103 protein-coding genes, 3 tRNA genes and 1 pseudogene (1 of these 107 running past the window's edge) are annotated in these 115343 nt (G+C 55.1%); 36 read left to right on the top strand and 71 right to left on the bottom strand.

Annotated features, from left to right (window positions below):
- Both ACOTX3_RS13690 and ACOTX3_RS13685 read left to right on the top strand, forming a co-directional pair.
- Positions 1-194, top strand: partial view of an MFS transporter gene (locus tag ACOTX3_RS13690; RefSeq protein WP_058679581.1) — the 3' portion only. Its footprint begins 1015 nt before the window's first position; only the last 194 of its 1209 coding nucleotides appear in the window; the start codon falls outside the window, past its left edge; the stop codon is at positions 192-194.
- Positions 191-568, top strand: a complete 378-nt coding sequence (locus tag ACOTX3_RS13685; RefSeq protein WP_057071158.1) for a DUF4440 domain-containing protein — start codon at positions 191-193, stop codon at positions 566-568. The genes ACOTX3_RS13690 and ACOTX3_RS13685 overlap by 4 nt, the downstream gene beginning before the upstream one ends.
- A gap of 51 nt (positions 569-619) precedes the next feature.
- Here the strand turns inward: ACOTX3_RS13685 and rpoS are convergent, their stop codons facing one another.
- The 13 genes from rpoS to cysG form a co-directional block, all read right to left on the bottom strand.
- On the bottom strand, positions 620-1612 hold the full coding sequence (rpoS, locus tag ACOTX3_RS13680; protein WP_013098493.1) for an RNA polymerase sigma factor RpoS: 993 nt from the start codon (positions 1610-1612) through the stop codon (positions 620-622).
- A 59-nt stretch (positions 1613-1671) separates the two neighbouring features.
- The gene (nlpD, locus tag ACOTX3_RS13675) at positions 1672-2796 is read right to left on the bottom strand and encodes a murein hydrolase activator NlpD (RefSeq protein ID WP_058679582.1); all 1125 of its coding nucleotides are present in this window, start codon (positions 2794-2796) and stop codon (positions 1672-1674) included.
- 116 nt (positions 2797-2912) lie between these two features.
- Positions 2913-3539 carry a protein-L-isoaspartate(D-aspartate) O-methyltransferase gene (locus ACOTX3_RS13670; protein WP_013098496.1) on the bottom strand — a complete coding sequence of 209 codons (627 nt, stop codon included), beginning with the start codon at positions 3537-3539 and terminating at the stop codon, positions 2913-2915.
- Positions 3533-4294: a 5'/3'-nucleotidase SurE gene (surE, locus tag ACOTX3_RS13665; protein WP_058679583.1), complete on the bottom strand. Its 762-nt coding sequence runs from the start codon at positions 4292-4294 to the stop codon at positions 3533-3535. Before surE ends, ACOTX3_RS13670 begins: the two co-directional genes overlap by 7 nt.
- Complete coding sequence (gene truD, locus ACOTX3_RS13660; RefSeq protein ID WP_013098498.1) at positions 4275-5324, bottom strand: tRNA pseudouridine(13) synthase TruD; 1050 nt, start codon at positions 5322-5324, stop codon at positions 4275-4277. Before truD ends, surE begins: the two co-directional genes overlap by 20 nt.
- On the bottom strand, positions 5321-5800 hold the full coding sequence (ispF, locus tag ACOTX3_RS13655; protein ID WP_013098499.1) for a 2-C-methyl-D-erythritol 2,4-cyclodiphosphate synthase: 480 nt from the start codon (positions 5798-5800) through the stop codon (positions 5321-5323). The genes truD and ispF overlap by 4 nt, the downstream gene beginning before the upstream one ends.
- Positions 5800-6510 carry a 2-C-methyl-D-erythritol 4-phosphate cytidylyltransferase gene (gene ispD, locus ACOTX3_RS13650; protein ID WP_013098500.1) on the bottom strand — a complete coding sequence of 237 codons (711 nt, stop codon included), beginning with the start codon at positions 6508-6510 and terminating at the stop codon, positions 5800-5802. The genes ispF and ispD overlap by 1 nt, the downstream gene beginning before the upstream one ends.
- Before the next feature lie 19 nt (positions 6511-6529).
- Positions 6530-6841, bottom strand: coding sequence for a cell division protein FtsB (ftsB, locus tag ACOTX3_RS13645; RefSeq protein WP_003862095.1), 312 nt, complete (start codon positions 6839-6841; stop codon positions 6530-6532).
- A 166-nt stretch (positions 6842-7007) separates the two neighbouring features.
- The gene (locus tag ACOTX3_RS13640) at positions 7008-7334 is read right to left on the bottom strand and encodes a DUF3561 family protein (RefSeq protein WP_013098502.1); all 327 of its coding nucleotides are present in this window, start codon (positions 7332-7334) and stop codon (positions 7008-7010) included.
- 58 nt (positions 7335-7392) lie between these two features.
- Positions 7393-7998, bottom strand: a complete 606-nt coding sequence (gene cysC / locus ACOTX3_RS13635) for an adenylyl-sulfate kinase (RefSeq protein WP_013098503.1) — start codon at positions 7996-7998, stop codon at positions 7393-7395.
- Positions 7998-9422 carry a sulfate adenylyltransferase subunit CysN gene (gene cysN / locus ACOTX3_RS13630; protein ID WP_020689300.1) on the bottom strand — a complete coding sequence of 475 codons (1425 nt, stop codon included), beginning with the start codon at positions 9420-9422 and terminating at the stop codon, positions 7998-8000. The genes cysC and cysN overlap by 1 nt, the downstream gene beginning before the upstream one ends.
- Positions 9423-9431: 9 nt before the next feature.
- A complete protein-coding gene (gene cysD / locus ACOTX3_RS13625) occupies positions 9432-10340 on the bottom strand; it encodes a sulfate adenylyltransferase subunit CysD (RefSeq protein WP_008499613.1) in 909 nt (302 codons plus the stop codon).
- A gap of 9 nt (positions 10341-10349) precedes the next feature.
- Entirely contained in the window at positions 10350-11699 is a 1350-nt protein-coding gene (gene cysG / locus ACOTX3_RS13620; protein WP_161496891.1) for a siroheme synthase CysG, read from the bottom strand.
- 246 nt (positions 11700-11945) lie between these two features.
- Here cysG and ACOTX3_RS13615 point away from each other — a divergent pair, with 246 nt between their 5' ends.
- Positions 11946-12989: an aminopeptidase gene (locus ACOTX3_RS13615; RefSeq protein WP_013098506.1), complete on the top strand. Its 1044-nt coding sequence runs from the start codon at positions 11946-11948 to the stop codon at positions 12987-12989.
- A 71-nt stretch (positions 12990-13060) separates the two neighbouring features.
- Here the strand turns inward: ACOTX3_RS13615 and cysH are convergent, their stop codons facing one another.
- The 3 genes from cysH to cysJ are packed head-to-tail and all read right to left on the bottom strand — an operon-like array spanning position 13061 to position 17328.
- Positions 13061-13795, bottom strand: coding sequence for a phosphoadenosine phosphosulfate reductase (cysH, locus tag ACOTX3_RS13610; protein ID WP_048971744.1), 735 nt, complete (start codon positions 13793-13795; stop codon positions 13061-13063).
- Between the two features lie 15 nt (positions 13796-13810).
- Positions 13811-15523 (bottom strand): assimilatory sulfite reductase (NADPH) hemoprotein subunit, encoded by a 1713-nt coding sequence (gene cysI / locus ACOTX3_RS13605; protein ID WP_020689304.1) that lies wholly within the window; start codon positions 15521-15523, stop codon positions 13811-13813.
- Positions 15523-17328, bottom strand: a complete 1806-nt coding sequence (gene cysJ, locus ACOTX3_RS13600) for an NADPH-dependent assimilatory sulfite reductase flavoprotein subunit (protein WP_127869046.1) — start codon at positions 17326-17328, stop codon at positions 15523-15525. The genes cysI and cysJ overlap by 1 nt, the downstream gene beginning before the upstream one ends.
- Positions 17329-17634: 306 nt before the next feature.
- On the opposite strand from cysJ, the gene queD reads away from it, so the two are divergent.
- Entirely contained in the window at positions 17635-17997 is a 363-nt protein-coding gene (gene queD / locus ACOTX3_RS13595; RefSeq protein WP_010434567.1) for a 6-carboxytetrahydropterin synthase QueD, read from the top strand.
- An 88-nt stretch (positions 17998-18085) separates the two neighbouring features.
- Here queD and queE read toward each other — a convergent pair whose 3' ends face one another.
- From queE to ACOTX3_RS13580, 3 genes are read right to left on the bottom strand one after another with little or no spacing between them, the layout of a single operon-like run.
- Positions 18086-18757 carry a 7-carboxy-7-deazaguanine synthase QueE gene (queE, locus tag ACOTX3_RS13590; protein ID WP_013098510.1) on the bottom strand — a complete coding sequence of 224 codons (672 nt, stop codon included), beginning with the start codon at positions 18755-18757 and terminating at the stop codon, positions 18086-18088.
- 54 nt (positions 18758-18811) lie between these two features.
- On the bottom strand, positions 18812-19519 hold the full coding sequence (locus tag ACOTX3_RS13585) for an N-acetylmannosamine-6-phosphate 2-epimerase (protein ID WP_058679585.1): 708 nt from the start codon (positions 19517-19519) through the stop codon (positions 18812-18814).
- Positions 19519-21078: a maltose/glucose-specific PTS transporter subunit IIC gene (locus ACOTX3_RS13580; RefSeq protein ID WP_058679586.1), complete on the bottom strand. Its 1560-nt coding sequence runs from the start codon at positions 21076-21078 to the stop codon at positions 19519-19521. The genes ACOTX3_RS13585 and ACOTX3_RS13580 overlap by 1 nt, the downstream gene beginning before the upstream one ends.
- Positions 21079-21244: 166 nt before the next feature.
- Here ACOTX3_RS13580 and ACOTX3_RS13575 point away from each other — a divergent pair, with 166 nt between their 5' ends.
- Together ACOTX3_RS13575 and ACOTX3_RS13570 are read left to right on the top strand one after the other, a co-directional pair.
- The gene (locus ACOTX3_RS13575) at positions 21245-22069 is read left to right on the top strand and encodes a MurR/RpiR family transcriptional regulator (protein ID WP_029883910.1); all 825 of its coding nucleotides are present in this window, start codon (positions 21245-21247) and stop codon (positions 22067-22069) included.
- Between the two features lie 356 nt (positions 22070-22425).
- Positions 22426-23535 carry an SDR family oxidoreductase gene (locus ACOTX3_RS13570; protein WP_032618765.1) on the top strand — a complete coding sequence of 370 codons (1110 nt, stop codon included), beginning with the start codon at positions 22426-22428 and terminating at the stop codon, positions 23533-23535.
- A gap of 53 nt (positions 23536-23588) precedes the next feature.
- On the opposite strand, the gene eno is transcribed toward ACOTX3_RS13570, so the two are convergent.
- The 5 genes from eno to rlmD form a co-directional block, all read right to left on the bottom strand.
- Positions 23589-24887 (bottom strand): phosphopyruvate hydratase, encoded by a 1299-nt coding sequence (gene eno, locus ACOTX3_RS13565; RefSeq protein WP_013098515.1) that lies wholly within the window; start codon positions 24885-24887, stop codon positions 23589-23591.
- An 81-nt stretch (positions 24888-24968) separates the two neighbouring features.
- Complete coding sequence (pyrG, locus tag ACOTX3_RS13560; RefSeq protein WP_013098516.1) at positions 24969-26606, bottom strand: glutamine hydrolyzing CTP synthase; 1638 nt, start codon at positions 26604-26606, stop codon at positions 24969-24971.
- Positions 26607-26829: 223 nt separating this feature from the next.
- A complete protein-coding gene (gene mazG, locus ACOTX3_RS13555) occupies positions 26830-27621 on the bottom strand; it encodes a nucleoside triphosphate pyrophosphohydrolase (protein WP_058679587.1) in 792 nt (263 codons plus the stop codon).
- A 66-nt stretch (positions 27622-27687) separates the two neighbouring features.
- Entirely contained in the window at positions 27688-29919 is a 2232-nt protein-coding gene (gene relA, locus ACOTX3_RS13550) for a GTP diphosphokinase (protein WP_013098518.1), read from the bottom strand.
- A gap of 51 nt (positions 29920-29970) precedes the next feature.
- Positions 29971-31269, bottom strand: coding sequence for a 23S rRNA (uracil(1939)-C(5))-methyltransferase RlmD (gene rlmD / locus ACOTX3_RS13545; protein ID WP_058679588.1), 1299 nt, complete (start codon positions 31267-31269; stop codon positions 29971-29973).
- Between the two features lie 57 nt (positions 31270-31326).
- Here rlmD and barA point away from each other — a divergent pair, with 57 nt between their 5' ends.
- On the top strand, positions 31327-34086 hold the full coding sequence (barA, locus tag ACOTX3_RS13540; RefSeq protein WP_023620554.1) for a two-component sensor histidine kinase BarA: 2760 nt from the start codon (positions 31327-31329) through the stop codon (positions 34084-34086).
- 70 nt (positions 34087-34156) lie between these two features.
- On the opposite strand, the gene ACOTX3_RS13535 is transcribed toward barA, so the two are convergent.
- The 8 genes from ACOTX3_RS13535 to syd all read right to left on the bottom strand — a co-directional run bounded on the left by ACOTX3_RS13535 (position 34157) and on the right by syd (position 42506).
- Positions 34157-35296: a glycerate kinase gene (locus ACOTX3_RS13535; RefSeq protein ID WP_040021628.1), complete on the bottom strand. Its 1140-nt coding sequence runs from the start codon at positions 35294-35296 to the stop codon at positions 34157-34159.
- A 77-nt stretch (positions 35297-35373) separates the two neighbouring features.
- The gene (gene gudD, locus ACOTX3_RS13530; protein WP_029882847.1) at positions 35374-36711 is read right to left on the bottom strand and encodes a glucarate dehydratase; all 1338 of its coding nucleotides are present in this window, start codon (positions 36709-36711) and stop codon (positions 35374-35376) included.
- A 15-nt stretch (positions 36712-36726) separates the two neighbouring features.
- Positions 36727-38067 (bottom strand): enolase C-terminal domain-like protein, encoded by a 1341-nt coding sequence (locus ACOTX3_RS13525; protein WP_058679589.1) that lies wholly within the window; start codon positions 38065-38067, stop codon positions 36727-36729.
- Positions 38067-39422, bottom strand: a complete 1356-nt coding sequence (gudP, locus tag ACOTX3_RS13520; protein WP_058679590.1) for a galactarate/glucarate/glycerate transporter GudP — start codon at positions 39420-39422, stop codon at positions 38067-38069. Before gudP ends, ACOTX3_RS13525 begins: the two co-directional genes overlap by 1 nt.
- A gap of 334 nt (positions 39423-39756) precedes the next feature.
- Complete coding sequence (locus tag ACOTX3_RS13515) at positions 39757-40203, bottom strand: flavodoxin (RefSeq protein ID WP_058679591.1); 447 nt, start codon at positions 40201-40203, stop codon at positions 39757-39759.
- A gap of 15 nt (positions 40204-40218) precedes the next feature.
- On the bottom strand, positions 40219-41004 hold the full coding sequence (gene truC / locus ACOTX3_RS13510) for a tRNA pseudouridine(65) synthase TruC (RefSeq protein ID WP_013098526.1): 786 nt from the start codon (positions 41002-41004) through the stop codon (positions 40219-40221).
- Positions 41001-41330, bottom strand: coding sequence for a YqcC family protein (locus ACOTX3_RS13505; RefSeq protein ID WP_013098527.1), 330 nt, complete (start codon positions 41328-41330; stop codon positions 41001-41003). The genes truC and ACOTX3_RS13505 overlap by 4 nt, the downstream gene beginning before the upstream one ends.
- A 630-nt stretch (positions 41331-41960) precedes the next feature.
- A complete protein-coding gene (gene syd / locus ACOTX3_RS13500) occupies positions 41961-42506 on the bottom strand; it encodes a SecY-interacting protein (RefSeq protein ID WP_045902062.1) in 546 nt (181 codons plus the stop codon).
- Positions 42507-42574: 68 nt separating this feature from the next.
- Here syd and queF point away from each other — a divergent pair, with 68 nt between their 5' ends.
- From queF to xni, 5 genes are all read left to right on the top strand, one after another.
- Positions 42575-43417 carry an NADPH-dependent 7-cyano-7-deazaguanine reductase QueF gene (queF, locus tag ACOTX3_RS13495; protein ID WP_058679592.1) on the top strand — a complete coding sequence of 281 codons (843 nt, stop codon included), beginning with the start codon at positions 42575-42577 and terminating at the stop codon, positions 43415-43417.
- Positions 43418-43533: 116 nt separating this feature from the next.
- Entirely contained in the window at positions 43534-44898 is a 1365-nt protein-coding gene (gene ppnN, locus ACOTX3_RS13490) for a nucleotide 5'-monophosphate nucleosidase PpnN (protein ID WP_013098530.1), read from the top strand.
- A 511-nt stretch (positions 44899-45409) separates the two neighbouring features.
- Positions 45410-46705, top strand: coding sequence for an HAAAP family serine/threonine permease (locus tag ACOTX3_RS13485; protein ID WP_013098531.1), 1296 nt, complete (start codon positions 45410-45412; stop codon positions 46703-46705).
- A 65-nt stretch (positions 46706-46770) separates the two neighbouring features.
- Positions 46771-48138, top strand: a complete 1368-nt coding sequence (locus ACOTX3_RS13480; RefSeq protein WP_020689323.1) for an L-serine ammonia-lyase — start codon at positions 46771-46773, stop codon at positions 48136-48138.
- Between the two features lie 112 nt (positions 48139-48250).
- Positions 48251-49006 (top strand): flap endonuclease Xni, encoded by a 756-nt coding sequence (xni, locus tag ACOTX3_RS13475; protein WP_045902065.1) that lies wholly within the window; start codon positions 48251-48253, stop codon positions 49004-49006.
- Positions 49007-49048: 42 nt separating this feature from the next.
- Here the strand turns inward: xni and rlmM are convergent, their stop codons facing one another.
- From rlmM to ACOTX3_RS13455, 4 genes are all read right to left on the bottom strand, one after another.
- On the bottom strand, positions 49049-50149 hold the full coding sequence (gene rlmM, locus ACOTX3_RS13470) for a 23S rRNA (cytidine(2498)-2'-O)-methyltransferase RlmM (protein WP_013098534.1): 1101 nt from the start codon (positions 50147-50149) through the stop codon (positions 49049-49051).
- A complete protein-coding gene (locus tag ACOTX3_RS13465) occupies positions 50142-50537 on the bottom strand; it encodes a DUF423 domain-containing protein (protein ID WP_003862756.1) in 396 nt (131 codons plus the stop codon). The genes rlmM and ACOTX3_RS13465 overlap by 8 nt, the downstream gene beginning before the upstream one ends.
- A 39-nt stretch (positions 50538-50576) precedes the next feature.
- Positions 50577-51494 carry a glycine cleavage system transcriptional regulator GcvA gene (gcvA, locus tag ACOTX3_RS13460; RefSeq protein WP_023622031.1) on the bottom strand — a complete coding sequence of 306 codons (918 nt, stop codon included), beginning with the start codon at positions 51492-51494 and terminating at the stop codon, positions 50577-50579.
- Between the two features lie 349 nt (positions 51495-51843).
- The gene (locus ACOTX3_RS13455) at positions 51844-52071 is read right to left on the bottom strand and encodes a YgdI/YgdR family lipoprotein (protein ID WP_008499648.1); all 228 of its coding nucleotides are present in this window, start codon (positions 52069-52071) and stop codon (positions 51844-51846) included.
- Between the two features lie 192 nt (positions 52072-52263).
- Between ACOTX3_RS13455 and csdA the strand changes: the two genes are divergently transcribed.
- Both csdA and csdE read left to right on the top strand, forming a co-directional pair.
- A complete protein-coding gene (gene csdA / locus ACOTX3_RS13450; RefSeq protein WP_058679593.1) occupies positions 52264-53469 on the top strand; it encodes a cysteine desulfurase CsdA in 1206 nt (401 codons plus the stop codon).
- Complete coding sequence (gene csdE / locus ACOTX3_RS13445) at positions 53469-53915, top strand: cysteine desulfurase sulfur acceptor subunit CsdE (protein WP_023622033.1); 447 nt, start codon at positions 53469-53471, stop codon at positions 53913-53915. Before csdA ends, csdE begins: the two co-directional genes overlap by 1 nt.
- On the opposite strand, the gene tcdA is transcribed toward csdE, so the two are convergent.
- A complete protein-coding gene (gene tcdA, locus ACOTX3_RS13440; RefSeq protein WP_014833111.1) occupies positions 53906-54712 on the bottom strand; it encodes a tRNA cyclic N6-threonylcarbamoyladenosine(37) synthase TcdA in 807 nt (268 codons plus the stop codon). The two genes, csdE and tcdA, sit on opposite strands and share 10 nt — an antisense overlap.
- A gap of 76 nt (positions 54713-54788) precedes the next feature.
- Positions 54789-55886, bottom strand: coding sequence for a murein transglycosylase A (mltA, locus tag ACOTX3_RS13435; RefSeq protein ID WP_013098540.1), 1098 nt, complete (start codon positions 55884-55886; stop codon positions 54789-54791).
- A gap of 209 nt (positions 55887-56095) precedes the next feature.
- Between mltA and ACOTX3_RS13430 the strand changes: the two genes are divergently transcribed.
- The 3 genes from ACOTX3_RS13430 to ACOTX3_RS13420 all read left to right on the top strand — a co-directional run bounded on the left by ACOTX3_RS13430 (position 56096) and on the right by ACOTX3_RS13420 (position 56393).
- Positions 56096-56172, top strand: a tRNA-Met gene (locus ACOTX3_RS13430).
- Positions 56173-56206: 34 nt separating this feature from the next.
- Positions 56207-56283: transfer RNA gene (locus ACOTX3_RS13425), tRNA-Met, on the top strand.
- 33 nt (positions 56284-56316) lie between these two features.
- A tRNA-Met gene (locus tag ACOTX3_RS13420) sits at positions 56317-56393 on the top strand.
- Between the two features lie 88 nt (positions 56394-56481).
- On the opposite strand, the gene amiC is transcribed toward ACOTX3_RS13420, so the two are convergent.
- Positions 56482-57735, bottom strand: a complete 1254-nt coding sequence (gene amiC / locus ACOTX3_RS13415; RefSeq protein WP_013098541.1) for an N-acetylmuramoyl-L-alanine amidase AmiC — start codon at positions 57733-57735, stop codon at positions 56482-56484.
- A 227-nt stretch (positions 57736-57962) separates the two neighbouring features.
- Here amiC and argA point away from each other — a divergent pair, with 227 nt between their 5' ends.
- A complete protein-coding gene (gene argA, locus ACOTX3_RS13410; protein ID WP_421631615.1) occupies positions 57963-59294 on the top strand; it encodes an amino-acid N-acetyltransferase in 1332 nt (443 codons plus the stop codon).
- Between the two features lie 54 nt (positions 59295-59348).
- Here the strand turns inward: argA and recD are convergent, their stop codons facing one another.
- The 12 genes from recD to rppH all read right to left on the bottom strand — a co-directional run bounded on the left by recD (position 59349) and on the right by rppH (position 77837).
- On the bottom strand, positions 59349-61169 hold the full coding sequence (gene recD, locus ACOTX3_RS13405; protein ID WP_058679594.1) for an exodeoxyribonuclease V subunit alpha: 1821 nt from the start codon (positions 61167-61169) through the stop codon (positions 59349-59351).
- Positions 61166-64708 (bottom strand): exodeoxyribonuclease V subunit beta, encoded by a 3543-nt coding sequence (gene recB / locus ACOTX3_RS13400; protein ID WP_058679595.1) that lies wholly within the window; start codon positions 64706-64708, stop codon positions 61166-61168. The genes recD and recB overlap by 4 nt, the downstream gene beginning before the upstream one ends.
- Entirely contained in the window at positions 64705-67587 is a 2883-nt protein-coding gene (gene ptrA / locus ACOTX3_RS13395; protein ID WP_058679596.1) for a pitrilysin, read from the bottom strand. The genes recB and ptrA overlap by 4 nt, the downstream gene beginning before the upstream one ends.
- A 140-nt stretch (positions 67588-67727) precedes the next feature.
- Positions 67728-71102, bottom strand: coding sequence for an exodeoxyribonuclease V subunit gamma (recC, locus tag ACOTX3_RS13390; RefSeq protein WP_038983848.1), 3375 nt, complete (start codon positions 71100-71102; stop codon positions 67728-67730).
- Between the two features lie 12 nt (positions 71103-71114).
- Positions 71115-71438, bottom strand: coding sequence for a prepilin-type N-terminal cleavage/methylation domain-containing protein (locus ACOTX3_RS13385; RefSeq protein WP_013098547.1), 324 nt, complete (start codon positions 71436-71438; stop codon positions 71115-71117).
- On the bottom strand, positions 71423-71824 hold the full coding sequence (locus ACOTX3_RS13380; RefSeq protein ID WP_013098548.1) for a DUF2509 family protein: 402 nt from the start codon (positions 71822-71824) through the stop codon (positions 71423-71425). Before ACOTX3_RS13380 ends, ACOTX3_RS13385 begins: the two co-directional genes overlap by 16 nt.
- Positions 71821-72384: a prepilin peptidase-dependent protein gene (locus tag ACOTX3_RS13375; protein WP_047024529.1), complete on the bottom strand. Its 564-nt coding sequence runs from the start codon at positions 72382-72384 to the stop codon at positions 71821-71823. The genes ACOTX3_RS13380 and ACOTX3_RS13375 overlap by 4 nt, the downstream gene beginning before the upstream one ends.
- On the bottom strand, positions 72375-72839 hold the full coding sequence (locus tag ACOTX3_RS13370) for a prepilin peptidase-dependent protein (protein WP_023620429.1): 465 nt from the start codon (positions 72837-72839) through the stop codon (positions 72375-72377). The genes ACOTX3_RS13375 and ACOTX3_RS13370 overlap by 10 nt, the downstream gene beginning before the upstream one ends.
- Positions 72840-73023: 184 nt before the next feature.
- Complete coding sequence (gene thyA / locus ACOTX3_RS13365; protein ID WP_013098550.1) at positions 73024-73818, bottom strand: thymidylate synthase; 795 nt, start codon at positions 73816-73818, stop codon at positions 73024-73026.
- Positions 73819-73824: 6 nt separating this feature from the next.
- Positions 73825-74700 carry a prolipoprotein diacylglyceryl transferase gene (lgt, locus tag ACOTX3_RS13360; protein ID WP_013098551.1) on the bottom strand — a complete coding sequence of 292 codons (876 nt, stop codon included), beginning with the start codon at positions 74698-74700 and terminating at the stop codon, positions 73825-73827.
- A gap of 347 nt (positions 74701-75047) precedes the next feature.
- Positions 75048-77294: a phosphoenolpyruvate--protein phosphotransferase gene (gene ptsP / locus ACOTX3_RS13355; protein ID WP_020689338.1), complete on the bottom strand. Its 2247-nt coding sequence runs from the start codon at positions 77292-77294 to the stop codon at positions 75048-75050.
- A 12-nt stretch (positions 77295-77306) separates the two neighbouring features.
- Positions 77307-77837: an RNA pyrophosphohydrolase gene (rppH, locus tag ACOTX3_RS13350; RefSeq protein WP_013098553.1), complete on the bottom strand. Its 531-nt coding sequence runs from the start codon at positions 77835-77837 to the stop codon at positions 77307-77309.
- A 442-nt stretch (positions 77838-78279) separates the two neighbouring features.
- Between rppH and ACOTX3_RS13345 the strand changes: the two are divergent.
- The 4 genes and pseudogenes from ACOTX3_RS13345 to ACOTX3_RS13330 all read left to right on the top strand — a co-directional run.
- Positions 78280-78366, top strand: a pseudogene (locus tag ACOTX3_RS13345) (hypothetical protein); the annotation flags it as partial.
- 154 nt (positions 78367-78520) lie between these two features.
- Positions 78521-79213, top strand: coding sequence for a DNA mismatch repair endonuclease MutH (gene mutH, locus ACOTX3_RS13340; protein ID WP_127869224.1), 693 nt, complete (start codon positions 78521-78523; stop codon positions 79211-79213).
- A gap of 128 nt (positions 79214-79341) precedes the next feature.
- Positions 79342-79560, top strand: a complete 219-nt coding sequence (locus tag ACOTX3_RS13335; RefSeq protein ID WP_013098555.1) for a YgdI/YgdR family lipoprotein — start codon at positions 79342-79344, stop codon at positions 79558-79560.
- A gap of 132 nt (positions 79561-79692) precedes the next feature.
- Complete coding sequence (locus ACOTX3_RS13330) at positions 79693-80733, top strand: NADP(H)-dependent aldo-keto reductase (protein ID WP_013098556.1); 1041 nt, start codon at positions 79693-79695, stop codon at positions 80731-80733.
- A gap of 90 nt (positions 80734-80823) precedes the next feature.
- Here ACOTX3_RS13330 and lplT read toward each other — a convergent pair whose 3' ends face one another.
- Both lplT and aas read right to left on the bottom strand, forming a co-directional pair.
- Positions 80824-82017, bottom strand: a complete 1194-nt coding sequence (gene lplT / locus ACOTX3_RS13325; protein WP_023620430.1) for a lysophospholipid transporter LplT — start codon at positions 82015-82017, stop codon at positions 80824-80826.
- Positions 82010-84169: a bifunctional acyl-ACP--phospholipid O-acyltransferase/long-chain-fatty-acid--ACP ligase gene (aas, locus tag ACOTX3_RS13320; RefSeq protein ID WP_038420521.1), complete on the bottom strand. Its 2160-nt coding sequence runs from the start codon at positions 84167-84169 to the stop codon at positions 82010-82012. The genes lplT and aas overlap by 8 nt, the downstream gene beginning before the upstream one ends.
- 422 nt (positions 84170-84591) lie before the next feature.
- On the opposite strand from aas, the gene galR reads away from it, so the two are divergent.
- Positions 84592-85608, top strand: coding sequence for an HTH-type transcriptional regulator GalR (gene galR / locus ACOTX3_RS13315; protein WP_127869223.1), 1017 nt, complete (start codon positions 84592-84594; stop codon positions 85606-85608).
- Here the strand turns inward: galR and ACOTX3_RS13310 are convergent.
- The 4 genes from ACOTX3_RS13310 to ACOTX3_RS13295 all read right to left on the bottom strand — a co-directional run bounded on the left by ACOTX3_RS13310 (position 85569) and on the right by ACOTX3_RS13295 (position 89666).
- The gene (locus ACOTX3_RS13310) at positions 85569-86045 is read right to left on the bottom strand and encodes a GNAT family N-acetyltransferase (RefSeq protein WP_040021659.1); all 477 of its coding nucleotides are present in this window, start codon (positions 86043-86045) and stop codon (positions 85569-85571) included. The two genes, galR and ACOTX3_RS13310, sit on opposite strands and share 40 nt — an antisense overlap.
- Positions 86042-86815, bottom strand: coding sequence for a GntR family transcriptional regulator (locus tag ACOTX3_RS13305; protein ID WP_013098561.1), 774 nt, complete (start codon positions 86813-86815; stop codon positions 86042-86044). Before ACOTX3_RS13305 ends, ACOTX3_RS13310 begins: the two co-directional genes overlap by 4 nt.
- A gap of 90 nt (positions 86816-86905) precedes the next feature.
- Positions 86906-88333: a glycoside hydrolase family 1 protein gene (locus ACOTX3_RS13300; protein WP_048970632.1), complete on the bottom strand. Its 1428-nt coding sequence runs from the start codon at positions 88331-88333 to the stop codon at positions 86906-86908.
- 7 nt (positions 88334-88340) lie between these two features.
- Positions 88341-89666 carry a PTS sugar transporter subunit IIC gene (locus ACOTX3_RS13295; RefSeq protein ID WP_013098563.1) on the bottom strand — a complete coding sequence of 442 codons (1326 nt, stop codon included), beginning with the start codon at positions 89664-89666 and terminating at the stop codon, positions 88341-88343.
- A gap of 300 nt (positions 89667-89966) precedes the next feature.
- On the opposite strand from ACOTX3_RS13295, the gene ACOTX3_RS13290 reads away from it, so the two are divergent.
- Complete coding sequence (locus tag ACOTX3_RS13290) at positions 89967-91004, top strand: LacI family DNA-binding transcriptional regulator (RefSeq protein WP_023620433.1); 1038 nt, start codon at positions 89967-89969, stop codon at positions 91002-91004.
- On the opposite strand, the gene lysA is transcribed toward ACOTX3_RS13290, so the two are convergent.
- On the bottom strand, positions 90974-92236 hold the full coding sequence (lysA, locus tag ACOTX3_RS13285; protein WP_040021662.1) for a diaminopimelate decarboxylase: 1263 nt from the start codon (positions 92234-92236) through the stop codon (positions 90974-90976). The genes ACOTX3_RS13290 and lysA overlap by 31 nt on opposite strands.
- 122 nt (positions 92237-92358) lie before the next feature.
- Here lysA and ACOTX3_RS13280 point away from each other — a divergent pair, with 122 nt between their 5' ends.
- Positions 92359-93285, top strand: coding sequence for a LysR family transcriptional regulator (locus tag ACOTX3_RS13280; protein WP_020689348.1), 927 nt, complete (start codon positions 92359-92361; stop codon positions 93283-93285).
- On the opposite strand, the gene ACOTX3_RS13275 is transcribed toward ACOTX3_RS13280, so the two are convergent.
- Positions 93280-93972, bottom strand: a complete 693-nt coding sequence (locus ACOTX3_RS13275) for an aspartate/glutamate racemase (protein ID WP_013098567.1) — start codon at positions 93970-93972, stop codon at positions 93280-93282. The genes ACOTX3_RS13280 and ACOTX3_RS13275 overlap by 6 nt on opposite strands.
- A gap of 135 nt (positions 93973-94107) precedes the next feature.
- Between ACOTX3_RS13275 and ACOTX3_RS13270 the strand changes: the two genes are divergently transcribed.
- The gene (locus ACOTX3_RS13270; RefSeq protein WP_048970635.1) at positions 94108-94431 is read left to right on the top strand and encodes a cupin domain-containing protein; all 324 of its coding nucleotides are present in this window, start codon (positions 94108-94110) and stop codon (positions 94429-94431) included.
- A gap of 40 nt (positions 94432-94471) precedes the next feature.
- Here ACOTX3_RS13270 and wzz(fepE) read toward each other — a convergent pair whose 3' ends face one another.
- The gene (gene wzz(fepE) / locus ACOTX3_RS13265; protein ID WP_013098569.1) at positions 94472-95596 is read right to left on the bottom strand and encodes an LPS O-antigen length regulator Wzz(fepE); all 1125 of its coding nucleotides are present in this window, start codon (positions 95594-95596) and stop codon (positions 94472-94474) included.
- Positions 95597-96004: 408 nt separating this feature from the next.
- On the opposite strand from wzz(fepE), the gene ACOTX3_RS13260 reads away from it, so the two are divergent.
- Genes ACOTX3_RS13260 through ACOTX3_RS13245 form a run of 4 tightly spaced genes read left to right on the top strand, consistent with a single transcriptional unit; the run spans position 96005 to position 100227 of the window.
- The gene (locus ACOTX3_RS13260) at positions 96005-96895 is read left to right on the top strand and encodes a carbohydrate ABC transporter permease (RefSeq protein WP_013098570.1); all 891 of its coding nucleotides are present in this window, start codon (positions 96005-96007) and stop codon (positions 96893-96895) included.
- A complete protein-coding gene (locus ACOTX3_RS13255; RefSeq protein WP_013098571.1) occupies positions 96888-97790 on the top strand; it encodes a carbohydrate ABC transporter permease in 903 nt (300 codons plus the stop codon). Before ACOTX3_RS13260 ends, ACOTX3_RS13255 begins: the two co-directional genes overlap by 8 nt.
- A gap of 12 nt (positions 97791-97802) precedes the next feature.
- Positions 97803-98927 (top strand): ABC transporter ATP-binding protein, encoded by a 1125-nt coding sequence (locus ACOTX3_RS13250; RefSeq protein ID WP_058679598.1) that lies wholly within the window; start codon positions 97803-97805, stop codon positions 98925-98927.
- Positions 98928-98940: 13 nt separating this feature from the next.
- Positions 98941-100227, top strand: coding sequence for an ABC transporter substrate-binding protein (locus tag ACOTX3_RS13245; RefSeq protein ID WP_048970639.1), 1287 nt, complete (start codon positions 98941-98943; stop codon positions 100225-100227).
- 69 nt (positions 100228-100296) lie between these two features.
- Here the strand turns inward: ACOTX3_RS13245 and ACOTX3_RS13240 are convergent, their stop codons facing one another.
- From ACOTX3_RS13240 to kduI, 3 genes are all read right to left on the bottom strand, one after another.
- Positions 100297-101730, bottom strand: a complete 1434-nt coding sequence (locus ACOTX3_RS13240) for a sugar porter family MFS transporter (protein ID WP_286012102.1) — start codon at positions 101728-101730, stop codon at positions 100297-100299.
- 294 nt (positions 101731-102024) lie between these two features.
- Positions 102025-102786, bottom strand: a complete 762-nt coding sequence (gene kduD / locus ACOTX3_RS13235; protein WP_013098575.1) for a 2-dehydro-3-deoxy-D-gluconate 5-dehydrogenase KduD — start codon at positions 102784-102786, stop codon at positions 102025-102027.
- A gap of 63 nt (positions 102787-102849) precedes the next feature.
- On the bottom strand, positions 102850-103686 hold the full coding sequence (gene kduI, locus ACOTX3_RS13230; RefSeq protein ID WP_013098576.1) for a 5-dehydro-4-deoxy-D-glucuronate isomerase: 837 nt from the start codon (positions 103684-103686) through the stop codon (positions 102850-102852).
- Positions 103687-103985: 299 nt separating this feature from the next.
- Here kduI and ACOTX3_RS13225 point away from each other — a divergent pair, with 299 nt between their 5' ends.
- Positions 103986-105161: an oligogalacturonate lyase family protein gene (locus ACOTX3_RS13225; RefSeq protein ID WP_058679599.1), complete on the top strand. Its 1176-nt coding sequence runs from the start codon at positions 103986-103988 to the stop codon at positions 105159-105161.
- A 107-nt stretch (positions 105162-105268) separates the two neighbouring features.
- On the opposite strand, the gene ACOTX3_RS13220 is transcribed toward ACOTX3_RS13225, so the two are convergent.
- The 3 genes from ACOTX3_RS13220 to ACOTX3_RS13210 all read right to left on the bottom strand — a co-directional run bounded on the left by ACOTX3_RS13220 (position 105269) and on the right by ACOTX3_RS13210 (position 108334).
- Positions 105269-105952 carry a porin gene (locus tag ACOTX3_RS13220; RefSeq protein ID WP_013098578.1) on the bottom strand — a complete coding sequence of 228 codons (684 nt, stop codon included), beginning with the start codon at positions 105950-105952 and terminating at the stop codon, positions 105269-105271.
- Between the two features lie 243 nt (positions 105953-106195).
- Positions 106196-107374 (bottom strand): acetyl-CoA C-acetyltransferase, encoded by a 1179-nt coding sequence (locus tag ACOTX3_RS13215; protein ID WP_023620438.1) that lies wholly within the window; start codon positions 107372-107374, stop codon positions 106196-106198.
- 93 nt (positions 107375-107467) lie between these two features.
- Complete coding sequence (locus tag ACOTX3_RS13210) at positions 107468-108334, bottom strand: LysR family transcriptional regulator (protein WP_013098580.1); 867 nt, start codon at positions 108332-108334, stop codon at positions 107468-107470.
- A gap of 105 nt (positions 108335-108439) precedes the next feature.
- Between ACOTX3_RS13210 and ACOTX3_RS13205 the strand changes: the two genes are divergently transcribed.
- Entirely contained in the window at positions 108440-108901 is a 462-nt protein-coding gene (locus tag ACOTX3_RS13205; protein ID WP_020687112.1) for a multidrug/biocide efflux PACE transporter, read from the top strand.
- 120 nt (positions 108902-109021) lie between these two features.
- Positions 109022-110251 (top strand): amino acid permease, encoded by a 1230-nt coding sequence (locus ACOTX3_RS13200; protein ID WP_127869222.1) that lies wholly within the window; start codon positions 109022-109024, stop codon positions 110249-110251.
- Positions 110252-110290: 39 nt separating this feature from the next.
- Here the strand turns inward: ACOTX3_RS13200 and ACOTX3_RS13195 are convergent, their stop codons facing one another.
- Positions 110291-110743: an Lrp/AsnC family transcriptional regulator gene (locus tag ACOTX3_RS13195; protein ID WP_013098583.1), complete on the bottom strand. Its 453-nt coding sequence runs from the start codon at positions 110741-110743 to the stop codon at positions 110291-110293.
- 114 nt (positions 110744-110857) lie between these two features.
- On the opposite strand from ACOTX3_RS13195, the gene ACOTX3_RS13190 reads away from it, so the two are divergent.
- Complete coding sequence (locus ACOTX3_RS13190) at positions 110858-111469, top strand: LysE family translocator (protein WP_020687110.1); 612 nt, start codon at positions 110858-110860, stop codon at positions 111467-111469.
- A gap of 27 nt (positions 111470-111496) precedes the next feature.
- Here the strand turns inward: ACOTX3_RS13190 and ACOTX3_RS13185 are convergent, their stop codons facing one another.
- Together ACOTX3_RS13185 and yjdI are read right to left on the bottom strand one after the other, a co-directional pair.
- Positions 111497-111769 (bottom strand): GNAT family N-acetyltransferase, encoded by a 273-nt coding sequence (locus ACOTX3_RS13185; protein ID WP_013098585.1) that lies wholly within the window; start codon positions 111767-111769, stop codon positions 111497-111499.
- A 10-nt stretch (positions 111770-111779) separates the two neighbouring features.
- Positions 111780-112010 (bottom strand): 4Fe-4S mono-cluster protein YjdI, encoded by a 231-nt coding sequence (yjdI, locus tag ACOTX3_RS13180; RefSeq protein ID WP_058679600.1) that lies wholly within the window; start codon positions 112008-112010, stop codon positions 111780-111782.
- 245 nt (positions 112011-112255) lie between these two features.
- Here yjdI and ACOTX3_RS13175 point away from each other — a divergent pair, with 245 nt between their 5' ends.
- On the top strand, positions 112256-112654 hold the full coding sequence (locus tag ACOTX3_RS13175) for a hypothetical protein (RefSeq protein ID WP_013098587.1): 399 nt from the start codon (positions 112256-112258) through the stop codon (positions 112652-112654).
- Positions 112655-112712: 58 nt separating this feature from the next.
- Here the strand turns inward: ACOTX3_RS13175 and ACOTX3_RS13170 are convergent, their stop codons facing one another.
- Positions 112713-113327 (bottom strand): outer membrane beta-barrel protein, encoded by a 615-nt coding sequence (locus ACOTX3_RS13170; protein ID WP_058679602.1) that lies wholly within the window; start codon positions 113325-113327, stop codon positions 112713-112715.
- Positions 113328-113420: 93 nt separating this feature from the next.
- Positions 113421-114050 (bottom strand): helix-turn-helix domain-containing protein, encoded by a 630-nt coding sequence (locus tag ACOTX3_RS13165; protein ID WP_013098589.1) that lies wholly within the window; start codon positions 114048-114050, stop codon positions 113421-113423.
- 533 nt (positions 114051-114583) lie between these two features.
- On the opposite strand from ACOTX3_RS13165, the gene ACOTX3_RS13160 reads away from it, so the two are divergent.
- Positions 114584-115240: a LecA/PA-IL family lectin gene (locus ACOTX3_RS13160; protein ID WP_250116816.1), complete on the top strand. Its 657-nt coding sequence runs from the start codon at positions 114584-114586 to the stop codon at positions 115238-115240.
- Positions 115241-115343 lie beyond the last annotated feature (103 nt).

Genomic DNA, 115343 nt, shown 5'->3' with positions numbered 1-115343 from the left:
GTCAGCTGAGTTTTTTTGCGGGTGCCTTTCTGCTGGCACAGGTGCTGGATCTGGCCCAGAGGTATTTGCCCCCCGTCGCCGCGTGGCACGGGATGTTTCTGGTTGCTTCGGCCATCACCCTGGTGCCCGTCATCTCTGTATTTCGTCTTAACAACCCGCAGGTGCTTGCACAACTGCAACAGGAGAAACCATGACGCCTTTCGAACACGACATCATTGATATTCATATCGCACTGGAAAACTGGCTGGGTGCCGGTGAAGGTAATATTGATGCCCTGCTCGCCCGTTTCCAGCCAAACTTTCTGATGGTTCCCCCGAGTGGGGCGCATTTAAACCATGACGCCCTTGTCCGTTTTCTGCACGCCCAGCGCGGAAGCCGACCCGGCCTTAAAATCATCATTGATGAGCTAGCCACGATTCAGTCATGGGATAACGGTGCGGTGCTTCATTACCGGGAGACGCAGACCCGCCCGGACCAGCCCGTCAACGTACGCTGGTCAACCGCGGTGCTCAATCGGGAAGGCGAGAAGATCAGCTGGCGTCTGCTGCACGAAACGGCGCAGCCGTAAGAGATAAAAAAGGCGCGTCTCACGACGGGCCTTTTTTTGACGAAAGGTTGCTTATTCGCGGAACAGCGCTTCGATATTCAGACCTTGCCCCTGCAGAATTTCACGCAGGCGGCGCAGACCTTCAACCTGAATCTGACGAACACGTTCACGGGTCAGGCCAATTTCACGGCCGACGTCTTCCAGTGTCGCAGCTTCATACCCCAGCAAACCGAAACGACGTGCCAGCACTTCACGCTGTTTGGCGTTCAGTTCGAACAGCCATTTGACGATGCTCTGTTTCATGTCATCGTCCTGCGTGGTGTCTTCCGGGCCGTTGTCTTTTTCATCGGCCAGGATATCCAGCAGCGCTTTTTCGGAGTCGCCACCCAGCGGGGTGTCAACCGAGGTAATGCGCTCGTTGAGACGCAGCATGCGGCTTACGTCATCAACCGGTTTGTCGAGTTGCTCAGCAATCTCTTCTGCGCTTGGCTCGTGGTCCAGTTTATGGGACAACTCGCGCGCGGTACGCAGATAGACGTTCAACTCTTTGACGATGTGAATCGGCAGGCGAATCGTACGGGTTTGGTTCATAATGGCCCGTTCGATGGTCTGACGAATCCACCAGGTCGCGTAGGTGGAGAAGCGGAACCCACGTTCTGGGTCAAACTTCTCTACTGCGCGGATGAGACCTAAGTTGCCCTCTTCAATCAGATCCAGCAGAGCCAGACCACGATTGCCGTAACGACGGGCAATTTTCACGACCAGACGCAAGTTACTTTCAATCATGCGACGGCGCGAGGCAACATCACCACGCAAAGCACGACGTGCGAAATAGACTTCTTCTTCGGCCGTTAACAGTGGGGAGTAACCAATCTCCCCAAGGTAAAGCTGAGTCGCGTCCAGTACACGCTGTGTGGCACCCTGCGATAACAGCTCTTCTTCAGCCAAATCGTTATCACTGGGTTCCTCTTCTACTAAGGCTTTTTCGTCAAAAGCCTCTGCTCCGTTCTCATCAAATTCCGCATCTTCATTTAAATCATGAACTTTCAGCGTATTCTGACTCATAAGGTGGCTCCTACCCGTGATCCCTGAACGAGACACCCTGGCTGGCATGCCCCGTCAATTTATCGCTGCGGCAAGTACTGCAGCGGGTTTACGGATTTCCCCTTGTAACGAATTTCAAAATGCAAGCGTGTAGAACTGGTTCCGGTGCTACCCATGGTAGCGATTTTTTGCCCCGCCTTAACTTCTTGTTGTTCCCGGACCAGCATTGTGTCGTTATGGGCGTAGGCACTCAGGTAATCATCGTTGTGTTTGATGATAATAAGATTACCGTAACCGCGCAGAGCGTTACCTGCATACACAACGCGTCCGTCTGCGGTCGCGATGATAGCCTGTCCCTTACTTCCTGCGATATCGATCCCCTTGTTCCCTCCTTCGGAGGAAGAGAAGTTCTCGATAACCTTACCGTCAGTTGGCCAGCGCCAGGTTGAAATTGGCGAACTGGAACTCATACTGCTGGCAGTCGGTTCAGTAGAGCTAACCACAGGTGCCGTAGCCGGTGCTGTGACAACAGTCGCAGTCCCTTTATTATTCGGCAACATTTTGTTAGCAGTCTGATCACCTGAATCTTCAGAATACGTAATTACAGGTTGTGAAGCAACCACCGTGGTGGATTTTTGTGCAGGCTTAACGCTGTTATTTTGCGCAGTCACGTCGGCTGCAGAAACGGTATTGCCTGGCGTAAGCGGCGTACCCGTTGCGTTGCCCACCTGGAGCGTCTGCCCGACTTCCAGCGCATACGGTGCCTGGACGTTGTTGCGCTGCGCGAGGTCACGGAAATCGTTCCCGGTGATCCACGCGATATAGAACAGCGTATCGCCACGTTTCACGGTATAGGTGCTGCCGCCGGTATAGCTGCCTTTCGGAATGTTCCCATACTGACGGTTATACACTATGCGGCCATTTTGGGTCTGAACAGGTTGTTCGACTGGCTGAATCTGTGTTGGCTGTGTAACAGGATGTTGCACAGGCTGAATTTGTGGTGTTTGCTGCGACGCAGCAGTGCCCATTTTAGGTGGCGGCGTGATCAACATTCCGCTGGACGTGTTACCGGAGCCGCTGTTTCCGCCAACAGAACTGACAGGCGCAGGTGCATTGTTAGAACTCGAACAGCCTGCCAGCCAGAGCGAAACCAGTGATAATGCCGCAACACGGCTGATGGTGAATTTAGGGCTTCCCGCGCTCATTTATCCCCCAGGAATGTGTTAACTACCAGTGACTTAAAATTAACCGTGATGGCACGACTCTTTCGCGCCACACCATACGCTGAATTTGCCTTAATAACCCTGGATAATTCCGAGTCTTAGGCCAGTTCCCCCTTTACCAGAGGCACAAAGCGCACGGCTTCTACGGTATCGATAATAAACTCGTCGCCACGTCGACGAACGCGCTTTAACAGCTGCTGCTCATCGCCAACAGGCAATACAAGAATGCCCCCCTCATCCAGCTGCGACAACAGGGCCGCAGGGATCTCCGGTGGAGCCGCCGTCACGATGATAGCGTCAAACGGGGCGCGAGCCTGCCAACCCTGCCATCCATCACCGTGTCGTGTCGAAACATTGTGTAAATCAAGTTGTTTCAGGCGACGACGCGCCTGCCACTGTAAACCTTTGATCCGCTCAACCGAGCACACATGATGCACCAGATGCGCCAGAATCGCAGTCTGATACCCGGACCCGGTGCCAATCTCCAGCACGCGGGAGTCGGGGGTGAGCTCCAGCAGCTCCGTCATGCGCGCCACCATGTAGGGCTGCGAAATCGTCTGGCCCTGCCCGATGGGCAAGGCCACGTTTTCCCACGCTTTGTGTTCAAACGCCTCATCTACAAATTTCTCACGCGGAACCTGGGCGAGCGCGTCAAGCACATGCTCGTCGCGGATCCCCTGTGCGCGAAGTTGTTCCAGAAGAGTTTGTACACGTTTGCTTACCATTGCGCGTTCACTCCTGCGCGATCAAGCCAGCCCGACACCACATCATGCGCGCTATACGCGGTTAAATCTACGTGCAGCGGCGTTACCGAGACATAGTCTTCATCCACAGCGGCAAAGTCAGTATCCGGCCCCGCATCGCACTTATCGCCAGGAGGGCCAATCCAGTAGAGCGTGTTGCCGCGCGGATCCTGCTGCGGGATGACCTGATCGGCCGGATGACGGCTTCCGCAACGCGTGACGCGAATGCCCTTGATTTCATTCAGCGGGAGATCCGGCACGTTGATGTTGAGGATGCGTCCGGTACGCAGCGGTTCACGGCTAAGTGCCCGCAGGATAGAACAGGTTACCGCTGCCGCCGTGTCGTAATGAGTGTGACCATTTAACGATACCGCCAGCGCCGGAAAGCCAAGATGACGGCCTTCCATTGCGGCCGCCACGGTACCAGAGTAGATAACGTCATCACCCAGATTCGGCCCGGCGTTAATCCCGGAAACGACGATATCCGGGCGCGGGCGCATCAGCGCATTCACCCCCAGAAAAACGCAGTCCGTTGGCGTGCCCATCTGCACGGCAATATCGCCATTTTCAAAAGCAAAGGTGCGAAGCGACGACTCCAGCGTCAATGAGTTAGACGCTCCACTGCGGTTACGATCGGGAGCCACGACCTGCACATCCGCAAATTCGCGAAGGTGTTTCGCCAGCGTCTGAATGCCTGGCGCATGGATCCCGTCATCGTTACTCAGCAATATTCGCATAATCACCCGACGTGTTGATAAGTTCCCTGACAACACTGGTGGCAAAGCTACCTGCCGGCAGCCAGAAACGTAACTCAACGGTTACGTCATCCCACCAGTTCCAGCTTAGCTGCTGCGGGTAGAGCAACATCGCCCGGCGTGCTGCTTCGACTTTTTCCCGCACCAGCAATGATTGTAATTCTTGCGCTTCGGCCACGGCTGCCTGCTCCGCGGCCAGCGCGTCACCCTGCGTTCCCCAGTCGCCCGTGCCGGGCAAGGCTGCGGTGATCATCAGCGTTTTAGCGTCCACGCGCGACTGTACATCGGCCATTTCTTCGGCCGTTGCCACAAACCAGCTACCGCGTCCCGCTAATTGTAGCGCATCGCCGACAACAACTTGATTCGCGTCCGGTTTTTTCAGCCGTTCGCTTACGATCTGATTAAACAACGCACTGCGGGCCGCCGACAACCAAAAACTGCGTTTATTCCTGTCACGCACCGGCGCATCGCTCTGCGCCCAGCGCAGTGCGCCCTGCAGGTTACTGCCGCCGATGCCAAAACGCTGTGCGCCAAAATAGTTAGGCACACCGCGTTCATTGATGGCCTGCAAGCGCTTTTCCACGTCGTCACGGTCGGTCACTTCACGCAGTACGAGGGTAAAGTGGTTACCTTTCAACGCCCCCAGACGCAGTTTGCGCTTGTGACGGGCGTACTCCAGCACCTTACAACCCTCAAGCTCAAATTTGCTTAAATCAGGCATCGCATTGCCTGGAACCCGCGCGCAAAGCCACTGTTCGGTGACCGCGTGTTTGTCTTTCTGCCCGGCGAAGCTCACTTCGCGGGCATGGATTTTCAGGAATTTAGCCAGCGCATCGGCCACAAAGCGGGTATTGCAGCCATTTTTGAGGATGCGCACCAGAATATGCTCGCCTTCGCCGTCCGGCTCAAAGCCCAAATCTTCCACGACCACGAAATCTTCGGGGCTGGCTTTCAGCAGACCACTCCCCAGCGGTTTACCGTGCAGGTAGGTCAGGTTGTCAAAATCGGTCATTTGCTCGCCTTCACCAGCAGCGCCACGGCTTCGCAGGCGATGCCTTCGCCGCGACCGGTAAAGCCCAGTTTCTCCGTGGTGGTCGCTTTGACGTTGACGTCATCCATATGGCAGCCCAGATCTTCAGCGATAAATACGCGCATCTGAGGAATATGCGGCAGCATTTTGGGGGCCTGAGCGATGATCGTCACATCGACGTTACCCAGGGTGTAGCCCTTCGCCTGAATACGGCGCCAGGCTTCGCGCAACAGTGCACGGCTGTCTGCGCCTTTAAACGCCGGATCGGTGTCCGGGAACAGCTTGCCGATATCGCCCAGCGCCGCCGCGCCCAGTAAGGCGTCGGTTAAGGCGTGTAATGCCACGTCGCCATCAGAATGCGCCAGCAGCCCTTTTTCATAAGGAATGCGCACGCCGCCAATGATAATTGGGCCAACGCCTCCAAAGGCGTGTACATCAAAACCGTGTCCAATTCGCATTATGCCTTCTCCTGATGGGTCGAACGGGTAAGATAAAATTCCGCGAGCTGTAAATCTTCCGGACGCGTCACTTTTATATTATCAGCGCGCCCTTCAACAAGCGTTGGGTGGAAACCGCAATACTCCAGCGCAGAGGCTTCGTCGGTGATGGTCGCACCTTCTTTAAGCGCGCGCGTTAAGCAGTCGTGGAGTAATTCGCGGGGGAAAAATTGTGGCGTCAGCGCGTGCCAGAGATCGACGCGCTCAACGGTATGCGCGATAGCCTGTTTGCCAGGCTCGGCACGCTTCATGGTATCGCGTACCGGCGCGGCCAGAATGCCACCGACTTTACTGGTTTCACTTAGCGCCAGCAGGCGCGCAAGATCGTCCTGATGCAGACACGGGCGCGCAGCGTCGTGGACCAGCACCCACTGGGCATCGCCAGCGGCCTGGATGCCCGCCAGCACGGAATCGGCGCGCTCGGCACCGCCATCAACGACGGTGATCTGCGGATGAGCGGCCAGCGGTAACTGTGCGAACCGGGCATCGCCCGGACTGATGGCGATGATGACACGCGTCACTCGGGGGTGCGCCAGCAGCGCCGCCACGGCATGTTCGAGGATCGTTTTATCGCCAATAGAGAGGTATTGCTTGGGACATTCTGTCTGCATGCGCCGGCCAAAACCCGCGGCCGGCACCACGGCGCATACGTCCGAAAAAGTCACTGCCATGTCGTAATCCTGGGCCTGATTATCGATTGTTTTGTGCTGAGCCCTGATTGCGTTTAGACGCATCCGGAACCAGACGATAAAAGGTTTCGCCCGGTTTAGTCATACTGAGTTCATTGCGTGCGCGTTCCTCAATCGCCTCCTGCCCGCCATTGAGGTCATCAATTTCAGCAAAGAGTTGATCGTTTCGCGCCTTAAGTTTGGCGTTAGTTGCCTGCTGAGCCGCGACGTCATCACTTACCCGGCTATAGTCGTGCAGTCCGTTTTTACCGAACCACAGCGAATATTGCAGCCAGACCAGCAGAGCCAGCAACAGCAGCGTTAGTTTACCCATCCTGCCCCCTGAAAAACGGCATCTTCATCCCACAACGCCCCCGGCGCTCTATGCCGGAGTAACAGAGATGCCGCAACATCGCGGGCAAATGTACCACATTTTTTCCGCAGAATCGCCCTGCTCAATATCGTCACACAGTTGGTTACGGTTTGAATTATGGCTGAAGTTAGCCCATGAGCCACAAAAATAACAGACCAAACATCAGGACCACCGTCACAATCGTGACAACGGTGCTGTACAGCAGTTTGCCGTTAAGCAGTGAATGCAGGGCGATGCCGACGACAACCGCCACGGGCATCAGCGCCAGGAAGAAGGGCCAGGTGTAGAGAAAGAAGAACAGCGTGTTACCGCCGTAGATGAGAAACGGGATGCCCAGCGCCAGCAACCACGAGACGAAGCCGACGAAGGCCCCGGGAAAGGACCAGGTCGTCTCGTCGTCGGTCGCTATCGGATCCGACCCGGTGGTAATCATGTAGTTTTCACTGTTGCGCATAGCTAATCCTGTGACCGTGACTCATCGTTCGGGAAGACAGCTCCCGAACGATACCGTCTCAGGATCTGATAATATCGTCCCGTCTGAGCAGGTCTAATAATTGGCTTACTAAATTTGTTACCAATTGTTGACCTTCCAGGTGGATCTCAGGGGATTCAGGCGCTTCGTAGACCGAGTCGATGCCGGTGAAGTTTCGCAGCTCACCCGCGCGGGCTTTTTTATACAGCCCTTTCGGATCGCGCGCTTCGCAGATTTCCAGCGGCGTATCGACAAACACCTCGATAAATCGATCCTGACCGACGCGCTCGCGTACCATCTGCCGCTCGGCGCGGTGAGGCGAGATAAACGCGGTCAGCACCACCAGCCCGGCATCCGCCATCAGGCTGGCCACTTCCCCAACCCGACGGATATTCTCCTTGCGGTCTTCATCGCTAAACCCTAAATCACTGCACAGGCCGTGACGCACGTTGTCGCCATCCAGCAGGTAGGTGCTCACCCCCTGCTGATGCAGCGCCTCTTCCAGCGCGCCCGCGACCGTCGATTTACCGGAGCCGGACAGCCCGGTAAACCACAGCACAACCCCACGGTGGCCGTGGAGTTGCTCCCGCTGAGCGACGGTAACCGGATGAGGATGCCAGACGACGTTCTCATCATGGGCGGCCATTACTTGCCTCCCAGCAGATCGCGTGCACCCCAGTGCGGGAAGTGCTTACGCACCAGCGCATTCAGTTCAAGCTCAAAGGCGCTGAATTCAGACACCGCTGCCGCCTGTTGATTAGGCTCGCGCACCATGCCTGCACCAACGGTAACGTTGGTCAGGCGATCGATAAAGATAAGTCCACCCGTTACCGGATTTTGCTGATATTTATCCAGCACCAGCGGCTCGTCAAAGGTGAGATCCACCAGGCCAATACCGTTCAGCGGCAGTTCGCTCACTTCACGCTGGGTCAGATTGTTGATGTCCACCTGGAACTGGATACCGTCCACGCGGGCGCGGGTTTTCTTACCGGCAATTTTGATGTCGTAGCTTTGGCCTGCGGTCAGCGGCTGTTCAGCCATCCACACCACATCCACGGCAGCACCCTGCACCGCCGCCAGCGTTTCCTGCGCATCCACCAGTAGATCGCCGCGGCTGATATCAATCTCATCTTTCAGCACCAGCGTCACCGCTTCACCGGCACCCGCTTCCTGCAGATCGCCATCAAATGTGACTATACGGGCAATGGACGACTCCACACCCGACGGCAGCACTTTGACGCGCTGCCCCACCGTGACGGTGCCCGAGGCGAGGGTGCCGGAGAAGCCGCGAAAATCGAGGTTCGGGCGGTTCACATACTGCACCGGGAAGCGCATTGGCTGGGTATCCACCACGCGCTGAATTTCAACCGTCTCCAGCACTTCCAGCAACGTCGGGCCGCTGTACCACGGCATGTTGGCGCTCTGGGAGGCAACGTTATCCCCTTCCAGCGCCGAGAGCGGCACAAAGCGAATATCAAGGTTACCCGGCAACTGTTCAGCAAAGGTCAGGTAGCTCTGGCGGATCTCCTCGAAGGTCTCTTCGCTGAAGTTCACCAGATCCATTTTATTCACCGCCACCACCAGGTGTTTGATCCCCAGCAGCGTGGAGATGAAGCTGTGACGACGGGTTTGATCCAGCACGCCTTTACGGGCGTCGATCAGCAGGATTGCCAGCTCACAGGTTGATGCACCGGTGGCCATGTTGCGGGTGTACTGCTCATGCCCCGGCGTGTCGGCAATAATAAATTTGCGTTTCTCGGTGGAGAAATAGCGGTACGCAACATCAATGGTGATGCCCTGCTCGCGCTCCGCCTGCAGGCCGTCCACCAAAAGCGCCAGGTCGAGCTTTTCGCCCTGAGTACCATGACGTTTGCTGTCGTTATGCAGGGAAGAGAGCTGGTCTTCATAGATCTGACGCGTGTCGTGCAGCAGGCGACCAATCAGCGTGCTTTTACCGTCATCAACGCTACCGCAGGTCAGAAAGCGCAGCAGGCTCTTGTGTTGTTGCGCGTGCAGGTATGCTTCTACGCCGCCTTCGTTGGCAATTTGTTGGGCAATCGTGGTGTTCATGGCGGCTCCTTAGAAATAACCCTGACGTTTCTTCAGCTCCATCGAGCCTGCCTGGTCGCGGTCAATGACGCGCCCCTGTCGCTCGCTGGTGGTCGATACCAGCATCTCTTCGATGATTTCTGGCAGCGTTTGCGCGTTGGACTCCACCGCGCCGGTCAGCGGCCAGCAACCAAGAGTACGGAAACGCACCATCTGTTTTTTGATCACTTCGCCCGGCTGTAAATCAATGCGATCGTCGTCGATCATCATCAGCATGCCGTCGCGCTCCAGCACCGGGCGCTCAGCCGCCAGGTAAAGCGGAACGATCTCGATATTTTCCAGATAGATGTACTGCCAGATATCCAGCTCGGTCCAGTTGGAGAGCGGGAAGACGCGAATGCTTTCGCCTTTGTTGATCTGGCCGTTGTAGTTGTGCCATAGCTCAGGACGCTGGTTTTTCGGATCCCAGCGGTGGAAGCGGTCACGGAAGGAGTAAATACGCTCTTTGGCGCGGGATTTCTCCTCGTCACGGCGCGCACCACCGAAAGCGGCGTCAAAACCGTACTTGTTCAGCGCCTGCTTCAGCCCTTCGGTTTTCATGATGTCGGTGTGTTTGGCGCTGCCGTGAACAAACGGGTTAATGCCCATCGCCACCCCTTCCGGGTTTTTATGCACCAGCAGCTCACAGCCATAGGCTTTGGCGGTACGGTCGCGGAACTCATACATCTCACGGAATTTCCAGCCGGTATCCACGTGCAGCAGCGGGAACGGCAGCGTACCCGGATAAAACGCTTTACGCGCCAGATGCAGCATCACGCTGGAATCTTTACCGATGGAGTACATCATCACCGGGTTAGAGAACTCGGCGGCCACTTCGCGGATAATATGGATACTTTCCGCTTCAAGCTGTCGCAGGTGAGTAAGTCGTTTTTGGTCCATAACCGTTCCTTAAGCCAGATTCACCACAGAGGAGCCAAACCCCTCTGAGTCTGTTGTATGTTGAAACCAGGCGAGCGTGCTGTGCAGCTGTACCACTTCGCCCACCACGATAAGCGCGGGCATCGGGGCGTCTTTCGCCAGGACTGCAAGGTCTTGTAGCGTACCGGTCACCACACGCTGATCGACGCGGGTACCGCGAGAAATCACGGCCACCGGCGTTGTCGCCTCGCGACCGTGCTGAATAAGTTGTTCACTGATGTCCGCCGCCTTCATGGTGCCCATATAGATGGCCAGCGTCTGTCGGCTCTGGGCGAGATGCGACCAGTCAAACGGCGTACTGTCGGCCTTATAATGACCAGTCACAAAGGTCACGCTCTGGGCGTAATCGCGGTGCGTAAGCGGAATACCTGCGTAGGCCGTTACCGCGGAGGCCGCCGTAATCCCCGGCACCACCTGGAACGGCACGCCCGCTTCGGCTGCCGCCTGCAGTTCTTCGCCACCGCGACCAAAGATGAACGGATCGCCCCCTTTAAGGCGCACCACGGTTTTGCCTGCTTTCGCTGCGGCAACCAGCATCTGATTGGTGTCGTGCTGCGGTACCGAGTGCTCGCCTGCGCGTTTACCCACGCAGATTTGCTCGGCATCGCGACGAATTAGCTCGCGCACACCGTCGGTGACCAGATGGTCATAGAACACCACGTCCGCGTCCTGCAGCACCTGCAGTCCGCGTAAGGTCAGTAACCCGGCATCACCCGGACCAGCACCTACCAGAATGATCTCGCCGCCCGTGCTGCCGGGGTTATCCAGCTCGTCTTCGAGGATTTTTTGCGCTGCCGTCTCATTACCGGCGTGCATCAGGCTGGCAAAGCGGCCACGGAATACCCGCTCCCAGAAGCGACGGCGTTCCGTTACGCTGGTCAGGCGGGTTTTCAGATGGTTGCGCCAGTAGCTCGCTTTCTCTGCCATACGTCCGAGACTGGTTGGTAACAGCGCTTCAATCTTTTCCCGCAGCACGCGCGCCAGCACCGGTGCGGTACCGCCGGAGGAGATCGCCACCAGCAGCGGCGAGCGGTCGACAATCGACGGGAAGATAAACGAGCACAAAGGCTGGTCGTCGACCACGTTCACCAGGCGGTAACGCGCCTGAGCGGCCTCGGAGACGCGTCGGTTGAGTTCGCGATCCTCCGTCGCTGCAATCACCAGCACCACGCTGTCGATTTGTGACTCGTCGAACTCCGCTTCTGCGACAACCCGCACCTGCGCGCCCGCGCGCTGCAGAAACGCGATTTTGCGATCGGCAATTTCACCCGTACCCACAACCAGTACCGGTTTTTCTTTAATCGCAGCAAAAAGGGGCAGATAGTCCACAAGCAACAACTCACTAACAACGAGGAATAGAGGGACTATAGGGGGCGGCTTAGACCGAATGAAATTACGAATTGGAATGAGTAGTTACTCAATGGAATAACGCGATGAAAAAGCAAATATCAAAAAGTGCTTAACACGCGAAATTTCGGGCATTTAAGAGCAATTCAAATTGTGTGTGGCCGATCACAGTTTCATACTAAGCGGGTTATAATTTTGCTCTGTTTTTAAGGACTCACTATGTTTTCCGCAATGCGCCACCGATACGTTGCCCTGGCGCTCGGCGTTTGCTTTATCCTTCCGGCTCAGGCAAAAAATCAACCGTATGGTGAAATCGCCAATATGCAGGCGCGGCATATTGCCACCGTTTTTCCCGGACGCATGACCGGTTCCCCTGCGGAAATGCTTTCCGCTGACTATCTTCGCCAGCAGTTTGCCGATATGGGCTACCAGAGCGATATCCGCTCGTTTCACAGCCGCTATATCTACACCTCACGAAATAAAACAAAAAACTGGCATAACGTGACCGGCAGTACCGTTATTGCGGCACATGAAGGTAGCGCGGCTGAGCAGATCATTATTATGGCGCACCTGGACACTTACGCGCCCATGAGCGACGCCGATACCGATAACAATCTGGGCGGGCTGACGCTGCAGGGGCTGGACGATAACGCGGCGGGTCTGGGCGTGATGCTTGAACTGGCCGAGCGAATGAAAAACATTCCGACAAAATACGGTATTCGCTTTGTGGCAACCAGCGGCGAAGAGGAAGGCAAACTCGGCGCGGAGAATTTCCTTAAGCGCATGAGCGCTGAGGAGAAGAAAAATACACTGCTGGTGATTAACCTCGATAATTTAATCGTTGGCGATAAGCTCTATTTTAATAGCGGACAGAGTACGCCGGGTACCGTGCGTAAACTGACCCGTGACCGGGCGCTGGCAATTGCGCGCAGCCATGGCGTGTATGCCACGACCAATCCTGGCGGCAATCCGGCTTATCCGCGCGGAACGGGCTGCTGTAACGATGGTGAAGTGTTCGATAAAGCGGGCATCCCGGTGCTGTACGTCGAAGCCACCAACTGGGCGTTAGGCAAGAAAGATGGCTATCAGCAGCGGGCTAAAACGAAAGCCTTTCCGGACGGGACGAGCTGGCATAACGTGATGCTGGATAATCAGCAGCATATTGATAGCGCACTGCCGCAGCGCATTGAGCACCGCAGCCGCGATGTGGTGAAAGTGATGCTGCCGCTGGTGAAGGAGCTGGCGAAAGCGGGGAAAGCCTGAGGTTTTTGAACGCTGTGCGGCCTGATGCCCTCACTCCAACCCTCTCCCACCGGGAGAGGGAGGAAAGATCATTACCCTTCGTGTAACCCGCACTCGCGCTTCAGCCCAAAGAATCGCGTCTCTTCTTCCGCCATTCCCGGTTCCCATTTGCGCGTGGTGTGGGTATCCCCCACGGACAGGTAGCCCTGATCCCACAGCGGATGGTATTTCAGCCCGTGCTTTTGCAGATACTGGTACACCGTACGGTTATCCCAGTCGATGATCGGCAGCACTTTAAACACGCCGCGCTGCACCGCCAGCACCGGCAGCGTGGCCCGGCTGCCGGACTGCTCGCGGCGAAGACCGGCAAACCAGGTTTGAGCGTTCAGCTCTTTCAGCGCACGGTTCATCGGCTCGACCTTGTTGATCTCATTGTATTTCTCAATGCCCTCAACGCCCTGCTCCCAGAGTTTGCCGTAGCGCGCCTCCTGCCAGGCCGCGCTCTGCTCCGCGCGGTACACTTTCAGGTTCAGCTTAAGCTTGTCCGTCAGCTCATCGATAAACTGGTAGGTTTCCGGGAACAGATAGCCGGTATCGGTGAGGATCACCGGAATATCCGGGCGGATCTGATTCACCAGATGCAAACTGACCGCCGCCTGAATGCCAAAGCTCGACGACAGCACGTAGTCACCCGGCAGGTTTTCCAGCGCCCACGCCACGCGCCCTTCGGCGTCCAGCTTTTCCAGTTGGGCGTTGGTTTCTGCAAGTGCCAGAATGCGTTCGACTTTTGGCAATGCGTTAAGCGCCTTTAGATCGAGTACGGACATAATTACCTCTCGTGGTTACTCCCAGAAATCCCTTGCGGGATCGAGCACCGGGCGAATAATGCCCGCACGCACCGTAAAGTCGCCGAAGCCTTCACCCGCTTCGCGCTCTTTCGCCCAGCGCCCGACAAGCTCGTCGATAGAATCGAGAATTTCTGGCTCAGTGATATTCTCGCGGAACATACGCGGAATACGCGTGCCGATACGGTTACCGCCCAGGTGCAGGTTATAGCGACCCGGCGCTTTCCCCACCAGCCCAAGCTCGGCCAGCATCGCGCGGCCACAACCGTTCGGACAGCCGGTAACGCGCATAACAATATGCTCGTCCGGAATACCGTGTTTTTCCAGAATCGCTTCCACTTTGTCCGTAAATGACGGCAGGAAACGTTCCGCTTCCGCCATCGCCAGCGGACAGGTCGGGAACGACACGCAGGCCATCGAGTTTTCGCGCTGCGGTTTGACCGCATTCATCAACCCATGGTCACGCGCCAGCGCCTCAATTTTCGCCTTTTCACTTTCCGGCACACCAGCAATAATCAGGTTCTGGTTGGCGGTAATGCGGAACTCACCTTTGTGGATCTTCGCGATTTCCAGCAGGCCGGTTTTCAGCGGACGGCCCGGGTAATCCAGAATACGGCCGTTTTCGATAAACAGCGTCAGGTGCCATTTATTGTCGATGCCTTTTACCCAGCCGATGCGATCGCCGCGACCGGTGAATTCGTAAGGGCGGATCGGCTCAAATTTGATCCCCGCGCGACGCTCCACTTCCTCTTTGAACGTCTCAACGCCCACGCGCTCCAGGGTGTATTTGGTTTTCGCGTTTTTACGGTCGGTACGGTTACCCCAGTCGCGCTGGGTGGTGACCACCGCTTCCGCCACGGCCAGCGTGTGCTCCAGCGGCAGGAAGCCGAACTCGCTCGCGGTGCGGGCATAGGTTTTCTTGTTACCGTGTTCAATGGACAGACCGCCGCCCACCAGCAGGTTAAAGCCCACCAGCTTGCCGTTTTCGGCAATTGCCACAAAGTTCATGTCGTTGGCGTGCAGATCGATGTCGTTCTGCGGCGGGATCACCACCGTGGTTTTGAACTTACGCGGCAGATAGGTCTGACCGAGGATCGGTTCTTCATCGGTGGTCGCGACTTTTTCCTGATCGAGCCAGATCTCCGCATAAGCGCGGGTACGCGGCAGCAGGTGCTCGGAGATCTTCTTCGCCCACTCATAGGCTTCAGCGTGCAGCTCGGACTCATACGGGTTCGAGGTGCAGAGCACGTTACGGTTCATGTCGTTGGCCGTCGCCAGCGCGTCCAGTCCGACGGAGTGCAGCATCTGGTGTACCGGCTTCACGTTCTTCTTCAGAATGCCGTGGAACTGGAAGGTCTGACGGTTGGTCAGACGAATGCTGCCGTAAATGGTGTTTTCACCGGCAAATTTATCTATCGCCTGCCACTGTGTCGTGGTGATTACTCCGCCCGGCAGACGGCAGCGCAACAGCATCGCGTGACGCGGCTCCAGCTTCTGTTCAGCACGCTCGGCGCGAATGTCGCGGTCGTCCTGTTGATACATGCCGTGGAAACGGATCAGCAGGAAGTTGTCGCCTTTGAAACCGCCGGTGAGACCGTCATTCAGATCTTCAGCAATGGTGCCGCGCAGATAGTTGCTTTCCAGCTTCATGCGCTCGGCGTCTGACAGTTTACCTTCGACCACCAGGGGTCCTGGATGTTTTTCGCTCATTAGTAGACATCTCGCTGATAACGGCGCTCAACGCGCAGCTCACTTAAAAATTCATCCGCCGCTTCGGCATCCATACCACCGAATTCGGCAATCACTTCCAGCAGTGCCTGCTCAACGTCTTTCGCCATGCGATTGGCGTCACCGCAGACATAAATGTGGGCACCGTCATTGATCCAGCGCCACAGCTCTGCGCCCTGTTCGCGCAGTTTATCTTGTACGTATACTTTTTCTTTCTGATCGCGCGACCAGGCCAGATCGATACGGGTCAGCACCCCTTCTTTCACGTAGCGCTGCCACTCAACCTGATAGAGGAAATCTTCGGTAAAGTGCGGGTTGCCGAAGAACAGCCAGTTTTTACCCGGTGCCTCGTCCGCCGCACGCTGCTGCATAAAGGCACGGAACGGCGCAATGCCGGTACCCGGGCCAATCATGATTACCGGCGTTTCCGGGTTCGCCGGCAGACGGAAGTTGTCGTTGTGCTCGATAAAGACGCGCACTTCGCCCTCTTCCTCCACGCGATCGGCCAGGAAGCTGGAGGCACCGCCCGCGCGGGCACGGCCTTCGATGTCGTACCGCACCACGCCCACGGTGATGTGCACTTCGCTCTCGACTTCAGCCTGCGATGAGGCAATGGAGTACAGACGCGGCGTAAGCGGACGCAGCAGGCCGATCAGCGCGTCGGCATCCAGCTGTGCCGGAGAGAAACGCACCATATCGACAATCGGTGTGGTCGCCGCGTAATGCTGCAGCTTCGCCTTATCGCCGACTAACGGCAGCAGCGATTCGCTGCGCGTTAAGGTGGCATAGTTTTCAACGATATTGGCGGTATTTACCGTCAGCTCGAAGTGCCACTGCAGCGCTTCAGAGAGCGGCTGCGTTTTGCCTTCGACGGTGACAGGCTCGTCGCCTTTCAGCCACAGCAGTTCGACCAGCTCCTTGACCAGCGCTGGATCGTTTTGATACCAGACCCCCAACGCATCGCCAGGCTGATAACGCAGACCCGAGTCGCCCAGATCGATCTCGATATGGCGCACCTCTTTTTCAGAGTCGCGGCCGGTAATTTTTTGATTAACCGACAGGCTTGCCGACAGCGGCGCCTCTTTGGTGTACGGGCTGGTGTGAATGTCGTTGACCACGCCGGTCGCGGTGATCGCAGCCTGGGCTGGTGTCTCTTTCGGTACGCGTGCTTTCAGCACGTCAACAATGCGCGCACGCCACTCTGCAGCGGCAGCCTGGTATTCCACATCTGCATCAACGCGGTCCAGCAGGCGCTCTGCGCCCAGCTCCGCCAGCTTGCTGTCAAAATCTTTGCCGGACTGGCAGAAGAATTCATAAGAGGTATCGCCCAGGCCGAACACGGCAAACGCAGTGCCATCGAGTCTGGGCGCTTTTTTCGAGAACAGGAATTTATGCAGCGCGACCGCCTCTTCAGCGGGTTCACCCTCTCCCTGCGTTGAGGCCACAACCACCAGCAGTTTTTCTGACGCGATCTGTTTGAATTTATAATCCCCTGCGTTTACCAGGTTCACGTTCAGTTTGGCGGCCAGCAGGTCGTCACGCAGCGCTTCTGCCACGCGGCGGGCATTGCCCGTCTGCGAAGCGGAGATAAGCGTAATGGCAGGAATTTCTACCGCCGTTGCCGGAGCCGCAGCCACAGCGCTAGGCTGCTGGTTGAGCATTCCCCAGAAATAGCCAGAGACCCAGGCAAGCTGGGTGGGAGAAAAATCAGAGGTGGCAGCCTGAAGGCGCGCCAGTTGCTCCGGGTTCAGGGGAAGCAAATTTGAAGGTGGGGCCTGTGTTGTCATGCGTCGTTATGTTCCAGTAGCCAAGCGGACTTTAAGCGAATAAATCCAAACTGAAGATAAGGTTAACGGCGAGGATAATAACAATTAAAGAAGGGATGGAAATAATAAATAACCAAATGGACTAACCTGTTTTAGTTATCGTTCTTAACGGTAAAAGCGATAAACTAACCGACTGTAAAATAAGGATATAAATCACAAAGCGACGGCTTTTTTGCTGCAATAAAGGTAAAGGCCGTTTTAGTTAATGCTAAAAATTGTGCTTTCCGGTACTATGCGGCGGTTTTTTCCGCATTACTGAGAGCGATCATGTCCACCACACTGTTTAAAGATTTCACCTTCGAAGCCGCCCACCACCTTCCGCATGTTCCTGAAGGACATAAATGCGGCCGTCTGCACGGGCATTCGTTTATGGTGCGTCTTGAGATCACCGGTGAAGTTGATCCGCATACCGGTTGGATCATGGACTTTGCTGAGCTGAAGGCGGCATTTAAGCCGACTTACGATCGTCTGGATCACTATTACCTGAACGATATCCCGGGCCTTGAAAACCCGACCAGCGAAGTGCTGGCAAAATGGATTTGGGATCAGATGAAACCGCTGGTACCGCTGCTGAGCGCAGTGATGATCAAAGAGACCTGTACGGCAGGCTGCGTGTATCGCGGCGAGTGATGCTTGCCGGGGGTCGGCTTCGCCTTACCCGGCCAACAAAAGCCTGGAACCGTAGGCCCGGTAAGCGCTAGCGCCACCGGGCTTTTTTTTAGGCAATATTCAGGTATTTGTGCGTCTGCATCGAAAGGCGCCAGTTACGCGCGATACAGGTTTCAATGCACAGGCGCGTGGCGTCTTCTTTCTGACTGATAGGCTGCAGCGCAATCACGCGCTGTTTTTCGTCCGTCAGCGTCGCCAGCAGTTCATCCAGCGCTTCGATATCACGTACTCGCCCTACCGGGTGTTTAATCTCATCAGCACGTTCCAGCGCCTGAGACAGTACGTCGTAGCCGCCGCGCATGTTTACTTTAGGCGATACCGTTACCCAGGTGGTGTGGGAGCAGCGCACTTCATGCGTACCGCTGGTTTCAATCTGGCAGCTATAGCCGTTCTTTTCGAGCAGTTCGGTCAGCGGCGTCAGATCGTGGATGCAGGGTTCGCCCCCGGTAATGACCACATGGCGCGCCGTCCAGCCCTGGCGGCCTATAATGGCCAGCAGATCTTCCGCGCTGCCAGCACCCCACTTATCGCTCTCTTTGGTTTTCGCCAGAACGCTAAACAGCGACACTTCCCGATCTGCGAGTTTATCCCACGTATGTTTGGTATCACACCAGGCACAGCCAACCGGGCATCCCTGTAAACGAATAAAAATTGCGGGAACGCCGGTAAAGTAACCCTCGCCTTGCAGGGTCTGGAACATCTCGTTAATCGGGTACTGCATAGTCATCTCAGTTAAGGGGATAAACGATAAGTATCGCAGATCCCCGTGAGATGGTCATGCTCGATCGGTGCTTTGCGCGTCAATTGCCGCCATAAAGCGTTCCGTAATCTGCTGCGGGCGGGTGATTGCCCCGCCCACCACCACCATATGCGCCCCCAGCGCCAGACATCTGGCGGCGCGTTCCGGGGTGTCCACGTTACCTTCGGCCACCACCGGTACCGTGACGGCTGCCAGTACCGTTTTCAGAAACTGACAGTCATCATCGGGTAAGGCGTGTCCGGCGGTCTGCGCGGTATAGCCGTAAAGCGTGGTCCCGACACAATCAAACCCCAGCGCCTGCGCCATCACGGCCTCATCAACAGTGGCTATATCAGCCATAAGCAGCACCGAGGGATAACGGGTACGAATGCGCGTAACCAGCGTTGCCAGAGATTCCCCGCCAGGCCGCGCCCTGTCGGTCGCATCAAGCGCAATGATCGCCGGGGAGACGGTCATCAGTTCATCCACCTCTTTCATCGTCGCGGTGATAAACACCTCGCTGTCGGGGTACTCCCGCTTGATGATACCAATAACCGGCAGCGTAACCTGCTCTTTGATCGCCTCAATATCCGCCACGCTGTTGGCACGGATGGCCGCAGCCCCTCCCTGACGCGCCGCCAGCGCCATCCGCGACATAATAAACGGGCTATGCAACGGTTCGTTCTCAAGCGCCTGACAGGAGACGAGCAGTTTTCCCTTCAGGGTATCCAGTACAGTTTTCATTACGATAAGATCTCTTCCACTTCGTTTTTGATAATCGTGACATGCGGACCATAAATGACCTGAACGCCATTCCCGCGCACAATCACGCCGCGCGCACCGGTGGCTTTCAGCGCCGCGTCATTCACTTTGCTGCCGTCTTTAACCGTGACGCGAAGACGCGTGGCGCAGCAGTCCACCTCTTCCAGATTGTCTTTTCCGCCCAGTCCGGCGATCACCGCACTTGCGCGTTCGTTCTGGGCGAACGTCACGTCATTGGCCACCGCCTCCTTTTCCCGACCCGGCGTGGCAAAATCAAAGCGATTAATCAGATAGTGGAACGTGAAGTAATAGAGGAAGAACCACGGTACGCCCACCAGCGGCACTAACATCCAGTGGGTTTTGGCCTCCCCCTGCAAAATGCCGAACAGCACAAAGTCGATAAAACCGCCGGAGAAGGTCTGCCCAATGGTGATGTGTAAAATATGCGCGAGCATAAACGCCAGCCCGTCAAAAAATGCGTGAATGACGTACAGCACCGGCGCGATAAACAGGAAGGAGAACTCGATGGGCTCGGTGATCCCCGTAAGGAAGGAGGTTAATGCCGCTGAAAGCAACAACCCCGCGACGCGTTTTTTGTTCTCCGGTTTAGCCGTGTGGTACATCGCAAGGCAGGCCCCGAGCAAACCAAACATCATCGTGATAAAGCGCCCGGACATGAAGCGCGACGTTCCTTCATAAAACTGGCGCGTCGTGGGATCGGCCAGCTGAGCGAAGAAGATCCGCTGCGTACCTTCAACCAGTTGCCCGTTGACAATCTCGCTGCCGCCAAGCGCGGTGGTCCAGAACGGAAGGTAGAAGATGTGGTGTAAACCGAACGGGCCCAGCATGCGCAAAATGAAGCCGTACAGCAGTGTTCCCAGATAACCGGTCGCATCCACCAGCCCGCCCAGACCAAAGATCAGCTTCTGGAAATGTGGCCAGACTACGGTCATTAAGGCTCCGACCAGGATCGCAGCCAGTGAACTGATAATCGGCACAAAGCGTGACCCGCCAAAGAATCCCAGAAATTGTGGCAGCGCGATCTTATTAAACCGATGATGCAGCGCGCAGGTCACAAGACCAATGACCACCCCACCAAATACGCCGGTCTCCAGCGTCTGGATCCCCAGCGTCATGCCTTGCCCGACCGCCCCGGGATTCTCGTGCGCCAGTTTTCCGGTGAGGATCAGCAGTGCGTTAATGGTGGCATTCATGACCAGAAACGCGAGTAACGCCGCCAGCCCTGCCGTACCTTTATCATTTTTTGCCAGCCCGACGGCAACCCCAACGGCAAACAGCACCGACAGATTCGCGAACACAATCGAACCGGCGCTGCTCATGATGGTGAAAATAACCTGTAACCAGTCCACATCTAAAAACGGATATGCCGTAAGCGTATTGGGATTCGATAACGCGCCGCCTATCCCCAGCAGCAGACCAGCCGCAGGCAGTACGGCGATGGGCAACATAAAGGATTTGCCAAAGCGCTGCGCTTTTTCAAACCATCCGCCGGACGAAGCACCACTGAACATTTGCATCATTTTTTCATCCCCTTAGTTAACGATGAAAATTTTTACCATAATTATATTTAATAGTGAAAATTACCATCAAAAACCAGGAGGACGATCATACTTTTTCGAAATGACTGGCATCCCTGCCCCGCTTTCCGCCACACTAGGACGCAGAGAAACGCATTAAGGATCTAGCATGTCAGACCATGAAAACCTGCTGCTGAAGCTGCGCCAGGAGGCTTCCGGGTACAGCCCCACGCAAAAAAAACTGGGAGAGTTTGTTCTCAACGATCCGGCCCGGGTGCTCTACCTGACGATCACCGAACTGGCACGGGAGAGCCACACCAGTGAAGCCAGCGTGACGCGTCTTTGCAGGACGCTCGGCTGCAAAGGCTATAACGAATTCAAGATGGCACTGGCGCTGGATATTCAGCAGGGTCAGCCCGCACGCGTGGCCGGGGACGAAATTGATAACGTCGTCGATGAGTCTGTTCAGGCGCTGCAGGATACCGCCAGACTGCTCGACAGAGCACTGCTGGAAAAGGCCGCTCAGGCGCTGCATCAGGCGCAAGCCGTACAAATATATGGGGTGGCCGCCAGCGCGATCCTCGGTGAGTATTTACATTACAAACTGTTGCGACTCGGCAAACCTGCACAGCTTTTTAGCGATATGCATCGTGCGGCCATGAATGCAGCAACGCTTTCAGAAGGGACGCTGGTGGTGGCCATTTCCAGTTCCGGTTCAACGCGGGATTTGCTCCACGTCGTAAAACTTGCACGCAAACGCGGCGTTAAGGTGTTATCCCTTAGCAATACGCCCCGCAGCCCGCTGGCTTCGCTTAGCGATATGCAGCTGGTCGCCGCAAAACCGGAAGGGCCACTCAGCGCAGGCGCGCTCAATGCTAAAGTGGGCGTAATGTTACTGGTTGAGTTACTTACAACTTCCCTGATTGCGATTGATGGCCATTACGGTGAAGTTAGCCAGCAAACCGCGAGCGCAACGCTGCCTTTATTACTCTAAAACCCTTTGCAGGCTAGATAAAATAGCCTGCATGGCGTGATGTCGATTCCATTTCAGTGCTGATACGGTTATTTCGTGCGCGGCATAATGGTGTAACAAATTATTTTATTTATTACATATTCAATGCGTATTAAAAGCAATAAAATCGCACAAATAATAGAACAAAATCAGTATGTTAAAATTATTTTATTTATAAATTGAATTTTTCTTACTCCGCTAGTGTCCAATATTTCCACCTGAATTCCTTACCTTAAAATAAGCTTAAGACGCCGTCAGCTTTGCCATTTTTCTATTTAAATGCCGTTTACTTTTGCCTGCCTACAATCCGCCTCATCAATCATTATGAGACGGTATAGATTAATATGTTATTTATTACAGGCGTGACTGGTTTTCTGGGCGGTGCAGTACTTGAAAAAATACTGACCAGCAATAGTTCAGTAAAATTACTGCTGCTTGCGCGCGCCAGTGACCCGCAACAAGGGCTGGAACGCGTGCGGGACAACATGCGTAAATTCAAGGTTTCAGAGGAGACGCTGGCCGCGTTGAGTGAGGAGAATATCCTTATCGGCGATCTCAGCCAGCCGGAGGGATTCCTGAACGACCCGCGTCTGGAGCAGGTGACGCATGTTCTTAACTGCGCGGCCGTCGCGTCATTTGGTAACAATCCGCTGATCTGGAAAGTGAATGTGGAAGGGACGCTGGCGCTCGCCAGACGCATGAATCAGGTTGTCGGTTTACAGCGCTTTCTGCATGTGGGAACAGCCATGTCGTGCACGCCGGAGCAGGATTCGCTGGTCGCCGAAAGCGCGGAGTTCAGAGAAAACGCCGAGCATCTGGTGGAATATACGTATTCGAAATCCACCATTGAACAACTGATGCGCCAGCACTGCCCCAACCTGCCGCTGCTCATCGCCCGTCCGTCCATCGTGGTCGGCCATACCCGTCATGGCTGTACGCCGTCGAGCAGTATTTTCTGGGTCTTCAGCATGGGGCTAATGCTGCAAAAATTCATGTGCTCAATGGAAGACAAAATAGATGTCGTCCCGGTGGATTACTGCGCCGATGCACTGCTGATGCTGCTTAACAGCACTGCGCAGCCGGGAGAAGTGGTACATATTTCTGCCGGAGAAGAGAACAGCGTGCGCTTTGCGGATATTGATAATGCGATGGCACAGGCGCTGGAGAAAGCCCCGGTCGGTGATAAGTATGCCCAGGTAAGTTACGAAACGCTGGTCAGAATGCGCCGTGAGCTGAAGGATATTTTTGGCCCCTGCAACGAACGGCTGATGCTGAGAGCAATGCGCTTATACGGGGCCTTTGCCACGCTGAACGTACGTTTTAGCAACGACAAGCTGCTCAGTATGGGCATGCCTAAACCGCCGCGTTTTACGGACTATATTGCCCGCTGCGTACAAACTACCCGGGGGTTGAGCATCCCGGAGCAAATGGCGGTTGATTTCAAATAACCAAAAAAAATGCCAGTCTTTCGACTGGCATTTTCATTTTAAGGCTTAAGCAATTATGCCTGGCCTTTGATCTCTTTACGACCGTTGTATGGTGCTTTTTCGCCCAGCGCTTCTTCGATACGAATCAGCTGGTTGTATTTAGCAACACGGTCAGAACGGCTCATAGAACCGGTTTTGATCTGGCCAGCAGCGGTACCAACAGCCAGGTCAGCGATGGTAGCGTCTTCAGTTTCGCCAGAACGGTGAGAGATAACAGCGGTGTAGCCAGCGTCTTTCGCCATTTTGATCGCAGCCAGAGTTTCGGTCAGAGAACCGATCTGGTTGAATTTGATCAGGATGGAGTTAACGATGCCTTTCTCGATGCCTTCTTTCAGGATCTTGGTGTTGGTTACGAACAGATCGTCACCAACCAGCTGGATTTTGTCGCCCAGTACTTTAGTCTGGTATGCGAAACCATCCCAGTCAGACTCGTCCAGACCGTCTTCGATAGAAACGATTGGGTACTGTTTGGTCAGGTCTTCCAGGAAGTGAGTGAACTCTTCAGAGGTGAACGCTTTGTTGCCTTCGCCAGCCAGAACGTATTTACCGTCTTTGTAGAATTCAGACGCTGCGCAGTCCATCGCCAGAGTGATGTCTTTGCCCAGCTCATAGCCAGCGGCTTTTACTGCTTCAGCGATAACAGCCAGTGCTTCTGCGTTAGAACCCAGGTTTGGCGCGTAGCCACCTTCGTCACCCACAGCCGTGTTCATACCTTTTGCTTTCAGAACTTTAGCCAGGTTGTGGAACACTTCAGAACCCATACGTACTGCTTCTTTCAGGGTTTTCGCGCCAACTGGCTGAATCATGAATTCCTGAATATCAACGTTGTTGTCTGCGTGCTCACCACCGTTGATGATGTTCATCATTGGTACAGGCATGGAGTATTTGCCTGGGGTGCCGTTCAGTTCAGCGATGTGCTCGAACAGTGGCATACCTTTCGCTGCCGCAGCGGCTTTGGCGTTCGCCAGGGAAACCGCCAGGATTGCGTTCGCACCGAAGTTAGATTTGTTTTCAGTACCGTCCAGATCGATCATGATCTTGTCGATGCCAGCCTGGTCTTTAGCGTCTTTGCCAATGATTGCCTGAGCAATAGGACCGTTTACAGCGCCAACAGCTTTCAGTACGCCTTTGCCCATGAAACGGGATTTGTCGCCATCGCGCAGTTCCAGCGCTTCGCGGGAACCAGTAGAAGCACCTGATGGAGCAGCTGCCATACCGACGAAACCACCTTCCAGATGAACTTCGGCTTCAACGGTCGGGTTACCACGGGAGTCGATGATTTCACGACCGATGACTTTAACGATTTTGGACATTAGATTTTCCTCAGTACAAGTTAAACTAAAACTCCAGACAAACAACGCGTACCGGGGGTACGCGTTGCCGTTCTAACTTTTTTACTTCGCCTGACGCTTCTGATACTCGCTGGCGGCTTTCACGAAACCTGCAAACAGCGGATGCCCGTCACGTGGCGTTGAAGTAAATTCCGGGTGGAATTGGCAGGCGACAAACCACGGGTGGTTTGGCACTTCGATGATCTCGACTAACTGATCATCCCCGGAGCGGCCCGCAACACGCAGACCCGCAGCTTCAATTTGTTTCAACAACATGTTGTTGACTTCATAGCGGTGACGATGACGCTCGGTGATGACCGGTTCGCCATACAGCTTACGAACCACGCTATCGTCAGACAGCTGGCAGGCCTGTGCGCCAAGACGCATAGTGCCACCCAGATCGCTCTTCTCGGTACGGACTTCGACGTTACCGTCTTCGTCGCGCCATTCAGTGATAAGCGCCACTACAGGGTACTTACAGTCTGGCACAAATTCCGTAGAGTTCGCGTTTTCCATTCCCGCTACGTTGCGCGCAAATTCGATTAGCGCAACCTGCATACCCAGGCAGATGCCGAGGTATGGAATATTGTTTTCACGCGCATAGCGTGCAGTGGCGATCTTGCCTTCTACACCACGGTAGCCGAAGCCGCCAGGGATGAGAATCGCATCCAGATCTTTCAGAATTTCGACGCCACGTGTTTCAACATCCTGCGAATCAATCAGCTTGATGTTCACGGAGACGCGGTTCTTCAGACCACCGTGTTTCAGCGCTTCGATAACGGACTTATAGGCATCCGGCAGCTCGATGTACTTGCCGACCATACCGATAGTCACTTCACCAGCCGGATTGGCTTCTTCATAAATAACCTGTTCCCATTCAGACAGGTTAGCTTCCGGACAGTTCAAGCTGAATCGTTTACAAATATAATCGTCCAGGCCCTGTGATTTCAACAGGCCCGGGATTTTATAAATGGAATCGACATCTTTCATTGAAATAACGGCTTTTTCAGGCACGTTACAGAACAATGCAATTTTCGCACGTTCGTTCGCCGGAACCGCGCGATCGGAGCGGCAAACCAGAATGTCAGGCTGAATACCGATGGAGAGCAGCTCTTTCACGGAGTGCTGAGTCGGTTTGGTTTTCACTTCACCTGCGGCTGCCATGTAAGGCACCAGCGTCAGGTGCATGAACAGCGCGTGTTCACGACCGATATCAACCGCCAGCTGGCGAATCGCTTCCAGGAACGGCAGGGATTCGATATCACCTACGGTACCGCCGATTTCAACCAGCACCACGTCGTGGCCTTCGCCACCCGCAATGATGCGTTCTTTGATAGCGTTAGTGATGTGCGGGATAACCTGTACGGTTGCACCCAGATAATCACCACGGCGCTCTTTACGCAGAACGTCGGAGTAGATACGGCCAGTCGTGAAGTTGTTACGACGGGTCATTTTGGTGCGAATGAAACGCTCGTAGTGGCCAAGATCCAGATCGGTTTCAGCGCCGTCTTCAGTAACGAACACTTCCCCGTGTTGGATTGGGCTCATGGTGCCAGGATCGACGTTGATGTACGGATCCAGTTTCATCATGGTCACATTGAGGCCACGGGCTTCAAGAATGGCTGCGAGGGAGGCTGCGGCAATGCCTTTACCCAGAGAGGATACGACCCCGCCGGTCACAAAAATATAGTTCGTTGTCATGCTGAACCTGAGAAGTTAGGGTGAAACGATGGAATAACCAGGACGGGAAAGTAGTATACCCGAACACGGCGAGCGCCACAAACTTTCATTCTCCGTCTCCATTCCAGGCCATGACAAACATAAGGAGTGAGAAAATAGCCCCTTTTGGGTAAATGTTTTTGACGCAAATCAAGCGCTTGTCATTTAAAAAATCACACAAATTGCACTTGATCGCAAAATTCCGTTAGAGATCAGATTCCTGGCGTTTTACTTCCTGCCAGACTTCTTCCATCACATCGAGGTCAATTCCGGTCATTTCCAGGCCGCGCGAGGCCACAATGCGCTCGACTTCGCGAAAGCGTCGTTCGAACTTAAGGTTGGCTTTTTGCAGGGCCGTTTCCGCTTTTACACCCAGGTGGCGCGAAAGGTTGACGGTGGCAAACAGCAGATCGCCCATCTCTTCTTCAAGCTTTGCTTCATCCACCACGGCCTGCTGCGCTTCGTGCATCACTTCGTCGATTTCTTCATGGACTTTGTCCAGTACCGGGCCAAGCGAGTGCCAGTCAAACCCTACTGCCGAGCAGCGTTTCTGGATCTTATGGGCACGCATCAGGGCGGGCAGACTCAGCGGGATGTCATCCAGCGCGGAGTGTTGGGATTTTTCAGCCCGCTCGGCGCTTTTAATCTGCTCCCAGCGCGCCAGCACTTCCGCGCTGTTGCCCGCCGTGGCATCGCCAAAGATATGCGGATGGCGGCGCTCAAGCTTGTCGCTAATGGCGGCGCAGATATCGTTAAAATTAAAACGTCCCTCTTCCTGCGCCATCTGCGCATAGAACACCACCTGGAACAGCAGGTCACCGAGTTCGCCGCGCAGGTCGTCAAAGTCCTCACGTGAAATGGCGTCCAGTACTTCATAGGTCTCTTCGAGGGTGTACGGGGCGATAGTCGCGAAAGTCTGCTCTTTATCCCACGGGCAGCCGTTTTCCGGGTCGCGCAGGCGTTTCATGATGCCGAGCAGGCGGTCGATTTGAGTCATAGTACTGTCCTGATGAAAAAATGCCGGGTGGCGGCGTTGCCTTACCCGGCTTACAGAAGAGGATGTTTAACCGCCGTGGAGACGACGCGCGTCAATCACATCCGGGACCTGGTTCAGTTTGCCAAGCACGCGGCCCAGCACCTGCAGGTTGTAGATTTCGATGGTCATATCGATGGTGGCAAGCTGCTCGCGGGTATCGCTGCGGCTGGCAACGCCCAGCACGTTGACCTTCTCATTGGCAAGAATGGTCGTAATGTCGCGCAGCAGTCCACTGCGATCGTTGGCGGTGACGCGCACCACCAGCGAGTAGCCGGCAGAGTAGCTTTCACCCCAGACGGCTTCAACGATGCGTTCCGGCGCATGCGACTGCAGCTCAGCAAGCTGGTCACAGTCTGAGCGGTGAATCGAAATCCCGCGCCCCTGGGTGATAAAGCCGACGATGTCGTCCCCCGGGATAGGCTGGCAGCAGCGGGCGATATGGTGCATCAGATTGCCGACGCCTTCCACCACCACGCGGCCATTGTCTTTGCTGCGCTGCTGCGGGGCGTAGGTTTTCTGCTGCAGCTGTTTCAGCGCCGCCGCATCCTGCTCTGCCGCACTTGGCTTGTTGAACTGCGCCTGCAGGAAATTCACCATCTGGTTGAGACGAATATCGCCGCCGCCAATGGCCGCTAACAGCTCATCGAGCTCATTAAAGTTGTAACGCGGCAGCAGGAACTTCTCCGCCTCTTTCAGGCTGATGCCTATATGCTCCAGCTCGTCATCCAGGATCTGGCGACCGGCAAGGATGTTCTTGTCACGATCCTGTTTACGGAACCAGGCGTGAATTTTGGAGCGTCCGCGGCTGGTGGTGACATACCCCAGGTTCGGGTTCAGCCAGTCACGGCTCGGGTTTGGCTGCTTCTGGGTGATGATTTCAATCTGATCGCCCATCTGCAGCTGGTAGGTGAACGGCACAATGCGCCCGCCGATTTTCGCGCCAATGCAGCGGTGCCCGACATCGCTGTGGATGTGATAGGCAAAGTCGAGCGGCGTTGACCCGGCAGGCAGGTCGACAACGTCCCCTTTCGGCGTAAAGACGTACACCCGGTCGTCGAAGACCTGGCTGCGCACTTCGTCGAGCATCTCGCCGGAGTCGGCCATCTCTTCCTGCCACGCAATCAGCTTACGCAGCCAGGCAATGCGGTCTTCGTGACCGGTGCGCGCTCCGCCCGAGGTGCCCTCTTTGTATTTCCAGTGCGCGGCGACACCCAGCTCGGCGTCTTCGTGCATCTGTTTGGTACGGATCTGAATTTCAACCGTTTTACCGCCGGGGCCCAGCACCACGGTATGAATAGACTGGTAGCCGTTAGGTTTCGGGTTGGCGACATAGTCATCGAACTCATCCGGCAGATGGCGGAAGTGCGTGTGCACGATCCCCAGTGCGGCGTAGCAGTCCTGCAGACGCTCCGCCACAATACGCACGGCACGCACGTCGAACAGCTCGTCAAAGGCGAGGTGTTTCTTCTGCATTTTGCGCCAGATGCTGTAGATATGCTTTGGCCGACCGTACACTTCGGCACGGACGTTCTCTTCCTTCATCGACTGGCGCAACCCGCTGACAAATTCTTCAATATAGTGTTCGCGGTCGATACGGCGTTCATGCAGCAGTTTCGCTATGCGCTTATATTCCGCCGGGTGCAGGTAACGGAAGCAGTAGTCTTCCAGCTCCCATTTGAGCTGACCAATGCCTAAGCGGTTCGCCAGCGGCGCATAGATGTTTGTACACTCTTTGGCGGCGAGTACGCGCTCATCTTCCGGCGCGTCCTTCACTTCACGCAGGTGGGCGATACGCTCGGCAAGCTTGATCACCACGCAGCGGAAATCATCCACCATGGCCAGCAGCATCCGGCGAACGTTATCGACCTGTTCAGAGGAGACGGAATCGGTGTGCGCGGCTTTAAGCTGACGAATGGCCGCCATATCGCGGACACCGTGGATCAGCGCCACGACCGATTTTCCGACGCTTTCACGCAGCACGTCTTCCGTGACGACGTCCGCATCGGCAAGCGGGAACAGAAGCGCGGCCTGCAGCGTTTCGATATCCATATTGAGCATGGATAAGATTTCGACCATCTCCACGCCGCGCCACAGCAGCAGCTCGGCGTCCGGATGCCCCAGCGTGGTGCGCTGACAATAGGCCCAGGTTTCGGTTAAGCGTTCACACGACTGCTGGCTGGAAATTCCCAGACTTGCGATCCATTTTTGAGGGTCAAACTCACCAGCTTTATTAAGATGTGCACTTCTTACCGCAACCATCGTCCTCTCCTTTAGGGACCAGGGCCTGTCGAAGTCGACAAGCCAAACTAATTAGATGTGCTCAAACAACACCATTGATTCCAGATGCCCAGTGTGCGGGAACATGTCCAGCATTGCCAGACGCTGAATCTGGTAACCCGCGCTGAGTAATGCCTCGCTATCCCGGGCAAGCGTTGCCGGGTTACAGGAAACGTAGACCACGCGTTTCGGGGCGAGTTTAATTATATGCTGCATCACGCCCGGTGCGCCTGCCCGTGCCGGGTCGAGCAGGATTTTGTCAAAGCCCTGTTTTGCCCAGGGCTGCTGCGTGACATCTTCCTCCAGATTTTGATGAAAGAATGTCACATTTTGCAAGCCGTTCTGTTGCGCATTCTCCTGGCCTTTCGCCACCAGCGCGTCGACGCCTTCTACCCCCACAACACTCGCCGCTTTACGGGCCAGCGGCAGCGTGAAATTGCCCATGCCGCAGAAGAGATCAAGCACGCGGTCGGTCGGCTGGACATCCAGCCACGTCAGCGCGGTTTCGATCATCTGCTGATTGACGCCGTCATTAACCTGGATGAAATCCCGCGGACTGAACGTTAAGCGTAGTCCGTTTGACGCATACCAGGGCGCGTCACCTGTAACCTGCTCCAGTATCTCGCTTTGTGGGGCGAGAAAAAGCGCCAGCTCGTGGGAATGCGAAAAGCGTTCCAGTTTTTCGCGGTCTTTTTTGGACAGCGGCGCGGTATGGCGCAGCACCATCAGCGGACCATTGTTTGCCAGGACCAGTTCCACATGCCCGAGGTGGCGAACACTGTCCAGCCCGGACAGGCATGCGTGCACGTCCCGGAGCAATGCCTCAAGACGGGGCACCAAAATGGGGCACTGCCTGATATCGACGATATCGCTGGAGCCCGCTTTGCGAAACCCCATCTCCAGCCGCTCGTTTTTGGGCTGATAGTTTAGGCTCAGCCGCGCGCGACGACGATAGCCCCAGGGTTGGTCGGCAATGATGTCGTCAACGTCATGCCTGAGCAGGCGTGCCAGGGCATTACTCTTACTTTTTTGCTGTAAAACTACGCTGGCATGTTGTTGCTGGCAGCCTCCGCAGACGCCAAAATGCGGGCAGCGAGGCTCTGTGCGCTCCGGGCTGGTGGTCAGACGGCGCTTCACCTTCCCGCGTGCGTACTGGCGTTTATCTTCCGTCAGCGTAATTTCTGCTCGTTCTGTGGGCAGCAAACCTGTTATAAACAGTGTCTTACCATTGTGATGCGCGACGCCCTGACCAAAAGGGTCAAGGTCCGTGGCTTCGACAGTGATGATCTGACGCGTCGTCACGCGTCGCTTTGCAGAGTAGAATTGCGCCATCGCCGGGAATTTTCTCAAATATACATAATTATCTTAATTGTCCCATAACGGAACGCCATGACCAACTACAGCCTGCGCGCGCGCATGATGATTTTGATCCTCGCCCCCACCGTTCTCATCGGTTTGCTGCTGAGCATCTTCTTCGTTGTGCACCGCTATAACGACCTGCAGCGACAGCTAGAAGATGCCGGAGCCAGCATTATCGAACCGCTGGCCGTGTCCAGCGAATACGGGATGAATCTGCAAAACCGCGAATCGATTGGTCAGTTAATCAGTGTGTTGCATCGCCGCCACTCGGATATTGTGCGTGCGATCTCCGTCTATGACGAGCATAACCGGCTGTTCGTCACCTCTAATTTTCATCTTGATCCGGCAGCGTTAAAAATTCCTGACGGTTCGCCGTTCCCGCGCCATCTCACGGTGATGCGACGGGGCGATATTATGATCCTGCGCACGCCGATAATTTCGGAAAGTTATTCGCCGGATGAGTCCGCGCAATCCGATGCCAAGTCCAGCAGCAATATGCTCGGATATGTGGCGCTGGAGCTGGACCTCAAGTCGGTGCGACTGCAGCAGTACAAAGAGATTTTTATCTCCGGCGTGATGATGCTGTTCTGTATCGGCATTGCGCTTATCTTTGGCTGGCGACTGATGCGCGATGTGACCGGGCCCATCCGCAATATGGTCAACACCGTTGACCGCATTCGCCGTGGCCAGCTCGATAGCCGCGTGGAAGGGTTTATGCTGGGCGAACTGGACATGCTGAAAAACGGCATCAACTCGATGGCGATGTCGCTGGCGGCCTATCACGAAGAGATGCAGCATAACGTGGATCAGGCCACTTCGGATCTGCGCGAAACGCTGGAGCAGATGGAGATTCAGAACGTCGAGCTGGATCTGGCGAAAAAGCGTGCCCAGGAGGCAGCCCGAATTAAATCGGAGTTCCTTGCCAATATGTCACACGAGCTGCGTACGCCGCTCAATGGCGTGATTGGCTTTACCCGCCTGACCCTGAAGAGCGAGCTTAACCCCACCCAGCGCGATCACCTGCACACCATTGAACGTTCGGCTAACAATCTGCTGGCGATCATTAATGACGTGCTGGACTTCTCCAAGCTGGAAGCGGGCAAGCTGATTCTGGAGAGCATTCCGTTCCCGCTGCGCAGTACGCTTGATGAGGTGGTTACGCTGCTGGCGCATTCGTCGCACGACAAAGGGCTTGAGCTGACGCTGAACATTAAAAACGACGTGCCGGATAACGTCATCGGCGATCCGCTGCGCCTGCAGCAGGTCATTACCAATCTTGTCGGTAATGCCATCAAATTTACCGAAAGCGGCAACATCGACATTCTGGTGGAAAAACGTGCCATCAGTAATAACAAAGTACAGATTGAAGTTCAGATCCGCGATACCGGCATTGGCATTCCCGAACGGGATCAATCCCGTCTGTTCCAGGCGTTTCGTCAGGCGGATGCGAGTATTTCACGGCGTCACGGTGGTACGGGCCTGGGGCTGGTTATCACGCAAAAACTGGTTAAAGAAATGGGCGGTGATATCTCTTTCCACAGCCAGCCAAACCGGGGGTCGACGTTCTGGTTCCATATCAACCTGGATCTCAACCCGAACGTGCTGACGGACGGCCCGGTGACGGATTGCCTGAAAGGCAAGCGCCTCGCTTACGTGGAGCCGAACGCCGCCGCTGCCCAGTGCACGCTGGATATCTTAAGCACCACGCCGCTGGAGGTGGTCTACAGCCCGACCTTCTCTGCGCTTACCGTTGAGCATTACGATATCCTGCTGATGGGGATCCCGGTCACCTTCACCGGGGAGCTCACCATGCAGCAGGAACGGCTGGCGAAAGCCGCGTCGATGACCGACTACCTGCTGCTGGCGCTGCCGTGCCATGCGCAAATCAATGCCGAAGAGTTGAAAAACGACGGGGCGGCCGCCTGTCTGCTTAAACCGCTCACCGCCACACGCTTGTTGCCTGCTCTGACGGCCTACTGCCGCCTGAATGAGCATGCCGTGGCACTGGTTAATGACGAGCAGAGGCTGCCGATGAGCGTGATGGCGGTGGATGATAACCCGGCAAACCTGAAGCTGATTGGCGTGCTGCTTGAGGATCAGGTTCAGCATGTTGAGCTCTGCACCAGCGGTGCTGAGGCGGTTGAACTGGCCAAACAGATGCAGTTCGATTTGATTCTGATGGATATTCAAATGCCGGGTATGGATGGCATTCGCGCCTGCGAGCTCATCCGCCAGCTACCTCATCAACAGCAAACGCCGGTCATTGCCGTGACCGCACATGCGATGGCCGGACAGAAAGAGAAGCTGCTCGGCGCCGGAATGAACGATTATCTGGCGAAACCTATCGACGAAGAGAAACTGCATAACCTGCTGCTGCGCTATAAGCCGGGGCATATCGGCGGTACGTATACCTTATCAGCAGAACCAGTTGAGATTAGCGTGAATCAGAACGCCACTTTTGACTGGCAGCTTGCGTTACGCCAGGCGGCGGGGAAACCTGATTTAGCCCGCGAGATGCTACAGATGCTGGTCGCGTTTCTGCCGGAAATTCGCAATAAGGTAGAAGAACAGCTGGTGGGCGAAAACCCGGAGGAGCTGCTGCAGGCTATCCACAAGCTGCACGGCAGCTGTGGTTACAGCGGCGTGCCCCGCCTGAAAAACCTCTGCCAGCTGCTGGAGCAGCAGCTACGCGCAGGGACACCAGAATCTGAACTGGAACCGGAGTTCCTTGAGCTGCTGGATGAGATGGATAACGTGACGCGGGAAGCGATGAAGGTGTTAGGAAACTGAGGTAAATGCCCGGTGGCGCGACGCTTACCGGGCCTACACCCTCACCCCTCTCCCACTGGGTAAGGGAGAACTACATCCCCTGCCCGAGTTTCAGTACCGCCGCGATATTTCTTGCGGCCATCCTGACGTTCTCGCTGGCATTTTCCAGCGCATCTTCCAGCGAGCAGATGGTGTAAATCACGCTAAACACCGCATCGATGCCGTGATCGTGCACGACGCCAACGTCCGCCGTCAGACTGCCTGCAATCCCGATAACCGGCTTGTTGAAGCGTTTAGCTACCTTCGCCACCCCAACCGGCACTTTGCCGTGGATCGTCTGGCTGTCGATGCGACCTTCACCCGTTATCACCAAATCCGCATCGGCAATCTGGTCAGCCAGATGTAGCGCATCGGTGACGATCTCAATGCCCTGGCGCAGCTGCGCACCGCAGAAGGCATACAGCGCCGCCCCCATTCCACCTGCCGCGCCGCCGCCCGCCAGGTTGAGCACATCCATATCAAGATCCCGGGCAATGATCCGCGCATAGTGCGCAAGCGCATTGTCCAGAGTAATGATCATCTCGGGTGTGGCCCCCTTTTGCGGGCCAAAAACCGCGGATGCGCCCAGCTTACCGGTAAGCGGATTCGTCACATCGCAGGCCACTTCTATGCGGCACTCGGCCAGACGCTTGTCCAGCCCGCTCAGGTCGATACGGGCAAGTTTGCCCAGCTCGCCTCCGCCCTGCCCCAGCGGCTGTTCACGGTCGTCCAGCAGCCTGGCCCCCAGCGCCTGCACCATTCCTGCACCGCCATCATTAGTGGCGCTGCCACCGATGCCGATGATGATATGCTTAACGCCCGCATCCAGCGCGTGACGGATAAGTTCACCCGTGCCCCAGGAGGTCGTTTTCAGAGGATCGCGCTGCGAAGGTGCAACCAGCTCAAGACCACTGGCCGCCGCCATTTCGATAAAGGCGCTCTTCTCGTCGCCGGATATCCCGTAAAACCCTTCCACGCGATGGCCCAGAGGGCCGGTCACCGGAACATGCACAATGCGTCCCTGCGTTGCCGCGATCATCGCTTCGACGGTGCCTTCACCGCCGTCCGCGACCGGCAGTTTGACGTAAACCGCCTCAGGAAAGATCTCGCGAAAACCCTGCTCTATCGCTGTCGCAACCTCAAGCGCACTCAAACTTTCCTTATACGAGTCCGGTGCGATAACAATTTTCATAAGCCATCCTTACGCATAGTCGTTACGTTAAGCATACACCACGTAAAGAACCGCTCATGGGAGCGGTCCCAATGCGTTTATCGTACCATGCACGGACGTTTATTGTCGAATGTCCACTCTGGGATCAGATACTGCATCGCCATCGCGTCATCGCGCGCACCCAGCCCATGTTTCTGGTACAGCTCATGGGCTTTCATCACCTGATCCATATCCAGTTCCACGCCCAGACCCGGTGTGGACGGGACCTGCACCATCCCCCCTTTGATTTCAAACGGCGCTTTCGTCAGGCGCTGATTGCCTTCCTGCCAGATCCAGTGGGTGTCGATCGCGGTAATCGTGCCCGGCGCGGCAGCGGCCACGTGGGTGAACATCGCCAGCGAGATATCGAAGTGGTTATTGGAGTGCGAGCCCCAGGTCAGACCGAACTCATGGCACATCTGCGCCACGCGTACCGAGCCCTGCATCGTCCAGAAATGCGGGTCCGCCAGCGGAATATCGACAGACTGCAGGGACAAGGTGTGCCCCATCTGACGCCAGTCGGTGGCGATCATGTTGGTCGCGGTAGGTAAGCCCGTGGCGCGGCGGAACTCCGCCATCACTTCACGGCCAGAGAAACCTTGTTCTGCCCCGCACGGATCCTCCGCGTAGGCCAGCACGCCTTTCAGCTGCTTGCCGATGGCGATCGCCTCATCAAGCGACCAGGCCCCGTTCGGATCCAGCGTGACGCGCGCCTGCGGGAATCGTTTAGCCAGGGCTGAGATAGCTTCGGCCTCTTCTTCCCCGGCCAGCACGCCGCCCTTCAGTTTGAAATCATTAAAACCATATTTTTCGTACGCGGCCTCCGCCAGGCGCACCACCGCATCCGGCGTCATCGCTTCATCGTGGCGGAGTCGGTACCAGTCACATTGCTCGTCCGGCTGGCTCTGGTATGGCAACGGCGTCAGGTTGCGGTCGCCAACAAAGAACAGATAGCCCAGCATCTCCACTTCGCTGCGTTGCTGCCCCTCACCCAGCAGGGAAGCAACGTTAACCCCCAGGTGTTGACCTAACAGGTCCAGCATGGCGGCTTCGATGCCGGTCACCACGTGGATGGTGGTGCGCAGATCAAACGTTTGCAGCCCACGGCCACCCGCATCGCGATCGGCAAAGGTATTCCGCACGGTATTTAAGACGTTTTTATATTCGCCCAGCGTTTTTCCCACCACCAGCGGGATGGCGTCTTCAAGCGTTTTGCGGATCTTCTCACCGCCCGGGATTTCCCCCACGCCGGTATGCCCGGCGTTATCTTTAATAATGACAATATTGCGGGTGAAAAACGGCGCATGTGCGCCGCTCAGGTTCATCAGCATGCTGTCATGGCCGGCAACCGGAATGATCTGCATGGAAGTAACAACAGGGGTGGTAAAAGTGCTCATGGTGCAATCCTTTTATCAGTGACGTCCAAAAACAGGGCGCTTACGGTCAAATGTCCAGCCTGGGATCAGGTACTGCATCGGCCCGGCATCATTACGCGCGCCGCCCGGCAGTTTTTTATACGCTTCATGCGCCTTGTGGACCTGATCCCAGTCAAGCTCCACGCCCAATCCCGGCGCATCCGGTACCGCGATGGTGCCGTTTTTAATTTCCAGCGGATTTTTCGTCAGACGGGCCTCACCCTCCTGCCAAATCCAGTGTGTGTCGATAGCGGTTGGGTGACCCGGTGCCGCCGCGCCAACGTGGGTAAACATCGCCAGCGAAATATCGAAATGGTTATTGGAGTGACAACCCCAGGTGAGCCCCCAGTCATCACACAGCTGCGCCACACGCACGGCGCCTGAAAGCGTCCAGAAGTGCGGGTCCGCCAGCGGAATATCGACCGCATTCAGCATGACCGCATGGCCCATTTCACGCCAGTTGGTGGCGATCATGTTCGTAGCGACCGGTAGCCCGGTGGCACGTCGGAATTCCGCCATCACCTCGCGACCCGAGAAGCCTTGTTCAGCCCCAACCGGATCTTCCGCGTAGGTCAGGACATCCCCCAGTCCTTTGCACAGGGCGATAGCCTCATCCAGCAGCCAGGCACCGTTAGGGTCAACGGTAATGCGGGCATCCGGAAAACGTTTCTTGAGCGCACGCGCGGTTTCAATCTCCTGCTCGCCGGGTAATACCCCGCCTTTGAGTTTGAAGTCTTTAAAACCGTAGCGGTCCTGTGCCGCCTCGGCCAGCCGAACCACCGCGTCACTGGAGAGCGCCTCCTGGTGACGCAGGTGATACCACTCATGGTGGCCCGGCGAGTGCGCCAGATAAGGCAGATCGGTTTTTTGCCGATCGCCAACATAAAACAGATAGCCGAGTACCGTCACCGCGTCACGCTGTTTGCCCGGCCCCAGCAGTTCACAGACCGGAACGTTCAGCGCCTTACCGAGCAAATCGAGCAGGGCGGCCTCCAGCGCGGCGACAGCATTGACGCGCAGCTCAAACGTCCAGGCGCCTTTGCCGAAGGTGTCAAAGTCCGCCGACTGGTTGCCTTTGTGAACACGCTGGACCACTTTATTCAGACGGGCGACCTCCTGGCCGACCACCTGCGGAATGGCGTCTGACAGCGTCTGGAAAATTACCTCACCACCCGGCGATTCCCCAACGCCAGTGTTCCCTGCGCTGTCGGTCAGCACCACGATATTGCGGGTAAACCAGGCGTTATGCGCGCCGCCAATGTTAAGCAGCATGCTGTCCTGGCCGGCCACCGGGATGACCTTCATGTCGGTAATAACCGGGCTCGATTGTGTTGTCATCAGCCACGCTCCGCTACAGGTTTGAGTTCAATGCGTTTGATATCACCCACCAGCACCAGATAGCTCAGGACCGCCACCAGGGCGTGCACACCCACATAAATCAGCGCACCGTTGAATGAGCCCGTGGTCCCGACGATGTAGCCAATGGCAATCGGGGTGACAATCCCGGAGATGTTGCCGAACATGTTAAACAGACCGCCGCTCAGGCCGCTGATCTCTTTTGGCGCGGTATCCGCCATCACTGCCCAGCCCAGCGCACCAATCCCTTTCCCGAAGAAGGCCATCGCCATAAAGCCGATGATCATCCACTCCGCGCTGACGTAGTTACAGAACACCATGGTCATTGAAAGCAACATGCCGAGCACAATTGGCGTTTTACGGGCGATGTTCAGCGAACCGGTACGACGCATCAGCCAGTCGGAAATCACCCCACCCAGTACGCCCCCCACAAAGCCGCAGATAGCCGGTACGGAGGCGACAAAGCCCGCTTTCAGAATTGACATACCGCGTGCCTGCACCAGATAGACCGGGAACCAGGTGATAAAGAAGTAGGTTAAGGCGTTAATGCAGTACTGCCCCAGGTAGATGCCAATCATCATGCGCGAACCGACAAGCTGCTTGATCTGCGCCCATTTCTGGCTCAACGGAACTTTTGCTTTTTGGCTTTTCTGATCCATGTTGATCAGCGCCCCACCTTCCGCAATGTACTCCAGCTCTTTCTTGTTCACGCCCGGATGTTGGTTCGGCTCGTGGATCACTTTCAGCCAGATAAAGCTGATGAAAATCCCCAATCCGCCCATGAAGAAGAAGACGTGTGACCAGCCCACTTCATGCGTCAGCCAGCCCATGATTGGCGCAAAGATCACCGTCGCGAAATACTGTGCAGAGTTAAAAATCGCCACCGCCGTTCCCCTCTCTTGCGCCGGGAACCAGGCGGCCACGATGCGGCTATTACCCGGGAAGGATGGCGCTTCTGCTAACCCCACCAGGAAGCGGAGAGTAAAGAGCGCGACGATAATACCGAAGCCGCTGAAGATATCGACGAAGCCCTGCAACAGGGTAAACATCGACCAGATAAAGATGGACCAGAAGTAGACGCGCTTGGATCCAAAACGATCGAGCAGCCAGCCACCCGGGATCTGACCAATAACATAGGCCCATGAAAATGCGGAGAAAACATACCCCATGCCAACCGGATCAAGCCCAATGTCTTTTGCCATTTCAGAGCCGGCAATCGACAGCGTGGCGCGGTCACCATAGTTAAAGGACGTGACGATAAACAGCATCACCACTATCCAGTAGCGAGCGTTAGTGCGCTTCTCCGCACTGCTCGCCGCGTGGCTTAATGTACTCATTGTTGCACTCCTGAAACATAGCTTTCGCCTGGTTCACTCTGTACAGCACCGGTAGGGTAATCAGAATGAGATTTGTGTTTGTCGTTTTGGTACGGCCTGAAGCCGTTTTATTGTGACCGGGAAAGTATATGAAGGAGTGACACGTTCTCTCACCGTGCAAAAACACAACATTAAGGGGAATGAGAAAGGTTGTTTGTGGCAAAAGCCTAAAAGAATGGAAGATGGTTCACGGAATTGGCGTTTGGTGCGGAAGTTATCGCCGGGTGACGGCAACGCCTGACCCGGCCAGGAAAACCCACATGCCCGCGCAAGCGAAGCGCCGCCGGGCAGGATGTTATTTAAGCAGTGTGGCCCAGTTCTCAACCCACGGGTTTGATTCGCTTTCGGGTTCCGGGTGTTCTCCGGCGTCAATCAGCAGCATGTCGCCCACGCGCTGGGCGCTCTGTTCCTGCAGGAGTGCGTCGAACTGCTTGCCGCCGCCGCAGAAATTGGCGTAAGATCTGTCGCCCAGGGCGATGATGCCGTAGTGAACGTCCGGCTGGTAGCCAATATCTTTAATGCCCTGGAAAAGCGGCACGATGCTGTCCGGCAGATCGCCCTGCCCGGTGGTGGAGGTGACCACCAGAATGTATTTATCTTTATACTTTTCCCAGTCTGCCAGTTCCGGGTCTTCATAAACCGTGGCTTTATGACCCTGGCTTGTGAGTATCGCTTCCGCCTCTTCCGCAACCAGCAGCGAGTTGCCGTACATTGTGCCGACAAAAATGCCTACTTCAGCCATGATATGTTCCCTAAATTATTGCGCTTGCCGTTCATCCTGAACGTTGCCCGGTACAAACTCAACCCTTTCATTTTTGGGGAGTTGCCCCAGCCAGCCAAACTGTGACAGCGCCTGCATCCAGACATCATCGAGACCCGCATGGATCGTCAGAGGTTTGCCGGTAAACGGATGCGTCAGGCTCAGTTCGCTTGCGTGCAGCATCAGACGATCGCAACCAAAATGTTCAGCCGCACTGCGGTTCTGGCGCAGATCGCCATGCTTGCTGTCGCCGATAATCGGATGTCGCAAATGCTTCAGGTGTCGGCGGAGCTGGTGTTTACGCCCGGTTTTGGGCAAAAGCTCAACCAGGCTGTAGCGAGTGGTGGGAAATTTGCTGGTTGCCACCGGCATTTCAGTCGTCGCCATACCGCGATACTCAGTTACCGCAGGTTGCGGACCTTTGTCATCACGGGCAAATTTATCGGCGATTTTGTCCAGCTCTTCCACCAGAGGATAGTCAAGCGTGGCGGCTTCTGTCAGCCAGCCACGCACGATCGCGTGGTAGCGTTTCTGGATCTGATGCTGCTCAAACTGCTGCGCCAGCAGACGACCCGCTTCGCTGGACAATCCCATCAGCAGTACACCGGAGGTGGGTCTGTCCAGGCGATGGGCGGTAAACACATGCTGACCAATCTGGTCGCGCACGGTCTGCATCACAACCACCTTCTCGTCACGATCCAGCCAGCTGCGGTGCACCAGCCATCCCGACGGTTTGTTCACTGCCACCAGCCACTCATCCTGATAGAGGATCTCAAGCGTCATGCGTCATCACCGGCAAACAGCGCATCCAGCTTTTCCAGCTCAGCCAGCATGACAGCACGCGCCGGGTGGGTGGCCTCCAGCGCCATTTCATAGTAAGGCGAGACCGCAAACGCCTGCGGCAGCGGATGTCCCCCCTCCAGCAGCGCATGCATACGGGGAATTAACACCCACTGGAGCCACTCAAACGGTGCCAGCGTATCCAGGCAGAACGGCTGGGTACTTGCGAACGCCTCTGGCTGCGGCGCGGTCTCCTGCCACAGCTGATGTTGGCGCAAAAGAGCTTCGATGGCGTGCAACCGGGCACGAACGCTATCGTGTTGCGTCATAGTAACCTCAACTGAAAAAATGAACGGCGCGCAGCATAGCATTGCAGGCAACAGAAATAAAAAAAGGGAGCACTGTAAAAACAGTGCTCCCGGTTCGTTTCGCAGCATTCCAGCTACAATTTATGCTCCCTGCTCTTCCGTGACAACTTTTCCTGAAGCCCGAAGGCCTGTTCATCCGTAAACTGTTTGCATCCTGCACACATCGTCCTGATGTGTCTGTTTCATCCTGAAACGTCCTGGCCATCCTGACCCACCGATCATCCTGAGCGGTTCTCGTTCTCCTTCCTGGAGGTGTCCCTTACGCGTCCTGCGTGATCCTTTGCTTCATCCTGAAGCCTTCCTGCAGCGCCATCCTGACGTGTCCTGTGTGAGAAGCGCCATCATCCTGATGTTCGTTTCTCGTGTCGGCGTCCTGTCGACAGAGATAGAATCCGCTATTCCGCTTCGTCTTACAACCCACCCTGTAAGCGTTGTCAGCCTCTGAAAAGCGGGTTTGCTGCATCAGAATTTTATTAATCCTTTGATAATTATCATAATATTTTTCTTAATTACGTAAGGTAATACTGATCGTTGCGGCGATCTCTCACAAACCGTGTAAGAGATCTCTCACACGCGCTGTAGCATGATGGATTACAGAAGCGGCTCAAGTCGGGTAAGGAAATCCGCAAGTGAGGGGGCGAGGGTCTCGCGATTGCGGGTGCCGATTGTCTCTTTGATTACTTCACCAGACAGGTTGCAGACGGAAATAACATCCAGTTCACTGTCCAGCGTGGCAATAAAGAGTGTCGGAGAAAGCTTAAGGCGTTTTTGCGTGACCAGATGACCAATCAGGTTTTCCTGAACACGCTGCAGATCGTCTTCGCTCCAGGTCTGCAACAGCGTCAGCGTTATCTCACCAAAGCGGGCAGGCATATCCCCTGCAAACTGCGTGGTGTAGAACACGTGAACCGCTGGTTGTACCACAATGTCCATTGCCCGTTCAACCGCATTTACATTCTCCTCGACAGACCAGGGCTGCGGCTGCCAGATAACGTAGTCGTCCACCGAAGAGATAATGCAGGGCGAAGGCACACCATAGAGATCAGCACTTTGCGGCCAGGTGCCCTGGGTGTCATGCCATGCGTCGCAGTAACGGGTAGTGAAGGTCTTAAGGGCATTTGCAGTTTCGATATCCACCGATTTCTCTCTTCTGGTAAGACAGGATAAACTCAGCCCTAAGTGTACCTGTAAAGTGACTATGAAACATGTCTTACGAAAATCATCAGGCGTTAAGTGGCTTAACGCTGGGTAAATCGACCGATTACCGCGACACCTACGATGCCAGCCTGCTGCAGGGCGTTCCGCGCAGCCTTAACCGCGATCCTTTAGGGCTGCGTGCAGACGCGCTGCCGTTTGTCGGCGGTGATATCTGGACGCTGTATGAGCTCTCCTGGCTGAATGCTCGCGGTCTGCCGCAGGTGGCGGTAGGCCAGGTTGAGCTGGAGCATGCCACCCTTAACCTGGTGGAATCCAAAAGCTTCAAGCTGTATCTCAACAGTTTTAATCAGACCAAATTCACCAGCCTGGAAGAGGTTCAGCACACGCTGGAGCGTGATTTACGCGCCTGTGCCCAGGGCAACGTGACCGTTGCCCTGTATCGCCTGAATGAACTGGAAGGCCAACCTGTCGCCCATTTTAACGGCACCTGCATCGACGATCAGGATATCGAGGTGGATAACTACGAGTTCAGCGCCGGGTACCTGGAAAATGCGGCAAGCGGGAAGATCGTGGAAGAGACGCTGGTCAGCCATCTGCTGAAGTCCAACTGCCTGATCACCCACCAGCCGGACTGGGGTTCTGTGCAAATCCAGTATCGCGGCCCCAAAATTGACCGGGAAAAGCTGCTGCGCTATCTGGTGTCGTTCCGCCATCACAACGAATTCCACGAGCAGTGCGTGGAGCGCATCTTCAGCGATATTCAGCGCTTCTGCCAGCCAGAAACGCTGAGCGTGTACGCGCGCTACACCCGTCGTGGCGGGCTGGACATTAACCCGTGGCGCACCAATACCGATTTTGTGCCTGCGACGGGCCGACTCGTGCGTCAGTAATATAAATATTTTCACAATATGCGCGGGTAATGCAGCGCTTTAGGTTGTGAAACGTCACGCGGCAGGGCTATTGTAATCAGCAGGGAATGACGATAATCGTCCCATAAGGAGCTCACTTGATTACACATATTAGCCCGCTTGGCTCAATGGATATGTTGTCGCAGCTGGAAGTGGACATGCTTAAACGCACGGCCAGCAGCGATCTTTATCAACTGTTTCGTAACTGTTCACTTGCCGTACTGAACTCCGGAAGCCTGACAGACAACAGTAAAGAACTGTTATCCCGCTTCGAAAGCTTTGATATCAACGTGCTGCGCCGTGAGCGCGGCGTGAAACTTGAAGTGATCAACCCGCCGGAAGAGGCCTTCGTCGACGGGCGGATTATTCGTTCCCTGCAGGCCAACCTGTTTGCCGTGCTGCGTGACATCCTGTTTGTTAACGGGCAGATCCACAACGCGGGCCGTTTCCAGCATCTTGACCTGGAAAGCTCGGTTCATATCACCAACCTGGTGTTTTCTATTCTGCGTAACGCCCGTGCCCTGCACGTTGGCGAAGCACCGAATATGGTCGTCTGCTGGGGCGGTCACTCCATTAACGAAACCGAATATCTGTACGCCCGTCGGGTGGGTACCCAGCTCGGTCTGCGTGAGCTGAATATCTGCACCGGCTGTGGCCCAGGCGCGATGGAAGCGCCAATGAAAGGTGCCGCCGTGGGTCATGCCCAGCAGCGTTATAAAGAGGGGCGCTTTATCGGCATGACCGAGCCGTCGATCATCGCCGCTGAGCCACCTAACCCGCTGGTCAACGAGCTGATTATCATGCCGGATATCGAAAAGCGCCTGGAAGCGTTTGTCCGTATCGCTCACGGCATCATCATCTTCCCCGGCGGCGTGGGTACGGCAGAGGAGCTGCTCTATCTGCTGGGGATCCTGATGAACCCGGCCAACAAAGATCAGGTTCTGCCGCTGATCCTGACCGGGCCGAAAGAGAGTGCTGACTACTTCCGCGTGCTGGACGAGTTTATCGTGCATACGCTGGGTGAAGCCGCGCGTCGTCACTATCGCATTATCATTGACGATGCGGCAGAAGTGGCGCGTCAGATGAAAAAAGCGATGCCGCTGGTGAAAGAGAACCGTCGTGATACCGGTGATGCCTACAGCTTTAACTGGTCAATCCGTATTGCGCCGGATCTGCAGATCCCGTTCGAGCCTTCGCATGAGAATATGGCGAACCTGAAACTCTATCCTGACCAGCCGGTAGAAGTGCTGGCCGCCGACCTGCGACGCGCCTTCTCGGGCATTGTGGCGGGTAACGTGAAAGAGGTGGGGATCCGCGCCATTGAGCAGTTTGGCCCGTATAAGATCCACGGTGACCCGGAGATGATGCGCCGCATGGACGACATGCTGCAGGGCTTTGTCGCCCAACACCGTATGAAGCTGCCGGGCTCGGCTTATATTCCTTGCTACGAAATCTGCACATAAGGCGTTAATCGTTCTTCTGAGGGCCGGGGCGCGTTCTGTCGTTACCCGGCCTTTTTTTCGCATCAATTCATAGTTATCGCTTATAGAATTTATAAACTGCACGCCAACGCAAACGATTACCTGGATTTTAAAACCATAAATTATCAGCTTTAAAGCAAATTACTCATCAGAAAATCCTAAAACCCACCATCTTTACAGCGCAAGACACCTATATTCGGGGCCGCTCTTTCCGGACATATGTTGTTAATGGTAGCCTTCGCGCCCGTAAATTCTCTTTGATGTTTTTTTAACAGAGAAATGGTCTAAATATACCCACATCATGAGTGGATTATTGCATTTGAGATCGCGATCACTGATACATTCATAAGTAGAATGTATCTTTCCGCCCGCCAATAGTTACGGGTGAAAATTATTAAAAAACCGTCACTGAACGAATTTCATATTACCGTCAGGCATTTTTTCATCGGATTTGACTACAAACCTGACAATTTGCTTCCTCCAGGAGATACAGATGGAAACCACTCAAACCAGCACCGTTGCTTCGATTGAATCCCGAAGTGGTTGGCGCAAAACGGATACCATGTGGATGCTTGGCCTTTACGGCACAGCAATCGGCGCTGGTGTACTGTTCCTTCCTATCAACGCAGGCGTCGGCGGTCTGATCCCGCTGATCATTATGGCCATCATCGCGTTCCCGATGACCTTCTTCGCACACCGCGGTCTGACCCGCTTCGTGCTGTCCGGTAAAAACCCGGGCGAAGACATCACTGAAGTGGTTGAAGAGCATTTCGGCGTTGGCGCAGGGAAACTGATTACCCTGCTCTACTTCTTCGCCATTTACCCGATTCTGCTGGTTTACAGCGTGGCGATCACCAACACCGTTGAAAGCTTCATGACGCACCAGCTGCAGATGACGCCGCCACCGCGTGCCATTCTGTCCCTGATCCTGATCGTCGGTATGATGACCATCGTGCGCTTCGGCGAGCAGATGATCGTTAAAGCGATGAGCGTCCTGGTGTTCCCGTTTGTTGCCGCACTGATGGTGCTGGCCTGCTACCTGATCCCACAGTGGAACGGTGCGGCGCTGGAAACCCTCTCCCTGAGCAGCGCATCTGCAACCGGTAACGGCCTGATGATGACCCTGTGGCTGGCGATTCCGGTAATGGTCTTCTCCTTTAACCACTCCCCGATCATCTCTTCCTTCGCCGTGGCGAAGCGTGAAGAGTACGGCGCAGGCGCAGAGAAGAAGTGCTCCAGCATCCTGGCACGTGCACACATCATGATGGTGCTGACCGTAATGTTCTTCGTCTTCAGCTGCGTACTGAGCCTCTCCCCGGCGGACCTGGCAGCAGCGAAAGAGCAGAACATCTCCATTCTGTCTTACCTGGCGAACCACTTTAACGCACCGATTATTGCGTGGATGGCACCGATCATCGCCATTATCGCCATCACCAAATCCTTCCTCGGCCACTACCTGGGCGCACGTGAAGGTTTTAACGGTATGGTGATCAAATCTCTGCGCGGTAAAGGCAAGAGCATTGAAATCAGCAAGCTGAACAAAATCACTGCACTGTTCATGCTGCTTACCACCTGGGCCGTTGCTACGCTGAACCCAAGCATCCTGGGCATGATTGAAACCCTGGGCGGTCCGGTTATCGCGATGATTTTGTTCCTGATGCCGATGTACGCAATTCAGAAAGTCCCTGCTATGCGTAAGTACAGCGGTCATGTGAGCAACATCTTTGTGGTTATCATGGGGCTTATCGCTATCTCTGCGATCTTCTACTCCCTGTACACCATGTTCTGATTATCACCCGCGCCGTCCCCGGACGGCGCACTCCTTCCTCTCTGACTGAAAGCAATTGACGCATCATGATTAGCGTATTCGATATCTTCAAAATCGGTATTGGTCCTTCCAGCTCTCACACTGTCGGACCAATGAAAGCCGGTAAGCAGTTCACGGATGACTTGATTGCACGCGGCATCTTGCACGACATCACCCGCGTGGTTGTCGATGTGTACGGCTCGCTTTCCCTGACCGGGAAAGGCCACCATACCGATATCGCCATTATCATGGGCCTGGCGGGAAACCTGCCGGATACCGTTGATATTGATGCGATCCCTGGCTTCATCCAGGACGTAAACACCCACGGTCGCCTGCTGCTGGCAAACGGCGAACACGAAGTGGAATTCCCGGTTGACCATTGCATGAATTTCCATGCGGACAACCTGTCGCTGCACGAAAACGGCATGCGCATTACCGCGCTGGCCGGCGACACCGCGGTTTACAGCCAGACCTATTACTCTATCGGCGGCGGGTTTATCGTCGACGAAGACCACTTTGGTCAAACCAGCACCTCTTCTGTCGACGTGCCGTATCCGTACAAAACTGCGGCCGATCTCCAGCGTCACTGTCAGGAGACGGGGCTTTCCCTCTCCGGTCTGATGATGAAAAACGAGCTGGCCCTGCACAGCAAAGCGGAGCTGGAACAGCACTTTGCTAACGTCTGGGAGGTGATGCGCGGCGGGATTGAACGCGGGATCACCACCGAAGGCGTTCTGCCCGGTAAGCTTCGCGTACCGCGTCGTGCGGCCGCGCTGCGCCGTATGCTGGTGAGCACCGATAAAACGACCACCGACCCAATGGCCGTCGTAGACTGGATCAACATGTTCGCCCTGGCGGTGAACGAAGAGAACGCCGCAGGGGGCCGCGTGGTCACGGCGCCAACCAACGGCGCCTGCGGTATCGTTCCGGCCGTACTGGCGTACTACGACAAGTTTATCCGTGAAGTGAACGCCAACTCGCTGGCGCGCTACCTGCTGGTCGCCAGTGCGATTGGTTCTCTGTATAAGATGAACGCCTCCATTTCCGGCGCGGAAGTGGGCTGTCAGGGTGAAGTGGGCGTGGCCTGTTCCATGGCCGCTGCGGGTCTGGCAGAGCTGTTAGGCGCAAGCCCGGCGCAGGTTTGCATCGCCGCCGAAATCGGCATGGAGCATAACCTGGGGCTGACCTGTGACCCGGTTGCCGGACAGGTTCAGGTGCCGTGTATCGAACGTAACGCGATCGCCTCCGTGAAGGCAGTGAACGCCGCACGTATGGCGCTGCGCCGCACCAGCGAGCCACGCGTCTGCCTCGATAAGGTTATCGAAACCATGTACGAAACCGGTAAAGATATGAACGCCAAATACCGTGAAACCTCTCGCGGTGGTCTGGCAATGAAGATCGTGACCTGCGATTAAGCCTCTCAGGAAGCCTCGTTTTGCGAGGCTTCTTCCTGTTTTCCCCGCCGCACATAGTTTCATACCGCTGACAGTGTTACCCTTCCTTCATGAGACAGAAGGGAGATTATCTGTGGCTGTTCATTTGCTTATCGTCGACGCGCTCAACCTGATTCGCCGGATCCATGCAGTGCAAGGCACGCCCTGTAAGGACACCTGTTTGCACGCGCTGGAGCAACTTATTCGCCACAGCGAACCGACGCATGTCGTGGCCGTATTTGATGACGAGGCGCGTAATTCCGGCTGGCGACATCAGCGTTTGCCGGACTATAAAGCCGGACGGGCCCCCATGCCGGACGATTTGCATGCAGAAATGCCGATGATTCGCTCGGCATTCGAAAAGCGCGGCGTGCCCTGCTGGGGCGCACAGGGCAATGAAGCGGACGATCTCGCGGCGACGCTTGCGGTCAAAGTGGCCAGCGCCGGGCATCAGGCAACCATTGTGTCGACGGATAAAGGCTACTGCCAGCTGCTCTCACCCACTATCCGCATTCGTGATTACTTCCAGAAACGCTGGCTCGACGCCCCGTTTATTGCCAGTGAATTTGGCGTCTCGCCTGAGCAACTTCCTGACTACTGGGGGCTGGCGGGGATCAGCAGCTCTAAGGTGCCGGGCGTTGCCGGTATTGGGCCTAAAAGCGCCGCACAGTTGCTGACGGATTTTCAGAACCTGGAAGGGATCTACGCCCGGCTCGACGAAGTTCCGGAAAAATGGCGTAAGAAGCTGGAGGCCCATAAAGAAATGGCCTTTATCTGCCGGGATGTGGCGACGTTACAGACGGACTTACAGCTGGACGGGAATTTGCAGCAGTTGAGATTAGAGCGTTAAGCGTCCACTCTCCCCGTTGAGGAGAGGGTTAGGGTGAGGGGCCTATCGCTCGTCGCGACGCCCGCCCACGGCCGCCCACCAGCGACGAATATGCACCGTCACCTCTTCGCGATCGTGATACAGCTGACGCGCCTGGATCTCCACGTTAATGCCGTGTTCATCCAGTTGCTGCTGAATATAGGCCAGGTTCTGAGAGACCTCCTCATAGCGCTTTTTCATTGGCAGCTTGAGGTTAAAAATTGTCTCACGGCACCAGCCGTTCACCAGCCAGGAGGCCATCAGTGCCGCCACTTTCGCTGGTTTTTCCACCATATCGCATACCATCCAGGAGATGTTATTGCGGGTTGGACGATAGCGGAAACCGTCTTCACGCAGCCAGGTGACCTGCCCGGTGTCCATCAGGCTTTGCGCCATCGGGCCGTTATCAACAGACGACACCCACATGTTGCGTTTCACCAGCTGATAGGTCCAGCCACCGGGACACGCACCGAGATCGACCGCGTACATGCCGTTGGCCAGACGCTCATCCCACTCATCCGCCGGAATAAAGACGTGAAACGCCTCTTCCAGCTTCAGGGTTGAACGGCTCGGCGCATCAGCCGGGAACTTCAGGCGTGGGATCCCCATAAAGAACGGAGAGTTGTTGTTGGTATAAGAGTAACCGGCGTAGCAGCAGCCCGGGGCAATAAAGAAGATATGCACGACCGGACGTTTTGGCGTTTCGTAGTTTGTCAGCACGCCGGCATCACGCAGCGCCGCGCGCAGCGGTACGGTGAACTTACGGCAGAACTTCATCAGCTCTTTGCTTTCGTTGGTGTCGGCCACTTCAACGCGCAAATCGCCCCCCTTCTCGACCACGCCCTGCAGCATGCCCACAATCGGGGTGATGCGATCTTCTGGCGGGAGATCTTTCAGCAACTCACCCGCGACAAACATCTGGCGCGCAAAGATCAGTGAACTGAACGGCAGCTCGCGTGCCAGCTTATCCGCATCGTCAGGCTGGTAGCATTCGAACACCACATAGCCCGCATTATCCTTAACGCGCGCGAAACCGAAGACTTCTCGCTTCGCCGCTTTATCCGTAATTTCCGCGGCGCACTCTTTCTCAAACCCCGGGCGACAATATAAAACAACCTTATTCATGAACAACGCCCTTGCGTTTCAGACGGATAGCTCCGATAAACATTAATACCCACCCTGCCAGGAAGCTGACGCCGCCGACAGGTGTAACAAACGCCCACAGGCGCAAATGCGAGAGCGCAAGGCAGTAAAGGCTGCCGCTGAACAGCACCGTACCCAGCGCCAGGAAAACGCTGCTCCAGTAAAACCAGATGCTGATGCGGCGCTGCATCGCTACCGCCAGCCCAAAAATAGCCAGCGTATGGAACGCCTGGTATTCAAGGCCGGTCTGGATCCAGCCCATCTCCACCACACCCAAAGACTTGCTTAAGACATGTGCGCCAAACGCGCCCAGTGCAACAAAAATAAAGCCACTCACCGCGGCAAAAATCAGCATGAATCGGCTGGTCATGTTTCAGTCCTAAAGTAATGCGTGCCCGGCACACAAAAGTTATTGTTCATACCTGAAGCGGAATTTTTCTTGCTCGCTCGCCGCTTTCGCCAGTATCCACTGCCGGAAAGCGGCTATTTTACCCAGTTCTGCCTGACTGTCATGACAAACCAGATAAAACGCATTCTTGCTGACCAGTACATCATTAAAAGGGCAAACCAGACGGCCGGCCTCAATTTCGGACTGCGCCATGACGTTGTTCGCCAACGCAATGCCCTGTCCGTGAATGGCAGCCTGTAGCACCATCGCACTGTGGCTAAAGATGGGGCCCTGCTGCACGTTTATATGATTAAGACCTAATTGACGGGTATAAGTTTGCCAGTCGCGGCGAGAAGCATCGTGTAACAGCGTATGTTGTGCCAGATCGGCGGGCGTTTTTAACGCTTTATCGCCTGTCAAAAGCAGCGGTGAACAGACTGGCAGCAGATATTCTGCGTATAATTTCTCGACACGCAAGCCCGGCCAGTTACCACGCCCATAAAAAATGGCAACGTCCACATCGTCCGCCAGTTTGTCTTCCTGACGATCCACCGCCTGGATCCTGACATCAATTCCCGGATAAGCTGAGTTAAAGCTTGAGAGTCTGGGCACCAGCCACTGAATGGCAAAACTGGGCAATAAACTGACCGTCAGTGCGCCTTTTGCACTCCTGGCCTGCAGCTTGCGCGTGGCTTCCGTGAGCTGGGAAAAAATCTCTTTAATATCCTGAAAATAGCTCTGCCCCTCTTCCGTCAGCAACAGCGAACGGTTGCGTCGGCGAAACAGCTTGAGGCCCAGAAAATCCTCCAGGGACTTGATTTGGTGACTTACTGCGGCCTGTGTCACAAAAAGCTCATCTGCTGCGCGGGTGAAGCTTAGATGACGTGCTGCTGCATCAAAAACACGTAATGCATTTAGGGGTGGCAATCGCTTGGACATGGTTATCTGGCTTAGATGTTAACGAGATTTAACAAACAGGAAACAACGTTTAACCTATTAGTTTTTTTTATCTGAGCCATTATAATTTGTCCGTTGAGGAACTACCAGCAAATACCTATAGTGGCGGCACTTCCTGAGCCGGAACGAGAAGCTTTTTTTGGAATGCGTGTTCTGAAGAGCTTTTGGCTTACGGTTGTGATGTTGTGTTGTTGTGTTTGCAATTGGTCTGCGATTCAGACCACGGTAGCAACGCTACCAATTTTTCACTTCCTGTACATTTACCCTGTCTGTCCATAGTGATTAATGTAGCACCGCCAATTTGCGGTGCTTTTTTTTGCTTAGCGATCTGTTAATGCTCGATCTCTTTCATCTCTTTCACGTCCGTGCGGTTGATCTGCTGCTTGTTCCCGTTAGCATCTTTGTATGAAATCATCCCGGTATCGTTATCGGTTGTCGGTTTCCCTTCCGAAACAATGGAACGACCATCGTTAGTGTGCATGACGTAGTTGTTACCAGAACAGGCGCTCAGGGCAAAAGTAAACGCACAGGCAGAAATGATTGCAGCTGTCTTATTCATGATTCTTCTCCTTTAGCAATTAATGCTATTCAAACCTCGATTTATAACAGGCTAAAACATCCGCCTAACACTATTTAGCATAACCTGCTTTTTCAGGGGCGTTGGGATAAGCAGACAATTCTGATAGATATCAACCTCCTTGCCCTGCCGCTGAAATTGCGCGACGATCTCAGTAATGCAATGAGGAATTCCATGAACGCTTTCAGCCCTGCGCAGTTTCGCGCACAGTTTCCGGCGCTGGCCGATGCCGGTATTTATCTCGATAGCGCTGCCACAGCCTTAAAGCCGCAGGCGGTTATTGAGGCAACGCAGCAGTTTTATAGCCTGAGCGCAGGCAATGTACATCGTAGCCAGTTTGCCGAGGCCCAGCGCTTAACCGCGCGCTACGAAGCCGCACGCAATCAGGTTGCTCGTCTGATCAATGCCGAAAGCGGGAAAAACATCGTCTGGACGCGGGGTACCACCGAAGCCATAAACATGGTGGCCCAGTGTTATGCCCGCCCACTGCTTCAGCCCGGAGACGAGATCATCGTCAGTGAAGCGGAACATCACGCCAACCTGGTCCCATGGCTGATGGTGGCAGAGCAAACAGGGGCACGGGTGGTGAAGCTCCCGCTGGGGACAGATTACCTGCCGGACGTAGTACAGTTATCGGAGGTGATTACACCGCGCAGCCGCATTCTGGCGCTTGGACAGATGTCGAACGTCACCGGTGGCTGCCCGGATTTGGCGCAGGCTATCCGCATCGCGCATGCCAACGGCATCATAGTGATGGTTGACGGCGCGCAGGGCGTGGTCCATTTCCCGGCCGATGTGCAAAAACTGGATATCGATTTTTATGCCTTCTCAGGGCATAAGCTCTACGGACCAACCGGTATCGGGGCGCTGTACGGTAAGCCTGAGCTGCTGGCAAAAATGACGCCGTGGCTCGGTGGCGGCAAGATGATCGCGGAAGTCTCTTTCGAGGGCTTTAAAACCCAGGACGTCCCTTACAGGCTGGAAGCGGGTACGCCAAACGTGGCGGGCGTCATTGGCCTGAGCGCCGCGCTCGAATGGCACGCCGAAACGGACATTGTCCAGGCGGAGAGCTGGAGCCGGGGTCTGGCGACGCTTGCTGAAGAGGAGCTTAAAAAACGCCCTGGCTTCCGTTCGTTCCGCGTGCAGGATTCAAGCCTGTTAGCCTTTGATTTTGCGGGCGTACACCATAGCGACATGGTGACCCTGCTGGCAGGATATGGCATTGCGCTGCGTGCCGGGCAGCACTGTGCCCAGCCGCTGCTGGCAGCGCTTGGCGTGAGTGGTACACTGCGCGCCTCGTTTGCACCTTACAATACCCAAAGCGATGTCGACGCGCTGATTTCCGCGGTTGACCGCGCCCTTGAACTCCTGGTGGATTAATGACTAGCTCAGCTTTAGCCGGACATCCGTTTGGCACAGTGATCACAGAAGAAACGTTAAAACAGACCTTCGCGCCGCTCACACAATGGGAAGATAAATATCGTCAACTGATCCTGCTGGGTAAGCAGCTTCCGGCCCTTTCTGACGATCTCAAAGCGCAGGCAAAAGAGATCGCGGGCTGTGAAAACCGCGTCTGGCTTGGGTTCAGCGTATCCGGTGAGAAACTGCATTTCTTTGGCGACAGCGAAGGACGTATCGTTCGCGGTCTGCTGGCGGTGCTATTAACCGCCATCGAAGGGAAAAGCGCGGCGACGCTACTGGCGCACTCGCCGCTGGCTCTGTTCGATGAGTTAGGGCTGCGCGCGCAGCTGAGCGCCTCACGCGGTCAGGGCCTGGTCGCCCTTAGCGAAGCGGTGCAGGACGCCGCCCGTCAGGCTCAGGCCTGACGTTCCGCCTTCGCCATCATCTTTTTCAGTGCGTGAGACACCGCCACAAAGCCAAAAGAGGCGGTCACCATAGTGGCCGCGCCAAATCCTGAGGCGCAATCCATCCTTTTTGGCCCTTCCGCCGTGCTTTTCATTGCACACACCGAGCCGTCCGCCTGCGGATACACCAGCGCTTCGGTCGAGAAAACACAGTCGACGCCCAGCTTGCCCTTGCTGTTTTTCACCACGTTAAAATCGCTTTTCAGACGTTCACGCAGCTTGGCCGCCAGCGGATCCTGAATGGTTTTGGCCAGATCGGCCACCTGGATCTGTGTGGGATCGATTTGTCCGCCTGCGCCACCGGTGGTCACCAGTGGCACCTTGTAACGACGACAGTACGCAATAAGCGCCGCTTTTGGACGCACGCTATCGATCGCGTCAATCACGTAGCTGTAGCCCTTACTCATATAGTCTGCGACATTATCCGCCGTCACAAAATCATCAATCACCGTGACCCGACATTCCGGGTTGATCAGGCGGATACGCTCTGCCATGACCTCAGATTTTGCCAGGCCGACGTTGTCACGCAGGGCATGGATTTGACGGTTGGTGTTGGTGACGCACACGTCATCCATATCAATCAGCGTGATTGCGCCAATACCGGTTCTCGCCAGCGCTTCTGCAGCCCACGAGCCCACACCACCAATGCCCACGACGCAGACATGCGCATCCGCAAACAGCTGCAGGGCTTTTTCACCATAGAGACGTGCCGTACCGCCAAAACGCTGGCGCCAGGCGTCGCTGATTACCACAGACATAAAACCTCAGATGTAAAAAGGGTGAGGTTTTTCCTCACCCTGAACAGTAATCCGTATTCCGCTCAGAATACCACAATCAGCCGCTGAATACGTTTCCGGCGCCAGGCGCTGTCTTCAGCACCCATACGCGGCCATAGTGGTTATACCAGCCCGCCCGGTGACCGGCATCCGGACCAATTCCCTGATAAATATCGAAGTGCTGGCCTTTAATCGCGCCACCAACGTCCAGTGCCACCATCAGACGTAGCTCGTACTGGCCGTTAAATTTACCGTTATTATCCAGCAGCGGCACTTCTGCCAGCAGCGTGGTGCCCGCAGGAATGATGGAACGATCCGATGCTACCGACGCACGGCCAATCAGCGGCACGGCGCTCGCCCCTTTCACCGGCGCAAAGTTTTGCGGTTTGAAGAAGACGAACGACGGGTTCTGCTCCAGCAGCTCGCGCACCTCAGCTTCACTGTGTTTTTCGCCCCACTCGCGGATCGCCTGCATCGACATATCTTCTTTTTTCACTTCGCCACGGTCGATCAGCACTTTACCAATGCTGCGATAGGCATGGCCGTTTTTACCGGCGTAGCTAAAGAAGTTCAGCGGAGAACCGTCACCAAAATCGATGTAGCCGCTGCCCTGAACGTCCATGATGAAGTTATCCATCAGGGAGTTGCTGTAAGCCAGGACGTAGTTTTCGCTAAGCGCACCGGCGTAGATCTCTGCGCGGGACGGCAGGCGACCACGTTTTGGCGGCATACGATAAATAGGATACTGGAATTCGCCCTGACGCGTATGTCGCGCCTGGATAACCGGGGTGTAATAGCCGGTAAACTGCACGTTGCCGTAGTTGTCCGCCCCTTCCATCTGCCAGGCGTCGATACCAAACTGACGCATATTGCGCGTATCGCCGCCCGCGCGCAGCCAGTCCTGCACCGCGTTATAGACGCTACTCTGGGCACCATACAGGCGCGGCGACGCATTGCGGATCTGGTAAACCTGCTCGGAGAAATCACCAGCGTTGATCGGTGCGCCGACAGCATCCGGCTGGTTAACTAAAGAGAAAGGCTGGGATAACTTCCCGTCTTTATACTGTTGACCGCGATCGGTCGGTTTAGAAGAACAGGCCGCAAGAATGGCTACCATTGCGCCCGTGATCAGATACTTTGCCCAACGTCCTTTCATTATATCTCGTCTTTAAGTTGCCCATTTCCGCGTGATGAAGATAACAAACCCACTGTTCTAATGAAACGGAATCACATGCCCTTTGGCAAATTCTGAGCAAAAAATAGTCCAAAGGTTTCAATGTCGTTCAATTTACATACAAAATTAATGAATTATGTGAAAAAGGGGTTGCATCACAAACCTAACCGAGTATAGTGCGCTTCCACGGACGCGGGGTGGAGCAGCCTGGTAGCTCGTCGGGCTCATAACCCGAAGGTCGTCGGTTCAAATCCGGCCCCCGCAACCAATTAAAATTTGATGAAGTATAAGCAGTACGGTGACGCGGGGTGGAGCAGCCTGGTAGCTCGTCGGGCTCATAACCCGAAGGTCGTCGGTTCAAATCCGGCCCCCGCAACCAATCAAATTTGATGAAGTAAAAGCAGTACGGTGCCGCGGGGTGGAGCAGCCTGGTAGCTCGTCGGGCTCATAACCCGAAGGTCGTCGGTTCAAATCCGGCCCCCGCAACCAATACTTCTAAAAACAATAAACACCCTTAAGGGTGTTTTTTTGTATCTGTCGTTTGTGAATTTGCCGGGGGTTAACCCGGCGTTCAGCACTATCCACGTCGTGCCAGCGTCGCCCCGTCAGAGAAATACGCCCGGATCCCTGCCAGAATCGACTCAGCCACTTCCTGCTGGAATTTGGCCGTCTTGAGCTTACGCTCCTCTTCCACGTTACTGATAAACGCCGTTTCAACCAGGATAGACGGAATATCCGGTGCCTTCAGCACCGCAAACCCGGCCTGCTCGACGCTGTTTTTATGCAGCTTATTGACCCGCCCCAGCTTGCCCAGTACCGCTTTACCAAACTTCAGGCTGTCGGTAATGGTCAGCGATTGCACCATGTCGAACATGGTGTGATCGACGTAGCGGTCGCCGCTTTTGCTCACACCACCGATGAGATCCGAGGCGTTCTGCGTGTCCGCGAGGTAACGGGCTGCGGTACTGGTCGCCCCTTTGGTGGAGAGCGCAAATACTGACGATCCACTCGGCTGACGGCTGGTAAAAGCATCAGCATGGATAGAGACGAAGAGATCCGCCCGCTGCTTCTGGGCTTTTGCCACGCGGACTTTCAACGGAATAAAGACGTCTTCATTACGCGTCATGTAGGCGCGCATGTTGCCCTCTCTATCGATTAACGCCTTCAGACGGCGGGCAATCTGCAACACCACATCTTTTTCCCGCGTCCGGTATTTGCCTACCGCACCCGAGTCTTCTCCGCCGTGGCCAGGATCGAGCATGATCACAATCGGGCGATCGCGCCCTGCTTTTCCGGGCTGCGGACCACTTTGCGCAGGCGGAACCTGTTTCTCCAGATTGCCCTGGTTGTAGTCTTCCAGTAACGCCAGGAGCGGATCCTGAATGTCCGTTGCATTCGCCGGATAGAGATCCATCACCAGACGCTCTTTGAACGATGCCACAGGCGCAAGGGCGAACAGCTGCGGTTTCACGTTCTGCTTGAGTTCAAATACCATGCGCACGGTTTGCGGATCAAACTGCCCAACGCGCGCCGATTTGATAAACGGATCGTCACCGCGGATCTGCGCCGCCATCCCCTTCAGAACGGAGTTCAGGTTAACGCCTTCGAGATCCACCACCACACGCTCAGGGTTGCTCAGGGCAAATTGCTTATATTTCAGCACCCGATTGGATTCCACCGTCACACGCGTATAGGTTGACGACGGCCAGACGCGCACCGCCACCACCTGACTTGTGGCGGCAAGACCCACCTGGCTGACGCTGAGCAGCCACATCGCCCCTGCCCCTTTTAACAAACGGCGGCGGCTTATTGCTGAATTGGATCCCGACATGCTTCTCCCGAGCAAGAAATCTGATTGACAGACAAAACATCAAAATTGACCGAAAACTTTAACGAATGACGCATAAACTGTCATCTATAAAAGGGTAAACAATCATACGTTAACGCACGGATTACTTATTATTTTCTGTGGGTCGCAGAAAATTTAGGCTTGCACATGCGGCCACAATCGAATAAAAATACAGAAATTACGAATAAACATTCATTAAGGGTTGTGCCATGGTGAAGGAACGTAGAACCGAACTGGTCCAGGGATTCCGCCATTCTGTTCCCTATATCAACGCCCATCGGGGAAAAACGTTTGTCATCATGCTCGGCGGCGAAGCCATTGAGCATGAAAACTTTTCCAGCATCGTCAATGACATTGGCCTGCTGCACAGCCTCGGCATCCGCCTGGTGGTGGTGTATGGTGCGCGTCCGCAGATCGATGCGAACCTGGCCGCACACCATCACGAGCCGATTTATCACAAGCATACCCGCGTTACGGATGCCAAAACCCTTGAGCTGGTGAAACAGGCAGCGGGTCTGCTGCAGCTTGATATCACCGCGCGTCTGTCCATGAGCCTGAACAACACGCCGCTTCAGGGGGCGCATATCAACGTCGTCAGCGGTAACTTCATCATCGCTCAGCCTCTTGGCGTGGACGACGGGGTAGACTATTGCCACAGCGGACGCATTCGTCGTATTGATGAGGAAGCCATTCATCGTCAACTGGACAGCGGTGCCATTGTGCTGATGGGGCCGGTGGCCGTTTCCGTAACCGGCGAGAGCTTTAACCTCACTTCAGAAGAGATTGCCACCCAGCTGGCGATCAAACTGAAGGCGGAGAAAATGATTGGGTTTTGCTCCTCTCAGGGCGTCGTGAACGAAGAAGGGGTGATCGTGCCAGAGCTCTTCCCGAATGAGGCCCAGGCCCGCGTGGAAGCGCTGGAAGCCGAGGGAGATTACTACTCTGGTACCGTCCGGTTCCTGCGCGGTGCTGTGAAAGCCTGCCGCAGCGGCGTGCGTCGCAGCCACCTGATCAGCTATCAGGAAGACGGTGCTCTTCTGCAGGAGCTGTTCTCCCGCGACGGTATCGGCACCCAGATTGTAATGGAGAGTGCGGAGCAGATCCGCCGCGCCACCATTAACGATATCGGCGGTATTCTGGAGTTAATTCGCCCACTGGAGCAGCAAGGGATCCTGGTACGCCGTTCCCGCGAACAGCTGGAAATGGAGATCGATAAATTTACGATTATCCAGCGCGATAATCTGACCATCGCCTGCGCCGCGCTCTATCCGTTCCCGGAGGAGAAGATCGGCGAAATGGCCTGCGTTGCCGTCCATCCAGACTACCGCAGCTCTTCACGCGGCGAGATGCTGCTTGAGCGCGTGGCGGCTCAGGCGCGCCAGATGGGCCTGAGCAAGCTGTTCGTTTTGACCACGCGCAGTATTCACTGGTTCCAGGAGCGCGGATTTACGCCTGTGGATATTGATTTGCTGCCTGAAAGTAAAAAAGAGATGTACAACTATCAACGCCGCTCAAAGGTGCTGATTGCCGACCTGGGATAACAGATCCTTCGCCGGGTGGCGTTGCGCCGACCCGGCCTCTCTTTCTCACCTCGTTCAGAGGGACTCAAATATCGCGCTCAGGCCGCTTCGCCGTTCTGTACGGGTGGCAATCGCCTGCACCAGCACACGCTCGTCGGTATAGAGCGACAAGCGCTGACGCGCGCGGGTGATGGCGGTGTAGATGAGCTCGCGGGTAATCACGGGTGAAAGCTGGGTGGGCAGGATCAACGCCGCATGGTTGAACTCCGAGCCCTGGGACTTGTGTACCGTCATCGCCCATGCTGTTTCATGTTCAGGCAAGCGACTGGGCTGCACAGACTTCACGCTTCCGTCCGGCATCAGGAACCAGACGCGTAGACCCTGTCCACGGTCAAGCGCAATGCCAATATCGCCGTTAAACAACCCCAGCGCGCTATCGTTACGGGAGATCATCACTGGCCGACCTTCGTACCAGCGTGAATGCGGCGTGCGGGTGATTTTGCGCTTTTGCGCAAGCAGTTGCTCAAGCCTGTCGTTGAGGCCGCTGACGCCAAAAGGCCCCTCTCTCAGCGCACACAGCAGCTGATATTCGCCAAACGCGGCAATGACCTGCGCAGGCGTATGTTGCTGCTGCACGCTCGTCAGGAAGTGCTGATAGCCCAGCAGGGCATCATCCAGCATCGCCTGATACTCTTCCCCGGTTTGCAGCGATTTCTTCTCAATATCACTGAAGCTGCCGTCAAAAACGGCACTGGTCGCATGCCGATCCCCTCTGTTCACGGCCGCCGCCAGTTGGCCAATGCCGGAATCACTCCCGAACCGGTAGCTTTTTTGCAGCAAACAGAGGCTGTCTCGCAGCGCCGCCGCGAGAGACTGACTTTCGGCTGCGAGCGAACATCCGGTGAGGCGGGCTAACTCCTCAGCACGTTCCGCGGTATACCCAAGACTCGCATAGGTGCAGATATCGCCCAGTACGGCCCCGGCTTCCACCGAGGCAAGCTGGTCACGATCGCCCAGGAAAATTACGCGCGCGTGGGGAGGTAAGGCGTCAATCAGCCGCGACATCATCGTCAGGTCGATCATCGACGCTTCATCCACCACCAGCACGTCAAGATGCAGCGGGTTTCCGGCGTGGTAACGCAGGCGCTGGCTGCCCGGCTGGGCGCCCAGTAGCCGGTGCAGGGTGCTGGCTTCATTGGGGAAAAGCGCAAGCTGTTCCTGCGTGAGCGGCAGTTTTTGCAGCGCGCCACCTAACGACTCCGTCAGCCTGGCCGCCGCTTTGCCGGTGGGCGCCGCCAGGCGAATACGGCATTTTTGCTCACCCGACAGCTGAATCAGCGCGGCAAGCAGTTTTGCCACGGTGGTGGTTTTACCCGTGCCCGGTCCGCCCGAGATCACCGAGATCCGCCGCGTTAAGGCGACGGCCGCCGCCACTTTCTGCCAGTCTGTCGCCTCATCTGAGGTAAACAGGGCATCCAGCGTTTGCCGGAGCCGCGCTTCTTCACAGGGAAGCGGCGCATTTGTCTCGCTGAAAAAGCGCGCTACCGTCAGTTCATTACGCCACAGCCGGTTAAGGTACAACCGGTCGCCGATGAGGATCATGGGCGTCTGGGTATCGGCTCTGCTGACAGCAGGAGAGCTTAGCAAAACGCTCTGCCAGTCTACCGACTCGCCCAGCAGGGCAAAACAGGACTGAAGAGCCGAAGGCATTTTCTCATCAATGGTCAGGCGCGAAAGCGGCAGGCAGACATGCCCTTCCCCCGCGTCGTTGCTCAGGATAGCGGCAGCCAGCATTACGGCCGGCTGCTCGCCAGCCACCATGATGGCGAACTGCACATCAAGATGGCGCAGTAAACGCTGTTCTACGGCTTCCAGCAGTAATTCCTGCATCGTCATGCCAACTCCTCCGTGCCTGCGGCAAATAAACTGTCCATTTTCTCAATCAGTGGCGCGTCCGGGCGCGTACTAAAAATACCAGACTGCGGATCGTCGGCATCCACCCCGCGCAGGAAGAGGTAAATCACCCCGCCAAAATGGTCTTCGTAGCGGTAATTTGCAATGCGATGACGCAGATAGCGATGCAGCGCAAGGGTATACAGCTGGTACTGCAGATCGTAACGATGCAACTGCATGGCAGAGGCCATCGCCTGTTGGGTATAGGCTTCGCTGTTTTCACCCAACCAGTTCGATTTGTAATCCAACAGGTAGTAACGCCCTTCATGGCGGAACACCAGATCGATAAAGCCCTTCAGCATCCCCTGAACCTGACGGAAGTTAAGTGGCGGGCAACCGGCGGATAGCGGGTCGTGCTCGCGGATCAGCGCATCCAGTGCCTCGGCTCTTAGCGGGCTGGCGATGGGGAGATAAAACTCCATCTCCACCTGCTTATCTCTGGCGGTCAGCTGGCTGAGCGAAATACCCTGTGCCGTGAGCGGGGCGTGAAGGATAGCGGTGATCCATTCGCTGAGCACCGGCTGCCATTGCGCGTCGTAGCCGCCGCTTTGCAACATTTTCAGCACCCACTCCTCAGAGACAGGTTGCGTGAAATCCAGCTCTTCAAACAGGCTGTGTAAAAACGTGCCCGGTGACGCGCCGCGCGGAAATTGATGAGGGGTCAGCACCGGTTCATCCGGCACACTGCCGGTACCTGCGGCATCCACGTCAAGCTTAGGCATCAGATCCTGCGCAATGCTCTGCCCGTGCTGCTGTAAACCGGAATAGCTGGTCACGCGCCAGTCGTCTGCAACGGTTCGCGTAATCTGCCGGGCCTGCAGGTCGGTTGTCTGCTGTTCTGGCAGCTGCCAGCGACTGTTATCGGGTTGCGACGGGATATGCAGGGCAATATGTTCCCCGCACAGTGTTTCAATACACTGACGCAGCCCGGCAGCATCTTTTGGCTCACCAAGCTGAATCAGCCTTCCCAGCGCGCTCAGATGAAAATCGGTCTCGCCTGCCTTTTCGCCACGGCGGCGGAATAGCGGAGCGATACCCAGACTGCAGTGCCAGACCGAGCGGGTCAGGGCCACATAGAGCAAGCGTAAATCTTCCGCCAGGCGCTCGGCCTCGGCCAGTTCTACGCTGGACTCTGCTTTGCTGAGATCGAGCACCGCTTCGAACGACTCGCGATCGTGATAAAAAGCCTGATCCTGCACCCGATAATTGGCGATAAAAGGCAGCCAGACCAGCGGATACTCCAGGCCTTTCGACTTGTGAATGGTGACGATTTGCACCAGGTGCTTATCACTCTCAAGACGCATCTGCTGGCTCGACGAGTTACTGTTCGGATCGGCAATTTGCTGCGCCAGCCAGCGCACCAGGGCATGCTCGCTCTCCAGCTGCGTGCCCGCCTCCTGCAACAGTTCGCTGATATGCAAAATATCGGTCAGACGGCGCTCGCCGCCCACTGTGGCGAGCATATTCTCGGCAATGTGACGCTGCCTCATCAGTTCACGCAGCATCGCCATCACGCCGCGTTTTTGCCAGCGCTCGCGGTACTGCACAAACTCTTCGACCACCGCATCCCAGGCGGCTTCGTCGCAATTTAGCGCATCAATATCGCGCGCGTTCAGTCCCAGCATGCTGCTTGCCAGCGCGCTGCGAAGGGTGCTTTCCCGCTCCGGCGCCATCACGGCCTGCAGCAGCCACAGCATCTCCTGCGCTTCCAGCGTTTCAAAGACGCTATCGCGGTTAGAGAGATACACGGACGGGATGTTCAGTGACGTCAGGGCATCACGGATAAGCGCCGCCTCCTGACGGCTGCGCACCAGCACCGTAATATCGGATGCTTTTACCGGGGCTGATGTGTCCCCCTTCCACAGCAACGCCTCACCGCGCGTACCTGCGCTGAGCCAGTCCCGGATCTGCGCGGCGCAGTGCTGAGCCATGGCATGTTGATAGTCCGTAACACCGCACCCCTCGCCGTCCAGCAGCCAGAAATTCATGGCGGGCTGGTTCACGCCGTTGAATTCAAAGCGCAACGAAGCATTTCTGGCGGCGAACTTTACCGGCTGGAAGGGAATCTCCCTGAACATAAACGCCGAATCCATGCGGCTGAAGAGCGCATTGACGCTCTCCACCATCCCCGGCGAGGAGCGCCAGTTGGTGTCCAGGGTGTAGTGCGCTTCAACCTCGCTGCGGGCTTTCATGTAAGTGAAAATATCCGCGCCACGGAAGGCATAAATGGCCTGTTTGGGATCGCCAATGAGCAACAGTGCCGTGTTAGGCTGCTGTCGCCAGATGCGGCGGAAAATGCGGTACTGCTGGGGATCGGTATCCTGAAATTCGTCAATCATCGCCACCGGAAAGCGCGTGCGGATGGCGGCGGCAAGCGCCTCGCCATTTTCACTGCACAACGCCGCGTCCAGGCGACTTAGCATATCGTCAAAGCCCAGCTCACCCCGGCGGCGTTTCTCACGCGACACCGCTTCACGGATCTCCGCCATGGCGCGGGTGATCATCAGGTCGTTAAGGGTTAATGGCTCTGCCAGCAGGGTTTCGATCTCAACAAACAGCGGGTGCTCCGGAACAATGCCATCGGCTTTGGTTCGCTCAATCAGAAAACGCCGGGAAAATTTTTCCAGCGCATCCGGGAGCTGGTAACCGCGCGTCTCTTCCTGCGCCCAGGCAGTGATCTTGTCGATCCATTTCCCCTGATTACCACGGTTAAACTTGCGCCTGTCGATCCCGGAGTTTTCGATAATGGCGTCGATCTCGCCGACAGACTCAATCCATTTTTGCTTAACGGCTGCAATCTTCGCGACGATTTTTTCATGGCGCGAGGCCAGCGTTTCATCCGCAGGCGGTGGAGATTTAATGACCGGGGCCTCCCCCTGCAGATAGCGCTCAATGGCGCGCAGAAGCTCCTCAGGGCCTTTCCACAACGCATGTACCGCTTCGGCGATCTCCCGCTGTAACGGGTAGCAGTGGCGACGCCAGAAATCAGCACAGGCCTGGTAGCGAAGCTCAGACTCATCTTCAATAAGCTGCAGTTCAAACAGCATGCCGGATTCAAACGCATTCAGGCTCAGCATGCGCTGGCAAAAACCGTGGATGGTGAAGACAGAGGCCTCGTCCATTTGCCGTTCAGCCAGAAGCAGCCACTGTGCGGCCTGCTGTTTATCGGCAATCTCTGCCAGCAGGCTCGCGTAGAGAGGGTTATCCGTGCTTTCGCGCAGACAGGCGATACGCAGTTCATGAATATTGGCACGGATACGGCCGCGCAGCTCAGCGGTGGCGGCCTCGGTGAAGGTCACCACCAGCAGCTCCTCCACGCTTAACGGACGCGGAAAAGCGGCCTGGCCGCCAAGCCCCAGCAACAGACGCAGATAAAGCGCGGCAATGGTGAAGGTTTTTCCCGTTCCCGCTGAGGCTTCAATCAATCGTTCACCCTGCAGAGGTAAACGTAAGGGATCAAGGGACTCAGCGGTGTCGGTCATTCTTTCTTACTCCAGGGCATAGATTGCTGCAGGGCGCTGACGCTCTTCCAGATTTTCCAGCCTTTCGGGTTAACGTAGTCCGTTTTTCCGTTCTGGCTACCAGAAACCTGAGACAGAATGGCTATTCCCTGCGGTTTAACCACCGCCTGATGGAAGAAGTCGGCAACCTTCTGAGGCGTCAGCTGTTTTATCTCGGCCACTACTTTATCACGCGAATCAAATTTCAGATTACCGCGATCGAAATCTTTGCTCAGTTGGGATGCTTCTTCACCCAGCGTCTGAGGCGGCTGCATCACCTGCGCGATGACGGCCTGCTGGATTTGGGCAAACTCATCCGGCTTCATGGCTCGCAGTTTAGCTTCCGCTTGCGGGAAGAAAGCCTGGTAACGCTGCCAGAGATAAGCGGGCTGTTTATCGCTGCTCTGCAGCAGGAAACCCAGCCCCCACTGGCGGCCAACGTTCATGGAGAAGGCAAAGACCGCGTAGCCAAGCTGCTCTTCTGTGCGCAGCTGATTGTAGAACCACGGCTGTATAATTTGTCCCAGAACGGCACTCTGCGCAGAGCTGGCAAATTCATCATAGCCCGTAGGAACAAACACGGCGGCCAGCGCGGAATCCGTGCTGTTACCTGCTTTTTCAAAAATCACATTCTGTTTTTTCTCAACCAGCACGTCCTGGTTACGGCACCACTCGTCGCCTTTTGAACCGAGCTGCTGACGTACGTTCTCCGCCAGCGTTTTGGCCTGGTCCTCGCTCATGTTGCCGACGATAAGAAACTCCGGACGTGTGTTAGTTTTCAGCGCGTCGCGGTAGGCCAACACCTCTTTTAATGTGATGGATGGCAGCAGCGCCCGGCGATCTTCACGCTGGAAATAAGGGATTTGCGACAGCATCTGCGCCGGCATAATCGCCTGATCGTACGCCTTGCCTTTCTCAGCGGAATCCATCATCTGCGCATACCAGGACTTCGCCTGCTCAAACTGCTCTTCCGTTGGCGTGTAGCTGAAATAGCCCTCCAGCAACGCCTGGAACAGCTGAGGCAGACGCTGGGTATAGCCGTTTGCATTGACCATCAGTCCGTTATTGGCGTTGGTAGAGAAGCTGATTCCACCCACCGCGGCCTGGTTGCTGAGCTGGTCAAGCGCGATACCGGCCAGATAGTCATTGAGCGCAAACATCACCTGATTTTTGGCGCTATCCATCGCTTTCGGGTTGCGAAGAACAACGCTGACATCGGCTTTTGGCTCGCTGGCGAAGTAGTGGCTTGGGGTATACACCACGCGCAACGTCGGCTCATCAACAATAAGCTGCGGGTGTGGGTACGCTTTCGCGGTTTTAATCAGGGAGAAATCATCCGGGATGTAGGGATTCAGTTCCGGCAGCTTCAACGCGATCTCGCTGGCCTTTTTCTGCCAGTTTGCGAACGTTTGCTCACTGATTTTATCCACCTGGTAAGGGGCATTCACGAAATAGGCCGTTTTGTTATGCGGCTCGTTCGGGCTGATGTACCAGATACGGGCATTCTGTGGGGTCATCATTGCCAGGCGCGCTTTTATCGCCTCAGCGTCGTACTGGTCGGCAATGTTGACCGCGTCCAGGGTATGTTCAACCGGCACGCGGATCATGGTATCCGCCAGCCACTCAACATAGTCCATGTCGCGGGTAATGGACGGATAGCGGAAATCGAGATCCAGCACGTGTGCCAGTTCGTCAAAGTAGCGTTTATCGACGCCTTTATCGCGCAGCAACGAGAGATAGCTGAAGATAGCCGCGACCACCTCATCACGGTGCGCCAGCCCTTTGTCGGTCAGGGTGGCGGAAATCGCCAGCACACCGCTGTTGCCGTTAACCACAGGATCGGAGTCGGCACGGATCCCTTCCACCAGCCCCTGCTTTTGCAGCCAGTCAGAAAGCGTTCCCGGGCTGCGGTTACCAATAAGATAGGTGACCAGTTCATCCGTTTTACTGCGGAACTGTGCGGTATTGTTATCAATGCGGAACTCAACGCGTAACACCTTGCGCGGCAGTGCGGGCACGTAGTGGATCACGATCCCTTTCTGCGCGTCGGTGACAACCGGTACGTTTATCTGCGGCAGGTCGATGTTTTTATTTGGTACCCGTCCAAAGGTCTGCGCCGCCATGGCAGCTAGTTCTGGCAACGGTTTGTTGCTGTAGATAACCGCTTTCATCAGGTTTGCGGAGTAATATTTGTCGCGAAACGCATGCAGCGCATCAAGCACCGGGCTGTTTGGTTTGTCACTCAGCGTCTCGAGGTTCCCCCCGGAAAAACGGGATCCAGGGTGCGCCGGGTTGATGGTTTCGGCGCTCACCTGCGCCATGCGCATACCGTCTCGCGTGCGGGCCAGGGTCAATTCAGCATTGACGGCATTACGTTCACGGTCAGCGTATTTTTTATCCAGCAGCGGTGCGGCAATGGCATCAGCGAGACGATCCACCGCCCCTTCCAGCGCATCATTTTCGACTTCCAGATAAAACGCCGTCCGATACGGTGCCGTACTGGCGTTGTGGCTGCCGCCATGCATTTTCAGAAATTCGGAGAGGCTATCCGGCTGGGGGTATTTTTTGGACCCCATCAACGTCATATGTTCCAGATAGTGCGCAAGACCCGGGTGCGCTTCGGGATCTTCCAGCGACCCAACGGGTACCACGAGCGCCGAGAGGGATTTCACCGCCTGCGGATCGGAAACCAGCAGCACGGTCATCCCGTTATCAAGGCGGACAGCCTGATACTGACGGGTATCTTTTTCGCTTTTACGGATAGTTTCCTGGATGGGTTGCCAACCGGAGTCTGCCTGAGTGACGGGAGCCCAAAGGGCGACAAACAAAACAAACGCTTTGAACAAGGTGCTGCCTGGCATTAACGACCTCTTTATCACGGCTACATCATTAACAAACTTCGTGCTGGACACGCCAGCATCTCTTTCTTTCTGTACATCAGTCCGTGATAGCAGGTGCATCATAAATGAACACCCTTTACTGCGCAATTTTTATACAGCGCTCAGGACTGATTAAATTTGAACAACGGTAACAGGTAACGTTGTGCCTCTTCCGTGATGGTCTCAAAGTATTCTGGCTCAAGCGTTCGCCATAACCGTTGATACCAGACATCATCGCCTTCACCACGGACCATCATGTTACCTTCCCAGGCCTGAACAAATTTACTCCGCGCTTTCTGCAGTGAAGCGTCATCCGTTAACATCGCATCATTCTGCGCGTCATAACAGGCTTTTATCCACGCCCCGCCACTTTCAGGCAGTAACAGCAGCGGCTTGTTCATCCCCTGACGGTAACCTTCAATGTACAAGGACAAGTAATGTAATGCCTGCTCCGGCTCCATTGGCGGGAAACGCCACTCGCCCTCCTTGCGTACAAACATCCGGCTTTCACCCTGGTTACCGCCAGCACTGTAGACAAGATGTTCGAGCCAGAGTTGCAAACCCTGCGAAACGCTCAGCATGGAAGGCCGCCAGCGCAGCAGCCCGTCCGGTTGAACCTGCGTCAGCCAGCCCGTCAGCTGGATACCGTTGCAGTTGAGGTCGATTTCGAGGCTTGTTCCCGGCTGTCGGCATTCGATAACACGCTCGGCAAGCGCCTTCATCTCTGTACACTGCGCCTCCCAGACGATCTCCCCGAACGCACCATACGGTAATTGCCCCGCAGCGCGATAGCGGCGGAACAGTTTGTCAGCATCTTCCTGCTCCACCAGCGCATTCAGCAGCTGGAGGTTTAACTGATAACGTTCCAGCCCTTCCAGCGTAAACGGTTCTGCGTCAGGAATTTCGCTCTCTTCCGAGCGGAAATTTACCTGCAACCGCTGCTGGAAGAAGGCGCGTACCGGATGCGCCCAAAACCGCTGCAGTTGTTCGAAGGTCAGGGTTTCAATGGGCCGCGCGTCGAGCTCCTGAATGAAATCACTGTGCGCCTTCCCCTCTTTTTTCGCCGCGGGCAGCCACTCCTGGGCATAGCTCTGCAATTCGCTGGCGACGTAGTTCATCGGGTCAAACGGCATACGGCTGTGACAACAGGTGATATGCGCTTTCACCCGCTGGTCGCTCTCATCGCAGTTACGTTCTTCATCCCCCGGCAGGTAGTGGCTCTGTCCGATATAGTCCACCAGTTCCTGCACCAGAACAGAGGGAAAACGCTCGCTGTTGTCCTGAATCGACCGACCGATATAACTGATGTAAAGCTTGTTCTGCGCGGAAATAAGCGCCTCAAGGAAGAGGTAGCGGTCATCATCACGACGGCTACGGTCGCCCCGCTTCGGTGCCGGGCTCATGAGATCAAAGCCCAGCGGCGGCAGGGCTCGCGGATATACACCGTCATTCATACCAAGCAGACACACCACTTTGAAGGGAATGGAACGCATGGGCATCAGCGTGCAGATATTGATCGGCCCGGCAAGGAAGCGCTGGCTGATACGCTCCTGATCGAGGCGCAGGGTCAATTCATCCCGCAGAAGCGAAAGCGGGATCGCTTCGTTATAGTGGGAGTTCACCCCCTCATCGACTATCGCCTGCCACTGTGTTTCAATCAGCGCCATTGCGGCTTCCGTGTCACTGTCCGGCAGGAAGAAATCATTGAGCAGTTCCCGGCAAACCGGCAGCCACTCCTCCAGCGGACGCGGCTGCATTAGCGCACGTCGCCAGCGGTTAAGCTGCATCAGCAGCGAGGCTAAATGCCCGACAAGCTCCGCGATGAGCCCGCTGGACTCATCATAAGGCAGGACCTCGTTCCACTCGCCCTGGCTGCTTTCCATGGCATACCCCAGCAGCATACGCGTCAGACCAAACTGCCAGGTGTGCTGCCCGGTAGGGGGAAGCTCAAACTCCTGTACGTTGTCGTCATCGATCCCCCAACGTACGCCAGACTCGTTTACCCACTGACGAAGGTAGCGCAACCCCTCTTCGTTAATGTTGAAACGAGCGGCCAGCACGGGGACATCGAGCAATGCCAGGACATCTTCGGAAATGAAGCGGCTGTCGGGCAGTGACAGCAGGGTAACGAATGCCTGCAAGGCCGGGTGAGACTGGCGAGCCCGACGGTCAGAGATGGCATAAGGTAGGTAGCGCTCTCCCGTCGCACTGCCGAAAACGGCCTGAATAAAGGGGCTGTAGCTGTCGATATCTGCCACCATCACCACGATATCACGCGGTGTCAGGTCAGGATCGTCCTGCAGCATGGCGAGCAACTGATCGTGCAGGACTTCGACTTCACGCTGCGCACTGTGGCAAACATGCACCGTGATACTGCGATCGTCGGGATCCAGTCTCCGTTTCGTGTCGCTGCGTTCAAATTCTTCGGCCGTCACGCCCATCACCGCGCGATTTTCCAGATCCAGAATATCGGACTGGATATTGTGCAGCAGGCTGTCCGGCGTGATTTCAACAAACGCATCCACGTCGCCTTCGCCTGACGAGGTGATATCAGAGAGCATATGAATGTAGTCCCGGCCCAGCTTGCCCCAAGAGGCAAGCAGCGGGTTTGGCAGGTTCTGAATGCCCTGCTCATCAAAAAGCTGCGCGGCAGAGGCACTGTCTTTAAACAAGGGCACCGTGCGTTCTTCAAAGAGACGTCGCCGCTGGCGCGTCACAAGCCGCGAAAGCCACCGGTCATCCTGAATGTCACCCCAGTAATGGCGGCAGGGGTTAGTAAACAGAATATGGATGTCGGTGTGTTTTCCGAGCGCTTTAAGCGCATCCAGATAGACGGGTGGCAAGGCGGAAATACCGCAGATAAATACGCGGGAGGGCAGCCGGGCCGGTCGGTCAGTGCTATTTTCCAGTATGGAGATGAACCGTTGGTAGAGGTTCGCACGGTGCCACTTGGGTTGACCCAGCTTTTCGGTATGCTCCACCAGCGCTTTCCACAGCGGCGCCTGCCAGACCTGCGCCTCCGGCAGACCTTCCACTAACTCACCCGCCTCCCAGCGAGTCAGCCATTCCGGACGATACACTAAATACTGGTCATAGAGATCCGCGGTACGTGATGCCAGCTGGAACAGCTTGCGTTTGTCGGTATCGTCATGCAGGTAGTGGCGCAGCATGGCAAACTCATCATGTGTGAGCATATCTGGCAAAAGCGCCATCAGCTTCCAACTCATGCTCTGTTTGTTAAACGCGCTCTGCTCCGGGATGTCAGGCAACACGCGGACAAACATCTCCCAGATAAAGCTCGCGGGAAGCGGAAAATCGATATTCGCCGCGATGCCAAATTTACGGGAAAGCGACATCTGCAGCCATTGTGCCATACCGGTGCTCTGCACCAGCACCATTTCAGGCTCAAACGGATCGTCGAGCCGCTCGCGCTCAACGATAAATTCCATCAGCGCTTCCAGCACATCCAGACGATTTGAGTGGTAGACCCTTAACATAGACGCTCCCGACTACTGGCTAACCGGGCAATGCAGACGCGTCATCTCACCGCGTCGACCCAGAGGAGAAATAAGTGTAACCGTGATGCTGACACATCCAGACTGCGTTGTCTGCATCCGGTTTATCTGCCAGCCTGCTGGCAGCGCACCAGCATCCATCTGCGACTGCGTCCAGGCGATGTGCCAGAGCTGACGATACTGGCTAAACAGGGCAAAGCGGGAAGCCAGCGCCCGGTGATAGCCGGACAGTGCCGTTACGATCGCCACCAGCAGCATCATCGCCAGCAACACGTCGACCATGCTGAACCCCTTTTCATTCTTTACGGCAACCGACATAACGCACGCTCCTTTAGCGGGCAAAAATCACTCCAGCCATGAGGTAAAAAGCGTATATGCCCGTTGACAATCTCCCCGCCACGCCAGAGCAACAGCTCTCCATCTCCAGCGATGAGTAACACCTGCGACTCATTCAGTACACGCAAACAAACACGTTGCGTTTGTCTCTGTTTGCACTGTACATCAGGCTGCAACGACCAGTGCTGAACGCGCCCCCACTCCAGCGCAGACTGCGCGGCTGCCTGCTGCTGGATGGCGCGGCTCTCGTCGCCAACCAGCATGGTAAATGTTATGAGTTGCTGGTTAAGGCCGGTCAGGATCAGTGTGCCTAACACCAGTAACAGCAGAACCAGCGTCAGTGAGGCAATCCCATTCTGGCGGTTCACAAGTTAAACCCCGTAACGCCATAGCGAACCTGGTAAGGGGCAGCGTGCTTATCATTCACCCCGCTGGCGGTCAACTCGAGATAGAATGCTGGCGCAAATCCCGGGTGCTCATGTTTACGTACCACAAATGTGTGGATCATAAGCCGGGCCGGGTCGGTAAGTTTCTCCCATCCTTTTCCTTCACACCCCGTCGCGCCACGCAGGGTTTCCAGCGCGCCTGATTCCAGACGAAACCCCGTACTTTCGTTATCCGATGCTGAGGTGTCCCAGGTGCCGTTACTGTTTGCATCCCACCGGACAATCACACAGCTTCCCTCCCTGCCGATGGTCAGGCTCTGCCCCTGACAATTACCCGCGCAATACCCCGCGCGTTGTAACTGCTTGCCAATCGCGAACAGGCGTTGCCAGATCTCTTCTTCACGCTCCTGCGCCCTGGATTGCAGCAAAACTGCCCGTTGCAACTGCGGTAAAAAACGCGACGTGCTGAGTAACAGAATGCTGCTGATCGCCATTGCAACCAGCACCTCTGTGAGTGAGAAGCCGTGCTGGTTCATCGGCATGCATTTTCCCCTGTAACAGTGCACATCCTGATACGCCCTCCGTTTGAGACGACAATCATCCATTCTCCTGCCCTGCTCTGTACCCGTATCCGCCCTGCCCACGCCGTGTCCCTTAATCCATAGAATCCTAATGAAGGCGTAACCTCCCTTAGCACGACGTCAGGCCACAACGGTCTGAGCACATACGGGCTGTTGTTCTCACAGCCCTGCACTGCAGAGCTCATCAAACAGGCGCCTCTGTCGTCCTGCTGAAGCGTGATCAGGTGGTCACGGTTGTGACGATTGGCATCGTTTCGCAGAAACACCAGATAGTCGCGGACCTGACAGGCGACCTGCCACAACCTCTGCCGCTGTTGCCAGTTGTCCCAGCCGGCGAGCCCTGTCGCGCTGAGGATAATAACCAGCGAAATGGCAACCAGAGTTTCGATAAGCGTAAAGCCGTGCTCTTTTTTCATGCCGGGAGTGTGGCGAAACGCCGTGAACATGACGAGCCACGATTCGGGGTTTTACGAGGCGTTATCCAGAGAATGTTATCCGTTGCAACGCGTTGCACGCCGACTGGATAACGCCTCGGGGAACAGAGTACAGACGAAAAAAAACCGGCGCGTAAATGCGCCGGTTATGTAACGATTTGCCGTATCAGATTGCGACAGGCGCTTTGATGCCCGGATGCGGGTCGTATCCCTCAATCTCGAAGTCGTCAAAGCGGTAATCGAAGATCGATTCCGGTTTACGTTTGATAATCAGCTTCGGCAGTGCACGCGGCTCACGGGTCAACTGGAGATGCGTCTGTTCCATGTGGTTGCTGTACAGGTGCGTATCCCCACCGGTCCAGACAAAATCGCCCACTTCCAGATCGCACTGCTGGGCCATCATATGTACTAACAGCGCATAGCTGGCGATGTTAAACGGCAGGCCGAGGAAGACATCGCAAGAGCGCTGGTAAAGCTGGCAGGAGAGTTTGCCATCAGCCACATAGAACTGGAAGAACGCATGGCACGGTGCCAGCGCCATTTTATCCAGCTCACCCACGTTCCAGGCAGAAACGATAATACGGCGCGAGTCCGGGTCGTTTTTCAGCTGGTTCATCACGGTGGTGATCTGGTCAATATGGCGGCCATCAGGCGTTGGCCACGCACGCCACTGCTTGCCATACACCGGGCCCAGATTGCCGTTTTCATCTGCCCATTCATCCCAGATGGAGACGTTGTTTTCGTGCAGATAGGCAACGTTGGTATCGCCTTGCAGGAACCAGAGCAGTTCATGAATGATCGAGCGCAGGTGGCAGCGCTTTGTCGTCACCAGGGGGAAGCCTTCTTGCAGGTTGAAGCGCATCTGGTGGCCAAAAATGGAGAGCGTGCCGGTTCCGGTACGGTCATTTTTCGGCGTGCCCTCGTCGAGCACTTTTTTCATCAATTCAAGATACTGTTTCATGGTTCCTCAGGAAAGTTGTTGCTGTGGACGACGACGATACGCCCAAATCATCATAATGGCACCCGCGACGATCATCGGAATGGAGAGGATTTGCCCCATGCTGATGTACTGTACCCACTCGCCGGTGAACTGCGCATCCGGCTGGCGGAAGAACTCAACGATGATACGGAACGCACCGTAGCCAATCAGGAACAGGCCGGAGACAGCCCCCATCGGGCGCGGTTTGCGGATAAACAGATTCAGGATGATAAACAGCACCACGCCTTCCAGCGCCAGCTCATAGAGCTGAGACATGTGGCGCGGCAGAACGCCGTACGTATCAAAAATGGATTGCCATTCAGGATGAGACGGCAGCAGCGCCAGGTCTTCCGCGCGCGAGCCCGGGAACAGCATAGTAAAGGAAACGCTCGGGTCGACACGTCCCCACAGCTCGCCGTTGATAAAGTTGCCCAGACGACCAGCCCCCAGACCAAACGGAATCAATGGCGCGATAAAATCCGATACCTGGAAGAAGTTGCGTTTGGTGCGTTTGGCAAAAATCACCATCACCAGAATCACACCAATCAGGCCGCCATGGAAGGACATCCCCCCGTCCCAGACGCGGAACAGATAGAGCGGATCGTTGAGGAATACCGGGAGGTTATAGAACAGGACATAGCCAATACGCCCACCAAGGAACACACCGAGGAAGCCCGCGTAAAGCAGGTTTTCGACTTCGTTTTTGGTCCAGCCGCTGCCAGGACGACTGGCGCGACGGCCAGCAAGCCACATAGCAAAAATGAAGCCCACCAGGTACATCAGACCGTACCAGTGAAGCGAAACGGGTCCTACTGAGAAAATGACCGGATCAAATTCCGGAAAATGCAGATAACCACTGTTCATCTGTCACCACAAGATGTTGTTATTCCGCTGAAAGTGGACAGCGGTAGAGATGCGCCCCGGCGGTCAGCAGAGGCTCCAAAGTTGCGAATCATAGCACAAGGCGGACGCGGAGGATGCGCCAGAGATGTAAAAGATGTGTATAGAGGATGGTGTGGGATGTTGCCCTCTCCCACGGGGCTGAGGGATCCCCACAGAAAAATTACGCACGGACGGTTCCCTCTCCTCCTGGGAGAGGGCTGGGGTGAGGGGGAACATACAGCTCTGGTGGTCATTCTGAGAGCTGCGTTATTGCTTCTGTTTATGAACCATTGTGGATCCCTCAGCCTACAGGAAGAGAGAGAAAGACCTCAGCGGCCACCGCGGATCAGGCCGCCCATGCCGCGTCGCTCCATAAACGCGGCGACCTGATGACGCACTTCTGTTGCCAGCTGCGCTTCAAGACTGCGCTCGGCCAGCTCGCGGGCATCCTCGATGTCAATATGGCGCAGCAGGTACTTCACACGTGCGACAGCGCGGCCGTTCATCGACAGATGGCGATACCCCAGGCCGATGAGGATCGCAACGCACATTGAATCCCCGGCCATTTCGCCACACAGCCGCAAATCGATACCGTATTGCTCCGCTTCGCGGGCAATCATCGCCAGCGCCCGAATGATGGCCGGATGCAGGCTGTCATAAATACTGGCAACACGCGTGTTGTTACGATCGACGGCCAGAATATACTGCGTCAGATCGTTGGTCCCGACAGAGATAAAATCGACCCGGTTCGCCAGTTGCGGCAGCATGAAGACCATGGATGGCACTTCGAGCATTACCCCGATCCGCGGTTTGGGGATCGCGTAACCGATCATCTCTTCGACTTCACGGCCTGCACGTTCGATCAACCGTCGCGCTTCGTCGATCTCATCAATGCTGGTGACCATAGGCAGTAAAATGCTGAGGTTCCCGGTCGCCGCATTCGCGCGCAGCATGGCGCGCACCTGGATCAGGAAGATCTCAGGCTGATCCAGCGTAATGCGGATCCCACGCCAGCCCAGGCACGGGTTTTCTTCACTGATTGGCATATACGGCAGCTGTTTATCCGCCCCAACGTCCAGGGTACGCAGAGTAACCGGCTTGTCGTTAAACATCTGCAACATGCCCTGATACTGTGCAACCTGCTCCTCTTCTGAGGGAAAGCCGCTTTGCAGCATGAACGGGATTTCTGTGCGATATAAGCCGATGCCATCAATGCGGCTCCCGAGCTTCTCTTCATGCTCGGGGCTTAACCCTGCGTTGAGCATAACTTTGATGCGCTCGCCGCTTTTAAGCTGTGCAGGCAGGTCGACGTCATCTTCCGCCAGCTTGCTTAATTCATTCTCTTCACTGATAAGGCGCTGGTATTCCTGGAGCAGTACCGGCTCAGGATCGACCAGGAGCTCACCGCGATAGCCATCCACCACCAGCGTGCGTCGGTGCAGCACCGAGGGCTGAATATCGGCCCCCATAACGGTGGGGATACCCAGGGCACGAACCATAATAGCCGCATGGGAGTTAGCTGCGCCATCGCGCACCACCACACCTGCCAGCCTGTCCTGCGGCAGCTCCGCCAGCGTGGTCGCGGACAATTCATCGGCAACCAGTACAAAGCGTTTTGGCCAGGCATTCGGCCCCTGGATCGTGTCATCAAGGTGGAACAGCAGTCGCTGACCGAGTGTACGTAAATCTCCCGCACGCTCTTTCAGGTAACCGTCTGTCAGTGCGGCAAATTGCTCTGCAAATTTTTCGATGACCTTTTTAACGGCCCATTCCGCTACGGCACCTTTATCAACCTCGGCAAAAAGCTCACGGCGCAGACGTGCATCGGAGAGCAGGTGCGAATAGAGGTCAAAAATGGCCGCCGTCTCTTTTTGCGCCCCGGCGGCAAAGCGTTTGCTGTAACGCCGAAATTCGTTGGCTGCCTCTTCCAGCGCCGCGGTGAGGCGCTCGCGCTCAAGTGCTTCATCCAGCGTTGAGGCTTCGTACACCTGCTCCATCAGCGGCAGGGTGGCGTCCATCCAGCCTTCAGCAATCGCCACGCCAGGCGAGGCCGGCAGCGCACGAATACGCGTGTGACGGTACTGCCCAAACAGGGCGGCAAGCTGAGACTGAGAGAGGATCGCAGCCATCTGCGTGGCTAGCGTCACGAGGAAAGACTCTTCGCTTTCGTCATACTGACGCAGTTCGCGCTGCTGAACGACCAGTACGCCAAGCAGTTGACGACGCTGGATGATCGGTACGCCCAGGAAGGCGCGGAAACGCTCTTCTTTTACGGAGGGAATGTATTTAAAGCTGGGGTGCTTTTGCGCGTCGGCAAGGTTGATGGGTTCAGCCAGTCGCCCCACCAGGCCTACGATACCTTCATCAAAGGCGAGCGTAACGGTACGACCACGTGGTTTTTTTAAACCACGGGTCGCCATCAGGTAGTAGCAACGTCGGTCATGATCGGCCAGATACACCGAACAGACTTCAGTTTCCATCGCAAGACAGATGTCAGTGACCAGAATATTCAGCGCCTCGTTCAGACGAGGCGCACTGGCCACTTTCTCGACTATTTCTCGCAAGCGGGTGAGCATGATTTGCGTAGCTTAACCTCTTTTACGTCGCCAGGCAGGTGCGCTCTGCGGCTTAGGCGGGATCTCCTGAAGCTGCATGACAACACTTGCGAACTCTTTCATCACCCTACGGTAAACATCGCGTTTAAATGACACGACCTGACGAACAGGATACCAGTAACTCACCCAGCGCCAGCCATCAAACTCCGGCGTACTGCTGGTTTGCATATTGATATCTGAATCGTTGCCCACCAATTGCAACAGAAACCACTTCTGTTTCTGGCCGATACAAACCGGCTTTGTGTCCCAACGCACCAAACGTTTCGGTAACTTGTAACGCAACCAGTTGCGGGTCGAAGCCAGGATGCGAACATCTTTTCGGCTTAAACCGACCTCTTCAAACAGCTCCCGGTACATCGCTTGTTCTGGGGACTCCCCTGGGTTGATCCCGCCTTGCGGAAACTGCCAGGAGTGCTGACCATATCGCCGGGCCCACATCACCTGGCCCTGACGATTACAAATTACTATTCCTACGTTCGGGCGGTAGCCATCGTCATCAATCACCGGACTACCCCAAACTAAATCTGATATATGAATGATTGTTTCACACTACAGGGAGGCGGTAAACCACTCTCTTACAGGCCTGCAACCTAATAACATTTGAATAACTCACAAATATGCGCAGAGTTATAAACAGATAAGCGGCAACAAGGGCAATTTTATTCACCTTTTCTGTGGATATAGTTGTGAAGAAGTGTGGAATTACCGATGAACAACCTGAAGAGCCCTTCGCTACACCGTGTCACCCGCTGAAAACATTCCTATAATATTCATTTAATTAGCTCTGTTTTTAGCGCCCCAGGAAAGAATTACGTGACGATCATCACACCTGTGATCGTTATGCTGATGAAAGATCGAACAGCGTCGGTTTTATCCACAGATTGTGCCAATAAGTTAGGCACAATTTGTGTGAAAATTCGATTTTCGTCGCACGTCAAGGCTGTAAATTGAAACAGTAGTCAGGGTTATTCCCAGTTATCCCACTTTTCTGTGGATAACATGGTGTAAGATCCTGTTTATTGTCAGTGACCAGAATTGAACAACCCGTTTTTCGTTTCATAAAGAACGGTCTTTCATGACTAAAAAAACCTAAAAATCATGCACATGGCATATTCGTACAGAAAAAGTTAAACTCTATCCACAGGGGATAGTTTCTTAGTTTATTTTTTAATCAAAAGGTTGCCGTCATGCTTGCGCTTTCACCCATGCTTTCTCCGCCAACAAGCGAAGCCCAGTTGCTTGGGCAGGCGCAGCGTCTGGCGGGCTTTTCGCTTGGCGAACTGGCAGCGATGGCAGGGTTGCCGATCCCAAAGGATCTGAAACGGGATAAGGGCTGGATCGGCATGTTGCTTGAGCTGTGGCTGGGGGCTAGTGCGGGGAGTAAACCCGAGCAGGATTTTGCGGCTCTGGGCGTTGAGCTAAAAACCATCCCCATAGACCGTCTGGGAAAGCCCCTTGAAACCACCTTTGTCTGCGTGGCGCCGTTAACCGGGAATACCGGCGTGACGTGGGAAACCAGCCATGTTCGCCATAAACTCAAGCGCGTGCTCTGGGTTCCGGTTGAGGGTGAACGCCAGATCCCGCTGGCTGAACGCCGGGTAGGCGCGCCGCTGCTCTGGAGTCCCGATGAAGATGAAGAGCGGCAGCTAAGGCTGGACTGGGAAGAGCTGATGGATATGATCGTCCTTGGACAGGTAGAGCGCATCACGGCCCGACACGGAGAAGTTTTACAGCTGCGTCCGAAAGCGGCCAACAGCAAAGCCCTCACCGAGGCTATTGGCGCCAAGGGCGAACCGATACTCACGTTGCCGCGCGGCTTTTATCTCAAAAAGAACTTCACAGGTGCGCTGCTGGCTCGCTATTTCTTACTGAAAACATAGTTTTTTACTCATTTTGCGAACTATCAAACATAATCGACGGGGATTTAAGATTTTCCCCCTTTCTCCTTTCGATATATCAGGTTAATACTACACTATGATTTGATACGAGCCAGGTGAGGACGATAACGATGAAAAAATGGGCAGTGTTGATTTCAGCAGTGGGTTTAGCGTTTGCGGTATCGGGCTGTAGCAGCGATTACGTTATGGCGACGAAAGATGGCCGGATGATCCTGACCGACGGTAAACCTGAAGTCGACGATGATACTGGCCTGGTCAGCTACCATGACCAGCAGGGTAATAAAATGCAGATCAATCGCGACGAAGTTTCGCAGATTATCGAGCGATAAACAGATAAAGGTCAGTGGCTTGCTGGCCTTTTTGATTTTTTTCTTCCCCTTTTGCTTCCCCTCTGCCATGTTTATATTCCTTTGTCGGGAGGTTCCTGACGTGGTCTGTATTTCTAATGAAGGAAGCCGGCTATGCATTATCACCGTATCCCCCACAGCGCTCTGGAAATAAGCCAACTGGGGTTGGGCACGATGACATTTGGTGAACAAAACAGCGAAGCCGATGCCCATGCACAACTCGATTATGCCGTCAGCCAGGGCATTAACCTGATTGATGTTGCTGAGATGTACCCTGTACCGCCTCGTCCGGAAACGCAGGGGCTTACCGAAACCTACGTCGGCAACTGGCTCGCCAAACGCGGGAATCGCGAAAAGCTGGTTGTTGCGTCAAAAGTCAGCGGCCCCGCACGCAACAACGATGCCGGGATCCGTCCAAACCAGATCCTCGATCGCAAAAATATCCGCGCCGCGCTGGATGCCAGCCTGAAGCGCCTGCAAACCGACTATCTCGATCTCTATCAGGTTCACTGGCCGCAGCGCCCCACCAACTGCTTTGGAAAGCTGGGCTATAGCTGGAATGAGAGCGCCCCGGCCGTTACGCTACTGGAAACGCTGGAAGCCCTGGCCGAATGCCAGCGAGCGGGAAAAATCCGCTACATCGGTGTCTCTAACGAAACGGCCTTTGGCGTGATGCGCTATCTGCACCTGGCGGACAAACATGACCTGCCCCGCATCGTCACCATCCAGAACCCATACAGCCTGCTCAACCGCAGCTATGAAGTGGGTCTGGCCGAAGTGACGCAATACGAAGAGGTGGAATTGCTCGCCTATTCATGTCTGGGCTTTGGTACGTTGACAGGGAAATACCTGAACGGCGCGAAACCTGCCGGAGCGCGTAACACCTTGTTCAGCCGCTTTACCCGCTACAGCGGTGAGCAGACACAAAAAGCCGTGGCGGCCTATGTGGATATCGCGAAACGTCACGGTCTTGATCCAGCTCAGATGGCCCTGGCCTTCGTGCGTCGTCAGCCGTTTGTTGCCAGCACTCTGCTGGGCGCAACGACCATGGAACAGCTGAAAACGAATATCGAGAGTTTCCATCTGAATCTAAGTGAAGAGGTATTAGCAGAGATTGAAGCGGTGCATCAGGTATACACCTACCCGGCACCGTGATAAAAGCAAACGGCAACCTGGTTGCCGTTTTTAATGTTTGCGCCCTCTCCCGTAGGAGAAGGCCGTGGTGAGGGCGTCAGGCCGCTCTTATCAACGGCGACGCTGCCAGAGCCATAATCCTGTAATCGCCAGCGCAAACAGCGCACCGAATCCTACGCCAATCCCCACCACCGGCACACCGACTTTAACGGCCAGCGAATAGAGCCCCAGCATTAACAGCATCGCCAGGTTTTCACCGAGATTTTGCACTGCAATGGCATTCCCTGCGCCGACGGTCTGCTTGCCGCGTTCCTGCAACAGCGCATTGAGCGGCACAACGAAAAAGCCCCCCAGAATACCAATCAGGACAAGCAGCGCGTAGGCGGGTAGCAAGGCGTGCTGCAGCGAGAAGATAAGCACCACCACGCCAATCAGGATCCCCGCAGGCATGCAGCGTGCAACGGTCTCAAGCGTCACCAGCTTCGCCGCCGCGCCAGCCCCAACGACAATCCCAATCGCCACCATTGCGTTAAGATAAGTCGGTGTCGCATTGTCAGTAATCCCCAGCGCCACCGGCACCCACAGCACCAGCAGAAAACGCAGCGTGACGCCTGCGCCCCAGAACATGCTGGTGCCCATCAGGGAGAAGCGCGTTTCACCGTTACGCCATAGCACGCGGCAGGCGTTGAAGAAACTGCCTGTCATAGGCGTAAAGCGCCAAGATTGCCCCGGGCGAGCCACCGGCAATTTTGGAATAAACAGGTTGGCTACCACCGCCCCGCCATAAACTACTGCACACACGCTCAGCGCCGCCAGCACATGCCAGTCAGCCAGTACGCCCCCTGCGACAGAGCCGAGCAGGATCGCCGCAATGGTAGAGGACTCCATCAGCCCGTTGGCTTTCACCAGCTTATCGCCGGTCGTGAGTTCCCCCAGGATGCCATACTTCGCCGGGGAGTACGCCGCTGCGCCAATGCCCACCAGCGTGTAGCCGATAAACGGGTTAATACCAAAACAAATACTGGCGGCGCCCAGCAGTTTCAGGCCGTTCGCAAACATCATCACCCGGCCTTTCGGGAAGCTGTCCGCCACCTGTCCGACAAACGGAGCGAAAATAATGTAAGCACCCACAAACACCATCTGCAGGATGGGCTGGCTCCAGTCTGGATAAAACTCGGCCTTCAGCAATGCCAGGGTGGCAAACAGTAACGCATTGTCACCGAAGGCAGAGAGAAACTGGGCGGCAATGACCGCCATCATGCCCTTCGACCAGAGTGAAGTGTTAGTGTGTACTGACTCACGCATTTTGCTGTTCCGCCTCGTCAACCATACCCTTCAGGGTCACGAAATCAGGCTTCCCGCTGCCCAGCACCGGAAGCTGCTTCAGGTAACGAATATCGCGCGGTACCGCCAGCTCAGGAATGCCATGTTCACGCGCATGCTGTAGCAACCGGTCGCGTTTCAGTTCGCTGTCGGTGGTGAACAACACCAGCGCTTCGCCTTTGCTGGCATCGCTCTTCACAACCGTAGCATGCAGCTTGTCAGCGGATACCGCTGTCGCCAGTTGCTCAACCATCTCCAGCGAGACCATCTCACCCGCAATTTTGGCGAAGCGTTTAGCCCGGCCCTGGATCTGCACGAAGCCCTGTTCATCGAAACGGACAATATCTCCGGTGTCATACCAGCCCGTCTCACTCTCGCCATTGACGTTTTCCGCCGTCGGCACTTCCAGCACGCCCGGATTTTCCACTCGCAGATAACCGTTCATCACGTTTGGCCCCTTGAGTTGCAGACGGCCACCGTCCTCAATGCCAGGTACCGCCAGCAGACGCGCATCCATTCCCGGCAAAATACGGCCCACCGTCCCCGGCTTCGCCGCCATCGGCACGTTGATCGAGACCACCGGCGCGCACTCAGTAACGCCATAGCCTTCAAGAATGCGCAGACCAAACTTGTCCTGCCAAATCTGGCGCGTGCTCTCCTGCAGTTTTTCCGCCCCGGCCACCACATAGCGCACGCGGTAAAAGTCATACGGATTGGCAAAGCGCGCGTAATTACCGAGGAAGGTTGAGGTGCCAAACAGCACGGTGCAGTTACGGTCATACACCAGCTCCGGCACAATGCGATAATGGAGCGGGCTTGGGTAAAGGAACACTTCGGCACCGGTCAACAGCGGGGTAAAAAGCCCCACTGTCAGACCAAAGGAGTGGAACAGCGGCAGCGCCGACATGAACCGGTCATTGGCGGTAAAGTCAGCAATACTTTTAATCTGCTCCACGTTTGCCAGAATGCTCTTGTGACTGTGAACCACCCCTTTCGGGTTTCCCTCTGAGCCAGAGGTAAAGAGGATAATGGCGTCATCTTCCGGCTGCTGTTTGACCTGGGCCAGACGCGGCATCAGCAGGTGAGCGAAAATCCACAGCTTGTCACCCGTCGTCACATCCGCTTTCAGATCTTCCAGGAAGACCCAGCGTACCTGCGTCAGCTGCTCCGGCAGGTGCCACAGCTTGCCTTTATCGAGGAACTGGCGCGAGGTGAAAACGGTATTGATTTGAGCCGCGGTGATGGCGCTGGTCAGCCCTTTTACGCCCGCCGTGTAGTTCATCATCGCCGGGATACGGCCCCGGGAAACCGCGCCAAAAATCACCGCCGCGCTGATCCCGGCGTTCGGCAGCATCAGGCCAATCTTCTCGCCTTTCTGGCTATATTTCTCAAGAATACGTCCCACGAACAGGGTTTTGGTCAGCAGCTTGCGATAGGTGTCCGGGGTGAAGTTAATGTCTTCAATGCAGTTTTTCTTCGCGCCATAGCGGTACTGCGCCGACAGCAGAGACTCATAGAGCGTTTCGCGCGGGCGGACGGCCATCCGCGCTTCCATCATGATCTGGTGCAGCATTTCACCGGCGATTTTACGGCGGTCGCGCGCACGCGGCGCGTCGGGCATCGGTAATGAGGTTGGCGGCAGAATATGCAGGGTAATTTTCGGGAACAGGCGCTGCTTCACTAACCCTTTCAGACGACTGAAATGGGTGAGCTCCGCCCCTTCAATACGCAGTGGCACAACGGTCGCTTTTGACTTCGCCGCCACAAACCCTGCCCCGTCGTAGATTTTCATCAGCGAGCCGGTGACCGAGATCCGCCCTTCCGGGAAAATCACCACCGGACGTCCCTGCTCAACCAGACGTACCAGATGTTTAATCATCATCGGTTTTGTCGGGTCGAGCGGCACAAAATCAATCAGCGGGGTGAGCCAGCGCATGTACCACTGCTGACTAATGGAGGTATAGACCGCAAACACCGGGCGCACAGGCAGAAACAGCGCCAGCAGGATGCCGTCGATAAAGGAAACATGGTTTGGTGTGATAAGTACGCGCTCGCCGCGGAGCGCCGTTGCATCGCCCGTTAAGCGGACGCGAAAGAGGATACGGAACAGTGTGCGAAAGAACCCAAAAAGCATCTCAACTCCCTTTGCCAGCCAGTGTGAAGGGTAAGTAAATGGTGGCAGATTACACGAGAAGTGGTACAGGAGCGACAGCAAAAATAGAGGCGAAAAAAAACCTGCGCATCCGCGCAGGTTGGTGCAAGAGATGAGTACGAAACCGTACTAAGAAATCTCACCAATCAATACCTCTGGGATCTCAACTTTATCAATGTCGTCTTCTTTCCCGCTATCGGACAATCGCAACAGCCTGAGGCAAAGTGTAACTAAAGGTTCAGATTGACATTATTCCGACATGTCTGGCCGTGTAACGATTACACCGCCGGGGTTGTGCTGCGTCACGTTTGTGGAGAGGGAAAGTGCGCCCCCCTTGAATGCACGGCGCTTTTCCGCAACACTTATTGGCGTGTAAACGCTTACCCCCACTAAGAAGGTAATGAATGGCGACAATAAAGGATGTGGCCCGTCTGGCAGGTGTTTCCGTCGCGACCGTGTCGCGCGTGATCAACGACTCCCCAAAAGCCAGTGACGCATCACGCCAGGCGGTGCAAAACGCCATGGAATCTCTGAACTACCATCCTAATGCTAACGCCCGTGCGCTCGCTCAACAGTCAACCGAAACCATCGGGCTGGTTGTGGGTGATGTCTCTGACCCCTTTTTCGGCGCCATGGTGAAAGCGGTTGAGCAGGTTTCTTATCAGACCGGGAATTTTTTGCTGATCGGCAATGGCTATCACAATGAACAAAAAGAACGCCAGGCTATCGAGCAACTGATCCGCCACCGCTGCGCGGCGCTGGTTGTCCATGCCAAAATGATCCCCGACGCCGAACTCATTCATCTGATGAAGCAGATCCCCGGCATGGTGATCATCAACCGGATTATTCCCGGGTTTGAGAAACGCTGCGTGGCGCTCGACGACCGCTACGGTGCCTGGCTTGCCACCCGCCATCTGATTCAACAGGGTCACACCCGCATTGGTTATCTCTGCTCAAACCACCCCATTTCCGATGCCGAAGATCGCCTGCAGGGGTATTACGATGCCCTGCGCGAAAACGGTCTGCCGTGCAATGACCGGCTGGTGGCTTACGGTGAACCCGACGAGAGCGGCGGCGAACAGGCAATGACAGAGCTGTTAGGACGTGGAAGGAACTTCACCGCTGTCGCCAGCTATAACGACTCAATGGCAGCCGGAGCTATGGGGGTGTTAAATGACAACGGGATTGAGGTGCCGGGAGAAATTTCCCTTTTTGGCTTCGATGATGTGCTGGTCTCCCGCTACGTGCGCCCTCGCCTGACCACCGTCCGCTACCCCATTATCACCATGGCCACGCAGGCGGCCGAGCTGGCGTTAGCACTCGCCGAGCAGCGTCAGCCACCGGAAATCACCCACCTGTTTAGTCCAACGTTAGTGCGCCGTCACTCTGTTGGGGCACCCGCCGAAGCCCCGGACGAATAGCGATAGAGATGTACCGTTTTGTCCGGGTACTCCAGCGCATCGCCGATATACTGCCAGCCGTAACGTTCGTAGAAGTCACGGCAGGCAGACCAGAGATGCAACGTGTCATACCCGGCCTGTGCGGCATAGTGGATAACATGCTTTTGCAGCAGCCCCGCCAGCCCCTTGCCTCGCGCCGCGTCATCCACATACAGGGCTGCCAGCCAGGGGCAAAGATCCTGTCGGGTAATCAGATCGCAGCGCCAGAGCCCTACGGTGCCTACAAGCTGTTCGTTCTCCAGGGCAATAAAGGTCAGCGGTAATGCGCCCGGCGTCTGACTGTGCTCAACAATACTGTGGAAAAACGCCCGGGGCAGACCGTCGCCAAAGGCCTGCCAGATCCAGTCGGTCACCTGCTCCGCATACTGCGGTGCGGCGTAGAGCGGCAGAATAGTCATACCAGCTTCCCCTGGAAAATAGGCACAGATTCAAAGAGATAGCCGTCAAAGTCCGGCGCGTCTTCGTCTGAGAGTTCAAGTAAGCTTTTTTTCACGTTTTCCAGATGCTGGAACATTGCCTGCCAGGCGCCCATGACGTCACGGCGGCGCAGCGCGGCCAGGATGGTTTGCCGGTCACCCAGCCATTTCAGGCGGTACGCGCGGCTGGCGATGTGGCCATTAAACTGCTGCCACAGCGGACTGCTGTCCATGTGATGCCAGATACTCTCCACCGTCGCCAGCAGCATCTGATTTTGCGTCGCGCCCGCCAGGACCAGATGGAACATCTTATTGTTGTCCTGACTATTATCGTCGGCGGCAATCGCGCGTTGCTCCTGCTCGATAATACGGCGCAGATTGTCGATGTCTGCACGGGTCGCCATTTTGGCGGCAAACGCGGCAATATTGCTTTCGAGGAGCTGACGGGCCTGTAAAATCTCAAACGGCCCCACGTCGCTATTGAGAAAACGCTCTTCTTCGTTTTCATGCTCTTCGGGGATGCGCATCACATAAACACCGGAGCCCTGGCGAATATCCACCGTGCCCTGCAACTCCAGCATCAGTAAGGCCTCACGCACGATGGTGCGGCTTACGCCGTACTTCTCGGCAATATTGCGCTCAGGAGGAAGGCGCGAACCAACGGGATAGTGCCCCTGGATAATCTGCGCCCGTAAATCCTCGCCAATTTCCTGGTACTGTTTTTTTTCCGGCAGGATGACAGCCTTATCCACGTTTTCACCTGTTTTTTCAGTTAATGCGCAGACCGGGCGTCCTCCCGGCCAGTTTGTGCGCTATTTTACCAGAACCGGCATGCTTTTCGCCTACTTCCATTCATCATCAACCTGAAGCGTGAGCCTCCGCGTATCGCGTAGCTGCCGGAACCAGAAGGCTGATTTTTTTGCTCGTCGGGCACGCTGGTTATCCAGATCGATCTCAATCAACCCGTAGCGGTTTTTAAACGCGTTCATCGGCGAGACGTTGTCGGTAAATGCCCACAGCATATAGCCATGGCAGTTCGCCCCCTCCTCCCGCGCCAGCAGCGTGTAGTAGAGGTGTTCGCTGATGAAATCGATGCGGTAAGTGTCGTCGATAATCCCATCGCGATTGCGAAATTGCGCTTCGTTTTCCACTCCCATTCCGCTTTCCGCCACAAACCAGTCGATATTGCGATAGTCTTTTTTAATCCGCATCGCCATGTCGTAAATAATGCGCGGGTAGATCTCCCAGCCGCGGGAGTGGTTCATGCGCCGCCCCGGCAGTTCAAACGGCTCGTAGTAGTATGCCGGGTGGAATGGCGTGTCCGGATGCCAGGCGCGGGAAGGTGCCTTCACACGGTGCGGGTAGTAGAGGTTAATCCCCAGTTCGTCGACGGTGTTATCCGCAATCAACGCCAGCTCGTCCGCGGTGTACTCCCACTCAACCTGATGCTGCTCCAGCAGGGTAAAAAGCTCTGCGGGATAGCCCCCTTGGACCAGCGGGTCGAGGAAGACACGGTTGTAGAACAGGTCATACATCTCAGCGGCCCGCACGTCATGCGGTGCGCGGGAGCGGGGATAGGTCACTTCAGGGTTGAGAATACAGCCCACAGAACCGCGATGGTCTTTCTCGCGAAACAGCTTCACCACCTTTGCCGTCGCCAGCACCTTATGGTGATTCCACTGCATCCACGTGCCGGTGTTCTGCTCATATGGCCAACGCAGCGCGTCCAGAAACACGCGGGTCTGGACGACAATCGGCTCGTTGAAGGTAAACCAGCGGGTCACTTTACCGTGGTAGCGTGCAAAGACCTTTTCCGCATAGAGGACAAACAGCTCAACCACATGCTTTGACGCCCAGCCGCCGTAGGTATCCAGCAGCACGCCCGGCAGTTCGTAATGTTCGAGGCAGATCATCGGCTCAATGCCCTGACGGTGCATCTCATCGAACAGCGCGTCGTAGTAGGCAGCGTACTCTTCATCCACCGTCGCGTTTTCGTAGTCGGTTAAAAAGCGTGACCAGTTAATCGAGGTGCGGTAGTGCGTCAGCCCCGCCTGCTTCATCAGGGCCACATCCTCGCGAAAACGGTTGATAAAATCGGTCGCCACCGCCGGGCCATAGCCGTTGTGCCAGACGTGACGGTCATTCTTGTACCAGAGATCGATCCATGAATCCTGCCCCGGCTTTTTACCGCTCCAGCCTTCGGTCTGCCAGGCCGATGCGGCCGCGCCGAGAATAAAATCCTGCGGTATGGCTATCTGTTTTGTGCTCATCGCATCCTCACGGGTTGTCAGTGGCCTGCTGCAGCGCGGCCTGCTCTGCGCGGCGTGAAGCGATTTTCACAAACGGCAGATAGATAATCACCGCCGTCACAATGCAGATGAGCTGGGTGATCACCGCCCCCATCGAACCTGCCGTAGAGAGCCAGGCGTTGATCAGCGGCGGCGTCGTCCACGGCACCATCACCACCGCTTTACCGGCAAACCCGGTCACGGTGGCGAAGTAGCCGATGGAGCCCGTCACCAGTGGAGTGATAATGAAGGGAATGGCGAGGATCGGGTTAAGCATGATTGGCATACCGAAGATCACCGGCTCGTTGATATTAAAAATCCCCGGGCCGATGGAAAGCTTGGCGATCTCTTTCATCTCTTTGCGTTTGGTGGCAATCATCACCGCGATCAGCAGGCCGATAGTCAGGCCCGAACCGCCGATGCTCATATATACATCCCAGAACGGCATGGTGATGATGTTCGGCACCTCTTTACCCTGCTCAAACGCGCTCATGTTGACGGTGATCGCCCCCAGCAGCAGCGGCTCGCGGATCGGCTTGATCATCTGGTTGCCGTGGATACCAATCACCCAGAAAAGCTGTGCAACGAACATCAGCAGCAGGATCCCAGGCAGACTTTGCACCACCCGCTCCAGCGGCTGTTGCACCACCTGATACACCGCGTCGTAGAGATACATCCCGGTGATCTGATGAAACACAAACCCCAGCGTGGCAATGGCAGTGGTGGTAATAATCGCCGGGATCAGCGCGGAGAACGACGCGGCCACGTTAGGCGGCACGGTGTCCGGCATTCGGATCTTCAGCCCCGGGCGGTTCTCCAGCCAGCAGTAGATTTCAACGGACAGAATGGCGATAAACATGCCGAGGAACAGGCTGCGGGTATCTGAGAACTGGCGCAGCAGCACATCTTTCACCACGTGCATTTCGCCATCCACCAGCATCTCTACGGTGGTGGGCGTCACGCAAATAAAACAGATCACCGCCAGCAGCCCCGGGAAAAGGGATTTGATACCGTTGATGCGCCCCAGCTCAATGCCAATCAGGAATACCGCGCCAATGTTGAGGAAGTTCAGCGTGGCGTAATTCAGCGCGCTGGTGATCGGCTTTAGCGCGGCGAGGAACGACAGCGAAGAGAAGCTCGCCAGGCCGTTTTTCGGATCCAGCACCATATTGGAGATCAGCACAGAGAACGCCCCAACGATGATGACCGGCATTAAGGTAATGAAGGCTGACTTGATCGCCATGATATAGCGATAACTGTTGAATTTAGTGGCGAAACTGCCCAGAGCGTCGATCAGTTTTTCCTGCAATGCCATAGGGTATTACCTCAGTAAAAGGGCTTTTATTGAATAAGGTGTACAGCCGGATACTATTGGCATACCAAAAATAGCTTTATGAGGGTAATGGTTCTGTGATTAAGCTCTCAACACCACCAGCGGTATTCCAGATCGTGATTTATGACCAATTTGGTATACCAATTGCAGCAATTTCTTCGGTTCTGACAGATCGTTACTGAAAAGCGTGATCGTGATGGACGTTTTGCCCTTCCCGCGTCGCTTATGCGCCGGATGGTCTGTGTTAAACTGCAGATCGTTACGTGGAATCAGGAATGTCTAATGGCAACAATGCTGGATGTCTCACTGCGCGCGGGTGTATCAAAAGCCACGGTATCGCGCGTGCTGAACGGCACAGGTCAGGTCAAAGAGAGCACGCGTCAGCAGGTGTTCGCGGCAATGGAAGAGCTGGGGTATCGCCCGAATTTTCTCGCGCGTTCGCTGGCTAACCAGACCAGCAACAGCATTGGTCTGGTGGTCTCAACCTTCGATGGCTTTTACTTTGGCCGCCTCCTTCAGCAGGCCTCCCGGCAGACCGAAACGCACGGGAAGCAGTTGATCGTCACCGATGGTCATGACGCGCCGGAACAGGAAGAACAGGCGGTACAGATGCTGGCCGATCGCAAGTGTGACGCCATTGTGCTCTACACGCGGTACATGAGCGAAAAAGCGATCATGAAGTTGATCCACTCCGTGCAAACCCCGCTGGTGGTCATCAACCGGGAAGTCAGCCAGGCTCCCGATCGCTGCGTCTTCTTCGAACAGCAGGATGCCGCCTTTAAGGCCGTGGATTACCTGATAAACCAGGGCCACCGGGAGATCGCCTGTATTACCGTCCCTATCCACACCCCTACCGGTAAAGCCCGCCTGATGGGCTACCGTAAGGCGCTGGAAAAGCACGGCATTCGTCTGGATGAGCGGCGGATTAAGTACGGCGATGCGGGCATGACGCGGGGGTATGAGTTGTGCAGGGAGTTGATTGCTGACGGTGTGCCGTTTAGCGCCCTGTTTGCCTGTAACGATGATATGGCGCTGGGAGCGTCCAAAGCCTTGCACCAGGCAGGGCTGAAGATCCCGCAGGATATTTCACTGTTTGGCTTTGACGATGCGCCCAGCGCAAAATGGCTGGAGCCTGCGCTCTCATCGGTCTATCTGCCGATAGATAATATGATTGTCACGGCCATCGACCAGGCGATCCGGCTGGCAAAAAACCAGCCGGTAGAAGCGATCCCGCCGTTTACCGGTACGCTGGTACTACGCGACTCGGTAACCACGGGGCCATATTTTACTCAGACGAGTTCCAGCGCCAGCAGCTCCTGAATGGTCTGGCGGCGACGGATCAGCCGTGCCTTGCCGTTATCAAACAGCACTTCCGGCAGCAGCGGGCGGCTATTGTAGTTAGAAGACATCGATGCCCCATAAGCGCCGGTATCGTGCAGCACCAGATAATCCCCGGGTTTCACCTCCGGCAGCGCGCGGGTTTCTACTTTACCCCCTTCCTGCTGGGTAAAGACATCGCCCGATTCACACAGCGGGCCTGCGACAACCGTATCAATACGTGGGGCGTCGGTTAAATCGCGGCCATCGGCGGCGAGCGCTGAAATATGGTGGTAGCTGCCATACATGGACGGACGCATCAGGTCATTAAAGCCCGCATCAATCAGCACGAAGTGGCGCGATCCCATCTCTTTCACGCTACGCACCTGAGCAACCAGCACGCCAGATTCCGCCACCAGGAAACGACCCGGTTCAATTTCGAGCTTCACCGGATGCCCCACATGCGCGGCCACTTTGTCGCGGGCGGCGCTCCACAGGCCGTAATAGTGATCGGTATCGATCGCCTCTTCCCCTTCACGATAAGGAATCGAAAGGCCGCCACCGGCGGAGATCGCCTCCAGATCCTGCCCAAAGTCGATAACCTGACGCACCATCGCGCCGCACACCTGTTCCAGGTGACCGTAATCCACGCCCGAACCAATGTGCATATGAATGCCCACCAGCTTCAGGTTGTAACGCTGTAATACCTCCAGGGCGGCGGGCATATCGGCATACCAGATGCCGTGTTTACTGTTTTCACCGCCAGTGTTGGTTTTCTGGCTGTGACCATGGCCAAAACCGGGGTTCACACGTAGCCAGACGCGGTGGCCGGGGGAAACCTGTCCAAGCTGTTCCAGCATATCCACAGACCCGGCATTAACCGGGATCTGCAGTTCATGCACGCGGGCAAGCGTCGCGTCGTCGATCAGATCCGCAGTAAAGACAATTGCGTCAGGATCGGTTTTAGGATCGAAGCCAGCCGCCAGCGCGCGCTCGATTTCACCCAGCGACACGGAGTCAACCTTCACGCCCTGCTCGCGCATCAGGCGCAGGATATGGATATTGGAGCACGCCTTCTGGGCAAAACGCACCACGTCAAACTGATGCAGCGCAGCAATCTTCTCGCGAACGATTTGCGCATCGTAGACCCATACCGGGCAGCCAAACTCGGCAGGCAGGCGCAGCAGGTTATCGGCATTTAAATCGGTGTCAGTCTGGTTAAGCGGGCGTGGCATGGTCTTCTCCGGGTGGTCATCTTTTTTATGATTACGCCACAGCAGAAAGAGAATAAAAAATATCGTTTTATCGCGAGTCTATGCAAAAATGATATGGACAGTCCTTCGCTTTCAGGTGCCCTATGCCCGCCGTCAACTTACGCCATATTGAGATTTTTCACGCCGTGATGACCGCCGGCAACCTCACCGAAGCCGCGCAGATGCTGCACACCTCGCAGCCTACGGTAAGCCGCGAGCTGGCACGGTTCGAGAAAGTGCTGGGACTGAAACTGTTTGAACGCACCCGGGGCCGGCTGCACCCAACGGTACAAGGGCTGCGTCTGTTCGAGGAAGTGCAGCGCTCGTGGTATGGGCTGGACAGAATTGTCAGTGCGGCGGAAAGCCTGCGCGAGTTTCGTCAGGGCGAACTGTCGATTGTCTGCCTGCCCGTCTTTTCACAATCCTTTTTACCGACGCTGCTGCAGCCTTTTCTGGCCCGCTATCCGGAGGTCAGTCTCACTATCGTGCCGCAGGAATCTCCGCTGCTGGAAGAGTGGCTTTCAGCGCAGCGTCACGACCTGGGGTTAACCGAAACCCTCACCACCCCTGCAGGTACGGAGCGCACGGAACTGCTCACGCTGGATGAGGTTTGCGTGCTTCCTGCCGGGCACCGGCTTGCCAGTAAAGCAATGCTGACCCCCGCTGATTTCCACGGGGAAAATTACATTAGCCTGTCGCAGACCGACAGCTATCGACAACTGCTGGACACGCTGTTTGCCGAACATCAGGTAAAACGCCGGATGGTGGTGGAAACGCACAGCGCGGCCTCGATATGCGCAATGGTACGGGCCGGGGTAGGCGTAGCCGTGGTTAACCCGCTTACAGCGCTGGACTACGCCGGGAGCGAGATTGTGATTCGCCCGTTTAGCCTCTCCGTCCCGTTTACCGTCAGCCTGATCCGCCCCCTGCATCGCCCGGCGTCGGCACTGGTTGACGCCTTTACCGGGCATTTGATTGAGCATGCGCGTGAGGTGGCGCTTCGCTTACCTGACCGGCAAAATCCGTTATGACAGCATAAACTCAACGGCATCGGCAGCATGAATGGCGGCAGTGTCGAATACCGGGATCGGGCTTCGCTCAGCCGGTACCAGCAGGCCGATCTCGGTACAGCCGAAGATCACCCCTTCTGCCCCCTGCCGGGCAAGTTGTTCAATCACGCTGACGTAATACGCCCGGGAAGACTCACTGAAGGTGCCGAGGCAAAGCTCATCAAAAATAATCTGATTAATGCGCGCCCGGTCGGCGTCATCCGGGATCAGGCTTTCGATACCGAACTCACTGCTCAACCGGCCACGGTAAAAATCCTGCTCCATGGTGTAGCGCGTTCCCAGCAGCGCCACGCGACGCATCCCCGCCGCGCCAATCGCGCGCCCGGTCGCATCCGCAATATGCAAAAACGGCAGCGGGCAACGCGCTTCAATGTGCGAAGCGACTTTATGCATCGTGTTGGTACAGAGCAAAATCCCTTCGGCACCGGCACGCTGAAGCCCGAGTGCCGCCTGCGCCAGTATCTCTCCGGCTTTGTCCCATTCACCGCTCGACTGGCACGCTTCAATCTCATGGAAATCCACGCTGTGCAGCAGCAGACTGGCAGAATGCAGTCCCCCGAGGCGCTGCTTCACCCCTTCATTAATTAAACGATAGTAGGGAATGGTCGATTCCCAGCTCATGCCACCCAGCAGGCCGATTGTTTTCATTATCCCTCCTTCTCTGTTTATCTCAGTGAAGCAAACTTGTGATCGCGTTTCCAGTTCTTTGTCGCGCCGTTTCTTTTTAAAAGAAGGTGATATAAATTAAATGAAACAATATTTCATTTTATGACGAGGGAAAGCATGTTTATTTTCCACAACGAGACCACGCTTGACGATCTGGGTAACGGCGTAACCCGTCGGATCCTGGCCCATAGCGGTAAGATGATGGCGGTTGAAGTGAATTTCGCCCAGGGCGCGATTGGCCCGATGCATAGCCATCCGCATGAACAGCTAACCTATGTGCTGTCCGGTGAGTTCGAATTCACCATTGGTGAAGAGAAGCATATTGTCAGGGCCGGCGATACGCTCTACAAAGCGCCGCATGTCATGCACGGCTGCGTATGTCTTCAACCCGGCACCCTGCTGGATACCTTTACCCCCGTACGGGAAGATTATTTGCAATAAAAAAGGGCGCTGATTTCAGCGCCCTTTTTCTCTGCGTCAGTTATTCCGCTACCGGCTCTGGCAGCGGGTTACGGCTAAGCATCGCTTCACGAAGCAGCACGCTACCGCAGGCGAACAGCCCACCCAGGATCCCCGCCAGCATGACAATCAGCGCTTTCCCCGGGCCATCTTTTTTCACCGGCATGGAAGGTGAAAGCTGATACTTGAAGGGTTCCAGTTTAACGTCTTCAACGGAGAGTTTTTTCAGCTGCGCCAGATAGTATTCACGGTTCTGGAAGTCTGCATTCAGCTCAGACACATCCTTAAGATTTTTCTCAATCTGCAATTTCTGCGCGATACCGTCAGCGCCCAGGGCAACGGAGTAATCCGGATCGTCTTTTACGGCCTGTCCGTTGCTGTAGACAGGTTTCTTAATACCCGCCGCGTTAGCCACTTCCAGCGAATAGTTAAGACGCTGCAGATTGGTGTTGTGAATATTGGTCAGACGCACCCGATCCAGATCCAGCTGCTGCTCTACCACCTTCGTTTTCAGGGCGAGCTGGTTACGGATATTCAGCATGATCTCTTGCTCGACAATCGCGGCAATATACTTGATATACCCTTCCAGAACGGTTTGCGCATCTCCCGCCGTGGGGGCGGTGAAGCTGAGCGTCCAGGAGACGTAAGGCGCTTTATCCGCGTCTTTTACCTGAGTGTTATCAATCGCTTTCATCTTCTCAGAGATATTGACCACCGCACGATGCAGCTCCAGCGGATCCACGTTTGTCCCTTCAAGCTGTGACATAACGTAAGGGGAGGATTTCATATACTCTTCAAGCAATGACTGCGACTGAAACTTTTTGATAAACAGTCCAAACACTTCATCACGGGACACTTTTACGTCCACATCCAGAACCTGGAGTGCCACCATCATCTGGCGCAGCGGGTTCCACTGCGTCTGTTCGGCAGGCGTGATCACCGCTTTACTGGTCCATTTCTGCGGCAGTAAAAAGGCAATCGCCAGTCCGGCCAGCGCAAACGCGAACGCAATTGCGATGATGCGTTTTTTGGCGGCAAGCAGGATGTCTAACAGCCCCAAAAGGTCGATTTCTTTAGTGCTGACAGCCGGGGTGGCATAAGAAGGAAAATCGAGGTCCGTGTTTTTTTTGAAATCCATCGCTGACATAGACGTTCTTCTGTTAAGAGTGCAGGTAATTTCTGCCTCGTGAGTTCAAGTGGTCCGATGATACAAGAAAGTAAGAATAATCTGAACGCGATATTGATCTATCTGTGTACTGGCTATCAAAGTTGGTAGTTAGTACCTTTCCGGTATTATTGTTATTAATCATCCGCTTTTCTTTCTGCTTACATGCAAGACCTGCCTTGATCGCCAGAAATAGCGGCAAAATGCCACCCTCCTCACTTTATTGAAACAGCGTTTCGATGCTGATCACATTTCCATCATTAAGCGAATGACGCGGGAAAAAATAGCCATAATATAAAATAAAACACTGTTTTATTATTCGAAGACTACGGTTCGGATGTCCTGAAACTCATACCGTCATTTCACCCACTGATTGCCAGGTAGGTCTGTATGAATGAAAACAAGCTGCTGGGGCTCGCATGGATATCACCCTACATTATTGGGTTGATACTCTTTACGGCTTTCCCCTTCGTCTCATCGTTTTTCCTCAGTTTTACGGATTACGATTTGATGAGCCCACCGGTGTTTAACGGCATCGAAAACTATCGCTATATGTTTACCGAAGACACGCTCTTCTGGACATCAATGGGTGTCACGTTCGCGTATGTATTTTTGACCATTCCGCTGAAGCTCGCGTTTGCATTAGGGATTGCGTTTGTTCTCAACTTCAAATTACGCGGGATCGGCTTTTTCCGTACCGCTTACTATATTCCGTCGATCCTCGGCAGCTCCGTGGCGATTGCTGTCTTGTGGCGCGCCTTATTTGCGATAGATGGTCTGCTGAACAGCTTTATTGGCGTATTTGGCTTCGACCCGGTGAACTGGCTGGGTGAGCCCTCTCTGGCGCTGATGTCCGTGACCCTGCTGCGCGTCTGGCAGTTCGGCTCCGCGATGGTCATCTTCCTGGCGGCGCTGCAAAACGTTCCGCAGTCTCAGTATGAAGCGGCAATGATCGACGGCGCGTCCAGATGGCAAATGTTCATGAAAGTGACCGTGCCGCTGATTACGCCGGTGATTTTCTTCAACTTCATCATGCAAACCACTCAGGCATTCCAGGAATTTACCGGGCCGTACGTCATTACCGGCGGCGGGCCAACCTACTCGACCTATCTGTTCTCGCTCTACATCTACGACACGGCGTTCAAATATTTCGATATGGGTTATGGCGCGGCGCTGGCGTGGATCCTGTTCCTGGTGGTGGCCGTCTTTGCCGGTATCGCCTTTAAGTCGTCGAAATACTGGGTGTTCTACTCCGCCGATAAAGGAGGCAAAAATGGCTGATATTCAACACCTTTCCACGGCAAGAAGCGTCGCCGAACGCGAGGTTGCCCGTACGCAGCGCAGAGAGAAAATCAACGCCACCGTTCGCTATACGATCCTGCTGTTTGTCGGCCTGCTGATGCTCTACCCGCTGGTGTGGATGTTCTCAGCGTCGTTCAAACCGAACCACGAGATCTTCACTACCCTGAGCCTGTGGCCGGCACATGCCACCTGGGACGGGTTTATCAACGGCTGGAAGACCGGGACCGAGTACACCTTCGGCCATTACATGCTGAACACCTTTAAGTATGTGATCCCCAAAGTGATCCTGACCATTATCTCCTCCACCATTGTGGCGTATGGTTTTGCCCGCTTTGAGATCCCGTGGAAAAAATTCTGGTTCGCCACGCTCATCACCACCATGCTGCTGCCCAGCACCGTGCTGTTGATTCCGCAGTACCTGATGTTCCGTGAAATGGGCATGTTGAACAGCTACATGCCGCTGTACCTGCCGCTGGCCTTCGCCACGCAGGGGTTCTTCGTCTTTATGCTGATCCAGTTCCTGCGCGGCGTGCCGCGTGACATGGAAGAGGCGGCGCAAATCGACGGCTGTAACTCCCTTCAGGTGCTGTGGTACGTGGTGGTGCCGATCCTGAAACCGGCCATTATCTCCGTCGCCCTGTTCCAGTTCATGTGGTCAATGAATGACTTTATCGGGCCGCTGATTTATGTCTACAGCGTGGATAAATACCCGATTGCACTGGCGCTGAAAATGTCCATCGACGTTACCGAAGGTGCGCCGTGGAACGAAATTCTGGCAATGGCGAGCATCTCCATTCTGCCATCCATCATTGTGTTCTTCCTGGCCCAACGCTACTTCGTGCAGGGCGTCTCCAGCAGCGGAATTAAAGGTTAAGAGGGAAATATCATGGCTGAAGTTGTCTTCAATAAACTGGAAAAGGTTTACTCCAACGGCTTCAAAGCCGTACATGCTATCGACCTGAAGATCGCCGAGGGGGAGTTTATGGTGATCGTCGGTCCATCCGGCTGTGCCAAGTCCACCACCCTTCGCATGCTGGCGGGGCTGGAAACCATCAGCGGCGGTGAAGTGCGGATCGGCGATAAGATCGTGAACAACCTCGCACCGAAGGAGCGCGGCATTGCGATGGTGTTCCAGAACTACGCGCTCTACCCGCACATGACGGTGCGCGAAAATCTGGCCTTTGGTCTTAAGCTGAGCAAACTGCCGAAAGAGCAAATTGAGTCGCAGGTAAACGAAGCGGCCAAAATCCTGGAGCTGGAGTCGCTGCTTGACCGCCTGCCGCGTCAGCTTTCCGGTGGACAGGCCCAGCGCGTCGCGGTTGGCCGCGCGATTGTGAAAAAGCCGGACGTGTTTCTCTTTGACGAACCGCTGTCAAACCTTGATGCCAAGCTCCGTGCCTCGATGCGTATTCGTATTTCTGATCTGCATAAGCAGCTGAAGCAGTCCGGTAAACCGGCCACCACTGTCTACGTCACGCATGACCAGACCGAAGCGATGACCATGGGCGACCGTATCTGTGTAATGAAGCTGGGCCACATCATGCAGGTCGATACCCCGGATAATCTTTACCACAAGCCCAACAACATGTTCGTCGCAGGATTCATCGGTGCACCGGAGATGAACATTCGTAAAAGCCAGTTGGTGGAAAAAGCCGGGCAACTGCACATCACCCTCGGCAATGAAACCATGCCGCTCAATGCGCAAACGCAGGAAAAAGTCGCTGCTTACGCCGGTCAGGACGTGTTCTACGGCGTGCGCCCGGAATTTGTGTCGATCTCAGACTCGCCTTTCCCGGATGGGTGCAGCGGCGAAATGGTGCGCGTGGAGAACATGGGCCACGAATTCTTTGTGTACCTGAAGGTAGCGGACAACGAACTGACCGCCAGAATCCCTTCGGAAGAGGCTAAGCCGATGATTGCTAAAGGGCTTAACCGCAAAGTCTATTTCCGCTTCGACATGAATAAGTGCCATATTTTTGACGCAAAAACTGAACTGAACCTCTCTCTCTGATGGAGCAAGAAAAATGAAAAATGTGCTTTTAAGCGCAGCAATCTCCGCGACCCTGGGCCTTACTGCTTTGCCATCGATGGCGCAAACTACCGATTTACGTATGTCCTGGTGGGGCGGTAATGGCCGTCACCAGGTGACGCTGAAAGCGTTAGAAGAGTTCCATAAACAGAACCCGGATATTAACGTTAAGGCGGAATACACCGGCTGGGACGGCCATCTTTCCCGTCTGACCACCCAGATCGCAGGCGGCACAGAGCCGGATGTGATGCAAACCAACTGGAACTGGCTGCCGATCTTCTCGAAAACCGGCGACGGCTTTTACGATCTGAACAAAATGAAAGACGTGATAGATCTAAGCCAGTTTGATGCCAAAGAGCTCCAGTCCACAACGGTCAACGGCAAGCTGAACGGGATCCCAATCTCCGTGACCGCGCGCGTCTTCTACTTTAACGACGAAACGTGGAAAAAAGCGGGCATCAAGTACCCAAAAACCTGGGACGAACTGATGGCCGCCGGTAAAACCTTCGAAAGCAAGCTCGGCAAGCAGTATTATCCTGTCATACTGGAACACCAGGACACGCTGGCGCTGCTGAATTCTTACATGGTTCAGAAATACAACATCCCTGCCGTGGACGAGAAAACCAAAAAATTCACCTACAGCAAGGCGCAATGGGTGGAGTTCTTCCAGACCTACAAAAAACTGATTGATAGCCATGTGATGCCGGACACCAAATACTATGCGTCGTTTGGCAAGAGCAACATGTATGAGATGAAGCCGTGGATCCAGGGGGAATGGGGCGGCACCTATATGTGGAACTCCACCATCAATAAATACTCCGATAACCTCAAGCCACCGGCAAAACTGGTGCTGGGCAGTTACCCGATGCTGCCGGGTGCCACGGATGCGGGCCTGTTCTTCAAACCGGCACAGATGCTGTCGATCGGTAAATCGACCAAAAACCCGGAAGCGGCGGCAAAGCTGATTAACTTCCTGCTGAACAGTAAAGAGGGCGTGGAGACGCTGGGCCTGGAGCGTGGCGTACCGCTGAGCAAAGTGGCGGTTCAGTACCTGACTGAAGCCGGTACCATTAAAGAAAACGACCCGTCGGTTGCAGGCCTGCGTCTGGCGCAGTCGCTGCCTGCAAAACTCAGCGTGTCACCTTACTTTGACGATCCGCAGATTGTGGCGCAGTTCGGCACCTCGCTGCAGTATATCGACTATGGTCAGAAATCGGTGGAAGAGACCGCTGCAGATTTCCAGCGTCAGGCTGAGCGTATTCTGAAGCGGGCGATGCGTTAAAAGTCGACGCCTTACCGGGCCGACAAGGTATTGTAGGCCCGGTAAGCGAAGCGCCACCGGGCGATAACATTACACGCCAATATTACGTAGTTTCTCCCCGCTCATCAGCTTGCGTTCAATATGCTCCAGCGTCACGCCTTTGGTTTCAGGAATCAGCCAGAAGGTCACACCGATAAACACCACGTTCAGTACCGTGTAGAGCCAGAACGTTCCTGCTGCGCCAATGGCATCCAGCAGCGTCAGGAAGGTTGCGCCGATGATCATGTTCGACACCCAGTTGGTGGTGGTGGAACAGGTGATGCCAAAGTCGCGGCACTTCAGCGGCTGAATTTCAGAGCACAGGATCCACACCACCGGTGCGGCGCTCATGGCATACCCGGCGATACACATCATGGTCATCCCGACAGAGAGCCAGGAGAGACCGCTCGAGGCGGTGCCATTATCAAACTGCATCAGACAGTAACCGAGGATCAGCGTACCGAGCGCCATTACGCTAAAGCCAATCTTCAGCGCCGGTTTACGACCGGCTTTATCCACGGTAAATACCGCGATAAACGTGGCAAACATAAAGGTCAGCCCGACCACCAGCGTTGCAATCATCTGCTGTTCAGTGGTGGTGAATCCGGCCATTTTGAAGATACGCGGCGCGTAATACATGATGATGTTCATCCCGGTGAACTGCTGCATCGCCTGCAGCAGCATGCCAAGGAACACCGCGCGACGCACGTTGCGGTTGGCTTTAAACAGCGACCAGCCGCCCTGCTTCAGCTTCAGGCTTTCGCGGATCTCGTTCAGCTCTTCACGCGCTTTCTCTGAGGTATCACGCAGCATGCGCAGCACCTCTTCCGCTTCCACGTGACGACCTTTCTGCGCCAGCCAGCGCGGGCTGTTCGGCAGGAAAATCACCAGTACAATCAGCAACAGCGCCGGCAGCGCCAGCACGCCCAGCATGGCGCGCCAGTTACCGCTGTAGCTGAAGTAAGTATCTGACAGAAACGCCAGTACGATACCCAGCGTGACCATCAGCTGGTACATACTGATCATCTTGCCGCGCACGTTCTCGCTCGCCATCTCCGAGAGATACAGCGGCGCGGTGTAGGAGGCAATCCCGACCGCCACGCCCAGCAGGACGCGGGAGAGCAGCAGCACTTCTACGTTGGTGGCAAACGCAGAGCCAATGGAGCCTGCCACAAACAGGATCGCCCCAACCATCAGGCTATATTTGCGCCCGAGACGGAACGAGAGCCAGCCGTTGAACAGCGCGCCGATGGCCGCGCCAAGCATCATGCTGCTCACCACCCACTCCTGCAGGCGACTGCTCAGCGTAAAGTGATCGGTAATAAACGGTAATGCGCCAGCAATGACGCCGATATCCAGTCCAAATAACAAGCCAGCCACTGCCGCCGCAATGGAGACAAACTGGTTCATGCGGCGAGTATCGCGCAGCGCCGCGGGCATGAGGGTAGAGTCATTTATAGATGTCATAGTTTCCTGCCTGAACAGAGAAATTCGTTAAGTGAAATTACGAGATAGCGAAGAAAAGTGTCAGGCCGGAATTCGCGAAGATATGGATTATTTCGCTATGGCATGGCGATCTGTGATGGACATTACAATTTCAACTCGCGGTGAAATATCGCCATATTTTACTAATTGATTAATATTTAAGTAATAAAACTGTGATGCGTGTCATTTATGATTTTTTAGTATGGATTTTTCATCTTTGTCGATATGGATAATGACAATTTTTGAGCAAAAAAAACCTCCACCCGCAGGCAGAGGCTCTTTCGTCAGCGCGAATTAACGCGCCAGCCAGCCGCCATCAACCGCTACGGTATAACCGTTGATGTAGTCCGACGCCTTCGATGCCAGGAACACCACAGGCCCTTTCAGATCGTCCGGCAGCCCCCAACGCCCTGCAGGGATTCGGTCAAGGATTTCCGCGCTACGCTGCTCGTCCGCACGCAGCTGCTGGGTATTGTTGGTCGCCATGTAGCCCGGGGCAATGGCGTTAACGTTGATATTGTGCTTCGCCCATTCGTTCGCCAGCAGACGGGTGACCCCCATCACTGCGCTTTTTGACGCGGTGTAAGACGGCACCCGGATGCCCCCCTGGAAGGAGAGCATGGAGGCGATATTGATAATCTTGCCGCCATTCCCCTGAGCGATGAAGTGTTTCGCCGCCGCCTGAGACATAAAGAACACGCTTTTGATATTCAGGTTCATCACGTCGTCCCAGTCGCGCTCGCTGAAGTTAATCGCGTCTTCACGGCGGATCAGCCCGGCATTATTGACCAGAATATCGATATGACCGAATTCCGCCACGGCGCGATCCAGCAGGTCAGGAATGGCGTCGATTTTACGCAGATCCGCGGTCAGGCTCAGGAAACGGCGGCCCAGCGCGGTCACGCGCTCGATGGTTTCCGTAGGCTCGACGATGTTGATGCCCACGATATCGCAGCCCGCTTCTGCCAGCCCTAACGCCATGCCCTGGCCCAGACCGGTGTCACAACCGGAAACCACAGCCACTTTACCTTGCAGAGAGAATGCATCCAGAATCATGTTTGTTCCTTACTCTTTCGATGCCTGTCAGCAACAGGCAGATTTATGCTTAACTGCCCGCGACTAGCGCAGATCTTTTACCGCGACGTGGTCCATGTCATCAAAGACCTGGTTTTCACCGACCATTCCCCAGATGAAGGTATACGCCTTCGTCCCAACACCGGAGTGAATTGACCAGCTCGGAGAGATAACCGCCTGCTCGTTATGCATCACGATATGGCGTGTTTCCTGCGGTTGACCCATCATGTGGAATACGCAGGCATCCTCATCCATGTTGAAGTAGAAATAGACCTCCATACGGCGCTCGTGGGTATGGCACGGCATGGTGTTCCACAGGTTGCCCGGCGCCAGCTCGGTCAGCCCCATGCTGAGCTGGCAGGTCTCCAGCACATCCGGAACGAAGTATTTGTTGATGGTGCGACGGTTGCTGGTGAGGTTATCGCCCAGCGTCACCGGGGCTACGTCTGCCGGGGTAACTTTTTTGGTAGGACAGGTGGTGTGAGCCGGGGCGCAGTTGTAGTAAAACTTCGCTGGCGTGCTGCCGTCGACGCTGGCAAAAACCACCTCTTTCGCGCCCTTGCCGACATACAGCGCGTCGCGGTGACCAATTTCGTAGCACTGGCCGTCAACCGTAATGGTGCCCGGCCCGCCAATGTTAATCACGCCCAGTTCACGCCGTTCCAGGAAATAGCTCACGCCGAGCTGCTTACCCACTTCCCCACCCACGGAGACAGTTTTGGTCACCGGCATAATTCCGCCCACAATAATGCGGTCAATGTGGCTGTAGACCATGGTGTAGCGATCGGCTTCGAACACCTGCTCAACTAAAAATTCACTGCGCAGCCCCTGCGTGTCGAGGGTTTTGGCGTGCGCGCTGTGGATGCTTTGTCTGACGTCCACGATAACCTCCAGAATGGATCGTGCCCGAAGGCAGAAAATTAACGAAACATCGTTCCGTTTTAAGGATAAGCACAGTGTAAACGCCCATAATGGGGTTTTCAATTACATTTAAAACATCGTTTCATTTTTTGTGATTCTTTATACCAGAAATGGTGTTCCGATCACGGAAGCGTCAGGATTCGCCGCTTCATCTCCCTCAAACTGACAAACTGCGCGATAAGTCACACTAAATAAAACAGTGTTTTGATAATTTAATACCTACTTTTTAATCTTATTTTTATTGCCGAAAGGAGCGCATTATGGCTAAAGGTATGCGGGTCAAGCTGAACTACGAGATCGGCCGGGATCCGGATACAGGCGTCGAAGTCACGCGTCTGACCCCGCCTGAAGTAACCTGTCATCGCAATTACTTTTACCAGAAGTGCTTCTTTAATGACGGCAGTCATCTGCTGTTCGCCGGAGCGTTCGATGGTCACTGGAACTATTACCTGCTGGATCTGCAGAACGCCGAAGCCGTACAGCTGACGGAGGGCGCAGGCGATAACACCTTTGGCGGATTTCTCTCCCCGGACGATCGCGCCTTCTACTATGTGAAGAACGATCGCACGCTTATGGAGGTCTCTCTTGAGGCACGGGCAGAGCGTGAAGTGTACCGCGTCCCGGATGACTGGGTCGGTTACGGCACCTGGGTGGCGAACAGCGACTGCACCAGCCTTGTGGGCATTGAAATTGCGAAACGCGACTGGACACCGCTGAACGACTGGCAAATTTTCCACGACTTCTTTCATAAAGGGCCACACTGCCGGCTGCTGCGCGTGGATCTGAAAACCGGCGAGAGCTCAATCATTCATGAAGAGAAGAAGTGGCTGGGGCATCCTATCTATCGTCCGTTTGATGACCATACGGTGGCGTTTTGTCACGAGGGACCACACGATCTGGTCGATGCCCGGATGTGGCTGGTCAACGAAGATGGCACCGACATACGTAAAGTCAAAACCCATGCACAAGGTGAAAGCTGTACCCACGAATTCTGGGTCCCGGATGGCTCCGCGCTGGTATACGTCTCGTATCTGAAAGGCCAGCAGGGTCGTTCCATCTGCCGCTTCGATCCACAAACCGGCGTGAATGAGACGATAATGCAGATGCCATCCTGTTCACATTTGATGAGTAATTTCGACGGCACGTTACTGGTGGGCGACGGTTCCGGCACACCGGTGGATGTGAAAGACACCCACGGTTACACCATCGATAACGATCCCTATCTCTACGCCTTTGACGTGGCCAAAAAGCGCTACTATCGCATCGCCCGTCATGACACCTCCTGGGCGACGGTGGAAAATAGCCGCCAGGTCACCCATCCGCATCCCTCCTTTACACCGGACGAGAAAGCGGTGCTATTCAGTTCCGATAAAGACGGTAAACCTGCCCTCTATATTGCGAAACTCCCCGCGCAACCGGATATGTTGTCTGCATGATTTAAAAATGTGTTTCTGTAACTGGCCTTGCCCTCCTTACGGAGGGCTTTTTTTGCTCTGAACGTTTTGCCCGGTGACGCTGCGCTCACCGGGCCTGGAGGGAAATATCAGAAGGAATACGCCACGCCTAAACGGAAGCGGGTCTGACGTTCATCGCTCTCTTTCACACCCACGTTACCCACCTCAACATACGGCGCCCAGTTTTTATCCCATTTATACGCCAGCTTCGCGTTATATTCGGTGGAATAATCTTTATTATTATTACGGACCATCCCTTCCGTACTTTTTGCATAAACATAATTCAGTTCGGTACGCCAGTCTCCCATGACCCAGCCGACCCAGGCATCACCACGGTTAACTTTGTCATCGTCTTTATTAGAGCTCGACGGATAACGGGTATATTCATAACGGTAACGCGCGGCCACGTAAAAGCCATTATCGAAACTGTATTGCAGGTGCAGGTTCGGTTTATAAATGGTACGGCTGTCGTTACTCTCAAGCGTGAACGCGGGAGTCAGCGCAATATTCTCTGTCGCTTTCCAGCGCCAGCTAATTTGATCTTCATGACCGTTACCCACCACATCCGCAAACGGCTGGTCGGCCTTATCGCCACCCGATTTCCATTTCGCTTCTACAGAAAAACCGACGCCATTCGCAAAGCGATGCGAGACTGAAACACGATCTGCATTTGCGCCGCTGTCGATGTATTCATGACGCAGATCGACGGTCACCGCCTGCGCGGCGAAAGAAGTACCAATAAGAGAAGCTACAACCAGAGATTTGTTAAACATGACAAAAACCCTCAATTAAAATAACGTTTCATTTTTATGAAATGGCAGTTTATTTTTTAATAAATGCTATTTTAGTGAGCAAGATCGTAATTATTTGTTTCATTTTTTTCGGTACAAATCGGCGTGATACACGTCAACAAACAAGTGGGATTTAGGCGAAATTAATGGAGGGAGATCACGTCAGGCAGGAATAACGCGCATAAAAAAACCTCCCATCGGGAGGTTTTTTTATGAAGGAAGGGATTAACGTTCGATAGCCAGCGCTACTCCTTGCCCACCGCCGATACAGAGCGTGGCAATGCCTTTACGGGCGTTACGCTTTTTCATCTCGTGAACCAGCGATACCAGAATGCGGCAGCCGGAAGCACCGATGGGATGACCGAGCGCAATCGCACCGCCGTTGACATTCACCCGCAGCGGATCCCACTCCAGCATTTTGCCCACTGAGATCGCCTGCGCGGCAAAGGCCTCGTTGACTTCAATCAGATCCACATCGGAAAGCTGCCAGCCCGCGCGATCCAGGCAGCGGCGGGTCGCATACACCGGCGCGATCCCCATTAATGCCGGATCAACCCCCACGCTGGCAAACGCCTTAATCCGGGCCAGCACGGGGAGATCCAGTTCCTGCGCTTTGCTTTCGCTCATCATCATCACCGCTGCCGCACCGTCGTTAATCGAAGAGGCATTTCCCGCCGTGACCGACCCTTGCGTTTCAAAAGCAGGATTGAGCATGGCCAGCCCTTCTGCGCTGGCATCGGTTCGCGGCTGCTCATCGGTGTCGACGACAATCGTCTGACCGTTCTGGCGCTGGGTGCACACCGGGACAATTTCATCGCGAAAACGCCCGGAATCAATCGCGGCACGCGCTTTCTGCTGCGAGCTCAACGCGTAAGCATCCTGCAGCTCACGGCTTATACCGTACTCACGCGCCAGGTTTTCCGCCGTCACGCCCATATGATAATCATTAAACGCGTCCCACAGCCCGTCATGCACCAGGCTGTCGAGCAGCTGGCTGTTACCCAGCTGCGCGCCGGTGCGGCTGTCGGTGAGGACATGCGGCGCGCGGCTCATGTTCTCCTGCCCACCGGCAATGACCACATCCGCTTCGCCACACTGGATGGCCTGCGTGGCAAGATGCAGCGCCTTTAACCCTGAGCCACAGACGTCGTTGATGGTGATTGCCGAGACGGTGTTGGGCAGGCCGCCTTTTAGCGCCGCCTGACGGGCAGGGTTTTGCCCGGCGCCGGCCGTCAGGACCTGTCCGAGGATCACCTCATCGACTTCATGTGCCGGGATCCCGCTGCGCTCCACCAGCGCTTTCACCACCACGCTACCCAGTTCAACAGCCGAGTGACGCGCCAGCGCTCCCTGAAAACAGCCGATAGCTGTACGCAACGCACCCACTATAACGACATCTTTCATCACCACCTCTGCGTTAAAGGACATGACGATAGTAGAGGATTGTTACTGGCATTTATCTTAATTGTTTAAAAATAGTGAGTTTAATCACAAGGATCAGCGTGCGTCCTGCAGATACTGCCGCAGCCAGCTTCCGGCGACGCCGGGAGGGGATCGTTTATTCCACAGCAGATCGATACCGATCGCGCGAGGCCAGCCAGGAACATTCAACTGCACCAGCGATTTCGCGGCGGCAAATTCTTCCACCAGCGCACACGGCAACACGCACCAGCCAAATCCCTGCACCGCCATACTCAGCAGTAACAGGTAATTCGGTGCCGACCAGACCGGCCCCCGGGCGAGCGTTGCCTCGCGCTCCAGGTAGGTGCTGAGCCGCAGTTCCCGCCAGCCGTGCAGCTCATCGGCCTGCACTTCATGTTGCCCGGCCAGAGGATGCGTGGTCGCGACATAAATCGCCATCCGGGTTTGCATCGGCAACCGGGTGACGCCGATATCGGTCGGGTAAGCGTCACGCGCCTCCGTCAGGCCAACCTGCGCCCTCTCCTTTTGCAGCAGATCGATGACGTCCTCTTCCTCGCCAATCAGGCACTCAAATTCCGTATGGGGAAAACGCTGGTCAAACTGGTTCATCAGATCTTCCAGCACGTCCGGGTTAAGCGTATCAGAGAGGACAAACGTCAGGCGCGCCTCCGTTTGCGCGGTCAACGATACCGCCAGTTCGTCCAGCCGCGTGCTGGCGGCGAGGATCGCCTGGACATAGCCCAGCACCTGCTCTCCCTGAGCGGTTAACACCGGCTGGCGCGCCGAACGGTCGAACAGATCAAAGCCGAGGTCTGCTTCAAGATTGGCAATCGAGGTGCTGATTGTTGACTGGCTTTTACGCAGCCGCCGTGCGGCAGCAGAGAAAGAGCCCGCTGCCACGGTTTCAACAAACGCGGTAAGGGCTTCAGGTGAGTAGCGCATAACCTATCTACTTTATCGATGGATACCATCTTTAATATATCACCTTTAGCGATAAAAATAGGCGCCATCAACGCCCATACCGGCGAATTAACGAGGTCGAAAGCTATGCAACATCAGGATGCACTCCAACGTAAACTGCCGGAGCGGATCTTCCACGCGGTCTGCTTTGAGGGGATTGCCACGGCGATCCTCGCCCCAACGGCAGCGTGGCTGATGCAGCGTTCCGTGGTGGAGATGGGTGGGTTGACCATTATCCTCGCCACTACGGCCATGCTCTGGAACATTATCTATAACTTCGGTTTCGACCGTTTCTGGCCTGTCCAGCGCGTAAAACGCACGGCAAAAGTCCGCGCGCTGCATGCCCTGGGGTTCGAATGTGGGTTTATCGTGATTGGCGTGTCGATTGTCGCTGCGGTTCTTGGCGTCACGCTGCTACAGGCATTCACGCTGGAAATAGGTTTCTTCCTGTTCTTCCTGCCCTACACCATGTTCTACAACTGGGCGTATGACACGTTACGTGAGAAATTCCTGAAGCGCCGTCAGCAGCGACGCGCCCTGGCGGGCTAACTCCCCTCTGGCCGGACGACTGGTCCGGCCAAACTCCGTCGAAGCAACTGCGCTCTCAACGCATAACTATGGTAAATTGCACTCCATTCTGAATGGTTTGCTAGTTGATACGTTGCTCTAATGTCGAAAATTTGGTCAAAAGATGAGACTCTGTGGAGTTTCGCTCTCTATGGCACGGCCGTGGGCGCAGGAACGCTGTTCTTGCCCATCCAGCTGGGCTCCGCAGGCGCTATTGTCCTGTTCATTACCGCCCTTGTGGCCTACCCATTAACCTACTGGCCGCATAAAGCGCTGGCGCAATTTATCCTGTCGTCAAAAACGAAAGGCAATGAAGGGATCACCGGCGCGGTCTCCCACTACTACGGCAGGAAAATCGGGAATCTGATCACCACGCTCTATTTCATCGCCTTCTTCGTGGTGGTGCAGATTTACGCCGTGGCCATCACCAATTCATTAACCGAGCAGCTGGCAAAAAGGATGACGGTGGATACCGCCACTCGCGTGCTGGTCAGTTTTGGCGTGGTGCTGGTATTGAATCTTATCTTCCTGATGGGGCGACATATCACGATCAAAGTGATGGGCTTCCTGGTGTTTCCGCTGATCGCCTATTTCCTGTTTGTCTCCCTGTACCTGACCGGCAGCTGGCAACCCTCACTGCTCACCAGCCAGATGGCGTTTGATCGCCACACTTTGCATCAGGTGTGGATCTCAATCCCGGTGATGGTGTTCGCGTTTAGCCATACGCCGATTATCTCCACCTTTGCCGTCGATCGCCGCGAGAAGTTCGGTGACGCAGCCATGGACAAGTGCAAGAAAATCATGAAGGTGGCGTATCTGATCATCTGCCTGAGCGTGCTGTTCTTTGTGTTCAGCTGCCTGCTCTCGATTTCGCCGTCCTATATTGTGACCGCAAAAGAGCAAGGGGTGACGATCCTGTCAGCGCTGTCGATGATGCCCTCTTCTCCGGCCTGGCTCGGCATTTCCGGCATTATTGTGGCGATTATTGCCATGTCGAAATCGTTCCTGGGCACCTATTTTGGGGTGATTGAAGGGGCGACGGAAATCGTAAAGTCGTCGCTGAATCAGGTCGGCGTGAAGAAGAGCCGCGCCTTTAACCGTGCGATTTCTATTCTGGGCGTGTCGCTGATCACCTTTGCGGTCTGCTGCATTAACCCGAACGCCATTTCGATGATTTACGCCATCAGCGGTCCGCTTATCGCCATGATCCTGTTTATCATGCCGACGCTGTCGACATACCTGATCCCCGCCCTGAAGCCGTATCGCTCCATTGGCAGCCTGCTCACGCTCATTGTTGGCGTGCTGTGCGTGTCGGTGATGTTTGTCGGCTAACCCTCGCGTGCCCGGCCTTCTGCCGGGCGCGTCTGATTTTTACAGTGGAAACGGTCTGTCCTGCACGACCGTTTTCATCACCAGCGTAGAGCGAAGATGCTGTACGCCTGGCATGGCAGAAAGTTTCTCGTCATACAGTTTCTGAAAAGCCGACAGATCGCGGGTGACAACATGCATCAGGTAGTCGGGATCACCAAATAATCGCTGGGCCAGCACGATTTGCGGGATCTCTTCCACCGCCTCTTCGAACGCGCTGACCGCTTTCTTATCACCCTCTTTCAGGGTGGCAAACACAATCGCCAGGAAATTAAACCCCATTTTGGCGGGATCGAGATTGGCGCGATACCCCGTAATGGCTCCGCTCTGCTCCAGCGCACGTACGCGTCGGTGACACGGAGAGAGGCTCAGGTTCACCCGCTCCGCCAGCTCCGTAAGAGATAAACGGCCATCAGCCTGCAGTTCAGCAAGAATTTTTCGATCAATGCTATCCATATGGAAGATTTTCTCAATTTTAGCGTTTTATGAGCATAACATTGAAAACTCATTTCGTACCGATACCGATATTCTTTCTCTCCGGGTAATTCAGGTACAGGAGTTTCACAGACGATGGAAATGAGTATTGTGGCCGGGTTTTGGGTGGTGTCCTTCCTGCTCATCATGACACCGGGTGCAGACTGGGCCTATGCGATCAGCGCCGGGATCAACGGGCGGCGCGTAGTGCCGGCGGTGATGGGGCTGATGTCCGGGCATCTGCTCGCCACGCTGGTCGTAGTGGCGGGCGTGGGTGTGTTGATTGCTCAACATCCACTGGCATTATCAGGGCTGACAATTGCGGGGGCGGTTTATCTGCTGTGGCTCGGCATCACGCTGTTACGCCATCCTGCTGCGCCGGAAAGCACCGTGCAGCATGCAGGAAACTGGAAACAGTGGGCGGTGAAGGGATTATGTATCAGCGGGCTCAACCCAAAAGTCTTCTTACTGTTTCTGGCGTTGCTTCCGCAGTTTACCGATCCAAAGGGAAGCTGGTCGATTGCCACGCAGATGTCAGCCCTGGGTGTGATGCATCTTATCACCTGCACACTGGTCTATTTGCTGGTGGGGTATGGTTCGAAAGCGGTGCTGGCGACCCGTCCGCAGGCGGCACGTGCGGTGAGCATGGCCTCAGGGGGGATTATGGTGGCGATCGCGCTGGGATTGCTGCTGGAGCAGGTGAGATAAAAAAACACCGGCCATCGCCGGTGTTTTTTACGCCCGAATATCGTCATATTCCCGCGTGTTATCAAACTCATGCTTCGCAAACGGACACAGCGGGATAATTTTGCGATTCTCACCGCGCATTTTCTCCACCACCTTCGCCACCAGCTGCTTGCCAACCCCTTGCCCTTTCAGGCTCGGATCGACATCAGTGTGCTCAATAATACTCAGGTGCTCACCTGTGGGTACGAAGACAATCTCTGCGACCTGATTGCCGTTCGCATCGTTCACATAAAACTTGTTATGGCCTTCCAGAATATCCATGGTTCCTCGCTTATTTTTGGCGATACTGCAGCGCACCGCTCGGGCAGGTATCAATCACGCGTACAACGGTTTCCACGTCCACTTCATCAGGAATGATCCACGGTTTACGTTTCAGATTAAACAGCTTTGCGCTGCCGCGAACGCAGTTACCGGAGTGTTTGCAGATCCCGGTATTGAAGTAGACGTCAATTCTCTCCCCGGTATAGGCCCGGTAACCCGCATCCAGTAGTTCTTTATCCATGACATTGCCTCTGTAATTATTATCGTGCTGAATGAAGCATAGCCTTACGGGATCCTGATGGCTATAACGTATAGCGTTTTCTTGCCGGATTGTTTCCCCTGCGTGCATGACTGACGCAGACGGGGTGGTTGCGTCAGCCTGGCTGATTATTCCCGCCGGGATATTTAAAATTAAACAAGTTTAATCTGAAGATGTATCGGTTGTTTACGATAATGTCCGCTCTGCTTATTTAACACGAGTACCCCATGAAGAAACGGTCATTATTACTGACTCTGCTCAGCCTCAGTTTATTAACCGCCTGCAGCGCTTCTGCGCCTGATAAGGTTGAACAAATCCATCATCTGCAGATCCCATTAGTTTTACCCGGAGAAAAACCGCCAGAAATTCCGGCATCGCATATCGCTGCGCTGTATCAGGAAAATAAAGTTCAGATCGACCGTTTAACAGCGCAGTTGAAATCAGATTATTTACAACAGACTACCGCGAAAGATATTTTTACCGAAGATAGCCCTGTTCAGCCGGTCTTCGCCTCGCTGACTAAACTTGAGCAGCTGGAAATGGTTAATCAGCAGTACCTGAAAGATAAAAACGTCACGGGACTGCAAAAGATTAACATTGTCCTTCAACCTTTAGTCACCGGTTAAATGCCAAAAGCCCAACTGCTGAACAGTCGGGCTTTTGTAACGGAAAGGATGGCAAGGATTAATCGTGCTGTCCAAATCGCCATGTCAGACCTGCAGTCACAGAGCTTACGTCACTGCTGACGCCAATCTGGTTGGCATTACCCACGTTGCTTACCCATTGATATTCCAGACGGCCCGCTAAATTTTTGTTAAACGCATACTCCGTCCCGACTGCGGCAAGCGGGCGAACGCCTGTTTCAAAACGATTGTGACCACTTACATCAGATTCAGCACGATAGGCCATCGCTCCGGCACGACCATAGATATCCCAGCTGTCGGTCACGGCATAGCTGGCTTTTAAGGACATCTGTAGCCCCTGGCTTTTCATTTGTGCCCCCGCGCTATGTTTGCCTTTAATCTGCATATTGCCTAAATAATCGTACCCGCCTTCCAGTGCCAGCCACGGAGTCATCTGATAACCCGCGTATACCCCACCACCGACATTATCATGTTCAATATTATACTGGTTCGAGCCATTATTATTATCGCTCGCTTTCGATCCGGTGCTGGCGTCAAAATAGTGTGACCAGCCGAATTTAGCACCGCTATACCAGGTGCCTGTATCTGCCGCTGCAAATGCAGACGTTGCGGTAAAAGCGTTAGCCAGAATTAATGCAACAAGTGTCTTTTTCATAGAAATCCCGTTTACTCTGTTGAATATTTCAGTGAGCAAACGATATCGACAAACACGACAATCGCGAAATCATTTTCTGTTTATTTTTAAATTTTAAAATGACTCTGGCAAATGCCCTACCTCCAGTAAATATCCGCCACGTTTGAACGCGATATATTTACCTTGCTTAAGTGCAGATAATACATTGAGAATACTGCTGCGGGAAAGAAGCGTACGATCCTGAATATATTCCAGAATAGTTGTTCGCATACGCACCTCATCGGGCAGTAATATCATCTCCTGCAGATAGCTGCGAATCACGGAATAGGTGCGCTGCTGCACAACCTGGGCATCACGATAAATGAGATAGGCCGTATGGTACGACAGCAAGGCTGCCACATCCTCCCAGACGCCCTGTTCACGAAATCGCGCGGCGGCTTCATCTGCATCAGCACGCAAAATCAGAGACTCCCGTTCTGCGCGTAGTATATGTCCTTGCGTCGGCTGGATCATCTCGGCAATGCCGAACAGATGAGGCTCAAAAACGCTAACTAACAGCAACCCGTCAGATGCACGCAACAAAGAAAGCTCTCCTTCCTGAAAAAGATACATTTGCTGGCGGCCTTTATGTTTCCAGGTAATCCGCTTACGCGGCGCGAGCTTCACTTTTTCCGCAATTGGTTCAAGTACCGCCGTCAGACGTTCAATGGAGTGTTCAGGGCGAACAGGAGGCAATATATGCATGACACCACCTTTGGGTATTCGATAATGGCCAGTATAGACCACAGCGGCCATCACTCAGACTGGTATGAGGGAAGGAAGGTATATCAGAGGGTATGGCATACGTAAAAAGATAATTAGTTTATTTTTGAACTTTACCCGCATGACACGAGATAAGTATGCCCGATTTCCTGAAGTGCTTACATAATTATCAACGTAAACAATGGGGAGAATAAGCTATTACAAATCGCTGCACTCACCCTCTTATTGCTTAAGATTATTCCTAATTCAGCGATAATTATTTTAATATTTTTAATTGATTACAAAATCGCAACCCTTAATAAAGCTTTTAGCGTTTTGAATTGTATATACCACCTGACTATTCTCATTCCTGCCGATAACAACCGGGTAATGATGATGAGAAGTCTGTGCTTCTCAGGATATTATTTACTCTAATTATCAGGCGGTTAGCAGAACTGAGTGACTAAAATCACGCATTTAGTAAGGACTATCTTTCAATGGCGAAATTCTTCGCCACGCTGTCACAGGAGTCAGACATGAGCGAAAATTTAATCTGGTCAGGAAAAGTTGACGCAAAAAATGCCGAAGGGATAAATACAGGAATTGCCCTCAAAGCGGGAGAGATAATTACCATTCTGGCCAGTGGTTGGGCCAGGAATGGAAGTGAAAATTTTGCGCTTACCGCACCACAGGGGCGTATTCCCCGAGAGGGTGAAACGCTAACGTTACGCAATCCTTCGCTTCAGGCACGCCTTGGTAACGAAAATTATCCGGTTGGTAATCATAAATACCGCTGGTCGGTTCCAGCTGAAGGGATGTTGACGCTGTTTTTTGCCGATGGCAAAGACCAGTACAAAGACAACGCCGGTGAATTCAGCGTTGAAGTGTATCGCGAGGCAGATATTTCCGTCGCTGCGGCAGCTCCGTTTGAAGATTTAACCAACTTTGAGCGCGATAACTGGAATAACTGGCTGGCCGGACCTGCCGGGCACGATCTTTACCTGGTTGACGCCAGCACCCGCGCTGTCGAGTTTATTACCAGACCTAATAAAAACCATGCCGGTGAGATCCTCAAAAAGACGCTGACAGGTCTGACTGCCGGGCATGAATATACCTGGACGGTGAAAATTGCGCGCATCATAGGAAAATATGAAGCGCCAAAGGTTTCGCTGCGTGCTGATGGCAAAGACTGACCTGCTCCCCGTTGATTAGTACACCCCGATGTTAGTAATGTCTTCATAAGCCACATGAGGACATCCCCATGAAGAAGCGTTTTTCCGACGAACAGATCATCAG

This window comes from Enterobacter cloacae complex sp. IR5384 (assembly GCF_049237265.1).
GTDB lineage: Bacteria > Pseudomonadota > Gammaproteobacteria > Enterobacterales > Enterobacteriaceae > Enterobacter > Enterobacter cloacae.
This window is presented reverse-complemented; position numbering and strand designations above follow the sequence as displayed.

What these genes read in the sequence shown, in the direction of transcription:
- rlmD (WP_058679588.1), bottom strand. Translation starts at nt 31,269, where the DNA reads ATGGCGCAATTCTACTCTGCAAAGCGACGCGTGACGACGCGTCAGATC.
- argA (WP_421631615.1), top strand. Translation starts at nt 57,963, where the DNA reads ATGGTGAAGGAACGTAGAACCGAACTGGTCCAGGGATTCCGCCATTCT.
- ACOTX3_RS13165 (WP_013098589.1), bottom strand. Translation starts at nt 114,050, where the DNA reads ATGCATATATTGCCTCCTGTTCGCCCTGAACACTCCATTGAACGTCTG.
- ACOTX3_RS13515 (WP_058679591.1), bottom strand. Translation starts at nt 40,203, where the DNA reads ATGGCTGAAGTAGGCATTTTTGTCGGCACAATGTACGGCAACTCGCTG.
- ACOTX3_RS13280 (WP_020689348.1), top strand. Translation starts at nt 92,359, where the DNA reads ATGCCCGCCGTCAACTTACGCCATATTGAGATTTTTCACGCCGTGATG.
- ACOTX3_RS13275 (WP_013098567.1), bottom strand. Translation starts at nt 93,972, where the DNA reads ATGAAAACAATCGGCCTGCTGGGTGGCATGAGCTGGGAATCGACCATT.
- lgt (WP_013098551.1), bottom strand. Translation starts at nt 74,700, where the DNA reads ATGAACAGTGGTTATCTGCATTTTCCGGAATTTGATCCGGTCATTTTC.
- gudD (WP_029882847.1), bottom strand. Translation starts at nt 36,711, where the DNA reads ATGAGCACTTTTACCACCCCTGTTGTTACTTCCATGCAGATCATTCCG.
- lplT (WP_023620430.1), bottom strand. Translation starts at nt 82,017, where the DNA reads ATGCGTGAGTCAGTACACACTAACACTTCACTCTGGTCGAAGGGCATG.
- ACOTX3_RS13175 (WP_013098587.1), top strand. Translation starts at nt 112,256, where the DNA reads ATGAAGAAACGGTCATTATTACTGACTCTGCTCAGCCTCAGTTTATTA.
- mltA (WP_013098540.1), bottom strand. Translation starts at nt 55,886, where the DNA reads ATGAAAGGACGTTGGGCAAAGTATCTGATCACGGGCGCAATGGTAGCC.
- ACOTX3_RS13220 (WP_013098578.1), bottom strand. Translation starts at nt 105,952, where the DNA reads ATGTTTAACAAATCTCTGGTTGTAGCTTCTCTTATTGGTACTTCTTTC.
- ACOTX3_RS13580 (WP_058679586.1), bottom strand. Translation starts at nt 21,078, where the DNA reads ATGATGCAAATGTTCAGTGGTGCTTCGTCCGGCGGATGGTTTGAAAAA.
- ACOTX3_RS13250 (WP_058679598.1), top strand. Translation starts at nt 97,803, where the DNA reads ATGGCTGAAGTTGTCTTCAATAAACTGGAAAAGGTTTACTCCAACGGC.
- cysC (WP_013098503.1), bottom strand. Translation starts at nt 7,998, where the DNA reads ATGGCCGCCCATGATGAGAACGTCGTCTGGCATCCTCATCCGGTTACC.
- ACOTX3_RS13525 (WP_058679589.1), bottom strand. Translation starts at nt 38,067, where the DNA reads ATGACAACACAATCGAGCCCGGTTATTACCGACATGAAGGTCATCCCG.
- ACOTX3_RS13195 (WP_013098583.1), bottom strand. Translation starts at nt 110,743, where the DNA reads ATGGATAGCATTGATCGAAAAATTCTTGCTGAACTGCAGGCTGATGGC.
- ACOTX3_RS13385 (WP_013098547.1), bottom strand. Translation starts at nt 71,438, where the DNA reads ATGTCGGTTGCCGTAAAGAATGAAAAGGGGTTCAGCATGGTCGACGTG.
- ACOTX3_RS13170 (WP_058679602.1), bottom strand. Translation starts at nt 113,327, where the DNA reads ATGAAAAAGACACTTGTTGCATTAATTCTGGCTAACGCTTTTACCGCA.
- ACOTX3_RS13480 (WP_020689323.1), top strand. Translation starts at nt 46,771, where the DNA reads ATGATTAGCGTATTCGATATCTTCAAAATCGGTATTGGTCCTTCCAGC.
- truC (WP_013098526.1), bottom strand. Translation starts at nt 41,004, where the DNA reads ATGACGCTTGAGATCCTCTATCAGGATGAGTGGCTGGTGGCAGTGAAC.
- mutH (WP_127869224.1), top strand. Translation starts at nt 78,521, where the DNA reads ATGCTTGCGCTTTCACCCATGCTTTCTCCGCCAACAAGCGAAGCCCAG.
- rpoS (WP_013098493.1), bottom strand. Translation starts at nt 1,612, where the DNA reads ATGAGTCAGAATACGCTGAAAGTTCATGATTTAAATGAAGATGCGGAA.
- ACOTX3_RS13455 (WP_008499648.1), bottom strand. Translation starts at nt 52,071, where the DNA reads ATGAATAAGACAGCTGCAATCATTTCTGCCTGTGCGTTTACTTTTGCC.
- ACOTX3_RS13190 (WP_020687110.1), top strand. Translation starts at nt 110,858, where the DNA reads ATGGAAATGAGTATTGTGGCCGGGTTTTGGGTGGTGTCCTTCCTGCTC.
- ACOTX3_RS13335 (WP_013098555.1), top strand. Translation starts at nt 79,342, where the DNA reads ATGAAAAAATGGGCAGTGTTGATTTCAGCAGTGGGTTTAGCGTTTGCG.
- recC (WP_038983848.1), bottom strand. Translation starts at nt 71,102, where the DNA reads ATGTTAAGGGTCTACCACTCAAATCGTCTGGATGTGCTGGAAGCGCTG.
- thyA (WP_013098550.1), bottom strand. Translation starts at nt 73,818, where the DNA reads ATGAAACAGTATCTTGAATTGATGAAAAAAGTGCTCGACGAGGGCACG.
- ACOTX3_RS13505 (WP_013098527.1), bottom strand. Translation starts at nt 41,330, where the DNA reads ATGACGCAACACGATAGCGTTCGTGCCCGGTTGCACGCCATCGAAGCT.
- ACOTX3_RS13290 (WP_023620433.1), top strand. Translation starts at nt 89,967, where the DNA reads ATGGCAACAATGCTGGATGTCTCACTGCGCGCGGGTGTATCAAAAGCC.
- ACOTX3_RS13260 (WP_013098570.1), top strand. Translation starts at nt 96,005, where the DNA reads ATGAATGAAAACAAGCTGCTGGGGCTCGCATGGATATCACCCTACATT.
- amiC (WP_013098541.1), bottom strand. Translation starts at nt 57,735, where the DNA reads ATGTCGGGATCCAATTCAGCAATAAGCCGCCGCCGTTTGTTAAAAGGG.
- yjdI (WP_058679600.1), bottom strand. Translation starts at nt 112,010, where the DNA reads ATGGATAAAGAACTACTGGATGCGGGTTACCGGGCCTATACCGGGGAG.
- gcvA (WP_023622031.1), bottom strand. Translation starts at nt 51,494, where the DNA reads ATGTCCAAGCGATTGCCACCCCTAAATGCATTACGTGTTTTTGATGCA.
- ispD (WP_013098500.1), bottom strand. Translation starts at nt 6,510, where the DNA reads ATGGCAGTGACTTTTTCGGACGTATGCGCCGTGGTGCCGGCCGCGGGT.
- ACOTX3_RS13535 (WP_040021628.1), bottom strand. Translation starts at nt 35,296, where the DNA reads ATGAAAATTGTTATCGCACCGGACTCGTATAAGGAAAGTTTGAGTGCG.
- ACOTX3_RS13310 (WP_040021659.1), bottom strand. Translation starts at nt 86,045, where the DNA reads ATGACTATTCTGCCGCTCTACGCCGCACCGCAGTATGCGGAGCAGGTG.
- truD (WP_013098498.1), bottom strand. Translation starts at nt 5,324, where the DNA reads ATGACCGATTTTGACAACCTGACCTACCTGCACGGTAAACCGCTGGGG.
- ACOTX3_RS13185 (WP_013098585.1), bottom strand. Translation starts at nt 111,769, where the DNA reads ATGGATATTCTGGAAGGCCATAACAAGTTTTATGTGAACGATGCGAAC.
- ispF (WP_013098499.1), bottom strand. Translation starts at nt 5,800, where the DNA reads ATGCGAATTGGACACGGTTTTGATGTACACGCCTTTGGAGGCGTTGGC.
- ACOTX3_RS13670 (WP_013098496.1), bottom strand. Translation starts at nt 3,539, where the DNA reads ATGGTAAGCAAACGTGTACAAACTCTTCTGGAACAACTTCGCGCACAG.
- ACOTX3_RS13640 (WP_013098502.1), bottom strand. Translation starts at nt 7,334, where the DNA reads ATGCGCAACAGTGAAAACTACATGATTACCACCGGGTCGGATCCGATA.
- ACOTX3_RS13295 (WP_013098563.1), bottom strand. Translation starts at nt 89,666, where the DNA reads ATGGCATTGCAGGAAAAACTGATCGACGCTCTGGGCAGTTTCGCCACT.
- ACOTX3_RS13205 (WP_020687112.1), top strand. Translation starts at nt 108,440, where the DNA reads ATGCAACATCAGGATGCACTCCAACGTAAACTGCCGGAGCGGATCTTC.
- surE (WP_058679583.1), bottom strand. Translation starts at nt 4,294, where the DNA reads ATGCGAATATTGCTGAGTAACGATGACGGGATCCATGCGCCAGGCATT.
- galR (WP_127869223.1), top strand. Translation starts at nt 84,592, where the DNA reads ATGGCGACAATAAAGGATGTGGCCCGTCTGGCAGGTGTTTCCGTCGCG.
- ACOTX3_RS13210 (WP_013098580.1), bottom strand. Translation starts at nt 108,334, where the DNA reads ATGCGCTACTCACCTGAAGCCCTTACCGCGTTTGTTGAAACCGTGGCA.
- csdA (WP_058679593.1), top strand. Translation starts at nt 52,264, where the DNA reads ATGAACGCTTTCAGCCCTGCGCAGTTTCGCGCACAGTTTCCGGCGCTG.
- ACOTX3_RS13615 (WP_013098506.1), top strand. Translation starts at nt 11,946, where the DNA reads ATGTTTTCCGCAATGCGCCACCGATACGTTGCCCTGGCGCTCGGCGTT.
- queE (WP_013098510.1), bottom strand. Translation starts at nt 18,757, where the DNA reads ATGCAGTACCCGATTAACGAGATGTTCCAGACCCTGCAAGGCGAGGGT.
- ACOTX3_RS13465 (WP_003862756.1), bottom strand. Translation starts at nt 50,537, where the DNA reads ATGACCAGCCGATTCATGCTGATTTTTGCCGCGGTGAGTGGCTTTATT.
- tcdA (WP_014833111.1), bottom strand. Translation starts at nt 54,712, where the DNA reads ATGTCTGTGGTAATCAGCGACGCCTGGCGCCAGCGTTTTGGCGGTACG.
- ACOTX3_RS13685 (WP_057071158.1), top strand. Translation starts at nt 191, where the DNA reads ATGACGCCTTTCGAACACGACATCATTGATATTCATATCGCACTGGAA.
- lysA (WP_040021662.1), bottom strand. Translation starts at nt 92,236, where the DNA reads ATGCCACGCCCGCTTAACCAGACTGACACCGATTTAAATGCCGATAAC.
- ACOTX3_RS13270 (WP_048970635.1), top strand. Translation starts at nt 94,108, where the DNA reads ATGTTTATTTTCCACAACGAGACCACGCTTGACGATCTGGGTAACGGC.
- gudP (WP_058679590.1), bottom strand. Translation starts at nt 39,422, where the DNA reads ATGAGTACATTAAGCCACGCGGCGAGCAGTGCGGAGAAGCGCACTAAC.
- cysH (WP_048971744.1), bottom strand. Translation starts at nt 13,795, where the DNA reads ATGTCCGTACTCGATCTAAAGGCGCTTAACGCATTGCCAAAAGTCGAA.
- ACOTX3_RS13330 (WP_013098556.1), top strand. Translation starts at nt 79,693, where the DNA reads ATGCATTATCACCGTATCCCCCACAGCGCTCTGGAAATAAGCCAACTG.
- cysI (WP_020689304.1), bottom strand. Translation starts at nt 15,523, where the DNA reads ATGAGCGAAAAACATCCAGGACCCCTGGTGGTCGAAGGTAAACTGTCA.
- kduD (WP_013098575.1), bottom strand. Translation starts at nt 102,786, where the DNA reads ATGATTCTGGATGCATTCTCTCTGCAAGGTAAAGTGGCTGTGGTTTCC.
- ACOTX3_RS13485 (WP_013098531.1), top strand. Translation starts at nt 45,410, where the DNA reads ATGGAAACCACTCAAACCAGCACCGTTGCTTCGATTGAATCCCGAAGT.
- ACOTX3_RS13245 (WP_048970639.1), top strand. Translation starts at nt 98,941, where the DNA reads ATGAAAAATGTGCTTTTAAGCGCAGCAATCTCCGCGACCCTGGGCCTT.
- ACOTX3_RS13255 (WP_013098571.1), top strand. Translation starts at nt 96,888, where the DNA reads ATGGCTGATATTCAACACCTTTCCACGGCAAGAAGCGTCGCCGAACGC.
- queF (WP_058679592.1), top strand. Translation starts at nt 42,575, where the DNA reads ATGTCTTACGAAAATCATCAGGCGTTAAGTGGCTTAACGCTGGGTAAA.
- mazG (WP_058679587.1), bottom strand. Translation starts at nt 27,621, where the DNA reads ATGACTCAAATCGACCGCCTGCTCGGCATCATGAAACGCCTGCGCGAC.
- recD (WP_058679594.1), bottom strand. Translation starts at nt 61,169, where the DNA reads ATGACGATGCAGGAATTACTGCTGGAAGCCGTAGAACAGCGTTTACTG.
- ptsP (WP_020689338.1), bottom strand. Translation starts at nt 77,294, where the DNA reads ATGCTCACCCGCTTGCGAGAAATAGTCGAGAAAGTGGCCAGTGCGCCT.
- aas (WP_038420521.1), bottom strand. Translation starts at nt 84,169, where the DNA reads ATGCTTTTTGGGTTCTTTCGCACACTGTTCCGTATCCTCTTTCGCGTC.
- eno (WP_013098515.1), bottom strand. Translation starts at nt 24,887, where the DNA reads ATGTCCAAAATCGTTAAAGTCATCGGTCGTGAAATCATCGACTCCCGT.
- barA (WP_023620554.1), top strand. Translation starts at nt 31,327, where the DNA reads ATGACCAACTACAGCCTGCGCGCGCGCATGATGATTTTGATCCTCGCC.
- ACOTX3_RS13585 (WP_058679585.1), bottom strand. Translation starts at nt 19,519, where the DNA reads ATGAAAACTGTACTGGATACCCTGAAGGGAAAACTGCTCGTCTCCTGT.
- ACOTX3_RS13225 (WP_058679599.1), top strand. Translation starts at nt 103,986, where the DNA reads ATGGCTAAAGGTATGCGGGTCAAGCTGAACTACGAGATCGGCCGGGAT.
- queD (WP_010434567.1), top strand. Translation starts at nt 17,635, where the DNA reads ATGTCCACCACACTGTTTAAAGATTTCACCTTCGAAGCCGCCCACCAC.
- ACOTX3_RS13375 (WP_047024529.1), bottom strand. Translation starts at nt 72,384, where the DNA reads ATGCCGATGAACCAGCACGGCTTCTCACTCACAGAGGTGCTGGTTGCA.
- ACOTX3_RS13370 (WP_023620429.1), bottom strand. Translation starts at nt 72,839, where the DNA reads ATGAAAAAAGAGCACGGCTTTACGCTTATCGAAACTCTGGTTGCCATT.
- recB (WP_058679595.1), bottom strand. Translation starts at nt 64,708, where the DNA reads ATGACCGACACCGCTGAGTCCCTTGATCCCTTACGTTTACCTCTGCAG.
- pyrG (WP_013098516.1), bottom strand. Translation starts at nt 26,606, where the DNA reads ATGACAACGAACTATATTTTTGTGACCGGCGGGGTCGTATCCTCTCTG.
- ACOTX3_RS13300 (WP_048970632.1), bottom strand. Translation starts at nt 88,333, where the DNA reads ATGAGCACAAAACAGATAGCCATACCGCAGGATTTTATTCTCGGCGCG.
- ptrA (WP_058679596.1), bottom strand. Translation starts at nt 67,587, where the DNA reads ATGCCAGGCAGCACCTTGTTCAAAGCGTTTGTTTTGTTTGTCGCCCTT.
- ftsB (WP_003862095.1), bottom strand. Translation starts at nt 6,841, where the DNA reads ATGGGTAAACTAACGCTGCTGTTGCTGGCTCTGCTGGTCTGGCTGCAA.
- ACOTX3_RS13200 (WP_127869222.1), top strand. Translation starts at nt 109,022, where the DNA reads ATGTCGAAAATTTGGTCAAAAGATGAGACTCTGTGGAGTTTCGCTCTC.
- ACOTX3_RS13215 (WP_023620438.1), bottom strand. Translation starts at nt 107,374, where the DNA reads ATGAAAGATGTCGTTATAGTGGGTGCGTTGCGTACAGCTATCGGCTGT.
- cysD (WP_008499613.1), bottom strand. Translation starts at nt 10,340, where the DNA reads ATGGACCAAAAACGACTTACTCACCTGCGACAGCTTGAAGCGGAAAGT.
- ACOTX3_RS13575 (WP_029883910.1), top strand. Translation starts at nt 21,245, where the DNA reads ATGTCAGACCATGAAAACCTGCTGCTGAAGCTGCGCCAGGAGGCTTCC.
- nlpD (WP_058679582.1), bottom strand. Translation starts at nt 2,796, where the DNA reads ATGAGCGCGGGAAGCCCTAAATTCACCATCAGCCGTGTTGCGGCATTA.
- rlmM (WP_013098534.1), bottom strand. Translation starts at nt 50,149, where the DNA reads ATGAATAAGGTTGTTTTATATTGTCGCCCGGGGTTTGAGAAAGAGTGC.
- cysN (WP_020689300.1), bottom strand. Translation starts at nt 9,422, where the DNA reads ATGAACACCACGATTGCCCAACAAATTGCCAACGAAGGCGGCGTAGAA.
- cysJ (WP_127869046.1), bottom strand. Translation starts at nt 17,328, where the DNA reads ATGACAACACAGGCCCCACCTTCAAATTTGCTTCCCCTGAACCCGGAG.
- csdE (WP_023622033.1), top strand. Translation starts at nt 53,469, where the DNA reads ATGACTAGCTCAGCTTTAGCCGGACATCCGTTTGGCACAGTGATCACA.
- ACOTX3_RS13160 (WP_250116816.1), top strand. Translation starts at nt 114,584, where the DNA reads ATGAGCGAAAATTTAATCTGGTCAGGAAAAGTTGACGCAAAAAATGCC.
- relA (WP_013098518.1), bottom strand. Translation starts at nt 29,919, where the DNA reads ATGGTTGCGGTAAGAAGTGCACATCTTAATAAAGCTGGTGAGTTTGAC.